This window comes from Pseudomonas sp. Ma2-10 (genome assembly GCF_054330215.1).
This window is the reverse complement of the sequence record NZ_JBTEYL010000004.1, coordinates 54,009-169,351: the sequence shown is the minus strand read 5'-3', so window position 1 is coordinate 169,351 and position 115,343 is coordinate 54,009. Positions and strand designations below refer to the sequence as shown.

92 protein-coding genes, 1 other RNA gene and 1 pseudogene (2 of these 94 cut by a window edge) are annotated in these 115,343 nt (G+C 57.6%); 43 read left to right on the top strand and 51 right to left on the bottom strand.

Annotated elements, in window-relative coordinates; translation table 11 throughout:
• From hisC to hutH, 8 genes are all read right to left on the bottom strand, one after another.
• Positions 1-162, bottom strand: partial view of a histidinol-phosphate transaminase gene (gene hisC, locus ACXPVS_RS07965; protein ID WP_458509442.1) — the start only. Its footprint begins 975 nt before the window's first position; the window shows 162 of its 1,137 coding nt (coding positions 1-162); the start codon lies at positions 160-162; its stop codon lies beyond the left edge, outside the window.
• Positions 159-959, bottom strand: coding sequence for an amino acid ABC transporter ATP-binding protein (locus ACXPVS_RS07960; protein WP_458509540.1), 801 nt, complete (start codon positions 957-959; stop codon positions 159-161). Before ACXPVS_RS07960 ends, hisC begins: the two co-directional genes overlap by 4 nt.
• 104 nt (positions 960-1,063) lie before the next feature.
• On the bottom strand, positions 1,064-1,735 hold the full coding sequence (locus ACXPVS_RS07955; RefSeq protein ID WP_458509441.1) for an amino acid ABC transporter permease: 672 nt from the start codon (positions 1,733-1,735) through the stop codon (positions 1,064-1,066).
• Positions 1,732-2,391 carry an amino acid ABC transporter permease gene (locus ACXPVS_RS07950; protein ID WP_090185343.1) on the bottom strand — a complete coding sequence of 220 codons (660 nt, stop codon included), beginning with the start codon at positions 2,389-2,391 and terminating at the stop codon, positions 1,732-1,734. The genes ACXPVS_RS07955 and ACXPVS_RS07950 overlap by 4 nt, the downstream gene beginning before the upstream one ends.
• A gap of 75 nt (positions 2,392-2,466) precedes the next feature.
• Positions 2,467-3,303 carry a transporter substrate-binding domain-containing protein gene (locus ACXPVS_RS07945; protein ID WP_458509440.1) on the bottom strand — a complete coding sequence of 279 codons (837 nt, stop codon included), beginning with the start codon at positions 3,301-3,303 and terminating at the stop codon, positions 2,467-2,469.
• Positions 3,304-3,431: 128 nt separating this feature from the next.
• Entirely contained in the window at positions 3,432-4,808 is a 1,377-nt protein-coding gene (locus tag ACXPVS_RS07940; RefSeq protein WP_458509439.1) for an FAD-binding oxidoreductase, read from the bottom strand.
• Positions 4,809-4,812: 4 nt separating this feature from the next.
• A complete protein-coding gene (locus ACXPVS_RS07935; protein WP_458509438.1) occupies positions 4,813-6,009 on the bottom strand; it encodes an alpha-hydroxy acid oxidase in 1,197 nt (398 codons plus the stop codon).
• Positions 6,010-6,086: 77 nt separating this feature from the next.
• Positions 6,087-7,616: a histidine ammonia-lyase gene (hutH, locus tag ACXPVS_RS07930; protein ID WP_458509437.1), complete on the bottom strand. Its 1,530-nt coding sequence runs from the start codon at positions 7,614-7,616 to the stop codon at positions 6,087-6,089.
• 416 nt (positions 7,617-8,032) lie between these two features.
• Here hutH and ACXPVS_RS07925 point away from each other — a divergent pair, with 416 nt between their 5' ends.
• The 4 genes from ACXPVS_RS07925 (at position 8,033) to ACXPVS_RS07910 (ending at position 15,726) form a co-directional block, all read left to right on the top strand.
• Positions 8,033-8,995 carry an isopenicillin N synthase family dioxygenase gene (locus tag ACXPVS_RS07925; protein ID WP_458509436.1) on the top strand — a complete coding sequence of 321 codons (963 nt, stop codon included), beginning with the start codon at positions 8,033-8,035 and terminating at the stop codon, positions 8,993-8,995.
• 258 nt (positions 8,996-9,253) lie between these two features.
• Positions 9,254-10,630, top strand: coding sequence for an L-serine ammonia-lyase (locus ACXPVS_RS07920; protein WP_458509435.1), 1,377 nt, complete (start codon positions 9,254-9,256; stop codon positions 10,628-10,630).
• 25 nt (positions 10,631-10,655) lie between these two features.
• The gene (locus ACXPVS_RS07915) at positions 10,656-11,618 is read left to right on the top strand and encodes a GlxA family transcriptional regulator (protein ID WP_458509434.1); all 963 of its coding nucleotides are present in this window, start codon (positions 10,656-10,658) and stop codon (positions 11,616-11,618) included.
• A 1,207-nt stretch (positions 11,619-12,825) separates the two neighbouring features.
• Positions 12,826-15,726, top strand: coding sequence for an AAA family ATPase (locus ACXPVS_RS07910; RefSeq protein ID WP_458509433.1), 2,901 nt, complete (start codon positions 12,826-12,828; stop codon positions 15,724-15,726).
• 1,178 nt (positions 15,727-16,904) lie between these two features.
• Here ACXPVS_RS07910 and ACXPVS_RS07905 read toward each other — a convergent pair.
• The gene (locus ACXPVS_RS07905; protein WP_458509432.1) at positions 16,905-17,165 is read right to left on the bottom strand and encodes a helix-turn-helix domain-containing protein; all 261 of its coding nucleotides are present in this window, start codon (positions 17,163-17,165) and stop codon (positions 16,905-16,907) included.
• 110 nt (positions 17,166-17,275) lie between these two features.
• Here ACXPVS_RS07905 and ACXPVS_RS07900 point away from each other — a divergent pair, with 110 nt between their 5' ends.
• Positions 17,276-17,857 carry a hypothetical protein gene (locus ACXPVS_RS07900; RefSeq protein ID WP_458509431.1) on the top strand — a complete coding sequence of 194 codons (582 nt, stop codon included), beginning with the start codon at positions 17,276-17,278 and terminating at the stop codon, positions 17,855-17,857.
• A complete protein-coding gene (locus ACXPVS_RS07895) occupies positions 17,854-19,239 on the top strand; it encodes a DEAD/DEAH box helicase (protein WP_458509430.1) in 1,386 nt (461 codons plus the stop codon). The genes ACXPVS_RS07900 and ACXPVS_RS07895 overlap by 4 nt, the downstream gene beginning before the upstream one ends.
• A gap of 256 nt (positions 19,240-19,495) precedes the next feature.
• On the opposite strand, the gene ACXPVS_RS07890 is transcribed toward ACXPVS_RS07895, so the two are convergent.
• From ACXPVS_RS07890 to ACXPVS_RS07875, 4 genes are all read right to left on the bottom strand, one after another.
• Positions 19,496-20,929, bottom strand: coding sequence for a tyrosine-type recombinase/integrase (locus tag ACXPVS_RS07890; protein WP_458509429.1), 1,434 nt, complete (start codon positions 20,927-20,929; stop codon positions 19,496-19,498).
• Entirely contained in the window at positions 20,904-21,428 is a 525-nt protein-coding gene (locus ACXPVS_RS07885) for a hypothetical protein (protein WP_458509428.1), read from the bottom strand. The genes ACXPVS_RS07890 and ACXPVS_RS07885 overlap by 26 nt, the downstream gene beginning before the upstream one ends.
• 82 nt (positions 21,429-21,510) lie before the next feature.
• Complete coding sequence (locus tag ACXPVS_RS07880; protein WP_458509427.1) at positions 21,511-23,625, bottom strand: hypothetical protein; 2,115 nt, start codon at positions 23,623-23,625, stop codon at positions 21,511-21,513.
• On the bottom strand, positions 23,618-25,936 hold the full coding sequence (locus tag ACXPVS_RS07875; protein ID WP_458509426.1) for a hypothetical protein: 2,319 nt from the start codon (positions 25,934-25,936) through the stop codon (positions 23,618-23,620). The genes ACXPVS_RS07880 and ACXPVS_RS07875 overlap by 8 nt, the downstream gene beginning before the upstream one ends.
• A gap of 68 nt (positions 25,937-26,004) precedes the next feature.
• On the opposite strand from ACXPVS_RS07875, the gene ACXPVS_RS07870 reads away from it, so the two are divergent.
• Positions 26,005-26,313 carry a 50S ribosome-binding protein YggL gene (locus ACXPVS_RS07870; protein ID WP_458509425.1) on the top strand — a complete coding sequence of 103 codons (309 nt, stop codon included), beginning with the start codon at positions 26,005-26,007 and terminating at the stop codon, positions 26,311-26,313.
• Between the two features lie 41 nt (positions 26,314-26,354).
• Here ACXPVS_RS07870 and ACXPVS_RS07865 read toward each other — a convergent pair whose 3' ends face one another.
• Positions 26,355-27,545 carry a benzoate/H(+) symporter BenE family transporter gene (locus ACXPVS_RS07865; RefSeq protein WP_458509424.1) on the bottom strand — a complete coding sequence of 397 codons (1,191 nt, stop codon included), beginning with the start codon at positions 27,543-27,545 and terminating at the stop codon, positions 26,355-26,357.
• 250 nt (positions 27,546-27,795) lie between these two features.
• Here ACXPVS_RS07865 and ACXPVS_RS07860 point away from each other — a divergent pair, with 250 nt between their 5' ends.
• Positions 27,796-28,560, top strand: a complete 765-nt coding sequence (locus tag ACXPVS_RS07860; protein ID WP_458509423.1) for a GntR family transcriptional regulator — start codon at positions 27,796-27,798, stop codon at positions 28,558-28,560.
• A 93-nt stretch (positions 28,561-28,653) separates the two neighbouring features.
• Here ACXPVS_RS07860 and guaD read toward each other — a convergent pair whose 3' ends face one another.
• From guaD to xdhA, 4 genes are all read right to left on the bottom strand, one after another.
• Positions 28,654-29,958, bottom strand: coding sequence for a guanine deaminase (gene guaD, locus ACXPVS_RS07855; RefSeq protein WP_458509422.1), 1,305 nt, complete (start codon positions 29,956-29,958; stop codon positions 28,654-28,656).
• An 8-nt stretch (positions 29,959-29,966) separates the two neighbouring features.
• Complete coding sequence (gene xdhC / locus ACXPVS_RS07850; protein ID WP_458509421.1) at positions 29,967-30,812, bottom strand: xanthine dehydrogenase accessory protein XdhC; 846 nt, start codon at positions 30,810-30,812, stop codon at positions 29,967-29,969.
• 76 nt (positions 30,813-30,888) lie between these two features.
• Positions 30,889-33,288: a xanthine dehydrogenase molybdopterin binding subunit gene (gene xdhB / locus ACXPVS_RS07845; RefSeq protein WP_458509420.1), complete on the bottom strand. Its 2,400-nt coding sequence runs from the start codon at positions 33,286-33,288 to the stop codon at positions 30,889-30,891.
• Complete coding sequence (gene xdhA / locus ACXPVS_RS07840) at positions 33,281-34,750, bottom strand: xanthine dehydrogenase small subunit (RefSeq protein WP_458509419.1); 1,470 nt, start codon at positions 34,748-34,750, stop codon at positions 33,281-33,283. The genes xdhB and xdhA overlap by 8 nt, the downstream gene beginning before the upstream one ends.
• A 266-nt stretch (positions 34,751-35,016) precedes the next feature.
• Between xdhA and ACXPVS_RS07835 the strand changes: the two genes are divergently transcribed.
• The 6 genes from ACXPVS_RS07835 (at position 35,017) to ffs (ending at position 44,225) form a co-directional block, all read left to right on the top strand.
• A complete protein-coding gene (locus tag ACXPVS_RS07835) occupies positions 35,017-35,676 on the top strand; it encodes a GntR family transcriptional regulator (protein WP_458509418.1) in 660 nt (219 codons plus the stop codon).
• Between the two features lie 2 nt (positions 35,677-35,678).
• Entirely contained in the window at positions 35,679-39,167 is a 3,489-nt protein-coding gene (gene smc, locus ACXPVS_RS07830) for a chromosome segregation protein SMC (protein WP_458509417.1), read from the top strand.
• A gap of 258 nt (positions 39,168-39,425) precedes the next feature.
• Positions 39,426-40,280, top strand: a complete 855-nt coding sequence (gene zipA / locus ACXPVS_RS07825; RefSeq protein ID WP_458509416.1) for a cell division protein ZipA — start codon at positions 39,426-39,428, stop codon at positions 40,278-40,280.
• Between the two features lie 91 nt (positions 40,281-40,371).
• Positions 40,372-42,729, top strand: a complete 2,358-nt coding sequence (gene ligA / locus ACXPVS_RS07820) for an NAD-dependent DNA ligase LigA (RefSeq protein ID WP_458509415.1) — start codon at positions 40,372-40,374, stop codon at positions 42,727-42,729.
• 64 nt (positions 42,730-42,793) lie between these two features.
• Positions 42,794-43,960, top strand: a complete 1,167-nt coding sequence (locus tag ACXPVS_RS07815; RefSeq protein WP_458509414.1) for a zinc-binding metallopeptidase family protein — start codon at positions 42,794-42,796, stop codon at positions 43,958-43,960.
• A 168-nt stretch (positions 43,961-44,128) separates the two neighbouring features.
• Positions 44,129-44,225, top strand: an RNA gene (gene ffs / locus ACXPVS_RS07810) — signal recognition particle sRNA small type.
• A 179-nt stretch (positions 44,226-44,404) separates the two neighbouring features.
• On the opposite strand, the gene ACXPVS_RS07805 is transcribed toward ffs, so the two are convergent.
• Positions 44,405-44,719 (bottom strand): helix-turn-helix domain-containing protein, encoded by a 315-nt coding sequence (locus tag ACXPVS_RS07805; RefSeq protein ID WP_458509413.1) that lies wholly within the window; start codon positions 44,717-44,719, stop codon positions 44,405-44,407.
• Positions 44,720-45,002: 283 nt separating this feature from the next.
• Between ACXPVS_RS07805 and ACXPVS_RS07800 the strand changes: the two genes are divergently transcribed.
• Positions 45,003-46,703 (top strand): putative bifunctional diguanylate cyclase/phosphodiesterase, encoded by a 1,701-nt coding sequence (locus ACXPVS_RS07800; protein WP_458509412.1) that lies wholly within the window; start codon positions 45,003-45,005, stop codon positions 46,701-46,703.
• On the opposite strand, the pseudogene ACXPVS_RS07795 reads toward ACXPVS_RS07800, so the two are convergent.
• Positions 46,609-46,917, bottom strand: a pseudogene (locus ACXPVS_RS07795) (hypothetical protein); the annotation flags it as partial. The gene ACXPVS_RS07800 and the pseudogene ACXPVS_RS07795 overlap by 95 nt on opposite strands.
• A 226-nt stretch (positions 46,918-47,143) precedes the next feature.
• Here ACXPVS_RS07795 and dnaX point away from each other — a divergent pair.
• The 4 genes from dnaX (at position 47,144) to recR (ending at position 51,504) form a co-directional block, all read left to right on the top strand.
• Entirely contained in the window at positions 47,144-49,231 is a 2,088-nt protein-coding gene (dnaX, locus tag ACXPVS_RS07790) for a DNA polymerase III subunit gamma/tau (RefSeq protein ID WP_458509411.1), read from the top strand.
• Between the two features lie 66 nt (positions 49,232-49,297).
• Positions 49,298-49,636, top strand: a complete 339-nt coding sequence (locus tag ACXPVS_RS07785) for a YbaB/EbfC family nucleoid-associated protein (protein ID WP_458509410.1) — start codon at positions 49,298-49,300, stop codon at positions 49,634-49,636.
• Positions 49,637-49,801: 165 nt separating this feature from the next.
• Entirely contained in the window at positions 49,802-50,836 is a 1,035-nt protein-coding gene (locus ACXPVS_RS07780) for an NADP-dependent oxidoreductase (RefSeq protein ID WP_458509409.1), read from the top strand.
• A gap of 65 nt (positions 50,837-50,901) precedes the next feature.
• Positions 50,902-51,504 (top strand): recombination mediator RecR, encoded by a 603-nt coding sequence (recR, locus tag ACXPVS_RS07775; RefSeq protein WP_064676559.1) that lies wholly within the window; start codon positions 50,902-50,904, stop codon positions 51,502-51,504.
• 61 nt (positions 51,505-51,565) lie between these two features.
• On the opposite strand, the gene ACXPVS_RS07770 is transcribed toward recR, so the two are convergent.
• The 8 genes from ACXPVS_RS07770 to ccoG form a co-directional block, all read right to left on the bottom strand.
• Complete coding sequence (locus ACXPVS_RS07770) at positions 51,566-52,114, bottom strand: adenine phosphoribosyltransferase (RefSeq protein ID WP_458509408.1); 549 nt, start codon at positions 52,112-52,114, stop codon at positions 51,566-51,568.
• 79 nt (positions 52,115-52,193) lie between these two features.
• Positions 52,194-52,928, bottom strand: coding sequence for a fumarate/nitrate reduction transcriptional regulator Fnr (fnr, locus tag ACXPVS_RS07765; RefSeq protein ID WP_046047868.1), 735 nt, complete (start codon positions 52,926-52,928; stop codon positions 52,194-52,196).
• Positions 52,929-53,057: 129 nt separating this feature from the next.
• A complete protein-coding gene (gene hemN, locus ACXPVS_RS07760) occupies positions 53,058-54,440 on the bottom strand; it encodes an oxygen-independent coproporphyrinogen III oxidase (RefSeq protein ID WP_458509539.1) in 1,383 nt (460 codons plus the stop codon).
• Between the two features lie 88 nt (positions 54,441-54,528).
• Positions 54,529-55,212 (bottom strand): sulfite exporter TauE/SafE family protein, encoded by a 684-nt coding sequence (locus ACXPVS_RS07755; RefSeq protein WP_458509407.1) that lies wholly within the window; start codon positions 55,210-55,212, stop codon positions 54,529-54,531.
• A complete protein-coding gene (gene ccoS, locus ACXPVS_RS07750; protein WP_123360015.1) occupies positions 55,205-55,423 on the bottom strand; it encodes a cbb3-type cytochrome oxidase assembly protein CcoS in 219 nt (72 codons plus the stop codon). The genes ACXPVS_RS07755 and ccoS overlap by 8 nt, the downstream gene beginning before the upstream one ends.
• Before the next feature lie 22 nt (positions 55,424-55,445).
• The gene (locus ACXPVS_RS07745; RefSeq protein ID WP_458509406.1) at positions 55,446-57,896 is read right to left on the bottom strand and encodes a heavy metal translocating P-type ATPase; all 2,451 of its coding nucleotides are present in this window, start codon (positions 57,894-57,896) and stop codon (positions 55,446-55,448) included.
• A 71-nt stretch (positions 57,897-57,967) separates the two neighbouring features.
• A complete protein-coding gene (locus tag ACXPVS_RS07740) occupies positions 57,968-58,507 on the bottom strand; it encodes a FixH family protein (RefSeq protein WP_458509405.1) in 540 nt (179 codons plus the stop codon).
• A gap of 11 nt (positions 58,508-58,518) precedes the next feature.
• Entirely contained in the window at positions 58,519-59,931 is a 1,413-nt protein-coding gene (gene ccoG, locus ACXPVS_RS07735) for a cytochrome c oxidase accessory protein CcoG (protein ID WP_458509404.1), read from the bottom strand.
• Between the two features lie 463 nt (positions 59,932-60,394).
• Here ccoG and ACXPVS_RS07730 point away from each other — a divergent pair, with 463 nt between their 5' ends.
• The gene (locus ACXPVS_RS07730; RefSeq protein WP_458509403.1) at positions 60,395-61,414 is read left to right on the top strand and encodes a metallophosphoesterase family protein; all 1,020 of its coding nucleotides are present in this window, start codon (positions 60,395-60,397) and stop codon (positions 61,412-61,414) included.
• An 80-nt stretch (positions 61,415-61,494) separates the two neighbouring features.
• On the opposite strand, the gene ccoP (ACXPVS_RS07725) is transcribed toward ACXPVS_RS07730, so the two are convergent.
• From ccoP (ACXPVS_RS07725) to ccoN (ACXPVS_RS07690), 8 genes are all read right to left on the bottom strand, one after another.
• A complete protein-coding gene (ccoP, locus tag ACXPVS_RS07725) occupies positions 61,495-62,472 on the bottom strand; it encodes a cytochrome-c oxidase, cbb3-type subunit III (RefSeq protein ID WP_458509402.1) in 978 nt (325 codons plus the stop codon).
• Complete coding sequence (locus tag ACXPVS_RS07720) at positions 62,469-62,654, bottom strand: CcoQ/FixQ family Cbb3-type cytochrome c oxidase assembly chaperone (protein WP_003175465.1); 186 nt, start codon at positions 62,652-62,654, stop codon at positions 62,469-62,471. The genes ccoP (ACXPVS_RS07725) and ACXPVS_RS07720 overlap by 4 nt, the downstream gene beginning before the upstream one ends.
• A 5-nt stretch (positions 62,655-62,659) precedes the next feature.
• A complete protein-coding gene (gene ccoO / locus ACXPVS_RS07715; protein ID WP_018925301.1) occupies positions 62,660-63,268 on the bottom strand; it encodes a cytochrome-c oxidase, cbb3-type subunit II in 609 nt (202 codons plus the stop codon).
• On the bottom strand, positions 63,268-64,710 hold the full coding sequence (gene ccoN, locus ACXPVS_RS07710; RefSeq protein WP_458509401.1) for a cytochrome-c oxidase, cbb3-type subunit I: 1,443 nt from the start codon (positions 64,708-64,710) through the stop codon (positions 63,268-63,270). The genes ccoO (ACXPVS_RS07715) and ccoN (ACXPVS_RS07710) overlap by 1 nt, the downstream gene beginning before the upstream one ends.
• 482 nt (positions 64,711-65,192) lie before the next feature.
• A complete protein-coding gene (gene ccoP / locus ACXPVS_RS07705) occupies positions 65,193-66,146 on the bottom strand; it encodes a cytochrome-c oxidase, cbb3-type subunit III (protein WP_458509400.1) in 954 nt (317 codons plus the stop codon).
• Positions 66,143-66,343, bottom strand: a complete 201-nt coding sequence (locus tag ACXPVS_RS07700; protein ID WP_458509399.1) for a cbb3-type cytochrome oxidase subunit 3 — start codon at positions 66,341-66,343, stop codon at positions 66,143-66,145. Before ACXPVS_RS07700 ends, ccoP (ACXPVS_RS07705) begins: the two co-directional genes overlap by 4 nt.
• A 3-nt stretch (positions 66,344-66,346) precedes the next feature.
• Positions 66,347-66,955 (bottom strand): cytochrome-c oxidase, cbb3-type subunit II, encoded by a 609-nt coding sequence (gene ccoO, locus ACXPVS_RS07695; RefSeq protein ID WP_458509398.1) that lies wholly within the window; start codon positions 66,953-66,955, stop codon positions 66,347-66,349.
• A 10-nt stretch (positions 66,956-66,965) separates the two neighbouring features.
• A complete protein-coding gene (ccoN, locus tag ACXPVS_RS07690) occupies positions 66,966-68,390 on the bottom strand; it encodes a cytochrome-c oxidase, cbb3-type subunit I (protein ID WP_458509397.1) in 1,425 nt (474 codons plus the stop codon).
• A gap of 109 nt (positions 68,391-68,499) precedes the next feature.
• Here ccoN (ACXPVS_RS07690) and ACXPVS_RS07685 point away from each other — a divergent pair, with 109 nt between their 5' ends.
• Positions 68,500-69,186: an alpha/beta family hydrolase gene (locus tag ACXPVS_RS07685; RefSeq protein WP_458509396.1), complete on the top strand. Its 687-nt coding sequence runs from the start codon at positions 68,500-68,502 to the stop codon at positions 69,184-69,186.
• A gap of 113 nt (positions 69,187-69,299) precedes the next feature.
• Here the strand turns inward: ACXPVS_RS07685 and ACXPVS_RS07680 are convergent, their stop codons facing one another.
• The 4 genes from ACXPVS_RS07680 to acnA all read right to left on the bottom strand — a co-directional run bounded on the left by ACXPVS_RS07680 (position 69,300) and on the right by acnA (position 75,335).
• Positions 69,300-69,767, bottom strand: a complete 468-nt coding sequence (locus tag ACXPVS_RS07680) for a hypothetical protein (RefSeq protein ID WP_458509395.1) — start codon at positions 69,765-69,767, stop codon at positions 69,300-69,302.
• A gap of 236 nt (positions 69,768-70,003) precedes the next feature.
• Positions 70,004-71,569 (bottom strand): methyl-accepting chemotaxis protein, encoded by a 1,566-nt coding sequence (locus ACXPVS_RS07675; RefSeq protein WP_458509394.1) that lies wholly within the window; start codon positions 71,567-71,569, stop codon positions 70,004-70,006.
• Between the two features lie 103 nt (positions 71,570-71,672).
• Positions 71,673-72,464: a CPBP family intramembrane glutamic endopeptidase gene (locus ACXPVS_RS07670; RefSeq protein ID WP_458509393.1), complete on the bottom strand. Its 792-nt coding sequence runs from the start codon at positions 72,462-72,464 to the stop codon at positions 71,673-71,675.
• Positions 72,465-72,593: 129 nt separating this feature from the next.
• On the bottom strand, positions 72,594-75,335 hold the full coding sequence (gene acnA, locus ACXPVS_RS07665; RefSeq protein ID WP_458509392.1) for an aconitate hydratase AcnA: 2,742 nt from the start codon (positions 75,333-75,335) through the stop codon (positions 72,594-72,596).
• 222 nt (positions 75,336-75,557) lie between these two features.
• Between acnA and rlmM the strand changes: the two genes are divergently transcribed.
• Positions 75,558-76,631: a 23S rRNA (cytidine(2498)-2'-O)-methyltransferase RlmM gene (gene rlmM / locus ACXPVS_RS07660; RefSeq protein WP_458509391.1), complete on the top strand. Its 1,074-nt coding sequence runs from the start codon at positions 75,558-75,560 to the stop codon at positions 76,629-76,631.
• Between the two features lie 75 nt (positions 76,632-76,706).
• The gene (gene tusA, locus ACXPVS_RS07655) at positions 76,707-76,958 is read left to right on the top strand and encodes a sulfurtransferase TusA (RefSeq protein ID WP_007907805.1); all 252 of its coding nucleotides are present in this window, start codon (positions 76,707-76,709) and stop codon (positions 76,956-76,958) included.
• Here the strand turns inward: tusA and ACXPVS_RS07650 are convergent.
• Complete coding sequence (locus ACXPVS_RS07650; protein WP_458509390.1) at positions 76,955-78,364, bottom strand: MATE family efflux transporter; 1,410 nt, start codon at positions 78,362-78,364, stop codon at positions 76,955-76,957. The genes tusA and ACXPVS_RS07650 overlap by 4 nt on opposite strands.
• A gap of 175 nt (positions 78,365-78,539) precedes the next feature.
• Here ACXPVS_RS07650 and pdxB point away from each other — a divergent pair, with 175 nt between their 5' ends.
• Complete coding sequence (gene pdxB, locus ACXPVS_RS07645; RefSeq protein WP_458509389.1) at positions 78,540-79,682, top strand: 4-phosphoerythronate dehydrogenase PdxB; 1,143 nt, start codon at positions 78,540-78,542, stop codon at positions 79,680-79,682.
• 94 nt (positions 79,683-79,776) lie between these two features.
• Here the strand turns inward: pdxB and ACXPVS_RS07640 are convergent, their stop codons facing one another.
• The gene (locus ACXPVS_RS07640) at positions 79,777-79,956 is read right to left on the bottom strand and encodes a PA1571 family protein (RefSeq protein ID WP_458509388.1); all 180 of its coding nucleotides are present in this window, start codon (positions 79,954-79,956) and stop codon (positions 79,777-79,779) included.
• Between the two features lie 260 nt (positions 79,957-80,216).
• On the opposite strand from ACXPVS_RS07640, the gene ACXPVS_RS07635 reads away from it, so the two are divergent.
• On the top strand, positions 80,217-81,998 hold the full coding sequence (locus ACXPVS_RS07635) for an ABC transporter transmembrane domain-containing protein (RefSeq protein ID WP_458509387.1): 1,782 nt from the start codon (positions 80,217-80,219) through the stop codon (positions 81,996-81,998).
• 79 nt (positions 81,999-82,077) lie between these two features.
• Here ACXPVS_RS07635 and ACXPVS_RS07630 read toward each other — a convergent pair whose 3' ends face one another.
• Positions 82,078-84,006 (bottom strand): transglycosylase SLT domain-containing protein, encoded by a 1,929-nt coding sequence (locus ACXPVS_RS07630; RefSeq protein WP_458509386.1) that lies wholly within the window; start codon positions 84,004-84,006, stop codon positions 82,078-82,080.
• A 213-nt stretch (positions 84,007-84,219) separates the two neighbouring features.
• Between ACXPVS_RS07630 and ACXPVS_RS07625 the strand changes: the two genes are divergently transcribed.
• Positions 84,220-86,139: an ATP-binding cassette domain-containing protein gene (locus ACXPVS_RS07625; protein WP_458509385.1), complete on the top strand. Its 1,920-nt coding sequence runs from the start codon at positions 84,220-84,222 to the stop codon at positions 86,137-86,139.
• A gap of 66 nt (positions 86,140-86,205) precedes the next feature.
• Here the strand turns inward: ACXPVS_RS07625 and ACXPVS_RS07620 are convergent, their stop codons facing one another.
• On the bottom strand, positions 86,206-86,643 hold the full coding sequence (locus tag ACXPVS_RS07620; RefSeq protein ID WP_008151425.1) for a universal stress protein: 438 nt from the start codon (positions 86,641-86,643) through the stop codon (positions 86,206-86,208).
• Positions 86,644-86,747: 104 nt separating this feature from the next.
• On the opposite strand from ACXPVS_RS07620, the gene ACXPVS_RS07615 reads away from it, so the two are divergent.
• From ACXPVS_RS07615 to ACXPVS_RS07580, 8 genes are all read left to right on the top strand, one after another.
• Complete coding sequence (locus ACXPVS_RS07615; protein ID WP_458509384.1) at positions 86,748-87,185, top strand: hypothetical protein; 438 nt, start codon at positions 86,748-86,750, stop codon at positions 87,183-87,185.
• A 537-nt stretch (positions 87,186-87,722) separates the two neighbouring features.
• A complete protein-coding gene (gene fadB, locus ACXPVS_RS07610) occupies positions 87,723-89,870 on the top strand; it encodes a fatty acid oxidation complex subunit alpha FadB (RefSeq protein WP_458509383.1) in 2,148 nt (715 codons plus the stop codon).
• Between the two features lie 29 nt (positions 89,871-89,899).
• Positions 89,900-91,075: an acetyl-CoA C-acyltransferase FadA gene (gene fadA / locus ACXPVS_RS07605; protein WP_458509382.1), complete on the top strand. Its 1,176-nt coding sequence runs from the start codon at positions 89,900-89,902 to the stop codon at positions 91,073-91,075.
• A 100-nt stretch (positions 91,076-91,175) separates the two neighbouring features.
• Positions 91,176-91,412 (top strand): DUF1653 domain-containing protein, encoded by a 237-nt coding sequence (locus tag ACXPVS_RS07600; protein WP_458509381.1) that lies wholly within the window; start codon positions 91,176-91,178, stop codon positions 91,410-91,412.
• A 114-nt stretch (positions 91,413-91,526) separates the two neighbouring features.
• Positions 91,527-94,160: a type I DNA topoisomerase gene (gene topA, locus ACXPVS_RS07595; RefSeq protein ID WP_458509380.1), complete on the top strand. Its 2,634-nt coding sequence runs from the start codon at positions 91,527-91,529 to the stop codon at positions 94,158-94,160.
• Positions 94,161-94,301: 141 nt separating this feature from the next.
• The gene (locus ACXPVS_RS07590) at positions 94,302-94,826 is read left to right on the top strand and encodes a DUF6586 family protein (protein WP_458509379.1); all 525 of its coding nucleotides are present in this window, start codon (positions 94,302-94,304) and stop codon (positions 94,824-94,826) included.
• A gap of 138 nt (positions 94,827-94,964) precedes the next feature.
• A complete protein-coding gene (locus ACXPVS_RS07585; protein WP_458509378.1) occupies positions 94,965-95,237 on the top strand; it encodes a hypothetical protein in 273 nt (90 codons plus the stop codon).
• Between the two features lie 386 nt (positions 95,238-95,623).
• The gene (locus ACXPVS_RS07580; RefSeq protein WP_458509538.1) at positions 95,624-95,857 is read left to right on the top strand and encodes a hypothetical protein; all 234 of its coding nucleotides are present in this window, start codon (positions 95,624-95,626) and stop codon (positions 95,855-95,857) included.
• 94 nt (positions 95,858-95,951) lie between these two features.
• Here ACXPVS_RS07580 and sulA read toward each other — a convergent pair whose 3' ends face one another.
• Together sulA and lexA are read right to left on the bottom strand one after the other, a co-directional pair.
• Positions 95,952-96,425 carry an SOS-induced cell division inhibitor SulA gene (gene sulA, locus ACXPVS_RS07575; protein WP_458509377.1) on the bottom strand — a complete coding sequence of 158 codons (474 nt, stop codon included), beginning with the start codon at positions 96,423-96,425 and terminating at the stop codon, positions 95,952-95,954.
• Between the two features lie 10 nt (positions 96,426-96,435).
• On the bottom strand, positions 96,436-97,044 hold the full coding sequence (gene lexA / locus ACXPVS_RS07570) for a transcriptional repressor LexA (protein ID WP_282482082.1): 609 nt from the start codon (positions 97,042-97,044) through the stop codon (positions 96,436-96,438).
• Between the two features lie 229 nt (positions 97,045-97,273).
• On the opposite strand from lexA, the gene ACXPVS_RS07565 reads away from it, so the two are divergent.
• The 3 genes from ACXPVS_RS07565 to ACXPVS_RS07555 all read left to right on the top strand — a co-directional run bounded on the left by ACXPVS_RS07565 (position 97,274) and on the right by ACXPVS_RS07555 (position 99,900).
• Entirely contained in the window at positions 97,274-97,981 is a 708-nt protein-coding gene (locus ACXPVS_RS07565) for a TetR/AcrR family transcriptional regulator (RefSeq protein WP_283190374.1), read from the top strand.
• Between the two features lie 170 nt (positions 97,982-98,151).
• On the top strand, positions 98,152-99,150 hold the full coding sequence (nagZ, locus tag ACXPVS_RS07560; protein ID WP_458509537.1) for a beta-N-acetylhexosaminidase: 999 nt from the start codon (positions 98,152-98,154) through the stop codon (positions 99,148-99,150).
• A 12-nt stretch (positions 99,151-99,162) separates the two neighbouring features.
• Positions 99,163-99,900, top strand: coding sequence for an S-methyl-5'-thioinosine phosphorylase (locus ACXPVS_RS07555; protein ID WP_458509376.1), 738 nt, complete (start codon positions 99,163-99,165; stop codon positions 99,898-99,900).
• Positions 99,901-99,968: 68 nt separating this feature from the next.
• On the opposite strand, the gene ACXPVS_RS07550 is transcribed toward ACXPVS_RS07555, so the two are convergent.
• Genes ACXPVS_RS07550 through mfd form a run of 3 tightly spaced genes read right to left on the bottom strand, consistent with a single transcriptional unit; the run spans position 99,969 to position 106,711 of the window.
• Positions 99,969-102,662 carry a DEAD/DEAH box helicase gene (locus ACXPVS_RS07550; protein ID WP_458509375.1) on the bottom strand — a complete coding sequence of 898 codons (2,694 nt, stop codon included), beginning with the start codon at positions 102,660-102,662 and terminating at the stop codon, positions 99,969-99,971.
• Positions 102,663-102,672: 10 nt separating this feature from the next.
• A complete protein-coding gene (locus tag ACXPVS_RS07545; RefSeq protein WP_458509374.1) occupies positions 102,673-103,251 on the bottom strand; it encodes a CsiV family protein in 579 nt (192 codons plus the stop codon).
• Positions 103,252-103,261: 10 nt separating this feature from the next.
• Entirely contained in the window at positions 103,262-106,711 is a 3,450-nt protein-coding gene (mfd, locus tag ACXPVS_RS07540; protein WP_458509373.1) for a transcription-repair coupling factor, read from the bottom strand.
• Between the two features lie 363 nt (positions 106,712-107,074).
• On the opposite strand from mfd, the gene ACXPVS_RS07535 reads away from it, so the two are divergent.
• From ACXPVS_RS07535 to sthA, 3 genes are all read left to right on the top strand, one after another.
• On the top strand, positions 107,075-108,538 hold the full coding sequence (locus ACXPVS_RS07535) for a glyceraldehyde-3-phosphate dehydrogenase (protein WP_458509372.1): 1,464 nt from the start codon (positions 107,075-107,077) through the stop codon (positions 108,536-108,538).
• A gap of 213 nt (positions 108,539-108,751) precedes the next feature.
• Positions 108,752-109,732 (top strand): FAD:protein FMN transferase, encoded by a 981-nt coding sequence (locus tag ACXPVS_RS07530; protein ID WP_458509536.1) that lies wholly within the window; start codon positions 108,752-108,754, stop codon positions 109,730-109,732.
• A 208-nt stretch (positions 109,733-109,940) separates the two neighbouring features.
• The gene (sthA, locus tag ACXPVS_RS07525) at positions 109,941-111,335 is read left to right on the top strand and encodes a Si-specific NAD(P)(+) transhydrogenase (RefSeq protein WP_458509371.1); all 1,395 of its coding nucleotides are present in this window, start codon (positions 109,941-109,943) and stop codon (positions 111,333-111,335) included.
• 42 nt (positions 111,336-111,377) lie between these two features.
• On the opposite strand, the gene ACXPVS_RS07520 is transcribed toward sthA, so the two are convergent.
• Both ACXPVS_RS07520 and ACXPVS_RS07515 read right to left on the bottom strand, forming a co-directional pair.
• Positions 111,378-112,100 carry a glycerophosphodiester phosphodiesterase gene (locus ACXPVS_RS07520; RefSeq protein WP_458509370.1) on the bottom strand — a complete coding sequence of 241 codons (723 nt, stop codon included), beginning with the start codon at positions 112,098-112,100 and terminating at the stop codon, positions 111,378-111,380.
• A gap of 14 nt (positions 112,101-112,114) precedes the next feature.
• A complete protein-coding gene (locus tag ACXPVS_RS07515; RefSeq protein WP_458509369.1) occupies positions 112,115-112,696 on the bottom strand; it encodes a PilZ domain-containing protein in 582 nt (193 codons plus the stop codon).
• 94 nt (positions 112,697-112,790) lie between these two features.
• Here ACXPVS_RS07515 and ACXPVS_RS07510 point away from each other — a divergent pair, with 94 nt between their 5' ends.
• The 3 genes from ACXPVS_RS07510 to ACXPVS_RS07500 all read left to right on the top strand — a co-directional run.
• Positions 112,791-114,041: a lipoprotein-releasing ABC transporter permease subunit gene (locus ACXPVS_RS07510; RefSeq protein WP_458509368.1), complete on the top strand. Its 1,251-nt coding sequence runs from the start codon at positions 112,791-112,793 to the stop codon at positions 114,039-114,041.
• A gap of 7 nt (positions 114,042-114,048) precedes the next feature.
• Positions 114,049-114,732: a lipoprotein-releasing ABC transporter ATP-binding protein LolD gene (gene lolD, locus ACXPVS_RS07505; protein WP_458509367.1), complete on the top strand. Its 684-nt coding sequence runs from the start codon at positions 114,049-114,051 to the stop codon at positions 114,730-114,732.
• Positions 114,733-114,796: 64 nt separating this feature from the next.
• Positions 114,797-115,343 carry the 5' portion of a lipoprotein-releasing ABC transporter permease subunit gene (locus tag ACXPVS_RS07500; RefSeq protein WP_458509366.1) on the top strand. 698 nt of this gene lie beyond the right edge of the window, so the window shows 547 of its 1,245 coding nt (coding positions 1-547); it begins with the start codon at positions 114,797-114,799; its stop codon lies beyond the right edge, outside the window.

Sequence of the window (115,343 nt, the reverse complement as noted above, 5' to 3'; positions counted from 1 at the left end):
AACGGCAGGCGCCGGGCCCATCGGATTTTCATTGCTGCCCAGTTTAGCGACCCGGGTCAGTCCGAAGCGCTTTCGCACCGCATCCGAGCCGAGGCCGGCGTTGTAGCTGGCCAGGTCACGCACTTCGGCGCGGGCCAACAGATTCAGGTCGTTGGAATTCATACCGGGCTAACCTCTTTGGTGTCCTGCCAGAAGGCGTTGCGATCCAGGTAGTTCTGCAGGAATTGCTGCAGACGTGGCTGTTCGGCGTTGTGAAAGATTTCGTGAGGGGTGCCCTGAGCGACCACTTGGCCTTGATCGAGAAACACCACCGAGTCGGCGACCTGGGCGGCGAAACCCATCTCATGCGTGACCACCACCATGGTCATGCCTTCTTTGGCGAGGGTTTTCATGACCTGCAGTACTTCGCCAACCAGCTCCGGATCGAGGGCCGAGGTGGGCTCATCGAACAGCATGATGTGCGGCTCCATGGCCAATGCCCGGGCAATCGCCACACGCTGTTGCTGGCCACCGGACAGCTGCGCCGGATAAGCCGCGGCCTTATGGGCCAGCCCGACTTTATCCAGCATCGCCATGGCTCGTTGCCGGGCGTCATCGGCGGATAACTTGCGCACACGCAGCAAGGCTTCACTGACATTGCCAAGGGCGGTCATGTGCGGCCACAGGTTGAATTGCTGGAAGACCATGCCAACGTTGCGCCGCACCAGATTGATTTGCGACTGGGCCGCGCGCTTGCGGCCCCTGCCGTTCTCCGGCACCCAGCCAAGCAACTGACCTTCGATGTAAATTTCGCCCTCGTCGTACTCCTCAAGGAACGCCATGCTGCGCAGCAGGGTACTTTTGCCCGAGCCGGAAGGGCCGATCAGGCACACCACTTCAGAATGCCGGACCTGCAAGTCGATACCCTTGAGTACCCGCAGGTTGCCGAAGCTCTTGCCGACGTTCTTCAGTTTCAGCATCGGCGCGCTGTTGTCGGAGAGTGTTTTGGAAGTCTTCATCGCTTCACCTGATTCGTTCAATACGGATGAGTGTGGCGCAGCTGTCGGCGTCGAATGGAAGTTGCTCATCGCGGCTGCTTCTGCATGAATCGCCCGACGCGCACTTCCAGCAGCATGCCCAGGCGTGAACAGGCTTCCACCAAGAGCAGGTAGCCGATGCACAGCACCAGCAGGGTCTCGACAAAGGCGAAGGTTTCCGAGCCAATGCCGGTGAGGACCATGGTCAATTCGGGGATGGTGATGATCGACAACACCGCCGTTTCCTTGCACAGGATTGTGATCAGATTGACCAGTGCTGGCAGGATGATCACCAGCATTTGTGGAATCTGGATGCGCGTAATGCATTGCAGGCGGGTGATGCCCAGGCAGTCGGCCGCTTCCAGCTGCCCGCGGGCAACGGATTGAAAGCCGGAGCGGAAGATTTCAGCGAAATAGACACTGCCATAAATGCCCAAACCGAGAATGCCGGCCGGAATGGGGTCCAGGTTCAAGCCGAAAGACGGGCCGCCGTAATACACCAGGAACAGCTGGACCAGAAACGGTGTACTTCGAATCATCTCGATGAACGCCCGCAACGGCGCGCGCACCAGGCTGTTGCCGAACAGTTGGGCAACAGCGATCAACATGCCCAGTATCAGGCCCAGCGCGACACCGGCAGACCAGGTGCCGAGGGTGATCATGAAGCCTTGTGCGATTTCGCCGAGATGGTCGGTGATGATCGTGGGGTCAAAGATCATGCGTAGCGCTCCTTCAGATGACGTTCCAGCAGGCCGCCGAAGAACGCCAGCGGAATGTTGATCAGGCAATAGAAGCCGGCCAGCATCAGGTAGTCCTGAACGAACATGTAGTCACTGGCAGCAATGTTCTGGGCGGTGCGCGTCAGGTCGGCCAAACCCACCACCGACACCAGTGACGAAGCCTTGATCAGCAGGATCATTTCGTTGACCAGTGCCGGCAAAGTCAGGCGTACGGCTTGAGGGACGCGGATGCGCACCAGCATTTGCCCTGAGCTCAGGCCCAGCAGGCCGGCGGCTTCCAGCTGACCTCCAGGAATGGCGAGAAAACCACCGCGCATGATTTCAGCGATATACGCACCCGCCGCCAGAGACAGCCCGATCACCGCTGCCACCATGGGCGAAACGTTGGGCAGGCCGATACGCGGCAGGAAGTAATAAATGAACAGCAGTTGCACCAGCAGCGGAATGCCACGGAACACGAATATATAAGCGCCGCCCAAACGCCTGAGCAGCGGCAGGGGTGAAAGACGCAGACTGCCCACGATCACGCCGATGACAAAGCCGATGGCCAGTGCCGCGACGGAAATTTCGAGGGTCACCAGCAGGCTGTCCAGCAGAAGGGGCAGGTTTTGCAGCAGTAAAGGCCAATCGAACATCGTCGTGCCTCCAGCATGGATAAATCACCGGCTCGGCTGAGCCGGCGATCCGTTCATAAACCCCGTGGTCTTTCTTTACCAGGTAGGCTCGAAGTCGGCTTTCGGCACGTCCATTTCGGTACCCAGCCATTTCTTTTGCAGGGCGGCAAGGCGACCGTCTTCGTGCATTTTCAGCATGGCGCCATCGAGGGCGGCGATCAGGCTGTTGGCATCGTCATCCTTGCGTCCCAGGTAGGCGAAGTAGGATTTCTTGCCAAATGGAGGCATCACCACTTTGTACTTGTCCGGGTGTTGGGCGGCGACATAGGAGATGTTTGGCAGTGAATTGGCGACGGCAACGATGCGCTTGGTCCCCAGCTCTGCGTAGGCCTGGTTGTTGTCGATGTATTCACGGACATCGACTTTTTTCGGCAGGGTGGCGGCGAAGGTTTTCAGCTCTTCGAGTTGCGCCGAGCCTTTACCTGCGCCCACGGCTTTGCCGGCAATGTCTTCAGGTTTACTGATGGGGCTGTCCTTGGCGCTGACCAGCAACGCTACGGTTGCCTCGGCTATCGGCATGACGAAGTGGTAACGCTCCTTGCGTGCCTTGGTAACGATGATAGGCCCCGCGACGACGTCGAATTTCTTGGCTTCCAGCCCCGGCAACACACTTGGCCATGGCAGGTCCATGAATCTGACCTTGACGCCCAATTCTTTGCCCAGCTGCTCGAACAGCTCGGCGTTCATGCCCTTCTGTTTGCCGTTCTCGGTGAAGTCGAAAGGCGCAAATTGTAGCTCGGTGCCCACCACCAGTTCTCCGGTCTTTTTGACATCGGCGAGCTGATCGGCCTGGGCCGCCATACAGGCGCCAGCCAGGGTCAAGGCGATGCACAGACCGTTGAATTTTTTACTGAACAGAGAATCGAGTTGCATGGTGTAACTCCTTCATCAGATGCAGCGAGGCTTATGGCGTGTGTTGGTTCTGGTTATGCGTTGCGGGTGAATCATTACGGCTACAGCAGTTAACGTGCCATAGCGGTATATACAGCTTGAATCGGCACTCAACCGAGAATTTTTCCCGGGTTGAGAATGCCCTTGGGATCGAAGCAATCCTTGAGTTGCTGCATCGCCTGGCGAGCCTCGAGGCTGACCGAGTGATGGAGAAAGTCGCGCTTGAGCAAGCCGATGCCATGTTCGGCTGAGACCGAACCGCCCAGTTCGCCGACAGCGCTGTAGACCAGCTCCTCGACCTCAAGGATGGGGGCAGGCTCGGGCAAGGAGGCGCAGTCCACAGTCAGGTGCAGATTGCTGTCACCTATATGGCCGAAATACACACTGTGGTTACCCGGCCAGCGCTGCTCCAGACGCTGGCGACAGCGCTCGGCAAAGTCGCCGATCTGGCCGATGGGCAGGCTGATGTCGAAGTTCAAAGGCTTCATGCGCAGGGGAAATTCGCCCGTCGCTTCACGGATCTTCCAGAGCGCCCGAGCCTGGGTCTGGGAGCTGGCCAATACCGCATCGACCACTTCACCGGCGGCAAAGGCTTCTTCCAGTGTCTGCTCAAGCAACTCCCGAGGGCTGGCGCATTCGAGCAGCACATACAACGGATGGTCGAGCGACATGGGTGCGGTCGGGTTTTCCAGCCAGGAAACCCCCAGACGGAAAAAATCCTGCCACATCAGCTCATACGCTTGCGGCGAACCGACGCTGCGCTGCACCCGACGCAGCAGGCTGACCGCACTGGCGTAGTCGGGCAGGGCGCAGAGCAGGGTGGTGGTTTCGCCAGGTTGAGGTGCCAGCTTCAATACCGCGCGGGTAATCACCCCAAGAGTGCCTTCGCTGCCGATGAAGCACTGTTTCAGGTCATAACCGCAGTTATTCTTGATCATCTTGTTGAGCAGATTCAGCACCCGGCCATCGGCCAGGACCACCTCCAGACCGAGCACCAGATCTCGGGTCATGCCGTAGCGGATTACGGCGTTGCCGCCGGCATTGGTGGCGATGTTGCCACCGATCTGGCACGAACCACGGGCGCCGAGATCCAGGGGGAAGATGAATCCGGCATCGAGCGCTGCTTGCTGAATCTCTTGCAACGTAGTGCCGGCCCAGACGCTGATGGTCGCCGCCGCAGGATCGATTTCTTCGATGCCGCGCAGGCGTTCCAGGGACAGGGCAATGTCCGTTTCACGAGGCACTGCGCCACCGGCCAACCCGGTCATTCCGCCTTGGGGGACCACCGGCTGCTGCGCGTTACTGCAGATGCGTAAAGCGCTCGCAACCTGCTCTGTGGAGCGTGGCAGCAACAGTGCGGCAGGGCAGGCCGGTGCATGGCCCGTCCAGTCGCTGTAGTGTCGTTGACTGATATCAGCGCCCGTCACTACCGCGGCATCACCCAGCGCCAGGCGCAATTGTTCGAGGGTCTGTTGCAAATCGTTCATCGGTTCAACTCACGGTGAAGGATGTGGAGGGCGTCGCACACAACTGGCGACGGTGGAGCTGGTTCAGGTCTGGTGTTCCGAGCAGCGACAGGGCCAGACGCAACTCTTGTGCAAGCAGGTCGAGCGCATGTCCGGCACCTGCCTGACCGCCGACTGCCACTCCATATAAGGTAGCGCGCCCGAGCAAAACCGCGTCGGCACCGAGGGCGCAGGCTTTGAGAATGTCAGTACCACGGCGGATGCCGCTGTCGAGCAGCAGCGTTAGCTTGCCTTTGGCGACGGCGGCAATCGCCGGGAGGCAATCGATGCTCGCCGGGACGCCGTCCAGTTGCCGGCCGCCGTGGTTGCTGACCACCACGCCATCAAGACCCAGCGCGATGGCTTTCTCGGCATCCATCGGGTGCAACACACCTTTGAGCAACAACCGTTGTGGCCAGCGGTCACGCAAGCGGGCGAGGGCATCCCAATCGAGGCCGGTGTCCATTTGTGAGCCTATGAAATGGGCGGCACCTTCGATAGTGCGTTGCGCGGAGGGCAAATAGCGTTCGATGTTGCCCAGGTTTGGCAGGCCATGAGGCCACAGTGTCTGGGCCATCCACCGAGGATGATTGAGCACGTCGAGCTTGTTGCGCAGGCTCAGTTGCCGGGGCCGGACAAAGTTGCGTTTGTCCCACTCCCGGTTGCCCAGCAGCACCGCGTCGCTGGTCAGCAACAAGGTCTTGCAGCCCACGGAGGCTGCGCGCAGGAGCAGGTCTTCCTGGACCTTCGGGTCACGCAGGCAGTAGAGCTGGAACCAGATATTCACCTCTGGCACCGCCGCGACCACTTGCTCCAGAGAGCTGGTGGAAACGGTACTCAGGGTAAAGGGCAGGCCGCGCTCCGTTGCAGCGCGGGCCAAGTGAATATCGGCATCGCGATAAAGCATGGCGTTATAGCCGGTGGGGCCGATCGCCATGGGCAACGGCAGCTCTCGACCGAACAGCAAGCGCTGGGATTGCGTTACGGAGCAGGGCACCAGAGTCTGCGGCAGCAGGGCAATATCCGCGAAGCCTTGACGGTTGCGGCGCAAGGTCAACTCTTCTTCGGCACCGCCCTCCAGGTATTCCCAAGCGAAATGCGGCAAACGTCGGCGGGCCATCACTGCCAGCTCGGCAATGCTGTGTGCTCGACGATAGTCCGGGCCTGAATAATAGCGGCGCATGGCATATCCCATCGGCTACGCAAGAGTAGGTGTTCGCCGCAGTGAGGCGGCGAACGGGTTCGGCTCAGGTGTACGAATCAGGCATACAGGCGTTCGGCTGGCAACCAGCGAGTGAACGCCGCGTTCTCGACCCAGGCGCGCGCAGCGGCGATATCCGGGGCGAAATAGCGATCTTCATCGTAGTGAGCCACTTCACGGCGAATCATCGTCAGCACTTCGCTGAGCTTTTGCGAAGTTCGCAGTGGGGCATGCAAGTCCACGCCTTGAGCCGCGCCCAGTAACTCGATCGCGACCACCGCACTGCTGTTGCCGGCCATGTCCAGCAAACGACGTGCCGCAAAGGTCGCCATCGAGACATGGTCTTCCTGGTTGGCTGAGGTCGGCAGGCTATCGACTGATGCCGGATGCGCCAGGGTCTTGTTCTCCGAAGCGAGGGCGGCAGCGGTGACCTGAGCGATCATGAAACCAGAGTTCAGGCCGCCTTCGCGCACCAGAAAGGCCGGCAGGCCCGACAGTGCCGGATCAACCAGTTGTGCGATGCGCCGCTCGGAAAGGGCGCCAATCTCGGAGATGGCCAGGGCCAGCACATCGGCGGCCATGGCGACCGGTTCGGCGTGGAAGTTTCCTCCGGAGAGCACGTCGCCGTCGGCGCAGAACACCAGCGGGTTATCCGAGACGGCATTGGCCTCACGCAGAAAGACTCCGGCGGCGAAGCGCATGTGGTCCAGGCACGCGCCCATGACCTGAGGCTGGCAACGCAGCGAGTAAGGGTCCTGCACTCGGTCGCAGTGGCGATGGGATTCGCGAATTTCACTGGTAGCCAGCAACTCGCGGTAGAGCTGCGCCACGTCGATCTGCCCCGGTTGTCCGCGAACGGCCTGGATGCGTGGGTCAAACGGCACGTCCGAGCCTTTCAACGCTTCAACGCTCAGGCTACCGGCGACGACCGCAGCGCTGAACAGTTTTTCGCAGGCGAACAGCCCACGTAAGGCCAGCGCCGTCGAGACTTGAGTGCCATTGATCAGCGCCAGGCCTTCCTTCGGGCCCAGCACCATCGGTTCGAGGCCTGCAATCGCCAGACCCTCGACAGCATCCATTTCACGGCCCTCATGGCGCACCCGGCCGACGCCGATCAACACCGCGGACATATGCGCCAGCGGTGCCAGGTCGCCCGAAGCGCCGACGGACCCTTGTGACGGTATGCACGGGTAAACCCTGGCTGCATAGAGCTTGCTCAGGGCCTGAATCACCTCCCAGCGAATCCCGGAAAAACCACGGGCAAGGGAACCCACCTTGAGCGCCATGATGAGAGCGACACTGGCGTCATCCAGCAGCGGGCCGGTGCCGGTGCAATGTGAAAGCAGCAGGTTGCGCTGCAGTTTGGCCAGCGATTCGGTAGGGATTGAGGTCCGTGCCAGCAGGCCGAACCCGGTATTTATGCCGTACACCGTCCGCTGGTTGGCGATGATTTCGTCTACTGTACGAGTACTTGCATCGACGACGTCCCGTGCGGCCGGGTCCAGTTCGAAGGGGCTTTGCAACTGATAAATGGCGCGCAATTGATCGAGGGTGAGATGACCGGGTTTGAGCTGCAACGGTGCGTACATTGAGAATGTCCTGAGGTCAGGGTGGAGGGGAAAGGGTAGCTATATATTCCTGTATATACAGGAAAGGCAAAATGTAGGCCATAACTCCAATTTCTCTCGCCGAGCAGCGTTCTAGCCCCTGTTGATCCAAAACAAAAAGAGAATCACTGGTGTCTCTTTGTTCAGGCCTGTAACCAAAGGTTGCACCAAATGGGAACTCTCCGATCCCTAATGGGGCGAAGGGAAACCGGCGGGTAACAGGTTGATTACGGTTTTGTGCAGTTATTAAAAAGTGCTATTCGCTTTAGTCCGAGGCTTTCTGGCGACTGCCTGGTTGGACGGCACAGTAAATGCTTTATCCTGTATATACCGGTTGGTCATTCGCTGATGAGGCCGGGTATCCCACCACTGCATTCACGATGCACCCAGGAGCTAACATGACCTCTAGCGCCAACCTGCCCTTGATTGATATGTCTGGTGTTCGCGAAGGTGATCAGGCGAGTATTCGTCGAGCTGGTGACGCCATTCGAGAAGCCTGTAGCGAAACCGGTTTCTTCTACATCATCAATCACGGCGTGCCGCAAACGGTGATTGACTCAGCCATGTCGGCAGCCAGGCAGTTCTTTGCCTATCCAACCGAGGTCAAGCGTCAGGTGGCAGTGAACAAGCGCCATCGAGGCTGGCATGCGCTGGGTGGTGCGACCATGTACGAGGCCACTAAACCCGATCACAAGGAATTCTTCAGTATTGGCTTGGAGTTAACGGAGGATGATCCTTGCGTACTCGCCGGTGAGGCTCTGCGTGGACCGAATCAGTGGCCAGCCTTTATGCCGCAGCTGCGCGAAGCACTGACTGAGTACTATTCGGAAATCGCAAAGGCCGGAGCGGATTTGCTGAAGGCGGTGGCTGCTGGGTTGGGTATCGAAGAAGATTTTTTCACGGATAAGTACACCAAGCCTCTGCAGCGCACGCAGATGGTCTATTACCCGCCGCAACCGCCGAAAGCCGAGGCTGATCAGTTTGGGGTAGCGCCTCATACGGATTACGGCTGCATAACATTGCTTTATCAAGACAACAGCGGTGGTTTGCAGGTGCGCGAGTTGGGCTCCGATCGCTGGATCGATGCCACGCCGATTCCGGGCAGTCTGGTGGTGAACGTCGGAGACTTGTTGGCGCATTGGTCCAACGATCGTTTTCGTTCGACTCTTCACCGAGTGATCAACTCTTCAGGCCATGAGCGCTACTCCATTGCGACGTTTTACGACCCGACTTACAGCGCCGAAGTCGATCCCTGTGATTTGGGCATCGACAGGGCGCAGAGTCTGTATAAGCCAGTAGCTGCGGGAGACTACATACTCAAACGCATAGATGACTCAATGGCATACCGTAAAAAACACTAGTCCCAGGTCGACGATGAATCATTTGGCAAGATATTCATGCCAGTTCAATAGGTAGGTGTTGGGAGGGGCGAGCTAGGCGTATTTCCGTGCTATTGGATATCCCAAAGCTGTTTCGCCTTCCGTGTGGGGGTAAACCCTTTCAGTTGGAAAGTGGTATTAGCGAACACTTAGGAGTCGATATCTGACACCTGTTGACGATCCTCAACGCCGACAATCGGGGGAGTTCCTGACAACCTTGAAGTGGCGTGGAGATCAACGATGGCTATCAGTGTTTTTGACTTGTTCAAAATAGGAGTCGGTCCGTCCAGTTCCCATACCGTCGGTCCAATGCGTGCCGGGGCTCTGTTTGTAGAGGCCTTGCGCGAGCAGGAAATGCTGGCGCAGGTACGACGCATAGAGGTGCTGCTTTACGGTTCGCTGTCGGCTACGGGGGTCGGACATGGGACGGATAAAGCAGTGATCATGGGGCTAATGGGTGAGTGGCCTGATAAGGTCGATCCTTTATTGATCGAGCCTCGCTTGTTGGAGCTCCGCGAGACGCAATGCTTGCTCTTGGCCGGTAAATACCATGTGCCATTTATTTGGCAACGGGACATGCGTCTGCTCGAAGAAAACCTGCCTTACCATCCCAACGCCATGACTGTAAGCGCGTTTACCGATGACGGCCTGCTGCTGTGCGAAACCTACTACTCAATCGGTGGTGGCTTCGTCGTCGATCAAAAGCAGGCTGCAAGCGGGCAGCTTGATCAGGATCTGACCAAACTGCCTTACGAATTTGAGAATGCCGCCCAACTGCTGAGTCAGTGTAAAGCGCATGGACTAAGTATTTCTCAACTCATGCTGGCAAATGAACTGGCATGGCGCAGTGAAGAAGAAATACGCCAGGGGCTGGCGCAAATATGGCAGGCCATGCGGAGCTGTGTGGATAGCGGCCTTAAGAAAGAAGGCGTATTGCCTGGCGGACTGAATGTACAGCGCCGCGCGGCACGCCTGCACCGCAGTCTGTTGGAGATTGGAAAGCCTAATGTCATCGGTTCGACATTGAGCGCCATGGAATGGGTGAACCTATTCGCTTTGGCAGTCAACGAAGAAAATGCCGCTGGCGGGCGAATGGTCACAGCACCCACCAACGGCGCGGCAGGGATTATTCCAGCCGTTTTGCAGTACTACATGAAATTTTGCCCGGAGGCCAAGGATAGCGATGTGGTGGACTATTTCCTTGCCGCCGCCGCCGTCGGCATTCTTTGCAAACGTAATGCCTCTATCTCCGGTGCGGAAGTCGGCTGTCAGGGCGAGGTCGGTTCTGCTTGCGCAATGGCCGCTGCCGGCCTTGCGGAAATTCTCGGCGCCAGTCCCGAGCAAGTAGAGAATGCTGCAGAAATTGGCTTGGAACACAATCTTGGTTTGACCTGTGATCCCGTTGGCGGACTGGTACAGGTGCCGTGCATTGAGCGCAATGCCATCGCAGCGGTGAAGGCGATCAATGCTGCACAAATGGCATTGCGCGGTGACGGGACGCACTTTATCTCACTAGATCGGGTAATCCGCACAATGCGCGATACCGGTGCAGACATGCATGACAAATACAAAGAGACCTCACGTGGCGGGCTGGCCGTTAGCTCCATCGAGTGTTGAGCCACTTGGTCCATAGGAGAGAAGCATGCGACTCACCAATTCTCGCCATCCACAACCACAGACTCTACGCATTGGCTTTTGGTTGGTGGAAGGATTTGATTTTTTTACATTGGCCAATGCACTGGAGCCGTTGCGCCTAGCAAACCAAGTTGCTGGTCCAGGCGTTTGTCATTGGCAAATTCTTAGCTCAGAGGGCCAGCCTCTTTATGCCAGCAACGGCATTGTTACTGCCACTTCGCGACTGGACCAGGCCCAGTCACTGGATGTGTTAATCCTTTGTGGGGGCGAGAACCTACACAATCGAATGGACGTTCCTGGCCTACGAAGCCAGTTGCGCTACTGGGCCATGCAGCCTATCAGGCTCGGTTCACTGGGCAAGGCCGGTTGGGTCTTGGCGCAAATAGGTGCGCTGGACGGTTATCGGTGCAGTTTGCCTGAACCCGATCCATCGCTGACGTTAGGTGCATTCAAAGATCTGATTCCAGTCGCAGCGCCGTTCTGTGTCGACCGCCAGCGTTTGACTTGCGTTGGACCCCAAGCAGTACAAGGTTTGATGCATGAGCTGCTTGCCCATACTCACGGTCGTGGTTTGATTCTGCATATGGACAAGCACGCTGCCCGTCAAGCGAAACCCTTGCAATCGACGCATAATGCTCCGGCCAAATTGCAGGCAACGCTGGCGTTAATGGGCGAACACCTGAATCGCATGTTAAGCATCGACGAGCTTGCGGAAACCATGGGTGTTTCCCGCCGACATCTGGAGCGGCTGTTCAAGCAATATTTAGGATGTTCTCCCTCGCGGCGCTACCTGGATTTGCGCCTGCAACACGCGCGTGACCTATTGCAGGCCGGTAGAGGGGTTATGCCTAATGTCGCTAGCGAATGCGGGTTTGTATCGGTACAACATTTTATTCGCTGTTATCGCCAGTACTTCGGCGTACACCCGCGCGACCATGTGGGGGTAAGCATGCTTGCGATAGCAGGCTGACGCTAGCATGCATTTCGCTCTCACCGCAGTAGGTCCACGTTTAGGCATGAAGTTAAAGCGAGGTTTGGGCTTAAGACTCGAAACGCCGATGCAGAACTGACTCAAGTGCCAACGCAAGATTTACCCACCTTGAAGACGGTACAGATCCAGCACAGGCAACGGTTCGTGAGGAGCTAGGCCAGGTCAGTGACAGCTCAGCAACCGGGTCAATTCGGCATCGGCATCGGCGTCGACAGGACGGTTTTTTTTGAGATGAAATTTTGTTCAGTACTATGCCGAATCAGGCAATAGCTCCTGGAGTCAAAACCTGATGAAAATGGTTACGGCAGAGGTTAAACCTAGGTACCTAATATGACGCAAGACGAGTTGGCCGGACGCTTACCAAAATAGGGCGCATGCAGCATCGCTCGTTGCGAGAGCCCATCCGCAATAGTCACCAGTTTGTGACAGTCCCCATTTTTAAAATCTAAAGACTCCCTTTTATTTTCTAATGCTCGCCGAAGGGAAGGTAGGCAGTAAATACAATAGGCCGTCTAAACCAAAAGTTTATAGTGGCGCCTATGGAAACCTTCAGGAGTATCGAATGCGTTGTGCGCAGCGCCGGAATCGGCAGCCTCGCCGAGGTCGCTCGATGTTTTAGCGATACTAGCTCGGGAGCCAAGAGTATTGCCAAGCAGGAGGTGTGCTTCGGAGTGCGGCTGTTCAGCGCCGCACCGCGGAAATTCTTCTAGCAACGGCCCGATTTCATGACATAAAACCTTTCACAAACGGCGCCCATGTTGGCGTTTAAGGTTTTCGCGACACGGTTGGCCATGGTTGGCTGGTTCCATTCTTAATGAAAAGAATTCCAATCGTAGTGAAAACGCATGGCCGGTTTACGTCGCCGGTCGGATACATGCTGGACGCTCGCCAAAGGACGCTGCGCATTTTAATCAATAATCAGTCAATTTTGATCAGGGAATGCCAGCAGCGAGAGTCCTAGCTATCACCAACGTTGCGGGTCGTGTTGCAGCTCCCTAGCTGCCAATTCCAGCCCCTGATTCCCTCGTTTCAACCTTCACGTTTTATATTCTGGTGATTCCGTTTCACTGTCTGCTGAACGCCTAGGCGTTGTCACACAGCGGACACTCTACAGGTACCTTGTGATGAGATGGCGTTACGAAGTCAGACCAAGTAGGCTCGATGTTGTCATCAAGGAGGAACATGGATGAGCCAGTACCTGTTGAGCTTCGCCAGGGAACATATTGACGATAAACCGGATGCCTATCTGGCTTTGCTGTGGTGCATCTATAAAGTCAATGGCTCCAGGGGCCGGTTTTCAGACCATATCAAATCGCACCTGAGTGCAGCGTCCGAGCGCTTGCTTGCTACCGACTATCAGAAACTCGCCCGTCGGATAAAGACCATTCTTGATGCAAAGCCCGAATTGGATTGGGTTGCGCCTTCGGGCCTTACGCCATTAGCAAGCTTGCAGGTCAAAAATTTCAGGGGGTTTGGCGACCTTGGGCACGATGACAAAGGGACGCTGCTGCGATTTAGTAAGAGCAAAAATATCTTCTACGCCCCGAATGGCGGTGGTAAGTCGTCCCTGTGCGAAGCGCTGGAGTACGGCACAACGGGCCATATCAAAGAGGCGGATCGTCGCAAGACGAAGATACGTATATACATTGCGCGAGGCGCATCCAAAGCCACCCTGATTCTGACAGGCACGAACAAGGCGAGTGTCGTAAAAAGCATCACCTGGTCGAGCTGCTTCATTGATCGCAATCGCCTACAGGAATTTTCCTTACTGGGCTCCAAGGATACCGGCAGCGCAGAAGGTGATGTCCTTGCCACCCTGTTCGGACTGGAAGAGTTTCAGGAGGTCATCTCTCGATTCGTCAGACCTGAAAGCTTCAATTTAAATACATACCTGCAACCCGACGATACGGTGGCTATGGCCGCATTGAAGCAGCGACGGGGCGAACTTATCGAGAAGCGCCGGGCGCTCTTCGAGACAATCGACGCGCTCAACTCTAGAGTGTGCCAAGCACTTGGCTTGGCACTCGAACACCATCACGTCGTTAAGGCTAGATTTGCGCGCTTTGAAATACTTAGGGAACTGAAGGTCAAAGCAGCCGAGAGGCTCAAGAATTCGGAGTCACCCGTCCAGTTTTCTTTGAAGCAGTTGGCCCGCATGGCATCCGTTTCAACACGCTTGCTTAAACGCAAAGCCAAAATCGAATCGGCACTACTTCGGAACGCCTCAGCACTGAACTACAGGGCGGTGTTCGAGGCCATACAGGCAATAGAAAGCGCTGATGCTAGAGATACCTGCCCCGCCTGCGCGACGCCATTGCGTAGCGTTACCGAGAATCCATTCGAAAAGGCTCGACGAGAGCTCCAGGCCCTCAACGATCTAACGAGGCTGCAAGAGGCTGATCGACAGAATCAGGATCGTATCGTCCAACAGGCCAACAGGATTTCGGCTGGCGTGCTCGGAGTGGATTTCAATACCAGTCAAGGGGTGCCGTGCACGCTCTCTCTTGAAGTGCTACGAGCTGCCACTGCTACTTTTCAAAATTCAACCGCGAGGACGGATGCTGCGTTGCTGGTTTTGGAGTCGTTCAATCAACTCGTGGCAGGCAGCGACGAGAAGCTAGGACGGTATGTCAGTGCGTGCGACCGTAAGTTCATCGAAGTCTCCCAAGCTGATGCTGTGGTGGCTAAGCTCGATGCCGATGTCAAAGCGATCAAGCAAACCGAGGAGTCACTTCGAGTGCTTTTCGATGAAAAGAAAGTAGCGCAACGAGACTTAGCTCCGACAGGAGCTCAAATGGCAGATATCGCCCGCCAACGAGCTGAGCTTATTGCCAGTAATGCGGACAATGTGCGTTTCAACTCATTCATTCAGGCACTTCAGGTTGAGTATGGAAACCTACATCACGATCTGATCAGCTACAAGCTGTCCCTTGAGAGAGCCCGTCTCTCAGGCATCGAGGCGAAAGCTGCTGAGTACTACAAAGCGATCAACAATCACGATGACGAGCATGAACGCATAGATGCTCTTTGCTTTGAAAAGGCCAGCGAAAGCTACCGGATAAAGATATCCAACAGTGACGGGACTTCAATTGACGCCTTCTCGGTTCTGAGCGAAGGCCATTTGCGAGCGCTCGGCCTTTCGCTTCTTTTGGCTGTGGCCGAGAAGAACAAATTTCCGCTGATTGTTTTCGACGATGTGGTAAATGCCATCGATAGCGACCACAGGTCAAACATCATCGACCTGATCTTTTCAGACCCCTACCTACGCCGTACTCAGATGGTCGTGACGACGCATGATCGTCTTTTCTGGGAGCGTTTCTGCATCGTCGCTGAACGACACCGGCAGGCAGATCAACACTCCAGTAGCGTAATGAGTTACACAAATAAGGGCATAGTCCTGGTAGATCATGCTGGTGGCTTTCAGGAAAAAGTCTACCGGGCACTAGCTGTGTTCGATATCAGGCAAGCCTTGGTGTACTGCCGCATTTGGTTTGAATCGATGGTGCTGGAGTATTGCGTGGAAAGCGGTTTGTCTGTAACTGCGAGATTTGGAAAGTCACAGCTCAAGCAGAATATGTATCTGCAGCTCAGCCTCGAAGAGACCTTCAGACTTGTCGAGCAGCGTATCTCCTACGACCTTACTCACTTCGGCTTGGTCAAAAGCGATTTGGTGAATTGGCGCGGGCAGAATCAGGAGCATCATGCGTTTGACGAGGGCAGCCTGAACTTCGTCCATTCAAAAACCAGCAAAGAGGTCGTCAAGATCTACGACGCGCTCCGATTGCTCCAGTGCCAGCTTTTCCCTGATGCGAAGAAGGCCACTGGTGAGAAGCTTCTCATCGAACTGAATCAACGCATAGAGCGTGGAACTCGAAAAATTACGAGGCTCGGTGGTGCCCCGACTGAAGTACAACAGCAACATGTCCGACTACTGCAGGAGCTAAAAGACCTTGCGGCGGAGGTCACTCAGGAGTTGCTGTACATCGAGCAATGCATTGTAGCCAATCAGCCGCAGGATACTGCTTTAGATGCCGCGAATGTGGAGTTTGAAGTGCCTACCGCCGCCGGGCAGGGCGAGCTCGGGTAGCTCCCTATACATTGGTCTATCCGAGAACCGGTGGACACGTAGTTAAGAGCTACTGCTCCTACGGAAGTGAAAGCAAAGGAAAAAGCATGGCAAATTTTTATCCGCCAGGGTATTGCCCTGACAAATGCAGTGGCGGTCAGTCTGATCGCCAGGTGATTGTAGCGGAAAGACTTCAAAGTGAATTTCCAGAGGCGGTTCGCGGTGAAATCACGGCTCACGGAGGGGCTAAGCGTTGCAACTACTGTGGTTTGGTTTACCTGCACCCGATTCGCGCAATTGATGGGCGCCTCGGCTTTTGGAATTCCGGGATTCGAGGGAGAGTTTGGAATAAGTAGGTAGCGCCTCTCACCGCACCCCAAGCCGAAACGCTGGACCCGCACCTGGATGAAATACATGCGCGTGGTGGCGCGCTGATTGCGGCATGCGGGGCGGAACTAGGCGGCGTGCTCTCCTCAGCCAATCTTTCGGCGTTTCCCGGTTTCCGCAGCGACGGGTTAGAGAAGGCGCTGGTCGGCGAACTGACGGAGGCGGACGAATGGCTCGTTGCCACAGGCAGCGCGACGCATTTTCTCCTAGCGGAGCCCCCGTCCAAGGATGCCGATTCCATAGCTGGGCCGAATGCGGGGCTGACGCTGCAATGCAATCCGCCATCAGCGTTCGCACGGTCGACCCTCCGGCGTTTTTCGTGGACACTCAGCGCCATCATTGCGCGCACCAAATCGTTCAGGACCGTCGCAAACGTCAGTGTCTCATCCAAGCCATCGACAGCAGGACCTGCTGTCAGGCCTGTGTATTTCTGCAGCATTGCTGGACAGAAGGGGAGCGAGCGGCGTTGCCCTGTGGTCATTAAAGACGCCTCCCCCCTCTCTGACTCCATTTCTGTCTTGAACCCGAACGTGCAGTGTGGTGCACAGCGATTTCAATTGGCGTACGCATGTTTGCGTGTCGGGCCAACGCTGATCATCAATGGGCGAATGCACTGCTGCGTATCATCCATTTCGACCAGGCCATGCGCTCGCGAATAGCTACTTATGTAATGAGCGATCTGCGTGAGGGGCTGCGTGCGGGGATTTTTGCTTATGAAAAGTTCGAGAATGCCTTGGGGAGCCCCGGGAATCCTCATGAGGTTATTACGGTAGCGCCTTACTGAACGGACACCACCACCGGAATTACTGGCTTCACGTGTATTTAATGTCTGCATCATCGGATGTCAACTCGTGAAGTTGACGCGTTTCTGGTAGGAGGCTCTGGGGCTCGCATTCCAGTGCGCTTGCTATACGGTACAGCTTCTCCACGGTGATGTTCACCTCGCCACGCTCAATGCGCCCCATATAGCTTCGATCGACTTTGCAGGAAAGTGCCAGGGCATCTTGAGCTAGTCCTTTTGACTTTCTTTGTAGTCGTATTTTTTCGCCCAATGCCTTTGCAAGCAGATCCATAATCGCCTCGGTTCCCACTGAGGCGGCACTATCCTGTGTTTACGGATACATCAACCACGGATTATAATCCGTATTTTTGGTTGTCCGCGAATTTCCCACTAGGTGCCTGCATGAAATCGGATTTATTCATCGTCGACAGCCGGCTCTACGATCTGTTTCAGCAGGGTGAACAGCACCAGTTTACGATCCGGGCAGTACGTGATGCCTACGCTAAGCGCTTGGTGGGGATGACCTTCAGTAGTAGCGATTTGCGAAGATACGTGTATGAGCAGGTGCAGCGCATGCTGCGTGTTGGATGGGTCATTCAGGACAAGAAGCGTCTCAAGCGCGACCAGGTCTACCACCTGCAACCCATTCCTGAGAATTTGCAGTTGAAAGCTATCGATAATGGGTTTGAAAGAAGAGTAAAACCTATGAGCACGCAGGTGCAAGTACCCACTCAGAGCCTTGATATAGAGCCGCCAGGGGTAGATGTGACTGAGCATTTGAAGTCAATACTGAAAGAAATTCGACTCGATTTTCTCTCGTCGATGGGAGAAGCGGAGCGTTACAAACAGCTCCTTGAGGAAATGCCGCATCTCAAAGATCAAATGGAAAGTGAATATTTAGAAGCAAGGGATCGAAGCTCTCGCCTTCTTGGTCATCTCCGAGCAGTCGAGAAGACACTCAAAACAGTTACGTCTACCCGATGAGAGCGAAACCGAGAAAATGGCAGAGTCAGTGCATAGAGACTGCACTGAAGCACTACAACACTACGCGGCACTTCTTCTGTCAGGCGACACCGGGTGCTGGAAAGACACGTATGGCTGCAGAGTTGGCCAAGTCTCTGCTCGAGCAGGACAAGATTGATCTGGTGCTCTGTTTTGCGCCGTCATGCCAGGTTGTAGATGGTTTCCGTTCAACATTCTCAGCAGTGATTGGAAAGCGTTTGGATGGCCTTATTGGTGCCATAGGTTCCGCAAGCACCTATCAGGCGATGGAATTTCAAAACGAAGAGTTTTGGAGGCTTTTCGATGACTATCGTGTTTTTGCAGTGTTTGACGAGATCCATCACTGCTCTGGCTACGATCCGCTTTTGAGCAATGCCTGGGGCCAACAGATTCTTCAGAGAATGCAAGATCGTGCAGCGTTTACCCTGGCTTTATCAGGCACGCCATGGCGTTCTGATGACAAGACCATTGCCTTAGCCCGGTACTCTAATCCGGAAGGGCGTTTGATCTGTGATTATCGGTACGGGCTGAAAGACGCTATTGCTGATGGTGTGTGCCGATCTCCTCGCATCATTCTGCTTGATAACCAGATGTTGAGGCTCACGGAAGAGGTTGCCAGTAGCAGCATCATTAGACTGTTTCCAAACATCGAAAAGCTTCTCCGTGAATCCCCCGTTTCATACGAGGATCTACTTTGTCATGAGTCAGCAATCAATCAGTTGCTCGACTTGGGGAGAAAAAAGCTGGATGAAGTGCAAAATCTGAAGCCAGATGCAGCTGGTCTCGTAGTGGCTACGAGTATTCAGCATGCTCACCAAGTTGCTTTGGTACTAGAGAGTAAGGGCGAAACCTTTCAGATTGTCACCACTAAAACACCTGATGCGCAGCAAGTGATCAACGACTTCAAAAATAGTGACTGTCGATGGATTGTAGCTGTCGGAATGATCAGCGAGGGAACCGATATTCCTCGGTTGCAGGTCTGCTGTTATCTCAGTCGAATTCGTACCGAATTGCACTACCGCCAAGTCTTAGGCAGAATTCTTCGACGAGTGGGTGAGATTGATGACCGAGCTTGGTTATTTGTATTGGCGGAGCCAACGTTAACGCAATTCTCTCATCGGATTGGCGAAGATTTGCCTGATGATCTGGCCATCCTTTCCGCTGTGGGGAGGGGGGAGCCAATTGTATGGGCTGCTACGGAAGATGCGGTTGCGTCTATGCAGGATGAGTCGGAAGGAAAATTCAATGTAATGTCTGCCACTTCTGCGAGAGGTTTTTTATCCACGAGCGACTCCGCTGCTGTAACGTCGTATCAAATTAGCTTTTCGAAAGACTACCGTCAGCAGCTATTGGCCGTTTTCTGATGTCTGTAAGGGGCAACATAATTGCGGTTTAGCAAATTTCTGAGAGTTCTTTTTTACTAGCATCCAGCGTCTGGATGCGGATGTGTGGTACATGCTGAGTCGAGCAGCTGGCGTAGCACTTGATAAGCATAGTCCAACGTCCTAGCCCGATTAATCAGCCTTGCGTCGCTCCTAAGATGAGCAGTAGCGAATCGATCAGCGTCTCGTTACGGACCATAAAGTGCGCTGGCTGTGCAATTGCTAGAATTATAATTCTTTATTCATCATTCGTTCGCTCAATGCAGCGGTAGTCTTCATTGCGGAGGCGAGTTAGTTCCTCAATTTCTGAGACAAACTTTCTTGGGGCTAAGCCTTTAAGTAAGTCCTGGCAGAGTAAAGTTAGACCGGTGTCGAATTGGTCTTGTGCGCTGAGTAAGCGTGCCACGCTAATGGTTTTGTTGATTTTGTTAATTCTGCTGTAAGCCCTGTGAATGTAAGGTAGTAGACCTTCGAGAGTTTTGTGCCCGGTCCACTGTCGAACATCTGAGAAAAAAAAGTGATCTGTGAGTAGTCGGATTTCAAATTCTTTGCTGCTACTAAAACTATGTTGCTGGAAAAGGGTTATAAATAGATTTGTGCAGAATGCATGTCGGAACATGTGAGCGCAAGCCTGCTCTTCGATACTTGCTGCCTTTCTAAGAATATGGATTTCATTGGTTATTGCTGTGTCTGCCAACGGCTTTCCAGTGCTGAATGAAACGAAAAGCTGGTCATGATCGAGCTTTCCCGATTTGGTATATTTTTTGATAACTTCCGCTCGCTGGGTTTTAATAAATTTTCTAGCTTGGCTCAGCAGCATATGAGTGACTGGAACTTGTCGAACTTTTAAGGTGCCCTGCTTTAAGGTTATAAAATCTAGCATTGGTTTCGACATTTTTGACGCTTTATCTATTGCGCTCACAGTAAGAGCTGAAAGTTCACCGCGGCGTGGTCCGGCATGCTCAAGAAAAGATAGGTGGAGGTGCCGCCTTTGATTTATAAACCGAGAGTTAGGTAAGTCGTCAATGGCCTGGCGTAGCTTGCTAATATTGGCTTTGCTTATTGGGTTGCGAGGATCCCCACTTACTCCTTCCGAAAAAGTGTGATGGTGCATTGTTGTTAGCTTAATTGTTTCTCTATGCCCATGTCGAATAAAGTATTCTCGGTTTGAGATTTTTATTGTGCCGGTTGTTGATACAAAGTCCTGGCGGCCTGCTAAATTTCCAATAAACTGGAGAAACTTTAGGCAGGTCTGACCGGTTTTGATAAGCGTGCTTTCATTTTTTTGTCGTTGAATTTGATTGCATTCGAAGCGTTGTTTTCTGAGTTCAGAAATAAAATTTGAAAAGTCGATGTCGGTTAGATCTAAGAAGTCGAGGTGTTCTCTATAGCAGAATCTTATGAGTTGGCTGATTTTTCCAGCGTAGTCTCCAATAGTTCCACCTTTAGCTCCTCGCCGTGACAGTGGTGCTCCGGATCGACCGGGATTGTCGCGAAGAATTAACATATATAGATTGGCCGCTATGCAGGGGGTCCCATCAGGCCAAACCAAAAAAGGTAAGTTTGTGCCGTCTTTTAGTTGTATTTTGTCGTCTAAATGGTGGCTGTATAATTTGAGGTTTGGTAGGTTGGTATAAAGTTGTATTTCACCTGCTAGCTTTATTTTCGTCATTGACTGATTTTCCCGATGTGAGGAACGAATTTTGGTTCAAGCTATCAAAAGGGTATGTATTCAACGTTAGAATTTTTTGCATGGTTTCTTTGGCGTCCTTTGTTCTTTTTGTTCGTAAAGAATTGGTTTCTGCTTGGCCTACGCTGTCGATCGCATTCATAGCAAATAATAAGGCTTGTAGCATGTGAAAATTGCTTTCTCTTAAGGTGTTCAAATCAGTTTCGAGTTGTTTGATTTTTTCCGTAATAAATTGCTTCGAGCGTCTATTCTTCTGGCTGCCGAATGCTTCACTACGTTGTAATTTTGATAGTGCTTCTAGCCGCATTTTGTCTAGTAAGTCAAAGCTAATGTCGCCGGTTATACTATATACCTTGCTTTTTAGGGTCGTTAGGCTTACAGGTGTTATGGCGATACTTTCTGACTCGAAGTTGGCGGTATATGTTAGGGATGATAAGGCACCTTGGCTTTTCAGCGCTAAACGCACTTGTTTGTCTTCCACGAACTGTTCAGGGTGAGTTAGAATGCACCTAAGAAGTTTGATCATGGACTGGATCGAGGTGGCAATCTGGTGTGTTTTGTTTTTATATGGGCGCATAGTCTTCACGTTTTAATTGTGGGTTAATTACTTTCACAATAATCATCATTTTTTGCCCAGTTTCGTCACTAAAGAAAGTAGGCTCGATAGTGATGTCCCCGTCCTCTAATAGTCTTTGGATGTATCGGTCGGCCTCGACCTCATCAATCAAAGTTATATCTTCCGTTCCGTATCGTTCTTTAAGGATTCCCACAAGAGACTGGTAATTTTCAAAGTGACCGTGATTCAGTTGTTCGAGTACATACTGCGATTTCGCACCGCGTAATGAGGCTCCATCGATCGTGTCGGTAATATAATGCCAAGCGTGCTCAATATCGGAGTGCGCCAACATCCAGCGTAAAGAGTTGATGCCACCTAGACCAAATGTATGAAAGAAAAAAAGTGCAAAAAAACGACGCAGTTGATGCTGGCGAAGATAGTAACGGCGGTTTTGGGAGTCCAATGGAGCCTGGAAATAATCAGCGACACTATCCATTGCCTTGTTGAAGGTGTGATGGGATGCATTCACGAGGCCTAAAGAGCGCCTGGGATGAGGGAGTGAGAACAAAGATGTATATTCATTAATAAAACCATACCTCTTAAGGATACGCTGCATTCTCTGCAACTCTCTAATCATGCTCACTGCTAATTTATCAATAGGCCTTGCCTGTGTATCTCGGATGCCAAAAAGCGACTTTGAGGTCTTCCCAACTTTGAATATGAGCCATTCGCGAGTTACATCAATACAACTCAGCACTTGCAGGTTAACCAACTCATCGGCGCGTCGAGCAGTCAGCGCTCCGGTTACGAATTGCACGCAGCCAATATAGACCTCGAGTAAATTGAGAAGGCCTTCGTTGTTTCTGAGATCAGAGTAAAATTTTTTATTTCGCCTTCCGCCGGATAGTCCGTGCCCGCTATCTGTTTTGCTGGAGTTTGGACAAGTTATACCAAGTTTTTTTACGCCGATCTTTACTAGTTCAGGACCTATTATCTGTTGCACTTTGAGGTTGCTAAGCTCCAAAAGTGTGATATTCATCCTGGTGCAGTACGCTACTAACCGACAAAATCCATTGATAATTTTTCTTCCATAGTCAAAGTGAAATTCAACACAGTCTCTAAATTGTGCGAATATTACATCCGATGGCACGCTACGAAATCTATTGCATTCCTTCAGGTCAATTGTAAACTTTGCTACATCATCAAGAACCTGAAGCGAAGGGGCGTCTTCCTTTGCGAAATGTAGAAAACGCATGGAGTTTAGGGTTGCGCGGAAGTAGTTATAACTGCTTTCTGTCAGGCCTGGGGTTGCGTCAGAACGTGTTGGAACACCGATGAATTCACGGCGGCATGCAGGTTCCATTGGGTAGAAGGAAAGGATATTAATCCGAGGTTTCGAACTCTCACCTCGCAAAGTGTTTTTGTATAAAATAGATGCGATTTTTGCACTGTTTAAGTGGAAGCCGTTTAGTTCGTCTTTATGGTAAAGTCCACTGTGTAGAAATGCCGCCCTAAGTAGTGGGATTTTACAAACTGGGATATCAAGTTCGTTAAGGTCGATGTCGTTGCTGCTTATTTCACTGATGCTGGGGTTGTCATTGAGCAATTTTTTTATGGTGTTTGGTGGTATGTTTGAAATTAGATTTACTCCTAATTCAACTAATCGTTGGTTATAAGAATACACGGACTGGCTTATGTTTTGGCTGTTTCCTAACTGATGAAGCATTCCTTTTAGCTCGGATTCACTAAGTCCGGATAGACCGCATGTCGCAAGCTCCAATTTTTTTGAGTTTATAAAGAAGTAGTCAACTATATGAAGGGCGCTTCTGAGGTTGCGATTTTGAGTTGCGACTGATGATGTAGGGTTTCGACTTCCCCCAGCAGAGGCAACTATTATAAATGTTTTTAAAGCTGTCTCCAGTCGACGGTTTTTAGGTGTGGTCAGGATGCTTTCATCATCAAGGCTTATTCGCCAGTTAATTTCTTGAGGGTTTTCGTGTTTGAGGGAAATGGTCCAAACTGGGGAGTCAAATGGTGACAAAAGCCACCATGCTTTTCGAAAGTAGTGTGCCGGATTGTCGTCGAGTCTTGAGAGAAACTCCGGAGTGTTAGAGTTATTCATAGATCAAACTCTCCATTCGATTTGGATTTGCCGCTATCCTTGCCGTCGCGAGATGTTGTTTCAACAGTGGGTCATGGCTTAGCTCAATTTCGGAGACCACCAGTTCCGATATTCGAGACCAATACAGAGCGTGTTCGGAGATTGGGCGTTCCGTAGGCGCCTGTTGTACGGCAAGGTTAAGAGAGATCAGCGTTGTAAGTGCTTTTTCTCCAATTCTAACTAGTAATTCACTAGTTAAAGATTCTGCATCGGCCGCGCTATAATTATATGGGTCGGTAAGGTATGAGTCTGTATTGGTGTGGCCGTGATTGATGAAGAAGTTTTTAAGCGAGGTTGTGTCTTCCAAGTTGGATGCTTCTAAAAGATATGGACTGTCTTTGAGTGCGTGACATATGATTATTTTTTGCAGGGTCCTGATGCCTCGACTTTCGATATAAGCGAGGATGGGTTCTGGAAGGTAGTGCGTAAGCAGCATACTGTCTTCAGTTTCATGTCCAAGTGCTGTCGACATGGCCGAAGTTTTCCCGCTATCGATGTATACTTCTAGTCCACGTGATGCGCGAATGGTTGATGGCGAAATTCGATATATGTGATTATCAAGGATCGAATCTCTTTTTTTAGTATGTGGCTCAAACTCCGTGCGAAGTGTGTGTATTTTTTCACGTGTGAGTTTCGACTGGTTCCACTTTACAACTGGTGCTTTAGTTGGCAGTGATGCGGCGACTTTGCTTCCTATAAATAAATTTTTCCAGTTTTCGTCGTCGCGTGATTTTAAATATATTCGAGGGGCCTCAGTTAGCGAAATTAAGTTTTTTATTGTTAGGGCCGCCTTCGGAGATAGCTCGAATTTTTGGCGTGATTTTCTTGGCCCTTTTCGTCTCTTGTTGCCGGACAAGTGGCGGATTTCATCTTCAGTCATCAAGAGGTATGCATTATCTTCTACAAAGAAGCCTGTCATGCTCCCAAATTTATCGTATAGCTTGTAGTCTGTAAGGAAGCTATTTGTTATGATCGGATGTTCGAGAATTAAAAGGCACTGAAAGGGAAAAAAAGTCGATGTTGAAGGAATTGCTAGAAGTTCCGCCATTTTGGTTGCGGAGTAATCTGTCCCAAAGTTTAGATTGTATTTTCTAGTTAAAACTGGGAGATCAATGTCATAGCTGATTTCATCAAAGGTGGCACATATATTTTCTAATGTTACGGACTTGGCTTGTACTTGTTTTTCGTTGTGAAGGCTTGTGCCGTTCTTGGCTAACGCTTTTCTATTTTCTAAAGCAGTCATTACGTTGGCTATCTTAGCTTCCGCCCATCCTCGTAGTGTTTGAATATCTTGTTTGATTTCGAAAAATAGCAACTCGATTGCTTGGCTGTGACTTATTTCTATAGGGATGTCGGTCATCAGCTTTTCTCTAACTAGGATGCCGTTTTCAGTCTCTCGAACGTGGGTTGAATTTCCATGGATTTTTTTTGCGTCGGTGCGAGGGAGCTCTATAACTGGCTGTGCCCAAACTCCAGTTGCTATGAAGTATGTTTCTATTCTTGAAATAAATTTATTCCAAGATTTCATTCTTATTGGGAGATTGCTGTCTGTGGTGGCAGCACCATCGAACTCATTTTTTATCAGCTCTACAAAGAAAAGATATATATTTTCGGGTGAGTGGAATGTCGAGGGTGGCCACGAATTGTGGTTGTTAGTGAGAAAATCTGTCATTTTGTTAAATAAAGAAAATGGTACTGTGCATTCTTTTTCGAAGTTCGTTCGCATTGTTTCAAAATATTGGTTGGTGAAATTTCTTCCGTGAGTGTTCCAGAGATTTGCCAGTGGTAAAAAAGCGTTGCACCCATGGCGCGCTTCAATTCTCCATCCTGTCCAGTACTCTATTTTTTCCGGCGATAGAAATTTTTTTCTTTCGTCCCACATAGTGGCGTAGTGGAACCCGGAATGAGGTTCCCAATTTATAGGGATGATGGTTGGGTCTGCCGTAGAGGCGTCATTGACAATCTTGGCAACGTTTCGGCAAACCATTTCTCGTCGGCGCTGCGAGCCGGGAAGTAGGTCTTCGGCGGCTAGGGCGCCGCAGAAGCCTTCAAATATTTTTTTTAGCTTCGGTGTGCTCAGCGTGTCTGAATTAATACTTTGTTCAGTGAGATCGCAGTAACAGTCCATGGCTAGCAAAGAATTGATCATTGCTCCGCGCTCATGCTGTGATTCTTTTGGATACACCTCTCGTAGCAATGTGTGCTGGGCTGCGGGGCTAAAGGTCCGAAACGGATAGTGCCGTAGGTATCCTAATTTTTTGATGATTGCCATTTTGGTAGACACCTTCTGTTACTAAGCTGAGCTGCGTGCGTCATGGGCTAGTACCAGAATGGTAGAACATGCATATTAGTCAAATTCAAGAGCTGGGTTTCGAACTGAACCTGGATTTCAAGGAAGATTTGGCTGATGAAGCCATTGATGCTTTCCTCGACGCGTTCCTGAAAGAAGCCATGGAAGCCAACGGTCTGGGCTATGTTGGCGGCGACGACTTCGGTCTGGTTTGCCTGCAGAAGCGTGGCTCGGTGTCCGAAGAGCAGCGTGCCGCTGTTGAAGCCTGGCTCAAAGGCCGCAGCGAATTGACCGAAGCGACTGTCAGCCCGCTGATCGACGTCTGGTACCCGGAAAAGCCGATCAATCCGGTAGCTTGATGTTCTAAAAAACGGCGACCCCAGGGTCGCCGTTTTTTGTTTCAGGCTTTACGCCAATTCAGAATCACTAACGTCAACACCCCCGCCACAATCCCCCAGAACGCCGACCCGATGGAAAACAGCGTCAGTCCCGACGCCGTGACCATAAAGGTAATCAGTGCTGCCTCACGTTCCTTCACTTCGCTCATGGCGATACTCAAGCCATTGATGATCGAACCGAACAACGCCAGTGCCGCAATCGACAGCACCAACTCCTTCGGTAGCGCGGCAAACAGCGCCGCCAGTGTTGCGCCGAACACCCCCGCAATCCCGTAGAAAATCCCGCACCAAACAGCCGCTGTGTAGCGCTTGTTGCGATCCTCATGGGCATGCGGTCCGGTGCAAATTGCCGCGCTGATGGCTGCCAGGTTGATCCCGTGGGAACCGAACGGCGCCAGCAGCAACGAAGCGATGCCGGTGGTGGTGATCAGCGGCGAAGCCGGCACGGTGTATCCGTCGGCGCGCAACACGGCGATGCCTGGCATGTTCTGCGAGGTCATTGCCACGACAAACAGCGGAATGCCGATGCTGATGGTCGCGGCCAGGGAGAAGTGTGGCGTGGTCCAGACCGGCGTCGCCACTTCCAGATGAAAACCGCTGAAGTCCAACAAGCCCATGAACCCGGAAAGCGCCGTGCCGATTAACAGTGCGGCCAGCACGGCAAAACGCGGCGACAGGCGTTTGACCACCAGATATGTGACGAACATGCCCACTACCAGCGCCGTTCGATGCTGTGCGGCGACGAAGATTTCGCTACCGATTTTGAACAGAATCCCCGCCAACAGCGCCGCGGCCAGTGACGCCGGAATCTTTTTCACCAGCCGCTCGAAGCTTCCGGTCAAACCACAAATCGTCACCAGTGCCGCGCAGGTAATGTAGGCGCCAATGGCTTCGCCGTAGGTCACGCCGCCCAGACTGGTGATCAGCAACGCCGCCCCGGGGGTCGACCAGGCAATAGTGATCGGCGTGCGATAACGCAGTGACAGGCCAATCGAGCACACCGCCATGCCAATCGAAATCGCCCAGATCCACGACGAAATCTGCCCGCTGGTCAGACCCGCCGCTTGCCCGGCCTGGAACATCAGGACCAGTGAGCTGGTGTAACCGGTCATCATTGCGATGAAACCGGCGACGATCGCAGAAGGCGACGTATCGGCAAAAGGGCGGAGTTGCGGGTGCGTGACGTCGTTCATGACAGCGGTGTTCCTTTTTACGTAGGAAGAGGTTGCGAAGTGAAGTCTTCCAATGGGTTCTGCGTTCAAGCCTAAACTCAAAAGTAACCCGTCGTTGTAATACAGCGGAGGTGACAAACAGCCGTACAGTCGTGTTGCCACCTTTCATTGTGTACAATCGCAGTGTTTTTTACGCGATACTTGCCAGCGACCCACTGTGCCGTATTACAGTCACGGTCAATTCGCCGCAGTTCTTCCGACTCGAGTGCCCATGAACGAACAGTTGCAACCCCTAAAGAAACAACCGCGAGCAGGCAAAGCCGGCCGCATCGGTACCCAGGACGATATTGTCTACGCGCATATCTTCGAGGCCATCCTCGAACAGCGTCTGGCGCCCGGTACCAAGTTGAGCGAAGAAGCGCTGGGGGAAATTTTCGGGGTCAGTCGCACCATCATTCGCCGCGCGCTGTCGCGCCTGGCCCATGAAGGCGTCGTGCTGCTGCGTCCGAACCGTGGCGCTGTCGTGGCCAGCCCGAGTGTCGAAGAGGCTCGCCAGGTGTTCATGGCGCGGCGTCTGGTGGAGCGTGCGATCACTGAATTGGCGGTGCAGCACGCCACTGCCGAGCAGATTGCCGAGTTGCGCCAGATGGTCAACGACGAGCGCGACAGCTTCTCCCGTGGCGATCGCGGTGCCGGCATCCGTCTGTCGGGCGAGTTTCACTTGAAGTTGGCCGAAGCGGCGAAAAATGCGCCGCTGATCAGCTTTCAGCGCAGCCTGGTGTCCCAGACGTCGTTGATCATTGCCCAGTACGAAACCGGCAATCGCTCCCACTGTTCCTACGATGAGCACACCCAACTGATCGACGCCATCGAAGCGCGTAACGCTGAACTGGCGGTGGACCTGATGATGCACCACATGGATCACATCGACAGCAAACTCAACCTGGACGAAGAAAGCGCGTCGGATGATTTGCATGCGGTGTTCTCGCATTTGTTGCAGACCAAGAAGCCAGGGCGGCCGGTCGCCAAACTCTGATAGACCCAGGCTTGCCCGCGAAGGCGGCCTCAACGACACGAAAAATCCCCCAGGCTGCAAAGCAATGGGGGATTTTTTATGGCCCGAAGAAAACTAGCGCTGATGCACCTGATTCCCCGCCGCATACGTCTGCAATACCGTCCGGTCATCCCCCAGCGTCAACAACACAAACAACGTCTCGGCAATGTTATTGGCCTGCTTCAAGCGATAACTCAGCAGCGGTGTGGCGTTGTAGTCCAGCACCAGGAAGTCTGCATCAGTGCCCGGTTGCAGGGTGCCGATCTTGTCTTCCAGGCGCAGCGCACGCGCACCACCGAGGGTCGCCAGGTACAGCGATTTGAACGGGCTCAATCGCGCACCTTGTAGCTGCATGACTTTGTACGCTTCATTCAACGTTTGCAGCAGCGAGAAACTGGTGCCGCCACCGACGTCCGTACCGAGGCCGACATTCAACTTGTGTTTCTCGGCCATCGGCAGGTTGAACAGGCCGCTGCCGAGGAAGAAGTTTGAAGTCGGGCAGAAGGCGATCGCCGAGCCGGTTTCCGCCAGTCGCGCGCACTCGTCATCGCACAGGTGTACGCCGTGGGCGAATACGGAACGTTCGCCGAGTAGTTTGTAGTGGTCGTAGACGTCCAGGTAGCCTTTGCGCTCCGGGAACAGCGCCTTGACCCACTCGACTTCCTTGAGGTTTTCGCTGATGTGAGTCTGCATGTACAGGTCTGGGAATTCGCTGAGCAACTGGCCGGCGAGGGTCAGCTGTTCCGGGGTGCTGGTCGGGGCAAACCGCGGGGTGACCGCGTAGTGCAGGCGACCCTTGCCGTGCCAGCGTTCGATCAGCGCCTTGCTTTCGACGTAGCTGGATTCGGCGGTGTCGGTCAGGTAGTCCGGCGCGTTGCGGTCCATCATCACCTTGCCGGCAATCATCCGCAGGTCCAGCTGTTCGGCGGCTTCAAAGAACGAGTTCACTGATTGTGGATGCACGCTGCCGAACACCAGCGCCGTAGTGGTGCCGTTGCGCAGCAGTTCCTTGATGAAAATGCCCGCGACTTCGTCAGCGTGGGCCTTGTCGGCAAACTGGCTTTCGCACGGAAAGGTGTAGGTGTTGAGCCAGTCCAGCAACTGCTCGCCGTAGGCGCCGACCATGCCGGTTTGCGGCAAGTGAATGTGGGTATCGATGAAGCCTGGGGTGATCAGCGCGTCCTGATAATGGGTGATGTCGATATCGGCCGCCAGGGTTGGCAGCAAGTCGCTGGCGTGACCAAGGGCACTGATCTGGCCGTTATCGACCACCAGCAAGCCGTCTTCGAAATACTCATAAGAGGCTTCGATGCCCACTTCGGCGGGGTCGCCAATGCTGTGCAGAATGGCGGCGCGGTAGGCTTTGCGAGTCAGAGGCATAAAAGTTCTCAATTCGTGGCTTGGCTGCGGCGTGAGGCAGGCAGCAGTTTGGCGATCGATGATCCGGCGCTGGCGGTGTGCTGGCCGAAATTGGCGTTATAGGTGGCGATGATTTCGCCGGCGATGGAGATGGCGATTTCCACAGGCAACTTGCCTTTGACTTCGCCGATGCCCATCGGGCAGCGCATGCGTTGCAGCACGGCGCTGTCGAAACCACGGTCACGCAAGCGGTGTTCGAACTTCACCCGTTTGGTCTTCGAACCGATCAGGCCGAAGTAGGCGAAGTCGTTGCGCTTGAGGATCGCAGCGGTGAGTTCGAGGTCGAGCTGGTGATTGTGGGTCATGACGATGCAGTAGCTGCCGGTGGGCAGGTCATCGATTTCGTCCACCGGTTCTTCAGCGACGATTTTGCGTACGCCGTGGGGGATCTGTTCCGGGAATTGGGCTTCCCGCGAATCGATCCAGCGCACCCGACAGGGCAGGCTGGCGAGCAGCGGCACCAGCGCCCGGCCGACGTGGCCGGCACCGAATACGGCGATCTGTGCCTGGACCTGGCCCATCGGTTCGAACAGCAACACCGTCACGCCGCCGCAGCACTGACCCAGGCTGGCGCCGAGGCTGAAGCGCTCAAGGTGCGTGTCCTGCTTTCCGCTGGCAAGCATCTCGCGGCCAATCTGCAGGGCCTTGTATTCCAGATGCCCACCACCAATGGTGTCGAAGCTTTGGCTGGCGCTGATGACCATCTTCGAGCCGGCGTTACGCGGCGTCGAGCCGAGCTCTTCGATGATGGTGACCAACACGCAGGGTTCGCCCTGGGATTGCAGGTCGGCGAGGGCGTCGATCCAGTTGAACATGTTTCACCTCAACATCGTTGTTGTCTGTCAGTCCGCCATCGCGAGCAAGCTCGCTCGCGATAGCCGCGCCTCGGTCTTACAGCGAAGCCAGCTCGACTTCGGCTTCCTCGGCCTTCACCGCCTTCAACTGGCGCATCTGCTCACAGCCCCACAACACCCGCTCCGGGGTCGCCGGTGCGTCGATTTTCGGTTGATATTTGTAGTCGCCCAGACTGGCCACGGCGTCCTTGATTGCACACCACGCAGCGATGCCGAGCATGAACGGCGGCTCGCCCACGGCCTTGGAGTGGAACACCGTGTCTTCCGGATTTTTACGGTTTTCCACCAGCTTCACCCGCAGGTCCAGCGGCATGTCCGCCACCGCCGGGATCTTGTAGCTGGCCGGGCCGTTGGTCATCAGTTTGCCTTTGTTGTTCCACACCAGTTCTTCCATGGTCAGCCACCCCATGCCCTGGATGAAACCGCCCTCGACCTGACCGATGTCGATCGCCGGGTTCAGTGAGTCACCGACGTCGTGGAGGATGTCGGTGCGCAGCATTTTGTACTCGCCGGTGAGGGTGTCGATGATCACCTCGCAGCACGCTGCGCCGAAGGCGTAGTAATAGAACGGTCGGCCCCGCGCCTGGCTACGGTCGTAGAAGATTTTCGGGGTCTTGTAGAACCCGGTGCTCGACAGCGAAACCTGAGCGAAATACGCCTGCTGGATCAGCGATTCGAAGGTCAGGATGTGATCACGAACCCGCACGTGGCCGTTGTGGAATTCCACGTCTTCTTCGCTGACCTTGTACTGCCGCGCGGCAAATTCAACCAAGCGGTTTTTGATGATTTGCGCCGCGTTCTGCGCGGCTTTACCGTTAAGGTCGGCGCCACTGGACGCGGCGGTCGGCGAGGTGTTTGGCACCTTGTCGGTGTTGGTCGCGGTGATCTGCACGCGGTCCATTTCCACCTGGAACACTTCAGCCACGACCTGCGCGACTTTGGTGTTGAGGCCCTGACCCATTTCGGTGCCGCCATGGTTCAGGTGAATGCTGCCATCGGTGTAGATATGGATCAGCGCACCGGCCTGGTTGAGGAAGCTGGCGGTGAAGGAAATACCGAACTTCACCGGGGTCAACGCCAGGCCTTTTTTCAGGATCGGACTGTTGGCGTTGTAGCGACGAATCGCCTCGCGGCGCTCGGCGTACTGACTGCTTTCTTCGAGTTCGGCGGTCATTTCCTCGAGCATGTTGTGCTCGACGGTCTGGTAGTAATGGGTGACGTTGCGCTCGGTCTTGCCGTAGTAGTTGGCCTTGCGCACCGCCAGGGGATCGAGGGCCAGATGGCGGGCGATGGCGTCCATCACCTCTTCGATAGCGACCATGCCTTGCGGGCCACCGAAACCACGGTAAGCGGTGTTTGACGCGGTGTTGGTTTTGCAGCGATGACCATTGATGGTTGCATCACCCAGGTAGTACGAGTTGTCGGCGTGGAACATCGCACGGTCGACAATCGACGCCGAGAGGTCCGGTGAGCAACCGCAGTTACCCGCCAGTTCCAGGGCGATGCCGTGCAAGCGACCGGTGCTGTCGAAACCGACGTCGTATTCGACGTAGAACGGGTGACGCTTGCCGGTCATCAGCATGTCTTCGACGCGTGGCAGGCGCATTTTGGTCGGCTGGCCAGTGAGGTGCGCGATCACTGCGCACAGGCACGCCGGGCTCGCGGCCTGGGTTTCCTTGCCACCGAAACCCCCGCCCATGCGGCGCATGTCGACGACGATTTTGTTCATCGACACATCGAGCACTTCGGCGACGAGCTTCTGCACTTCGGTGGGGTTCTGCGTCGAGCAGTAGACGATCATGCCGCCGTCTTCGGTCGGCATCACCGAAGAGATCTGGGTTTCCAGATAGAAGTGTTCCTGGCCACCGATGTGCAACGTGCCTTGAATGCGATGTTCGGCGCTCGCCAGTGCGCCGGCCGAATCGCCGCGCTGGTGTGTGTGGCTGTCGAGCACAAAGTGGCGTTTGCGCAGCGCTTCGACTACGTCAAGCACCGGCTCCAGATCTTCGTATTCGATGATCGCGGCCATGGCGGCTTTGCGTGCGGTTTCCAGGTCTTTCGCCGCGACGGCGAGCACCGGTTGACCGACGAATTGCACATCATCAATAGCCAGCAATGGATCGCCCGGCAGCAACGGGCCGATGTCTTTAAGGCCCGGCACGTCTTTGTGGGTAATGGCGATGCGCACGCCTTCGAAGGCGTAGCAAGGCTTGGTGTCGATGCTGATGATTTTCGCGTGGGCGCGGTCCGACAGGCGAGCATAAACGTGCAACTGATTCGGGAATTCCAGCCGGTCGTCGATGTACTGCGCTTCACCGGACACGTGCTTGGCGGCGCTGTCGTGCTTGACGCTGCGGCCGACACCCGTGGTCAGGTCTTTGGCGAATAGTTCAGCCAATTCGGCCTGGGTCTTCTCTACGGCGTGATGATTAGACATAAGCGGTCACCCGAGTCTCGATGTGCGGTGTTTGCAGTTCGATGAAGTATTTACGCAGCAGGTTTTGCGCGCTCAGCAGGCGGTATTCCTTGCTGGCGCGAAAGTCCGAGAGCGGCGTGAAATCTTCGGCCAGCGCGGCGCAGGCGCGTTCGACGGTGTCGTGCACTTGAGATGGAGAGCCCCAGGTAGCGCCGAGCAATACAGTTTCGCAGGCCTTGGCGCGTTTTGGCGTTGCCGCCATGCCGCCGAAGGCGACGCGGGCGTCGGCGATCACGCCGTTGTCGATGCGCAGGTTGAACGCGGCACAGACAGCGGAAATGTCATCGTCCAGACGCTTGGAAACTTTGTAGGCGCGGAACAGTTGTTCGGCGCTGGCACGCGGCACGATGATCTTTTCGATGAACTCGCTTTCCTGACGCGCGGTGACCCGGTAATCGATGAAGTAGTCTTCCAGCGCCATCGTGCGGCGGGTTTCGCCTTTGCACAAAACGATCTGCGCACCCAACGCAATCAGCAGGGGCGGGGAGTCACCGATCGGCGAGGCGTTGCCGATGTTGCCGCCGAGGGTGCCCTGGTTGCGGATCTGCAGCGACGCAAAGCGTTGCAGCAATTCGCCGAAGTCCGGGTACTCGGCTTTCAAGGCCTCGTAGCAATCGGAGAGGGTGGTGGCGGCGCCGATTTCCAGGCGATCATCAAAGCGTTCGATGCGCTTCATTTCGGCAACGTTGCCGACGTAGATCATCACCGGCAGGATGCGGTGGAACTGCGTGACTTCCAGCGCCAGGTCCGTACCGCCGGCCAGCAGGCGGGCTTGTGGATAAGCATCATAGAGGTCAGCCAGATCGGCGACGGTCAGCGGCACCAGGCAGCGCTTGTCGCCACTGTTGAGTTCGCCGATGTCGGTAGGGGTGATGGCTTTAAGGCGAGCGATGGTGTCGGCTTCACGGGCGTCGAACTGGTCCGTTTGCTTGGCGCAGCAGGATTGTTCGGCAGCCGCCAGAATCGGCCGATAGCCTGTGCAGCGGCAGAGGTTGCCGGCCAGTGCTTCGTGGGCTTTATGAGCATCCGGTTGATCGCTGTTTTTTTGCAGCGCGAACAGCGACATGACGAAGCCAGGTGTGCAAAAACCGCATTGCGACCCGTGGCACTCGACCATGGCTTTCTGCACGCTGTGCAGTTCGCCTTGGTGCTTGAGGTCTTCGACGCTGATCAGTTGTTTGCCGTGCAGTGACGAAACGAATGTCAGGCACGAGTTGAGGCTGCGATAGCGAATATGTTCGCGGCCATTGTCATCCGTTTGTAGCTCGCCGACTACCACGGTGCATGCGCCGCAGTCACCGCTGGCGCAGCCTTCTTTGGTGCCGGGTTTGCCTACATGGTCGCGCAAGTAATTGAGCACGGTCAGGTTTGGGTCCAGGGCGTGCTCGCTACGGAGTTCCTGGTTAAGTAAAAACTGGATCACGGAAGGCCTCGCAGACTCATTATTGTTGTTAACCGACTTGAACCGAATTTATCAGGTCTGACTTCGCGGTCAATGATTTTCTGACTTAAAGGTCAGGAAATAGCGTTTTGTCGATCAACGACGCGTACCTTCATTATTGACCCTTACGCGATAGCCTGCTTTTTGCTTGAATCGTGCCAAAAACCGCCGAGTGGGCACTCCGCCATGACCCTTCATGTGCGCTACACTGCGCCGCTTGTGCAAATCGAAGAGTTTGAAGGACAACCATGACGTTCAAGGCGCCGGACAGCCTCGCCGAGCAAATAGCTCACCACCTCGCCGAACGCATCATTCGTGGCGAAATGAAGCCCGGGGAGCGCATCCAGGAACAGAAGGTCACGCTGGCCCTCAATGTCAGCCGCGGTTCGGTCCGTGAAGCCTTGCTGATCCTCGAGCGCCGCCACCTGATCGCGATCCTGCCGCGACGCGGCGCCCACGTGACCGAGCTCACCGTCCACAAGGTCCAGAGCCTGTGCACGCTAATGAGCGAGCTTTACATTCTGCTGGGCAATGCAGTGGCCGGCGGCTGGCAAGTCCAGGCCGACATGGCGCCGTTCGTGCAAATTCAGCAGCGCCTGACCGCCAGTTACGAGCGCCAGGACATTCGCACCTTTGTCGACGACAGCTTCAGTGTGATGCGCGCCGCGTATCCGTTCGCCAACAACCCGTACTTGCAGGAAACCGTCGAAAATTTGCAGCCGGCCATGAGCCGCGCGTATTTCCTCGCCCTGGAACAGCGCAAGGCCTCGATGAGCGAGTTCCTAGAACTGTTCGAACGCTTGCTCGCCGCCGTGCTGGCCCGTGATTTTCCGCAGATCCGCATTGTGCTGACGGCGTATGCCCAGCGCAGCAGTGATCTGGTGGTTTCTGCCCTGACGGACGCTTAAGCGTGCGGCTAAAGTGCATCAAACTGGCGGGGTTCAAATCCTTCGTCGACCCGACCACGGTGAACTTCCCCAGTAACATGGCGGCGGTGGTCGGGCCCAATGGTTGCGGCAAGTCGAACATCATCGATGCCGTTCGCTGGGTGATGGGCGAGAGTTCGGCCAAGAACCTGCGCGGCGAGTCGATGACCGACGTCATCTTCAACGGCTCCACCAGCCGTAAACCGGTGAGCCAGGCCAGCATCGAGCTGGTGTTCGATAACTCTGACGGCACCCTGCTCGGCGAATACGCGGCCTACGCGGAAATCTCCATTCGCCGCAAAGTGACCCGCGACAGCCAGACCACTTATTACCTCAACGGCACCAAATGCCGCCGTCGCGATATCACCGACATCTTTTTGGGTACAGGCCTGGGCCCGCGCAGCTACTCGATTATCGAACAGGGGATGATCTCCAAGCTGATCGAGTCAAAGCCCGAAGACCTGCGCAACTTCATTGAAGAAGCGGCGGGCATCTCCAAGTACAAGGAGCGCCGGCGCGAGACAGAAAACCGCATTCGCCGCACCCACGAAAACCTGGCTCGCCTGACCGACCTGCGCGAAGAGCTCGAGCGTCAGCTTGAACGCTTGTACCGCCAGGCCGAGGCCGCCAAGAAATATCAGGAATACAAGGGCGAGGAACGTCAGCTCAAGGCCCAACTGTCGGCTCTGCGCTGGCAGGCTTTGAATGAACAGGTCGGTCAGCGCGAAGCGATCATCGGCAATCAGGAAGTCACCTTCGAAGCGCTGGTGGCCGAGCAGCGAAACGCCGATGCGGCTATCGAACGCTTGCGCGACGGGCACCACGACCTGTCCGAACGCTTCAATCTGGTGCAGGGGCGCTTCTATTCGGTCGGCGGCGACATCGCCCGGGTCGAGCAGAGTATCCAGCATGGTCAGCAGCGTTTGCGCCAATTGCAGGACGACCTGAAAGAAGCCGAGCGTACGCGTCTGGAAACTGAATCTCACCTGGGCCACGACCGCACTTTGCTGCTGACGCTGGGCGAAGAGCTCGACATGCTCACCCCCGAACAGGAAGTCACCAGCGCCGCCGCCGAAGAAGCTGCCGCCGCGCTGGAAGAATCCGAAACCACCATGCACGCCTGGCAAGAGCAATGGGACACCTTCAACCTGACGGCCGCCGAGCCGCGTCGCCAGTCCGAAGTTCAGCAGTCGCGCATCCAGCAGTTGGAAACCAGCATGGAGCGCCTGGCCGATCGCCAGAAGCGTCTTGGCGAAGAGCGAGCGTTGCTCTCGGCAGACCCGGAAGACGCAGCGATCATGGAACTCAGCGAGCAACTCGCCGCCAGCGAAGCAACGCTGGAAGACTTGCAGGCCAGCGAAGAGGCCCAGGTCGAACGCCTTGAGCAACTTCGTCAGGAACTGCAATTAGCGCTGCAAAATCAGCAGCAGGCTCAGGGCGATTTGCAGCGTCTGAACGGTCGTCTCGCCTCCCTTGAAGCCTTGCAGCAAGCGGCACTCGATCCCGGCACCGGCACCGCTCAATGGCTCCGCGAGCAGCATTTGGCGGACCGTCCGCGTCTGGCCGAAGGCCTGAAAGTCGAAGCCGGTTGGGAGCTGGCGGTGGAAACCGTGCTCGGCGCCGACCTGCAAGCGGTGCTGGTGGATGATTTCGGCGATTTCGATCTGGCCGGTTTTGCCCAAGGCGATTTGCGTTTGCTCAGCCCGGCCACAGATGGCGTGCGGGTGCCCGGTAGCTTGCTCGATAAAGTTGAAGCGCAGATCGATCTTGCACCATGGTTGGGGCAGGTTAAACCGGTCGATAGCCTTGAAGAGGCGTTGGCCCTGCGCAATCAATTGGCCGCCGGCCAGAGCCTGATCAGCCGCGACGGTTACTGGGTCGGTCAACACTTTTTGCGCGTACGCCGGGCCAGCGAAGCGGAAAGCGGTGTGCTCGCCCGGGCTCAGGAAATCCAGCGTCTGGGTCTTGAACGTGAAGAGCGCGAAGCCACGGTTGAAACCCTGGAAACTCAACTTCAGAATCTCAGGGCGCAGCAGCGTCAGCAAGAAAACGGTCGCGAACACCTGCGCCGTCTGCTGCAAGACGAAGCGCGTCAACAAGGTGAGTTAAAAGCCCAGTTGTCCGCCGGTAAAGCCAAGGCCGAACAATTGACCTTGCGCCGTACACGACTGGACGAAGAACTCACCGAGTTGGCTGAGCAGCGGACGCTGGAACACGAAAATATCGGCGAAGCGCGCCTGCAATTGCAGGAAGCCCTGGACAGCATGGCGCTGGACACCGAGCAGCGCGAGTTGCTGCTGGCCCAGCGCGACAGCTTGCGCGAGCGACTTGACCGGGTGCGTCAGGAAGCCCGGCAGCACAAGGATCACGCCCATCAACTGGCGGTGCGTCTGGGTTCGCTCAAGGCACAACACGACTCAACGCGTCAGGCGCTGGAACGCCTGGAAATGCAGTTCGAACGCCTGACCGAGAAGCGCGAACAGCTCAGTCTCAACCTGGAGGAGGGCGAGGCACCACTTGAAGAGTTGCGCCTCAAACTTGAAGAGTTGCTCGACAAGCGCATGACCGTCGACGAAGAACTCAAGACTGCGCAGATCGCTCTGGAAGACGCCGACCGTGAACTGCGCGACGCGGAAAAACGTCGCAGTCAGGCGGAGCAGCAATCGCAAATGATTCGCGGCCAGATGGAAACCCAGCGCATGGAATGGCAAGCCCTGACCGTGCGCCGCAAGGCACTCGAAGATCAGTTGCTGGAAGACGGCTACGATCTCCATGGCGTACTCGCCACGCTGGTGGCCGAGGCCAACGAGAAAGACGCCGAAGAAGAACTCGAACGCATTGCCGCGCGTATCCAGCGCCTCGGTGCGATCAACCTGGCGGCCATCGACGAATACCAGCAACAATCCGAGCGTAAACGTTATCTGGATGCGCAGAACGACGATTTGGTCGAGGCGCTGGATACCCTTGAAAACGTGATTCGCAAGATCGACAAGGAAACCCGAAACCGTTTCAAAGATACCTTTGATCAGATCAATGGCGGTTTACAGGCCCTTTTCCCAAAAGTTTTCGGTGGTGGGCGCGCGTATTTGGAACTGACGGGCGAAGATCTACTCGATACAGGGGTAACGATCATGGCGCAGCCGCCAGGAAAGAAGAACAGCACCATCCATTTGCTCTCCGGTGGCGAAAAAGCCCTGACGGCATTGGCTCTGGTTTTTGCCATCTTCAAGTTGAATCCGGCGCCGTTCTGCATGCTCGATGAAGTTGACGCGCCTTTGGATGACGCTAACGTTGGACGCTACGCTCGACTGGTCAAAGAGATGTCGCAGACGGTGCAGTTCATCTATATCACCCACAACAAGATCGCCATGGAAATGGCCGAGCAACTGATGGGGGTGACGATGCACGAACCGGGTTGCTCGCGTCTGGTGGCAGTGGATGTCGAGGAGGCGATGGCGATGGTGGATGCCTGAGTCGGCGCTTGTAAGAGAGGTATTTTTGAGTTGTAGGACTTATTTACCTGTCTTGACTTGCTGGCCAATCGACATATTCGCGCAAGCCGTTGTGACAGACGGTGTAAAGTTGCCTTTGGTCGTGCTAGTTTAATGTCAATTTTTCGTATACGTGGGCAAAACGCCTGTCAGAACATAGAGTTGGCGCCACGTTTTAAAGCGGTTTGCGAGTTGTAAGCCCCTTATTTTTCAGCATTTTTTATAGAGGCACGGGATTACATGGAAATCGGTCTGCGCGAGTGGCTGATCGTCATCGGCATTATTGTCATTGCCGGTATTCTTTTCGATGGCTGGCGTCGCATGCGCGGCGGCAAGGGGAAACTGAAATTCCGTCTCGACCGAAATTTGTCCAACTTGCCGGACGAGGACACCAGCGCCGAGCTGTTGGGCCCGCCCCGCGTGCTGGACACACATAAAGAACCGCAACTGGACGAGCACGATCTACCGTCGGTGAGCATGGTTGCCCGTGAACCGCGTGAGTCAGGTTCCAAGCGCGGCAAGCGTGGCCATGGCGAACCTTCGCAAGGCGACATGAACCTCAGCTTGGATCTGGACGGCGGCCCGAGCTTCAGCAGCCGTGACGACGATTTCCCGGATGGCGCCAAGGCGTCGAGTTCGACCAGCGACAAGGAACAACCGCAAGCCGAAGAAGTGCTGGTGATCAGCGTGATCTGCCGCGACGCCGTCGGCTTCAAGGGCCCGGCGTTGTTGCAGAACATTCTGGAAAGCGGTCTGCGTTTTGGTGAGATGGACATCTTCCACCGCCACGAAAGCATGGCCGGTAACGGCGAAGTCCTGTTCTCGATGGCCAATGCGGTCAAGCCGGGCGTCTTCGATCTGGACGATATCGATCACTTCAGCACGCCGGCAGTGAGCTTCTTCCTCGGCCTGCCAGGCCCGCGTCATCCCAAGCAAGCCTTCGACGTGATGGTGGCCGCAGCGCGCAAACTGTCCCAAGAGCTGAACGGCGAACTGAAAGACGACCAGCGCAGTGTGTTGACTGCCCAGACGATTGAGCATTATCGCCAGCGCATCGTTGAATTCGAACGTCGCGCCCTGACCCAGAAGCGTTGATTCAAAAGGTTGTTCCCGCGCTGTGCGCGGGACGATCAGCAAAATAGATAGAGCAGCCTCGGCTGCTCTTTTGCTTTATGAGAGAACACCCATGACCGCCGCCAAAAACCGCATTCTAGAGCTGCGTGCTGAGTTGGATCAGCATAACTATCGCTACCACGTGCTGGACGAGCCGAGCATTCCGGACGCCGAATATGATCGGTTGTTCCACGAGCTCAAAGCCCTCGAAGCGGCCCATCCCGAACTGATCACCCGCGACTCGCCAACCCAGCGCGTCGGCAGTGCAGCGCTGTCGGCGTTCACTCAGGTGCGTCACGAAGTACCGATGCTCAGCCTCGGCAACGCCTTCGAAGAAACCGACATGCGCGAGTTCGATCGCCGGGTAACCGAAGGTCTCGACCTGCCGGCCGGCGACTTGTTCGGTGGCGGCGCGGTGGTGGAATACAGCTGCGAACCCAAGCTCGATGGCCTGGCGGTCAGCTTGCTGTATCAGGATGGCGTGCTGGTGCGCGGTGCGACTCGCGGCGACGGCACCACAGGCGAAGACATCAGTGTCAACGTGCGTACCGTGCGCAACATTCCGCTCAAGCTGCAAGGTGCCGGCTGGCCGGCGACCCTGGAAGTACGCGGCGAAGTGTTCATGTCCAAGGCCGGTTTTGAGCGGCTCAACGCCACGCAGCTGGAAGTTGGCGGCAAGACCTTCGCCAATCCGCGCAACGCGGCGGCGGGCAGTTTGCGCCAGCTGGATTCGAAGATCACGGCCAACCGTCCGTTGGAGTTTTGCTGCTATGGCATCGGTCAGATTTCGGCCGATATTGCTGATACGCACATTGGCAATCTCAAGCAGCTCAAGGCTTGGGGCATGCCGATCAGTCATGAGTTGAAACGGGCTCACGGCATGGTCGAATGCCTGGATTACTACCGCGACATCGGTGAGCGCCGAAATTCGCTGCCCTACGAAATCGACGGCGTGGTGTTCAAGGTCAACAGCATTGCTTCGCAGCGTGAGCTGGGCTTTCGTGCGCGTGAACCGCGCTGGGCGATCGCGCACAAATTCCCGGCGATGGAAGAACTCACTGAATTGCTTGATGTGGAGTTTCAGGTTGGTCGTACCGGTGCGGTGACGCCGGTGGCGCGCTTGAAACCGGTCAAGGTGGCCGGTGTGACCGTGGCCAACGCGACGTTGCACAACATGGATGAAGTGGCGCGTCTGGGCCTGATGATCGGCGACACGGTGATCATCCGCCGCGCCGGCGATGTGATTCCGCAGGTGGTGCAAGTGGTCATCGAGCGCCGTCCGGACGACGCGCGGCCAGTACGGATTCCCGAGAAATGCCCGGTCTGCGGTTCTCATGTCGAGCGCACGCAACTGGTCAAGCGCAGCAAAGGTCGCGAGACCGTCAGTGAAGGCGCGGTGTACCGCTGCGTCGGTCGTCTGGCCTGCGGTGCGCAACTCAAGCAGGCCATCATTCACTTCGTCTCCCGTCGCGCCATGGACATCGAGGGCCTGGGGGAGAAGAGTGTCGAGCAACTGGTGGACGAAGGGCTGGTGAGTTCGCCGGCTGATTTGTACGCGCTGACATTCGAACACATTGTCGATCTGGAAGGTTTTGCCGAGTTGTCGAGCAAGAACTTGCTCAGCGCCATCGAAGACAGCAAGCAGCCAAGCCTGGCCCGCTTCATCTATGCCCTCGGGATTCCCGATGTCGGTGAAGAGACAGCCAAGGTGCTGGCGCGTTCTCTGGGTGCGCTGGAGCGGGTTCAGCAGGCGTTGCCGCAAGTGCTCACGTATTTGCCGGACGTTGGCCTGGAAGTGGCTCACGAGATTCACAGCTTCTTCGAAGATGCGCATAACCCGCAGGTGATCAAGGATCTGCTCAAGCACGGCCTGCAGATTCAGGATCAGGGCGAGTTGGGCGCCGAGTTTGCTGCCAGCACCACGTTGGGTGGTTTCCTCGACAAGCTGCACATACCTTCGGTCGGGCCGGGTGGGGCGCAGAAGTTGGCGGACAAGTTTGGTTCGCTTGAAGGGGTTTTCAACGCCGATTGGCTGGATATGCGCCAGGCGCTGCCGGAAAAACAAGCCACTTCGGTTCGGGAGTTCTTTGCGATTGCGCAAAATCGTCAAATTGCCGAAGCCGCCGAGAAACAGCTGCGCGATTTCGGCATGCACTGGCAGAGCGAGAAGAAAATCGTTGAAGGCTTGCCGCTGGCCGGGCAGGCCTGGGTGCTGACCGGTTCGCTGGAGTTGATGAGCCGCGACATCGCCAAGGACAAGCTTGAAAGCCTCGGGGCCAAGGTCGCGGGCTCGGTGTCGGCCAAGACTCATTGTGTGGTCGCTGGGCCCGGTGCAGGTTCCAAGTTGGCGAAGGCCAATGAGCTGGGGTTGAAGGTTCTGGATGAAGAGGCTTTTGTCGAGTTTCTTGGCAAACACGGCATTTCGGTTTAGGGGTGCGGTTCCCGCACAAAACGCGGGAATGATCTAGTCTTGGCAAGCCTCAGGGGAGATGGCCATGTACCGCTTCTTCGAACAGCTCAGCTCGCGCATCGCTGCACCCTTCATCGGCGAAAGCTCGCGCAACAGCAAGGTCTGGCCGTGTCGCTGCGGGCAGTCACTGTTTTTTCGCAACAGCCAGTGTCTGGCGTGTTCGGCGGCGTTGGGTTATCAGCCGGAGCAGAGTCGCCTATCGTCGCTGCAGCCCGGCTTGCAGGCTGATACCTGGTTGCTTGACGCCGATCCCGAGGCTGGTGTCTTTCGCCGCTGTGCCAACCTCGATTCCCCGGCCGCGTGCAACTGGCTGTTGCGCGCCAATGATCGCGATGCTTTATGCATCGCCTGTAGCCTGAACCACACCATCCCCGATCTGTCGATTGCCGAAAACCACGAACGCTGGCGCAAGGTCGAAACGGCCAAGCGGCGGCTGGTCGCACAGTTGGTTAGCCTGGGTTTACAGGTGATTCCCAAAACCGTGGATGAAGAGACGGGCCTGGCGTTCGATTTTATCGGTGTCGATCTCGAAGGCAAGCCGCCAACCACGGGTCACGCCAATGGTCTGATCACCCTCGATATCAAAGAAGCCGACGATGCTCATCGCGAGCAGATTCGGGTGCAGATGCACGAACCTTATCGCACGCTGCTCGGGCATTTTCGGCATGAAGTCGGGCATTACTACTGGGATCGGTTGATCGCCAACCGCCATTGGCTGGAACCGTTCCGTGGCCTGTTTGGCGACGAACGCGCCCGCTACACCGACGCGCTCGAACGGCACTACCAGCAAGGCGCGCCGCTCGACTGGCAGCAACATTACGTCAGCGCCTACGCGACCATGCATCCGTGGGAGGATTGGGCTGAAACCTGGGCCCACTACCTGCACATGATGGATGCGGTAGATACGGCGTTGGGGTTCGGGATGAGTGCCCGGGAGATAGACCTCGACTATCAGCCGTTTCCCCCAAGCACCCTCTATGATCCACAGCATTCCGGCGGCGCGGCGTTTCTGTCGTTCGTCAATGCCTGGATCGAACTGGCCGGCATGCTTAATGAGCTGTCTCGCAGCATGGGACAGCCGGATTTCTATCCGTTCGTCCTGCCGCCGGCAGTGATCGCCAAGCTGCACTTCATCCACCTGGTGATCCAGCAGGAGGGTGGTCGGGCGGATGAGGTGTTGCAGGACTTGTAGAGTCTGCTGAGTGCAGCCTCGCCAGCGGCTATGGGCGTTGGTGTTTCGCGTCCTGCGCATGTCCTTGACCTGATTCATATTTTTAATCTGGATCGAACGGTTGTAACTTCGTCTCAGATAGGTACAATGGCGCGGCTCGCCGTCAGGTGAGCGTCGTTATGGTGACCCCATCGGTCCCCCCGCAACGATTACCCGTGAACCTGGTCAGATCCGGAAGGAAGCAGCCACAGCGGGAACATTGTGTGCCGGGGTGTGGCTGGTGGGGTTGCCTCCATAACGCACCGCGAGTCCCTCTCGCGTTATCTGTCTAAAAATACTTACTTGTTGCGCTGCCACGGATCTTGTCCAGGGCGGTTTTTTTCGTTTCCAGTTTTCAGAGCGAACACATAAAAGGAGGCCGGGCTGTCGAATGCGACAGCCCGGCCTCCTTTTTCATTTCGGGCACTAAGGCTTGGACAAGGCCTGGTCAACCGCTGCAATCAGCTTTCCCAGATCCTTCGGGGTGGCTTTATGGATGACACCGAACAGATATGCCCGCTGTTCATCTTCATCGCCTAAATCTGCGAAAAAGGCTTTTAGCCTCACACCCAACACATCGGCAAACAGGAACAAGGCTTCCACGCTGGGGGTGTAGGTGCCGGTTTCGAAGCGGCTGATGGTTTTGGGGTCAAAACCGGTTTTTTCGCCGAGTTCAGCCTGAGTAAGCCCTGCGACCTTGCGGTAGCGTCGAATGGCCGCGCCCAAGCTTAAAATTTGCATCGCTTAATTCCCATTTAGAATCAAGAACTTAACGATAGATCTTCGCATTAGGCAACTGCATGATCCATCACCTTGCTTTGCAAAATGTGATGCATTTCGTAGAATCGCCGCTAAAAATGGGTGTTTGGCGCCTTTAAGGTTAGTTGAACTCTGCTGTCAGGAGGCCATCAATCACTGTTTATGGAGTGATATCGTGTTGCTGCGCATTACCTATAAAAACATCTCTTCCGGGCATCCTGCACTGGTTGAGCGGTATCACCGCTAGCCACAGCGAGCCTGACTCATGGATGAGAAATACCGCAGGGCCGTCGATGCCGCCGCGATTTTTTCCGAGACCGATCTGAGCGGCCGGATCACCCATGTCAACGATCAGTTCTGTGCCGTTTCCGGCTATAGCCGCGAAGAACTGCTTGGACAGAACCATCGTCTCCTCAACTCCGGTCTGCACTCCGCCGATTTCTTCGCGGCCATGTGGCGTGCCATCGCCTTGGGCAAGGTCTGGAAAGGCGAGATTTGTAATCGCGCCAAGGACGGCAGCCTGTATTGGGTCGACAGCACCATGGTGCCGGTGCTTGATGATGCTACCGGGCGGGTTGACCGTTATCTTTCGATTCGTTTCGACATCAGCGAAAAACACCAATTGCTGCATTCACTGCAATGGCGGGTGGGGCATGACGTGCTGACCGGGCTGCCGAATCGCGCGTTCCTCTCGGATTTGCTGGATCAGGCGCTAGAGTTCTCCCGGCACGAAAACATCCCGCTGGCGGTGTGCATGCTTGACCTCGACGGCTTCAAAGCGGTCAACGATGGCTATGGGCATGCCAGTGGCGATCTGCTGTTGGTCGAGGTGGCCAAGCGTTTGCGCACCATCGTGCGGGGCGAAGATGTCGTGGCGCGCTTGGCGGGTGACGAGTTTGTACTGGTGTTGCGATACGTGCGCGATCTGCCGGAACTGCGTGCGGCGTTGAACCGGGTGCTCGGCGCCATTTCGGCGCCGTACTCGCTGCATGGCAAGGACATCAATGTGTTTGCCAGTATCGGTGTCACCTTGTTCCCTCACGACAATGAAGACGCCGAAACCCTGTTGCGTCATGCCGATCAGGCCATGTACGTGGCGAAACAACGCGGTCGCAATCGCTTTCATTTGTTCGACGTGTCCCGGGATCAGGAGGTCAAGGCCACTCATCAGACGGTCGTGCGAGTGCGCCAGGCGCTGGCTGGCGGTGAGTTGCGTGTGCATTTCCAGCCCAAGGTGAACATGCGTCGTGGCGAGGTTGTCGGCTTCGAGGCGTTGCTGTGTTGGGAGCATCCGCAACAGGGCATGATGCCGGCCCGAGAGTTTTTGCCGCTGGTGGAAGAAACGGACCTGATCATCGACATTGGTGAGTGGGTAATGGATCAGGTCCTGTCGCAGTTGCACCATTGGCAGCAAGCGGGACAGGGCTGGCCAGTCAGCATTAATATTGCGGCACGACATTTCCAGCGCGCGGATTTTGTCGACCGACTCAAGCACGTGCTCGCCCGGCATGCCCAGGTGGCTCCGCAGATGCTCGATCTGGAAATCGTCGAATCGGTGGCGATTGAGAATATTCAGCATGTCAGCGCCTGTTTACAGGCCTGTCAGGCGCTGGGGGTGCAGTTTTCACTGGGAGACTTCGGCACCGGTTATTCGTCCCTGAGCTACCTCAAGCGTTTGCAAACCCAAACCATTAAGATCGACAAGTCGTTTGTGCGCGACATCGTTAATGATCGTGATGATCTGGCCCTGACCATGGCGGTCATTGGCCTGGCGCGGGCCTTTGGCCGGCAGGTGATCGCCGAAGGGCTGGAAAGTATCGAGCACGGTGAATTGCTGCTGCGCCTGGGCTGCGAAGTTGCTCAAGGCTATTTCATTGCCCGGCCGATGCCGCCCGCAGAAGTGCCGGGCTGGGTCGAGGGTTTTGTAGCGCCGCCGCAATGGCAGATGCTGGAGCAGGCCGGTTAAGACTGTCGTTGGGTGCCTCGAGTGGCTCGCCACCCATGTAGAGTCGGATAATGTCGTCGATTTCCCCGGACATTTTCATTCGCACCAAGGTGCGCAAAATGCGCTGGTTGAACCAGTCCAGTGTCCATTGATGGCTTACGGCGTAGTGATAGCGTCCGGCCAGGAGTTTTTCCAGCACCTGTTCCTGGTTGCGCGCGTCTTGGCGATGCAGTCGGGCCCCACGAAGCGCAATGGCGGCTCGGCGCCAGCGACATTCAGGCTGATCAACAGCAGTGCCCCAAAGGCCAGCCGCCTAAACGCTCCGGTATTGATAAACCCTGAGCCGATAAAAGCTCCCCCAAAGAGCATCTTGGCCAGATTTAGACGAGCGCACCGGATGCAATTTTGGCCTTGCTCCGCTAGCATTGGTCGCTTCTGTTCCTTAGTTGCGACGGTTTTCGATGAGTTATCAGGTTCTTGCACGTAAATGGCGTCCGCGCTCGTTCCGCGAAATGGTCGGCCAGACCCATGTGCTCAAGGCTCTGATCAATGCCTTGGACAGCCAGCGGCTGCACCACGCGTATCTGTTTACCGGTACCCGCGGGGTCGGCAAGACCACCATCGCACGGATCATCGCCAAATGCCTGAACTGTGAAACAGGTATCACCTCAACGCCTTGCGGCGAGTGCTCGGTGTGCCGCGAGATCGACGAAGGTCGCTTTGTCGACCTGATCGAGATCGACGCCGCGAGCCGGACCAAGGTCGAGGACACCCGCGAACTGCTCGACAATGTGCAATACGCGCCGAGCCGCGGGCGCTTCAAGGTCTACCTGATCGACGAAGTGCACATGCTCTCCAGTCATTCCTTTAATGCGCTGTTGAAAACCCTTGAAGAGCCGCCGCCCTACGTCAAGTTCATCCTGGCGACGACCGATCCGCAGAAACTTCCTGCAACCATTCTTTCGCGATGCCTGCAGTTCTCTCTGAAGAACATGACGCCGGAGCGTGTGGTCGAGCATCTGACCCACGTGCTGGGTGTCGAAAACGTGCCGTTCGAAGACGACGCGCTGTGGCTGCTGGGCCGTGCTGCCGACGGTTCGATGCGCGATGCCATGAGCCTGACCGACCAGGCCATCGCCTTCGGTGAAGGCAAAGTCATGGCTGCCGACGTACGGGCGATGCTCGGCACACTCGATCACGGTCAGGTCTACGACGTTTTGCATGCGTTGATCGAAGGCGACGCCAAGGCCTTGCTCGAAGCCGTCCGTCATCTGGCCGAACAAGGCCCGGACTGGAACGGCGTGCTCTCGGAAATTCTCAACGTGCTGCACCGTGTCGCCATCGCCCAGGCCCTGCCTGAAGGCGTGGACAACGGTCATGGCGATCGTGATCGGGTGCTGGCACTGGCCCAGGCCTTGCCGGCCGAAGACGTGCAGTTCTATTACCAGATGGGCCTGATCGGTCGCCGCGACTTGCCGCTGGCGCCGGACCCTCGCGGTGGATTCGAAATGGTCCTGCTGCGAATGCTCGCGTTCCGACCGGCAGACACTGCGGATGCCCCGAGGCAACCGCTAAAGCCAGTGGGGATCAGCCAGGCCACAGTTGATTCCGCAAACTCAGTGGCTGCCGCGCCCGTTGTGGCGCCGGTAGTCGCTACGGCAGTTGCACCGGCAGTGGCAGCAGTAGCGCCTGCAGCGGTGGTTGTTCCCGTGCAACCGCCCGAGCCCGAGCCGATTGCGCCCCTCGTCGTGTCCGAGCCTGTTGTTGAGGCGGTAGCGGTCGAAGCCGTCGTCGACCTGCCCTGGAACGACCCGATAGAACCCGACGTCGTTCAGGACCCCGCCGTCGAGCCGGTGCTGGAAATTGCCAGCGAACAACCCGAATTGGCGCCGATGCCGTTGCCGACCCCCGACAGCGTGGTGCCGGATGCGCCAGAGTGGGCCGCTGCGCCGATTCCAGAGCCGTCGGTCGCTGACGTCGATGCTGCGACGCCAGGCATGGAGTTGGACGATGAGCCGCCGCTGGACGAGGACTACATCGAGCCCGACATCGAGTCGGCCTACAGTTACCTTGATGAACTGGCCAGCGAACACACCGCTGAGCCAGCGCCGGAAGCCGAGCCTGAACCGGCCGCCATGCCGGCCACCGGTCTGGCGGCGCAATGGCTGGAGTTGTTCCCGAAACTGCCGATCTCCGGCATGACCGGCAGCATCGCCGCCAACTGCACGCTGATTGCCGTCGACGGTGACAACTGGCTGATGCACCTGGACCCGGCCCACAGCGCGTTGTTCAACGCGACTCAACAGCGTCGCTTGAACGATGCGTTGAACCAGTTTCACGGGCGTACGCTGACCCTGAGCATGGAGCTGATCAAGCCCGAGCAGGAAACCCCGGCCCAGGCTGCGTCCCGCCGCCGTGCGAGCCGTCAGCGCGAGGCCGAAGAGTCGATTCACGGTGATCCGTTCATCCAGCAAATGATGCAGCAGTTCGGTGCGGTGGTCCGTAACGATACTATTGAACCTGTCGAGACCCTGGTCACTCAGGGCTAATAACTGAAGGTGTTCGGCCGAAGGGCCGGGCGCTGTATTTATCCAAGTACTTTTGAGGTGATTCCCATGATGAAAGGTGGCATGGCCGGCCTGATGAAGCAGGCACAGCAGATGCAGGAAAAAATGGCCAAGATGCAGGAAGAACTGGCCAACGCCGAAGTCACCGGTAAAGCCGGTGGCGATATGGTCACCGTGGTGATGACCGGTCGTCACGACGTCAAGCGTGTGACCATCGATCCAAGCCTGGTCGAAGGCTTGAGCGAAGACGACAAAGAGATGCTGGAGGCTGTGTTCGCCTCCGCCGTCAACGATGCCGTGCGCAAGATTGAAGCCAACAGCCAGGACAAAATGTCCGGAATGACCGCTGGCATGCAACTGCCACCGGGTATGAAACTGCCATTCTGATTCGCTAAAGCGCTTCGGATGGCCTACAAAAAAATGCCAGGCATCGCGTCTGGCATTTTTGTTTCCGGCACCCCGATCGGGCAAGGTAGAAACATCGAACGCGACACCCGCATAAAGGTCTGCTCCTTATACCGCCGAATTCATCGATCAAAAGGAGAAGCTCACATGCCACAAGCATTGATCCTCAATCAACGTATCGTCCTGGCGTCCCGCCCGGCAGGCGCACCGACGCCGGAAAATTTCCGCCTGGAGCGTGTTGCGCTACCGGACCTGGCCGACGGTGAGGTGCTGCTCAAGACCCTTTACCTGTCACTCGATCCCTACATGCGCGGACGCATGAGCGACGCGCCGTCCTACGCAGCACCGGTTGAAATCGGCGAGGTGATGACCGGTGGCGCTGTCAGCCGGGTCGAGCGTTCGCTGAATCCGAAATTCCACGAAGGTGATCTGGTGGTCGGCTCTACCGGTTGGCAGAGCCACAGCATCAGCGACGGTCGCAACATCATTCCGGTGCCGTCCGGGCTGCCGAGCCCGTCAATGGCGTTGGGCGTGTTGGGCATGCCCGGCATGACTGCCTATATGGGCCTGATGGACATCGGCCAGCCCAAGGCCGGCGAAACCCTGGTGGTTGCGGCTGCATCCGGCGCCGTGGGTTCGGTGGTCGGTCAGGTAGCGAAGATCAAGGGCTTGCGCGTAGTCGGCGTGGCCGGTGGCGCGGACAAGTGTCGTTACGTGGTCGAGGAGTTGGGTTTTGATGCCTGCATCGATCACAAGGGCCCGAACTTCGCCGATGAATTGGCCAAGGCGTGCTCCGAGGGCATCGACATCTATTACGAAAACGTCGGCGGTAAGGTGTTCGATGCCGTGCTGCCGTTGCTCAAGCCCAAGGCGCGAATTCCACTCTGCGGTCTGATCGCGTCCTACAACGCTCACGAAGCACCGACCGGTCCGGATCGACTGCCGCAATTGCAGCGCACGCTGCTGACCAAGCGTGTGCGAATCCAGGGCTTCATCGTGTTCGACGACTACGGTGATCGTCAGCCGGAATTCGTCAGCGCCATGGCGCCGTGGGTGCGCGACGGCAAGGTGAAGTTCCGCGAAGACGTGGTCGATGGCCTGGAGCAGGCACCCGAAGCGTTCATCGGTCTGCTGGAAGGACGCAACTTCGGCAAACTGGTTGTGCGGGTCGCCCAGGACTGAGTAATTGACGCTAAACAGAGGCGCGGGTATAAACCGCGTCTCGTTGTTTTGTCGGACTTTTCCCCATGAGCTTCAGCCCTTTGATTCGCCAATTGATCGACGCCCTGCGAATTTTGCCAGGTGTGGGTCAGAAAACTGCCCAGCGCATGGCATTACAACTGCTCGAGCGTGATCGCAGCGGCGGCTCGCGATTGGCCTTGGCACTGAGCCAGGCCATGGAAGGGGTGGGTCACTGCCGGTTGTGCCGCACGCTGACCGAAGACGACCTCTGCCCGCAATGCGCCGATACCCGTCGCGACGACACCTTGCTCTGCGTGGTGGAAGGGCCGATGGACGTCTACGCAGTGGAGCAGACCGGTTTCCGTGGTCGTTACTTCGTGCTCAAGGGCCATCTGTCGCCACTCGACGGGCTAGGGCCGGAAGCCATCGGTATTCCGCAACTGCTGGCGCGGATCGAAGAGGCGGGCACGTTCACTGAAGTCATTCTGGCGACCAACCCGACCGTGGAAGGTGAGGCGACAGCGCATTACATTGCCCAGTTGCTCAGCAACAAAGGCCTGATTGCCTCGCGCATCGCCCATGGCGTGCCATTGGGTGGCGAGCTGGAATTGGTGGATGGCGGGACGCTGGCGCATTCGTTTGCCGGGCGTAAGCCGATTACCTTGTAGTGTTTGGACTGACGTCATCGCCAGCGCGCCTGCTCGCGATGACGTCGGTGCAGGTGCCGCCTTACTTATCGCTCAACGCAAATTGTGTCAGGCAAAAGGTTGGAATCCCCATCTCTTCCAGACGCTGCGACCCGCCCAACGCTGGCAAATCAATGATCGCCGCCGCTTCGTGAACCCGCGCACCCATGCGTCGAATCAGGTTCGCCGCGGCAATCAGCGTTCCGCCCGTGGCGATCAGGTCATCGAACATCACCACCGAATCACCCTCGCACAAACTGTCGGCGTGGACTTCGAGGAAAGCTTCGCCGTATTCGGTCGCATAACCCTCGGCCAGCACGTCGGCCGGCAGCTTGCCTTGCTTGCGGAACAGCACCAGCGGTTTGTTCAGCTGATAGGCCAAGACCGAACCGATCAGAAAACCACGCGCGTCCATCGCACCGATGTGGGTGAAGTCAGCCTCGACATAACGGTGGGCGAAGCTGTCCATCACCAGGCGCAAGGCCGTGGGCGACTGAAACAACGGGGTAATGTCGCGAAAAATCACGCCCGGCTTGGGAAAGTCGATCACGGGGCGGATGAGGGATTTGATGTCGAAGGAGTCGAAAACCATCGTCGAGGTATCCTGGCAAGCTGCAAACGACGCAGTATAACGGCGGCTGAACCGTTTCGCTCAGCCGCCATCGCCGAAATCAGCCGTCTAGCGAGCCGCCGGCCAGGGCGCAGAGCTGGATCGGGTCGAGGATATGGATTTCCTTGCCTTCAGCCGCAATCAGTTCATTTTGCTGGAAACGCGTGAACACCCGGGACACGGTTTCCACCGCCAGGCCCAGGTAGTTGCCGATTTCGTTGCGCGACATGCTCAGGCGAAACTGGTTGGCCGAAAAGCCCCGGGCGCGGAAACGGGCCGACAGGTTGACCAGGAACGTGGCGATGCGCTCGTCGGCGGTTTTTTTCGACAGCAGCAACATCATTTGCTGATCGTCGCGAATCTCGCGACTCATCACTCGCATCAACTGGCGGCGCAGTTGCGGCAGTTGCAGCGCCAGTTCGTCGAGGCGTTCGAAAGGGATTTCACACACCGATGTGGTTTCCATGGCTTGCGCCGAGACCGGGTGTTTTTCGGTGTCCATGCCTGACAGGCCGACCAGTTCGCTCGGCAGGTGAAAACCGGTGAGTTGTTCTTCGCCGCCATCGCTCAGGCTGAAGGTCTTCAGGGCGCCAGAGCGTACTGCATAAACGGAATCGAAGGTGTCGCCCTGGCGGAACAGGAATTCGCCCTTTTTCAGCGGGCGGCCACGTTTAACGATTTCGTCCAGCGCATCCATGTCTTCCAGGTTCAAAGAAAGTGGCAAGCAGAGAGGGGCCAGGCTGCAATCCTTGCAGTGGGCTTGGCTATGAGCGCGCAGCTTTACTGGCTCGGACATTTCTTCAATCCTTGTGGGAAAACACACATAAGCCGTAAGGGTAACCCACTGGAGGACATTCAGGCACGCGGCGATTTTGTCGCAGGGTCGTAAAGTCAGCGTTCCGCAGACCGGCCAGTGAGGCGATGGCTAGATCACCCGCGAAAACCGCTGGCGATTGTGCTGTTCCAGGTACGCATCGAACACGCTGCACACCGAACGCACCAGCAATCGTCCGGCGGGCAATACAGTGATCCGCTCGTTATTCAGTTCGATCAGACCGTCGTCGGCCATTCCCTGCAACTGTGGCCAGAGTTCACTGAAGTAACCCTGAAAGTCGATGTTGAAGGCGTGTTCGATCTGGGCGAACTCCAGGCTGAAAGTGCAGATCAGTTGCTGGATGACCGCTCGTCGCAGGCGGTCATCGGCGTTGCACAGCAGACCGCGGCTGGTGGCCAGCTGCGCGCTGGCCAGCGTGTTCTGGTACTGATTGAGGTCGCTGCTGTTCTGACAATACAGGTCGCCGATCTGGCTGATGGCTGACACGCCCAAGCCAATCAGGTCGCAATGACCGTGGGTGGTGTAGCCCTGGAAGTTACGTTGCAGGGTCGACTCTTCCTGAGCAATCGCCAGTTCATCGTCGGGCAGCGCGAAGTGGTCCATGCCGATATAGCGGTAACCGGCCTGGGTCAGCTGCTCGATGGTGCACTGGAGCATTTCCAGTTTCTGCGCCGGCGTCGGTAGCTCGTTGCTGTTGATTCGCCGCTGTGGCATGAAGTGTTCCGGCAGGTGTGCGTAGTTGAACACCGACAGCTGATCCGGCTGAAGCGCAATGACGTCGTCAATGGTGCGGGCGAAGTTATCGGGGGTCTGTCTCGGTAAGCCATAGATCAGGTCAATGTTGATCGAGCGAAACTGCAGCGTGCGGGCAGCGTCGATCACCGCGCGGGTTTCTTCCAGGCTTTGCAGGCGATTGACCGCTCGTTGCACCGCCGGATCGAGGTCTTGCAGGCCGATACTGACCCGATTGAAACCCAGTTCACGGAGCAGGCCCATGGTCGACCAGTCGGCTTCGCGAGGGTCGATTTCGATGCTGTAGTCGCCGGAATCATCGTCCAGCAAGTTGAAGCTTTTGCGCAACTGGGCCATCAATTGGCGCAGTTCAACGTGACTGAGAAAGGTCGGGGTGCCGCCGCCGAAGTGCAGTTGTTCGACCTTTTGCGCAGGGTCGAGGTGGCAGGCGATCAGTTGGATCTCCTGCTCAAGGCGTTGCAAATAGGGCTGGGCCCGGCTGCGGTCCTTGGTGATGACTTTATTGCAGGTGCAGTAGTAGCAAATGTTCGCGCAGAACGGCACGTGCACATACAGCGATAACGGGCGCAGGGCTTTACGGCTGTCACGCAGGGCGTGGAACAGGTCGAACGTGCCGACCTGACCGTCGAATTGCCCGGCGGTCGGGTAGGAGGTGTAACGCGGTCCGGTCAGGTCGTAACGGCAGATCAGATCGGTATCCCAACGAATGGCGTCGAGCATCATGCGGGCGGTCCCCCGGATAGGCTGGCAGTGCCGGCGAGTCTAGGGGGCGGCGCGTTGGGGTATCTTGATTTGCATCAACGGTCGATTAATGGCCCATGAGCCAATGCTGATGCGGCCCCGGCAAGGTCCAGATACCGAACAGGATCACCCATAATCCACCCGTCATCCGCACGCTACGTTTGCGCAACAACGCCGTGACCCGTTCAGCTGCCAACCCCGTGGCAAGTAGCACCGGCCAGGTGCCGAGCCCGAACGCGAGCATCAAAAGCGCACTGTCCAGGGCATTACCCTGACTCGCCGACCACAGCAACGTGCTGTAAACCAACCCGCACGGCAGCCAGCCCCAGAGCGCGCCCAGCAGTAGCGCGCGGGGGACGCTCGACACCGGCAGCAGTTTGTTGGCGACGGGCTGGATGTGCCGCCACAGGCCGCGACCGAGGCTTTCGATGCGGGTCAGGCCGCTCCACCAACCGGCGAGGTACAGGCCCATGGCGACCAACAGCAATCCAGCGATGACGCGCATGAACATCGCCGCCGGGCTGTTGGCCACCGCCCAACCGGCCAGGCCGACCAGTAGGCCGGCCGTTGCATAACTGAGAATTCGACCCAGGTTATAGGCCAGAAGCAGTCGAAAACGCCGGCTGCGTTGCTCCTTGGGAATGGCCAGGGTTAGCGCGCCCATCAAGCCGCCGCACATGCCCAGGCAATGCCCGCCACCGAGCAGACCGAGAATCAGCGCTGACACCAGCAGTGGCGCCAACTCAAACATGAGGTGGCGCCTTGTCGTCCGGTTTGGCTGGATGACCGCTGGCTTCGTCCACTGCGGCCTTGTGGTTCGGATCCTGGTCGTCAAACAGGATGCTGTGGGCCGGGCCGTCGAGGTCGTCGTACTGACCGCTGTCGACTGCCCAGAAGAAGATGTAAATGGCGATGGCGACGATCAGCAGCGCAGCCGGGATCATCACGTAGAGAGCTGGCATCTGGACTCCATGCCCGCGCGGCTCAGGCCGGCAGCGGACGGGTTTCTGGCGTGGCGCTGACCGCAGGCGTGTTTGGCATGCGAGTCAGGCGCAGGGCGTTCAGCACCACGGTCAATGAACTGATGGACATGCCGACCGCGGCCCATACCGGAGTGATCCAGCCGAGGGCGGCGAACGGCAACATGAGGCCATTGTACAGCCCGGCCCACAGCAGGTTCTCGATGATTACCCGGCGGGTGCGTCGAGCCAGGCTAAAGGCTTGGACCAATGCATCGAGGCGGTTCGACAGCAGTACGGCGTCGGCACTGGTTTTCGCCAGATCGGTGGCCGAACCCATGGCTACGCTGATGTCGGCGGCGGCCAGCACTGGCACGTCGTTGACCCCGTCACCGAGCATCAACACCTTGCGGCCTTCCTTGTGCAGCTGTTGCAAGACCTGCAATTTATCGTCCGGACGCAAGCCGCCACGGGCTTCATCGATGCCCAGTTCCGCAGCGACACTGGCGACCATCGGCGAGCTGTCGCCGGACAGCAGCAGCGTGCGCCAGCCGCGAGCCTTGCAGGCCGCGAGCAGGGCAGGTGCATCGGCACGCAGACGGTCGTCGAGAACAAACCATGCCAGCGGTCCCTGGCTGTTACCGAGCAGCAGCCATTGGCCGGCTTCATCCGGCATTGATGGCACGGTAGCGCCACTGAGTTCACAGACAAAACCCGGTTGGCCGATGCGCAGGCGTTGCTCACCGACCAACCCTTCGAGGCCAAGTCCCGGCGTGCTGTGGACTTCTTCAGCCGCGAGCGGCGCGCGGCCAAACGCGCGGGCGATTGGATGTTCAGAGCGGTTTTCCAGGGCGGCGGCCAGGCTCAGGCATTGATCGCTGTTGAGTTCGCCGAGCGGGCGAATCGATCGCAGGGCCAGGCGACCTTCCGTCAACGTGCCGGTCTTGTCGAAAATCACCGTGTCGATCTGGTTCAGACCTTCCAGCACATGGCCGCGAGTCAGTAGCAAGCCGAGTTTGTGCAGTGTGCCAGTGGCGGCGGTGAGGGCGGTCGGCGTGGCCAGGGACAGGGCGCAGGGGCACGTCGCAACGAGCATCGCCAACACAATCCAGAAGGCGCGCGACGAATCCAGTTCCCACCAGATCAGGCCGATGACGACAGCGGCAATCAGCGACAGCAACAGGAACCATTGCGCGGCGCGGTCGGCAATTACCGCCAGTCGCGGCTTTTCGGTCTGAGCGCGGTCCAGCAGGCGGACGATGGCGGACAATCGGGTGTCCTGACCCAGCGCCAGGACTTCCACGGTCAATGCGCCTTCGACGTTCAGGGTGCCGGCGGTGACGGCATCGCCCGGCGTGCGCGGCTGTGGCAGGTATTCGCCGGTGAGTAGGGATTCGTCGATGCTCGACTGGCCGTCGAGGATCTTGCCGTCAGCCGGGAGGATCGCGCCAGGGTGCACCAGCACCTGATCGCCGACGCGCAGTTCGCTGAGCAGGATCCGCTCGCTCTGGCCGTCAGCACTCAAGCGCAGACACGAAGCCGGTAACAGATTGACCAGTTGTGCGGTGGCGGCGGCGGTGCGTTCGCGGGCGCGACGTTCCAGATAACGCCCGGCCAGCAGGAACAGCGCGAACATGCCGACCGCATCGAAATACAGTTCGCCGACACCGGTGATCGACGTCCAGATCCCGGCGATGTAGGCGCTGCCAATGGCCAGCGACACCGAAACGTCCATGGTCAGGTGGCGGGTGCGCAAGTCGCGCATGGCGCCTTTGAAGAATGGCGCGCAGCTGTAGAACACGATCGGGGTGGTGAGGAACAGCGCAACCCAACGCAGGATAGTGTGCAGTTCGGGGCTGAGGTCGATGTTGAATTCCGGCCAGGTGGCCATGGTCGCCATCATTGCCTGGAACCACAACAGCCCGGCCACGCCGAGTTGGCGCAGGGCCAGACGGTTTTCGCTGGCCAGCTGCTCACTGGCGCGGTCGGCCTGATAGGGGTGCGCCGCGTAACCGATGTGGCGCAGTTCGCTGAGTACCTGGCTCAGCGGCAGTTGCGCATCGGCCCAGCGCACATGCAGGCGATGATTGGACAGGTTCAGGCGCGCTTCGGCCACTGCCGGCAAGCCACGCAGGTGTTTCTCGATCAACCAGCCGCAGGCGGCGCAACTGATGCCTTCCATTAACAGAGTGGTTTCGGCGAGTTCGCCTTCGTGGCGGACGAAGGGGGCTTGCACGTCGGCGCGGTCGTACAGCGCCAGTTCGTCCACCAACTGCACCGGCAAGGCATCGGGGTTGGCCGATGACTCGCTGCGGTGCTGGTAATAGGTTTCCAGTCCGCCGGCCACGATGGCTTCGGCCACGGCTTGGCAACCCGGGCAGCAGAATTCGCGGGTTTCCCCGAGGACGGCAGTGGTGAAGCGGCTGCCGGCCGGGACGGGAAGGGCGCAGTGGTAGCAGGGGAGTGGAGTGGTCATGAGGTGGAGTCTATTGTGTCCGGCAAGGCCTGATCGCGAGCAAGCTCGCGATGCGCGAAGCGCAGGCTTTTTTACTTCTTCAGGTCTTCCGCGCCTTGCAGCGGTTCATCACCCAGCAGCAGATCCTTGTCATGGCTGACTTGTTCTTCTTCGAACATGCGCCAGGTCCTGTCGTCCTGTACCCCCAGCAGTTCTACAAAGCGTCGACCGTCGACCTTGTCACTCAACTGCCCAATGTAGCGGCCCTGTTCGGTTTCGCTGCGGGCCAGGGTGATGTTGCGATCTTTCTCTGGCTGGGTCGGCGAGATCAGGTTCAGCTCCAGGGTTTTCGGTTGGCTGTTGCCGCTCAGGCGCAGGTCGACTTCACCGGTCACGTCGTCCAGATGAACGCTGGCCCGAAGCAACAGGGTCTGCGCCAGCCGCTCACGGTCGAGGGAGCGGTTGATGCCTTTGCCGGCCTCGTAATAGTTGTCGTTGACCAGGTTGTCGGGGTTGTTCACCGCGATCGTCACCATGGACAAAGTCAGGGTCACGGAACACGCCAGAATGGCGATGATGATCCACGGCCAAAGGTGCTTGTACCAGGGACTTGCGGCAGTTGCTGTGGGCATGATCACTTCTCTCAACGAACTTGTGGGCCGATGAACCGGCTCTTGGCTTCAATGTGGACGCTGTCGTCATCGGCATCCTTGAGGATGAATTTCACCTCGTTGGTGCTCGATGGCAGCTTCTCCGGTGCACTGGACAGTTCGACCGGCTGGCTGAAAATCTCCCCGGCGGCGACCTTGATCTCGCGCTTGCCTTGCAGCTTGAGGTCCGGCAGGCCTGCGGCGTCGAGCAGGTAGGTGTGGTCGCGCTGATCCTTGTTCATAATCTTCAGGCTGTAGACGTTCTCGATCCGGCCTTCGGCGTTCTCGCGGTACAGCACGCGGTCCTTGCTGACGTCGAAGCCGACCAGCGAACGCATGAAGAATGCGGTCATCAGCAAAGCGATCATCGCCAGCAACACCGTGGCATAGCCGATCAGGCGCGGGCGCAGTTTATTGGTTTTTTGCCCGGACAGGTTGTGCTCGGTGGTGTAGCTGATCAGACCGCGTGGATAATCCATCTTGTCCATGATGCTGTCGCAGGCATCGATGCAGGCCGCGCAGCCGATGCATTCGACTTGCAGGCCGTCGCGGATGTCGATACCGGTCGGGCAGACCTGGACGCACATGGTGCAGTCGATGCAGTCGCCCAGGCCCATGGCCTTGTAGTCTGCGCCTTTCTTGCGCGGGCCGCGGCCTTCACCACGACGCGGGTCGTAGGAAACGATCAGGGTGTCTTTATCGAACATCACGCTCTGGAAGCGCGCGTACGGGCACATGTAAATGCATACCTGCTCGCGCAACCAGCCGGCGTTGCCGTAGGTGGCGAGGGTGAAGAAGCCGACCCAGAAATACGACCAGCCGTCGGCTTCGCCGGTGAAGAAGTTGATGGTCAGCTCGCGGATCGGCGAGAAGTAACCCACGAAGGTCATGCCGGTCACGAAGCCGATCAACAGCCACATCGAGTGTTTGCTGAGTTTGCGCAGGAATTTGTTGGCGCTCATGGGCGCTTTGTCTAGCTTGATGCGCTGGTTGCGGTCGCCTTCGGTGACCTTCTCACACCACATGAAAATCCAGGTCCAGACACTCTGTGGGCAGGTATAACCGCACCAGACCCGCCCGGCGTACACGGTAATGAAGAACAGGCCGAAGGCGCTGACGATCAGGATCCCCGAGAGCAGGATGAAGTCCTGAGGCCAGAAGGTTGCGCCAAAGATGAAGAATTTGCGTTCCGGCAGGTTCCACCAGACGGCCTGATGGCCACCCCAGCTCAGCCAGACCGTACCGAAATACAGCAGAAACAGCCCGGCACCGCCCATCATCCGCAGGTTGCGGAACAGACCGGTGAAGGCGCGGGTGTAGATTTTTTCTCGAGAGGCGTAGAGGTCGACGCTGTTGTTCGCGTTCTTGGCAGGGGTGACGTCGTGTACCGGAATCTGGTTGCTCATCATTGCATCCCACGGCAGTGGAAAAATGCCGCGGTCAGTACATGCCGACCGCGGTCAAAAAGAGGTGTTGCAGTGGCGCAATGATACGCCTGTCGCTCTAGTTCGAGGGTGCGACCTTTGGTCGCGTTGGGGAAAAATCGTGGATGGTGTAGCAAATGTAACAAATCGTGATGCAGATCAATTGACTTGTTCAGTCTGGACGGTTTTCCGCGTCCTGCCTTTCACACACGCTATTCAATGAATGTTATGAGTTTGTTGTTTTTGTCGTCGTATGGTTATTGCTGGGCTGCTTATATAAAGGCGCTTGTGGGTGGCTCTGTGGGTGCGTTAATTATTGTTTGGAAATATAGTTAATTAATTGTCGAGTGTTGGATGTTTGTGTGTGTTCGAGGTCTGTTATATGTTCCTGCTCAGGCAAGTTTCCTGTTGCTCTATTATTAATGTTGGATGGAAATGGAATTCTATGAGCTTATCAAATTCTGGCAGTTTACTGGCGTGTCTGGCCTTTGCTGTCATGACGCCTTTTGCGCACTCGGCACCCACAACTGTATCTCCGATGCATATGGTGTTTACCTCCGATCCGCAATATCCGTGGACTGAGAAAACCGATGCAGGTGAAGCCCAGAGCGACTCGTATCGGGATTCGCGTTCTAAGTGGCTGATCGAAACCCAATATAATGATATTGCCAATTTCAGGCAGAACTTCGGCGGCGCCGAGTGGGTGCCGGTGATGATTAACGGCGATATCACTGCCTTTGGTCATGGCTGGCAGCGCTCGGTGGTCAAGCCGATTTTGGACAGTAAACTGCTCGGTCTGTATGACTATGGTCTGGGTAATCACGACTATGAAAATAATGTCGATGATTGTCTTTTTAATAATTGTGCCGCCGGGAGTATTGAGGACTTTCTGGCACGCTATACCGGTAAAAATGGCCGGGCGGAGAGCATTGATGTTCAACAGGTGGAGGAAGGCACAATAAAGAAACGTGTGTCTGGCAGTCTGGCGTATTCCAAGAACTTTGGAGATGTTCATATGGTGCAGCTAAATAATGAACCTACTTATTCGGTCAGCTTCACTGCTTATAACTGGCTTGTGCCGAAGGGCTATTACCTGACGGACGCACTTGACTGGTTGGAAAAGGATTTGAAGGTTGCTCGTGAAAAAGGCCAGATCATTATTCTGAATATGCATAAGCCCAAGTGGGATGGCAGTGCCCAGCAATTGAGTCGCTTCAGTAAGATGATCAAAGATTACAAAGTGACTGCGGTGTTTGCCGGGCACTACCACCGGTTTAATGGCCAATACAAAAGCGCTTTCAGCGAGTTTGGTGACGTGCCATTGTTCCTGAGCGGGGCGGCTTCGCAACAGACGTATCTGATTACGAGCTTCTCCAGGGAAAGGGACAAGTTGATGGTCTACCGCGTGACGGGCAATAACTGGCCGAGTCGCAAGCTTGAGTCGACCATTGCGGTTCAGCGCTAAGTCGCACAGATCCTGAAACCAAAACAGCCCCGCCAATTCTCACTGGCGGGGCCGTTTGTTGTTGCGGTCAGGCGTTTGCCTTACTCGGCGTCGGCAGCTTTCTCACCGTGAGAGAGGCTGTAGACGTAAGCGGCCAGCAGGTGAACCTTGTCGTTGCCTTGCAGCTGTTCTTGCGCAGGCATCTGGCCCTGACGGCCGTAACGAATGGTCTGCTGCAGTTGAGCGAAGCTCGAACCGTAGATAAACGCTGCCGGATGGGTCAGGTTAGGCGCGCCCATCGCTGGCGTGCCTTTGCCTTCCGGACCGTGGCACACCGCGCAGTTGGCAGCGAACAGCTTCTGCCCGGCGACCGGGTCAGCCTTGGTGCCTTCCGGCAGCTTGCGGCCATCGAGGTTGGTCAGCACGAACGATGCAACATCAGCAACGCCTTGCTCGCCGATCACTTCGGCCCACGCCGGCATGACCGCGTGACGGCCACCCATGATGCTGGTCTTGATGGTTTCTGCCTCGCCGCCCCAGCGCCAGTCGGCGTCGGTCAGGTTAGGGAAGCCATAAGCGCCTTTGGCGTCAGAACCGTGGCAGACCGAGCAGTTGGAGGCGAACAGGCGGCCACCCATCTTCAGGGCTTGCGGGTCCTTGGCGACTTCTTCGATTGGCATGGACGCGAACTTGGCGAAGATCGGGCCGAACTTGGCGTCCGACTTGGCCATTTCCTTTTCCCACTCGTGTACGCCGGTCCAGCCGCTCTGGCCGTTGGCGAACGCGGTCTGCTTCTCGTTATCGAGGTAGTTGTAACCCGGCAGCAGGCCTTTCCAGTTACCCAGGCCCGGGTACAGCACCAGGTAGCCCAGGGCGAAGATGATGGTGCCCACGAACAGCATGAACCACCATTTTGGCAGTGGGTTGTCGTACTCCTCGATCCCGTCGAAGGAGTGGCCAACCGTTTCTTCGGTGGCTTCGCTGCGCTGGCCCTTGCGGGTGGACAGCAGCAGCCAGGTCAGGGCGAAGATCGTGCCGAGACTGAGGACTGTGACGTACAGACTCCAGAACGTAGTCATTCTTTGTTACTCCTAGAAGCTTGCTCGACGTGCTTGATGGCTTCGGGATCATCCGCGAAAGGCAGCAAGGTCGCGTCTTCAAACTCCGACTTGCGCTTGGGACTGAATACCCACAACGCCAGACCGATGAAGGCCACCATCACAACAACGGTGCCCAGGCCACGAATCATCCCGATATCCATCTAAATCACCGTTTGCTTTTGATGATGGTGCCCAGGCCTTGCAGATAGGCCACCAGCGCGTCCATTTCGGTTTTGCCCTTCACAGCATCCTTGGCGCCGGCGATGTCTTCGTCGGTGTAAGGGACGCCGAGCGTGCGCAAGACTTCCATTTTCTTGGCAGTGTCTTTGCCGTCGAGCTTGTTTTCCACGAGGAACGGGTAAGCCGGCATTTTCGACTCAGGCACAACGTTGCGCGGGTTGTACAAATGCGCACGCTGCCAGTCATCGGAGTAGCGACCGCCAACACGGGCCAGGTCCGGGCCGGTACGCTTGGAACCCCACAGGAACGGGTGGTCCCAGACGCTTTCACCGGCTACCGAGTAGTGGCCATAACGTTCGGTTTCAGCGCGGAACGGACGGATCATCTGCGAGTGGCAGCCGACACAACCGTTGGCGATGTAGATGTCGCGGCCTTCCAGTTCAAGGGCGGTGCGAGGCTTCATGCCTTCGACCGGCTTGTTGGTGACGTCCTGGAAAAACAGCGGAACGATCTGGGTCAGGCCGCCGATACTGACGGCGATAACCATGAAGAAGGCCAGCAGGCCAATGTTTTTCTCGACTGCTTCGTGCTTCATCAGTGAGCTCCAACTACAGCAATCTGTTCAGCAGCTTTGGCTTCAACCGGGTTCGAGGCACGTACGGTACGCCATACGTTGTAGGCCATGAACAGCATGCCGCTGGCGAAGAAGGCACCGCCCAGGGCGCGAACGATGAAACCAGGATGGCTGGCTTGCAACGCTTCGACGAACGAGTAGGTGAGGGTGCCGTCGTCGTTGATTGCACGCCACATCAGACCCTGGGTAATGCCGTTGACCCACATCGAAGCGATGTACAGCACGGTACCGATGGTCGCGAGCCAGAAGTGCGTGTTGATCAGGCTGACGCTGTGCATCTGCGCGCGACCGAACAGTTTCGGGATCATGTGGTAGATGGCGCCGATCGAGATCATCGCTACCCAGCCCAAGGCACCGGCGTGTACGTGGCCGATGGTCCAGTCTGTGTAGTGCGACAGCGAGTTGACGGTCTTGATGGCCATCATCGGGCCTTCGAAGGTCGACATGCCGTAGAAGGCCAGCGACACAACGAGGAAGCGCAGGATCGGGTCGGTGCGCAGCTTATGCCAGGCGCCCGACAGGGTCATCATGCCGTTGATCATGCCGCCCCAGCTTGGCGCCAGCAGGATGATCGACATGGCCATGCCCAGCGACTGAGCCCAGTCCGGCAGCGCTGTGTAGTGCAGGTGGTGCGGACCGGCCCAGATGTACAGGGTGATCAGCGCCCAGAAGTGCACGATCGACAGGCGATAGGAGTAGATCGGACGCTCGGCCTGCTTCGGAACGAAGTAGTACATCATCCCCAGGAAGCCGGTGGTCAGGAAGAAACCGACCGCGTTGTGGCCATACCACCACTGGATCATCGCATCAGTCGCACCGGCGTAAGCCGAGTAGGACTTGAAGAAGCTGACCGGCAGGGATGCGTGGTTGACGATGTGCAGCATCGCCGTCACAACGATGAAGGCACCGTAAAACCAGTTGCCCACATAGATGTGCTTGGTTTTGCGCTTGGTGATGGTGCCGAAGAACACCAGACCGTAAGTAACCCAGACGATGGCCAGCAGAATAGCCAGGGGCCATTCCAGTTCCGCGTATTCCTTGGTGGTGGTGTAACCCAGCGGCAAGGTAATGATCGCGCCGACGATCACCGCTTGCCAACCCCAAAAGGTGAAGGCGGCGAGGCTGTCGGAAATCAGTCGCGTTTGGCAGGTTCGCTGCACGACGTAATAAGAAGTGGCAAACAGTGCACAACCACCGAAGGCGAAAATCACCAGGTTGGTGTGCAATGGGCGTAAGCGTCCAAAAGTCGTCCACGGCAGACCGAAGTTCAATTCCGGCCATACAAGCTGTGAGGCGATGAAGACACCAAGCCCCATGCCAAGGATCCCCCAGACCACCGTCATGATGGCGAACTGGCGGACTACCTTATAGTTATAAGCAGTCGGACTGATTGCTGTGCTCATTCTAAGGTTCCACGGTTTGGGTGTTTTATTAGGAGTAAAAATCGGTCGCAAGTATGGAGAAAGCGGGGGGTCATTGCAACGCGCCATGACCTGGGTCAATGCTTTCAAAAGCTGATTCTGCGGCCTTTCCATGCGCCGCGTAAGGACAAAATTGCCCAAGGCCAAAATGTCGCAGCAGACGAAAATGGTGAAGGGGTCAGGTCGGATGTAACGGGGTGTGTTCAAACACAACGATCGGGTGACAGATGGCAATTGGCACGACAGCCGGTATCTACCAGCCTTTGCGGCCTGTCATCGAGCAGATTCGTCGAACACATCGGGTTGGGTAGACCTGGAACCGGCTTATGCCAGTCCGCATCGGGGAAGCTTAGACCCGAATCTGGGGAACCGAAAGGAGGACTAACGGAGGGGTGCGACACTTGGTCGCAAAGGGACAGGGAACTGCCGCATCCGGAAGAATGCGGCAGCAGAGCGGTCGAGATTTATTCGTGTTTGTCTTCAGCCTGCAAACGCTCGGTGGTCAGTCCATGAGACAAGCTATAAACGTAAGCGGCCAGCAATTGCACCTTGTCGTTGCCGAGCAGTTCGTTCTGTGCTGGCATATGGCCCTGGCGGCCATGACGAATCGTTTGTTCAAGCTGCGTCAGGCCTGTTCCGTAGATAAAACCGGCCGGTTGCGTCAGATTCGGCGCACCCATGGCTTCAGTGCCCTGGCCGTTTGCCCCATGACAGGCTACGCACATCGTGCTGAACGCTTGCTGTCCGGCATGCCGGTCGGCACCGCTGCCGGCAGGTAACGGCAGGCCGGCCAGGTCGTGGCGCACGTAAGCCGCAACGTTCTTCACGCCGGCATCACCCAGGATTTCACCCCAGGCCGGCATCGCGGCCATGCGACCACCCATGATCGTGGTTTTGATGGTGTCGGCGTTGCCGCCCCAACGCCAACGGGTGTCCGCCAGGTTCGGGAAACCAAAGGCGCCCTTGGCATCCGAACCGTGGCAGACCGCGCAATTGGAGGCAAACAGGCGACCGCCCATTTTCAACGCTAGCGGGTCCGTGGCCACTTCTTCCACAGGCATCGCCGCGAATTTGGCGAAGATCGGTCCGAATTTCGCCTCGGCCTTGTCCATCTCCTTTTCCCACTCGTGGACGCCGGTCCAACCGTCCTCGTAACCCGGCAGAATGCCTTTCCAGTTGCCCAGTCCGGGGTACAGCACCAGATAGCCCACGGCGAACACCAGCGTGCCGGCGAACAGCATGAACCACCACTGCGGCAGCGGATTGTCGTACTCCTCAATGCCGTCGAAGCTGTGGCCCATGGTCTGGTCGACGCTGCCCTTGGTTTCGCCCTTGCGGGTGCCGATCAGCAGCCAGGTCAGGCCGATCAGGCTGCCGATGGTCAGTACGCAGATCCACGTACTCCAGAAGGTGGTCATGGCCGGGTACTCCTTGTTTCAGGTTCTTGGGTGGCGTCGTCGGATAGGGGGTCATCGGCGAACGGCAGTAAACGCGCTTCGGCGAATTCCGGATTGCGCTTGTTGTTGAACACCCACAGCGTCAGGCCGACGAAGGCTACGAACACCACCACCGTGCCCAGGCCGCGGATCATTCCACTGCTCATGTCAAAGATCATGGCTCACCTCTTGCTCTTGATGGCAGTGCCGAGCACTTGCAGGTAAGCGACCAGCGCGTCCATTTCGGTCTTGCCCTTGAGCGAGGCGACTGAGCCGGCGATGTCGTCGTCGGTGTACGGCACGCCGAGGGTGCGCATCGCCTTGATTTTGGTTTCGGTGTGGCTGCTGTCGAGTTGATTGGCGACCAGCCACGGATAGCCGGGCATTTTCGATTCCGGCACCACGTTGCGCGGGTTGTACAGGTGCGCGCGGTGCCAGTCTTCGGAGTAGCGACCGCCGACCCGGGCCAGGTCCGGGCCGGTGCGTTTCGATCCCCACAGGAACGGGTGATCCCAGACACTTTCACCGGCCACCGAGTAGTGGCCGTAGCGTTCGGTCTCGGCGCGGAATGGCCGGATCATCTGCGAATGGCAACCGACGCAGCCTTCGCGGATGTAGATGTCGCGACCTTCCAGTTGCAGCGCGGTGTAGGGCTTCATGCCTTCCACCGGTTTATTGGTCACGTCCTGGAAGAACAGCGGGACGATCTGAGTCAGACCGCCAATGCTCACGGCCAGCACCATCAGCAACATCAGCAGGCCGACGTTTTTCTCGATTGTTTCGTGTTTCATGGCGGCCTCCTCAGGCGATCTGCGCGGCAGCAGCGACTTCGGCAGGCTGCGAGGCCCGCACGGTGCGCCAGGTGTTGTAGGCCATCAGCAACATGCCGCTGAAGAAGATCGCACCGCCTACCAGGCGCACGACGAAGCCTGGGTGGCTGGCCACCAGGGTTTCGACGAAGGAGTAGGTCAGCGTGCCGTCTTCGTTGACAGCGCGCCACATGAGGCCCTGGGCGATGCCGTTGACCCACATCGAAGCGATGTACAGCACGGTGCCGATGGTGGCGAGCCAGAAGTGCGCGTTGATCAGGCCGATGCTGTGCATGTGTGTGCGGCCAAAGATTTTCGGGATCATGTGGTACAGCGCGCCGATGGAGATCATCGCGACCCAACCGAGGGCGCCGGCGTGAACGTGGCCGATGGTCCAGTCGGTGTAGTGGGAGAGGGCGTTGACCGTTTTGATGGCCATCATCGGCCCTTCGAAAGTCGACATGCCGTAGAACGCCAGTGACACGACGAGGAAGCGCAGGATCGGGTCGCTGCGCAACTTATGCCAGGCGCCCGAGAGCGTCATCATGCCGTTGATCATTCCGCCCCAGCTCGGTGCCAACAGGATCAGCGACATCACCATGCCCAGCGACTGTGCCCAGTCTGGCAGCGCGGTGTAGTGCAAGTGGTGCGGACCGGCCCAGATGTACAGGGTGATCAGCGCCCAGAAGTGCACGATGGACAAGCGATAGGAATACACCGGGCGCTCGGCCTGTTTCGGCACAAAGTAATACATCATCCCGAGGAAACCGGCGGTGAGGAAAAAGCCCACAGCGTTGTGCCCGTACCACCACTGGACCATGGCATCGGTCGCACCGGCGTATACCGAGTAGGACTTGGTGACGCTCACCGGCAATTCAAGGTTGTTGACGATGTGCAGAATCGCCACGGTGATGATGAACGCACCGAAGAACCAGTTGCCGACGTAGATGTGCTTGGTCTTGCGCTTGGCCAGTGTGCCGAAGAACACGATGGCGTAGGCGACCCAGACGATGGTGATCAGAATGTCGATCGGCCATTCCAGTTCGGCGTACTCCTTGGAACTGGTGTAACCCAGCGGCAGACTGATCGCCGCCAACAGGATTACCACTTGCCAGCCCCAGAAGCAGAACGCGGCGATTTTCGGCGCGAACAATTGAGTCTGGCAGGTGCGTTGCACCGAATAGAACGAACTGGCGAACAGGGCGCAACCGCCGAAAGCGAAGATCACCGCGTTGGTGTGCAGCGGGCGCAAACGCCCGAAGCTGGTCCACGGCAGATTGAAGTTGAGTTCCGGCCAGACCAATTGAGCCGCGAGAAAAACCCCGAGCCCCATGCCGACGATGCCCCACACCACCGTCATAATGGCGAATTGGCGGACCACCTTGTAGTTGTAGGCGGTACTGATAGAAGTGTTCATGGTTCCCCATCCACGGTTCAGCCGAAGTGAAGGCCTGTCTTTGCGAGTAAGCCGCACGGCAGACGCTCCCTTCGCCTGGAGTTATAGGCAGACTAAAAGCGAGGCAAGCATGGACAAAGAGCACAAGGCCAGTATTGACGGGGATCAATGGGCGCGGTGTGTGCGGGATCATGGATGGTGGTGGAATGAGGCGGCGTCAAAGGCCTCGCCGGAACCTGTGACGCTGATTCTCGCCCATGGCGCGGGCGCACCCATGGACAGCGGCTGGATGAGCGACATGGCCGCGCGCCTGGCGGCTCAAGGCGTCAATGTGCTGCGCTTCGAGTTTCCTTACATGGCGCAACGGCGCATCGATGGTGGCAAGCGTCCGCCGAACCCGGCCCCGAAACTGCTCGAGTGCTGGCGTGAGGTCTATGCGGTGGTGCGACGCCATGTCGCTGGGCGTCTGGCCATTGGCGGCAAGTCCATGGGCGGGCGGATGGCCAGCCTTTTGGCGGATGAACTGGAGGCCGATGCGTTGGTGTGCCTCGGGTATCCGTTTTATGCGGTGGGGAAACCGCAGAAACCTCGGGTTGAGCATTTGGCCTCGCTCAAGACACCGACGTTGATCGTGCAGGGCGAGCGGGATGCGTTGGGCAATCGTGAGGCCGTCGAGGCTTACACGTTGTCACCGAGCATCGAGGTGTTCTGGCTGGTGGCGGGGGATCATGACTTGAAGCCGTTGAAGGCTTCAGGGTTTACCCATGAGCAACATTTGGCGGCTGCGGCGCAGAAGGTGTCCGAGTTTCTTCAGTGAAGTTTGCGGTGTCGGTCAGGGCCTCATCGCGAGCAAGCTCGCTCCCACCTTTGGAATGCATTCTCCTGTGGGAGCGAGCTTGCTCGCGATAGCGGTTTAGCAGACGACATCCTTCATTGATCGTCTCTTGTCAGTTTGAATGTGCCGTTTGGATTCAAGCGGTAGCCTTCGCTTTTGAAAATGGCGTTGAAGTCGCCTTGTACCGTTCCCTTGATCGGGTCAAGTCTGATAGTCAGTTCGGCACTGTCCGCGTAGACAACCCGGAAACCGGTGAAGCCAGGCGGTGCGGGTATCGAGTGAGTGTGCGAAAAATGCAGTTCATCGCTTAGCTCATAAGTCCGCTCCAACAGCGTGTCATCAATGTAGGGCACGGACATGCCGAAACTGAAGTAATTCTCTTCGTCGCCTGTTCCTGTGGATCCGGAAAAAGACCAGCTAAGTTCGCCGGTAGGCGGGAACTCATGTAGGAAAAATAGGGTTTTCTCAGCCTTTGTCACATCGCTGCCGAAGTTCCAGTGAAAATCGTTTCCTGGTGCCTGGATGCTGTTCTCTTTCGGGATGAAAATATCTTTTGTGCTCATTGCGAAATCCTTCTCTGTCCACATGGGTATGAAGCAAATGCCGACGGGTATGTCGGCACTCCATTGGTATCCCACCCATGCGGGTGCGTCTACTGTCAAACCTGACAGCTATACACCGGATTTTAGATGTGTATGACGCTTGCCAACGTCCAATCGTGCGCCTCGGTATTGCTTTGCGTAGGGCAATACAAAACCCGGAAGTATCACCTTCCGGGTTTTTGCCCTGCTTGCAGAGATCAGCGATTAAACCGCTCCACCAACGAATACTGAGTATTCGCGGTCTTCGTCAGTTCTTCACTCAATAACGCTGAGTGTTGCGCCTGTTCCGAAGTCTGGTCAGCCAACTGCGAGATGTTGCTGATGTTGCGGCTGATTTCTTCGGCGACAGCGCTTTGCTCTTCGGTCGCCGCCGCGATCTGGGTGGTCATGTCGGTGATGTTGGCCACCGCTTCGCTGATCCCCACCAGTGCCTGGTCCGCTTCCAGAACCCGCGTCACCCCTTCTTCGGCCTGGCGATGGCCAGCCTCCATGGTTTGCACCGCAGTGCTGGCGGTTTGCTGGAGCTTGGCGATCAGGGCGTGGATCTGTCCGGTGGATTCGCTGGTGCGTTGCGCCAGTTGACGGACTTCGTCAGCCACCACCGCAAAGCCACGACCCATCTCGCCGGCACGAGCGGCTTCGATCGCCGCGTTCAACGCCAGCAGGTTGGTCTGGTCGGCGATGCCTTTGATCACATCGACCACGCCGCCGATTTCGTCGCTGTCCTTGGCCAGTTGGATCACGGTCAGGCCGGTTTCACCGACCACCACCGACAGGCGCTGGATGGCTTCGCGGGTTTCCCCGGCGATATCGCGGCCGCGACCGGTCAGGCGATTGGCTTCCTGAGTCGCATCGGCCGTACGTTGCACGTGGCTGGCGACTTCCTGAGTGGTGGCGGCCATCTGATTGACGGCGGTGGCCACTTGCTCGGTTTCGACACGTTGGCGTTCCAGACCGTTGGAGCTGTTATGCGCCAGGGTGTCGGACTGTTTCGCTTGGTCGCTCAAATGCTCTGCGGTGTCCTGCAGACGGGTCAGGCAGGTTTTCAGACGGGCTTCCTGGCTGAGGATCGACATCTCCAGACGCGCCTGGGCACCGCGACTGTCGGTGTACATCTGCGCGATCAGCGGGTCGGAGGTCGTCTGCCCGGCCAGTTGCAGCAGACGCTTGAGGCCGCGCTGTTGCCAGCTCAAACCCATCAAACCCAACGGCACCGACAGGCCGGCGGCCAACGCAAAACCCCATTGAGAATTGAGCGACGTACCGATCAAGAAGCTCAGTTGGCTGACGAGGATGAACGGCAGCCAGTTCTGAAGCACCGGCAGCCATTTGTCCGTTGAAGGAATCGGCGACTTGCCCTGGTTGATGCGTTGGTAGAGCGCTTCGGCACGGCGGATCTGCTCGGCGGTGGGTTTGACCCGCACCGATTCGTAACCGACCACCTGATTGCCTTCGAAAACCGGCGTGACATAGGCGTTAACCCAGTAGTGATCACCGTTCTTGCAGCGATTCTTGACAATGCCCATCCATGGCAAGCCTTGTTTCAGTGTGCCCCACATGTGCGCGAATACCGCGGCCGGGACGTCAGGGTGACGGACCAGGTTATGCGGCGCACGGATCAGCTCTTCAAGAGAGTACCCACTGATTTCGACGAAAGCGTCGTTGCAGTAGGTGATCACGCCCTTGGCATCGGTGGTGGAAATCAACCGTTGCTGAGCCGGGAAGGTCCGTTCGCGTTGTGTAATAGGCTGGTTGTTACGCATGGCTTTTTTCAATCCGCAAGGCTTTGACGGGTTGTCGGCATCGTTAGCTATTTATTGAGATTATTTTCAGAAATCAGTGGCGCGTCGCAAAACGCCTCTTGCGTCAGCCGGCGAGCATCGGATAGGTGAACAGGCCGAAGTGCAGCAGGTTCAGGCCGAAATGGGTGGCGATGGCCGCACCCAAGCCACCCAAACGGTAGGCCAGACCATAGCCGACACCTGCCAGACTCGCCAGCAACACCCATTGCCAGCCGGCACCCACATGCGCCAGGCCGAACAGCAGCGAAGCGATGAGCACGGCGAGGTTTTCACCGTAGGGCAGGTTTTTGAAGCGCCTGGTCAGACCGCCCTGGAGGTAACCGCGAAACAGTGCTTCCTCGACCAGGGTCACCAGCAGCAGGTTGTTCAGCGTCCATAACCAAGCTTGATCGGGCCACTTCGATGCCCAACTGATCACGCCCAACAACAGCGCGCCACCCAAGGCCAACACGACACTCAGGGGCAACGCCATAGCAGTGGCATCAATGGAAAGGCGTAGTGAACGCCGGCCGACAATCCAAGGGCAGACCAGTAATAGCCAAAAGCCTATTAAGGGTTTGTCCAGATTCAGGTACAGGGAAAACGGCACCGCATCGTCGGTGAATCGCTGAGGGTCGATGGCGCGACCATTGTAGAAACCGGGAAGCCAGTGCATCGCCAGTGCGAGGGCCAGCACGATGAATAAGGTGTGACCGAGGCCGCGCACGATGGAGAGCTTTTGTTGGCGGACCGCGAAGCCGGCGAACAGCAGCAGCGCGACGGAGATTCCGGCCAGCCAGCCGAGGTGCCCGTAGGTCAGTGCCAGACCATAGCCAATAGAAAGAAGGGCCAGGTAAATCCATGGCAGGGCCAGCATTTTAAGTCCTTGTGTCGAGAAAAGTTTGCGAGGCGCCTCGCTCTAAGGGATTTGTGGCGAGCAATTATAGAGACGTGCATCCCACACACAAAAACACCGCCCGAAGGCGGTGTCTGTGTCAGCAGGCTGTTACGAGGCTATCAACTGTCGCAACACGTAATGCAAAATCCCCCCCGATTTGAAGTATTCCACTTCATTGAGGGTATCGATCCGGCACAACACCTCGACTTTCTCGCGGCTGCCGTTCGCACGGGTGATCACCAACGTCAGGTTCATTCGCGGCGTCAGCTCGACGCCGGTCAACCCTAGAATATCCAGCGTCTCCTGGCCGGTCAGGTTCAGGCTCTTGCGGTTCTGATCCAGCTTGAACTGCAATGGCAACACGCCCATGCCCACCAGGTTGGAGCGGTGAATCCGTTCAAAACTTTCCGCAATGACCGCTTTGACCCCCAGCAGATTGGTGCCCTTGGCCGCCCAGTCACGACTCGAGCCGGTGCCGTATTCTTGCCCGGCAATCACCACCAGTGGTGTGCCCGAGGCTTGATAACGCATCGCCGCATCGTAGATCGGCATCCTCTCCCCGGTGGGAATGTAAATCGTATTGCCGCCTTCTTCGCCGCCGAGCATTTCGTTGCGAATGCGGATGTTGGCGAAGGTGCCGCGCATCATCACTTCGTGGTTGCCGCGACGCGAGCCATAGGAGTTGAAATCCCGTGGTTCCACACCTTTCTCGCGCAGGTAGTGGCCTGCGGGGCTGTCAGCCTTGATGTTGCCGGCCGGGGAGATGTGGTCGGTGGTCACCGAGTCGCCGAGCAACGCGAGGACCTTGGCACCGGCGACGTCCTTGACCGCCGGCGGTGGGCCACCGATGTCATCGAAGAAGGGTGGATGCTGGATGTACGTCGAATCGTCCTGCCAGACATAGGTCGCCGCTTGCGGCACTTCAATCGCCTGCCATTGCTCGTCGCCGGCAAACACTTCAGCGTATTCCTTGTGGAACATCGCGGTGTTGACCTGGCCGACTGCGTCGGCGATTTCTTTGGTGCTTGGCCAGATGTCCCGCAGATAAACCAGATTGCCCTCTTTGTCGGTACCCAGAGGCTCGCTGCTGATGTCGATGCGCACCGTACCGGCCAACGCATAAGCGACGACCAGCGGTGGGGAGGCCAGCCAATTGGTTTTTACCAGAGGATGCACGCGACCTTCGAAGTTGCGGTTGCCCGACAACACCGAGGCAACGGTCAGGTCGGCGGTTTGAATGGCTTTTTCGATCGGCTCCGCCAATGGCCCGGAGTTGCCTATGCAGGTGGTGCAGCCGTAACCGACCAGCGCAAAACCCAGTTCATCAAGGTACTGGGTCAGGCCGGCAGCCTTGTAGTAGTCGGTGACCACTTTCGAGCCTGGGGCCAGTGAGCTCTTGACCCACGGTTTGCGCTTTAGGCCTTTCTCCACGGCTTTCTTCGCCACCAGGCCGGCGGCCATCATCACGCTCGGGTTGGAGGTGTTGGTGCAGGAGGTGATCGCGGCAATCACCACTGCGCCGTTTTTCAATCGATAAATCTGCCCGTCGTATTCGTAATCTGCTTCACCGACCAGGTCGGCATTGCCCACCGCAACGCCACCGCCGCCTTCACTTTCGAGACGACCGACCTCCTTGCTGATGGGTTTGAATTGCAGGTCGATGAAGTCGTTGAACGCTTGCGCAACATTTGGTAGCGATACCCGGTCCTGCGGGCGTTTCGGCCCGGCAAGGCTGGCTTCGACACTCCCCATGTCCAGCGCCAGGCTGTCGGTGAACGCCGGTTCCTGGCCCGGCAAGCGCCACAGGCCCTGGGCTTTGCTGTACGCCTCGACCAGTTTCACTGTCTCGCTGGGGCGGCCGGATAAACGCAGGTACTCCAGGGTGATCTCGTCCACCGGGAAGAAGCCGCAGGTGGCGCCGTATTCCGGGGCCATGTTGGCGATGGTCGCGCGGTCGGCCAGTGGCAGGTCGGCGAGGCCATCACCGTAGAACTCGACGAATTTGCCGACCACGCCTTTTTTGCGCAGCATCTGAGTGACCGTCAGCACCAGGTCGGTGGCGGTGATGCCTTCCTTGAGCTTGCCGGTGAGTTTGAAGCCGATCACTTCCGGGATCAGCATTGATACCGGTTGCCCAAGCATCGCCGCTTCCGCTTCGATCCCGCCGACGCCCCAGCCGAGCACGCCGAGGCCGTTGATCATGGTGGTGTGGGAGTCGGTGCCGACCAGGGTGTCCGGGAAGGCATACGTGCGCCCGTCCTCGTCCTTGGTCCAGACCGTGCGCCCCAGGTACTCCAGATTCACCTGGTGGCAGATCCCGGTGCCCGGCGGCACCACGCTGAAGTTATCAAAGGCGCTTTGGCCCCAGCGCAGGAACGCATAGCGTTCACCGTTGCGCTGCATCTCAATGTCGACGTTCTGTTCGAAGGCGCTGCTGCTGGCGAACTTGTCGACCATCACCGAGTGGTCGATCACCAGATCCACGGGGGAGAGCGGATTGATTCGTTGCGGGTCGCCGCCGGCCTTCGCCATCGCGGCACGCATGGCGGCCAGGTCGACCACGGCGGGAACACCGGTAAAGTCCTGCATTAATACCCTGGCGGGGCGGTACTGGATTTCACGGTCGGAGCGACGTTCCTTGAGCCAGGCGGCAATCGCCCTCAGGTCGGCGCCGGTGACGGTTTTTTCATCTTCCCAGCGCAGCAGGTTTTCCAGCAGCACTTTCAAGGACATTGGCAGTTTGTCCAGGTCGCCCAAGCTCTTGGCGGCATCCGGCAAGCTGAAATAGTGATAGGTCTTGTCGTCAATTTGTAAGGTTTTAAGGGTTTTCAGGCTATCGAGGGACGGCATTGAAATGACTCCTTTGGGTCCGCACGAATACGGACTGACGGGACAGACAGAGCCTTTAACCTAGCCCTGTTCATTCGTTAAAGCTAATAACTGGACTCTATGGCCGGGTCCAAGGTTCCGAACTCGGCTATCATGCGCCCGTTTTCGTGACAGGCTTTGCTTCAACGCAAGTCTGGGCATCGCGCAGTGGCTGAATTCTTCGCCAACTGCCCAGGAGTAAGAATGAACACCCTCTTTATGCATTGCCGGCCGGGCTTCGAAAGTGAAGTCTGTTCCGAGATTTCCGAACACGCCGCGCGGCTGAACGTGGCCGGTTATGCCAAGGCCAAGACCGCCAGCGCCTGCGCCGAATTCATCTGCACCGAAGAAGACGGCGCCGGGCGCCTGATGCGTGGCCAGCGTTTCGCCGAGCTGATCTTCCCGCGCCAATGGGCTCGCGGGATCTTCATCGATCTGCCGGAAACCGATCGCATTAGCGTGATCCTCGCGCACATGGCGGACTTCCCTCTGTGCGGCAGCCTGTGGCTGGAAATGGTCGACACCAACGACGGCAAAGCGCTGTCGAACTTCTGCAAGAAGTTCGAAGTGCACCTGCGCAAGGCGCTGATGGCGGCCGGCAAACTGGTGGAAGATGAGCACAAGCCGCGCCTGTTGCTGACCTTCAAAAGCGGTCGCGAAGTGTTCATGGGCCTGGCCGAGTCGAACAACTCGGCGATGTGGCCGATGGGCATTCCGCGCCTGAAGTTCCCGCGTGACGCGCCAAGCCGTTCGACGCTAAAGCTGGAAGAGGCGTGGCACCATTTCATCCCGCGAGATCAGTGGGACGAGCGCCTGCACAGCGACATGACCGGGGTTGACCTCGGCGCGGCACCCGGCGGCTGGACCTGGCAACTGGTCAATCGCGGCATGCTGGTGACGGCCATCGACAACGGCCCGATGGCCGAAAGCCTGATGGACACAGGTCTGGTGCAGCACCTGATGGCCGACGGTTTTACCTTCAAGCCTCGCCAGCCTGTGGACTGGATGGTCTGCGACATCGTCGAGAAACCAGCGCGCAACGCCGCCATGCTGGAAGAGTGGATTGGCGAGGGACATTGCCGCGAGGCGGTGGTCAACCTGAAGTTGCCGATGAAACAGCGTTACGCCGAAGTGAAGCGCTTGCTGGAACGCATCGCCGACGGGTTCAAGGAACGCGGTATTCGGGTCGAGATCGGCTGCAAGCAGCTGTACCACGACCGTGAAGAAGTGACCTGCCATTTGCGCCGGATTGATGTGAAGAAACCGAAATCCCGCTGACTTTGCACCGATCAGCTGCCAGTGACTAGACCCCCGGCAATGCGCGACAATGCCGGCAAGTTTCAGGAGTGAATCATGAGTGAAATGATTGATACGCCGGTTGACGGCACCCTCGACGCCACCGGCCTCAACTGCCCGGAACCGGTGATGATGCTGCACCAGCACATCCGTGACCTGGTGCCGGGCGGCCTGCTCAAGGTGATCGCCACCGACCCGTCGACCCGTCGCGACATTCCCAAGTTCTGCGTGTTTCTCGACCACGAACTGGTGGCGCAGCACGAAGAGGCAGGCACCTACCTCTACTGGATCCGCAAGAAACTCGCTTAACCCGCCGACTGACTGATGCGGATCCGCTTGCGTGCACTGCGCGTCAGGCGGATCGACAGCATCAGCGCCGCGCAGCTCAAGCCCACGATCAAACCCTGCCACAGCCCGCTCGGGCCGCTCGGCGCGCCGAACCAATCGGTCAGGCCCAGTGCGTAACCCACCGGCAAACCAATCCCCCAGTAAGCGAACAGCGTCAGGATCATCGTCACCCGAGTGTCCTGATAGCCGCGCAATGCGCCGGCAGCCGTCACCTGGATCGCATCGGAAAACTGGAACAGCGCCGAATACACAATCAGCATCGTCGCGACCTGGATCACCGTCGGGTCGGCCGTGTAGATCGTTGCAATGTGTTCACGCAGCAACAGCATCATGCTCGCGGAGATACACGCATAGGCCAGCGCCGTGCCCATGCCGACACCGGCAGCGAAGCGGGCCTCGCGCGGCTCCTGACGGCCGAGCGCCTGGCCGACCCGCACGGTCACGGCCATGCCAAGGGAGTAAGGAATCATGAACACCAGCGAGCTGAAGTTCAGCGCGATCTGATGCCCGGCCACGACCGTCGCGCCGAGGCTGCCGATCAGCAGCGCAATCACCGCGAAGATGCTCGACTCGGCGAACACCGCGATGCCGATCGGCAGGCCGATGCCCAGCAGGCGTTTGATCACTGACCACTGCGGCCAGTCGAAACGGCTGAACAACTCACTCGACTGATACGCCGGCGCCCAGCGCTCCCACCCGGCCATGCCCAAGGCCATCACCCACATCACAATCGCGGTGGCCCAGCCGCAACCGGCACCGCCCATGGCCGGCACACCGAAGTGGCCATAGATGAAGATGTAGTTCAGCGGAATGTTCAGCGCCAGCCCGCACAGACCCAACACCATGGCCGGACGCGTCCGGCCCAGGCCGTCACTGAAGCAGCGCAGCACATGGTAGAACGCAACGGCGGGCAAACCGCTGGCGATGCCATGCAGGTATTGCATGCACGGGCCGATCAGTTCGGGATCGACCTTCATGATGTGCAAAATCGGTTCGGCGCTGAACAACATGCCGGTCGCCATCAAGCCCACCACGAAGGCCAGCCACAGCGCCTGGCGCACGATCGGGCCGATCTCGCTGTGGGTGCCGGCGCCGAAACGCTGCGCGACTTTCGGCGTGGTGGCCAACAGCGTGCCGGTCATCAACAGAAACACCGGCACCCAGATCGAGTTGCCCAGCGCCACCGCTGCCAGATCCTGTGCTCCGACCCGGCCCGCCATCACCGCATCGACGAAGCCCATGGCAGTGGTCGCCAGTTGCGCGATCATGATCGGCAGGGCCAGGCCGAGCAGGTTTTTCAGCTCCAGGCGAACCCGGGCCGGACGGGTGAGGGAAATAGCGGCGGGGCGGTCAGTCACGGAATTCAAGGGCGAAACGTCCAAAGATGTTGATGCGCAAGGCGGCGCATTCTACGCCCTGACGCAGTGGTCAGGAAAAGTCCTGTGTTAGGGATTTGTAATCGGATTTTGAATGTTTCTGCATCCCCAGTGGCCCAATACCTCCCTCTCCGCCTACACTGCCGATCCGCCAAAGGAGCCTGCCATGCTGATTGTTGCCGACGAAAATATCCCGCTGCTCGATGCCTTCTTCGAAGGTTTCGGTGAAATCCGCCGGGTGCCGGGACGTTCCATTGACCGCGCCACCGTCGAACAGGCTGATGTGCTGCTGGTGCGCTCGGTAACCAACGTTAACCGCGCGTTGCTCGAAGGCAGCAAGGTACGCTTTGTCGGCACCTGCACCATCGGCACCGATCACCTGGACCTGGATTACTTTCAGCGGGCCGGCATCACCTGGTCCAGCGCGCCCGGCTGCAACGCCCGGGGCGTAGTCGACTATGTGCTCGGCAGTCTGCTGACCCTGGCCGAAATCGAAGGCGCCGACCTGACTCAGCGCACCTACGGCATCGTCGGTGCCGGTGAAGTGGGCGGTCGCTTGGTCAAGGTTCTGCAAGGTCTGGGCTGGAACGTGCTGGTCTGCGATCCGCCAAGACACGCCGCAGAAGGTGGCGATTACGTCAGCCTCGAACAGATCATTGAGCAGTGCGATGTCATCAGTCTGCACACGCCGTTGAAGAAACATGGCGCCCAGTCGACCTGGCATCTGTTCGATAAAAACCGCTTGAACCAGCTCAAATCCGGCACCTGGCTGATCAACGCCAGTCGTGGCCCGGTGGTCGACAACGCCGCGCTGCGCCAGGTGCTGCTGCAACGCGAAGACCTGCAAGCGGTACTGGATGTCTGGGAAGGTGAGCCTGAGGTCGATGTGGCACTGGCCGAACTCTGTGTGCTGGCGACGCCGCATATTGCCGGTTACAGCCTCGACGGCAGACAGCGTGGGACAGCGCAGATCTATCAGGCGTATTGCGATTTTCTCGGGCAGGCGGCCCAGATCAGCTTGAGTGATTTGCTGCCCGCATCCTGGTTGTCGCAAGTGACCTTGAATGCGCAAAGCGATCCCGCCTGGGCGCTGGCCATGTTGTGCCGTGGCGTCTACGACCCGCGCCGTGATGATGCGGATTTCCGTCGCAGCCTTGTCGGCAATGTGAATGAGCAGCGTGCAGCGTTCGATTCACTGCGTAAGCATTATCCGCTGCGGCGTGAGATTGATGGGTTGGCGGTACGGATCGATGGGGATTCGCCGGCATTGCAGAAGATCGTGGTGGCGTTGGGTGCGTCGGCGGTCTGAATTCCGAGTTGACCCAATCGTGAGCAGGCACCCTCAAAAGGCACTCATAAAAACCCCGGCCATCGGAGGCCGGGTCAAGAAGACGGTGGCTATATCACTGTTGTTCGGCAGGCTTGACCAACCGTTTTTCCAGTTCGCGGCAAGCGTCCTGGATCATGCCTTCAGTGATCGGTACTTCGCGCCCATCCTTGTCGATAATTGAGCAGCCCAGAGACTGGTCTGGCTGTGTGCGGATCACTTCAATCTTGTCTTCGCTGCTGTTTTGCAAGGACATGGCCTGTCTCCTCATCAGGTGGTGTGCTTACTGTAGAACCGCCAGGTGACCGGGCTGTGACAACTCCCTGCGATCTTTCCACAGCGGCAACATCAGTCCACCAGAAATACCGCGGCGTTGCCACCCGGACTTTAGACCAATACTGTCTAGGACCTAGTATTTGCGGACATATTTAACCTGACTCATTAAGATTTACAGCGTTCAAGCCCATCGACCGGTGTAGGCTTGATCGCGTCAAACCCTATTGGTTGCGCCATCGAATGATCTCCATCCTCTCTTCCCGTCAACGGCGCGCCATGCGCCTGGCCCTGCGTTTTATCGCGCCTTATCGCTGGCCGGCCTTTGGAGCCTTGCTCGCATTAATCGCCACGGCGGGCATTACCTTGTCCATGGGGCAGGGGATTCGCCTGCTGGTGGATCAGGGTTTCATGACCCAGTCGCCGCATTTGCTCAACCAGTCCATCGGCTTGTTTATGTTGCTGGTGGTCGGGCTGGCGATTGGCACCTTCGCGCGTTTTTACCTAGTCTCATGGATAGGCGAACGCGTTGTCGCGGATATCCGCCGTCAGGTGTTCAACCATCTGATTTATCTGCACCCAGGATTCTACGAAGACAACCGCAGCTCCGAGATCCAGTCGCGGCTGACCGCGGACACCACGCTGCTGCAATCGGTGATCGGCTCTTCGCTGTCGCTGTTTTTGCGCAATCTGTTGATGGTGATCGGCGGGATCGCTTTGCTGTTCATCACCAACCCCAAACTCACCAGCATCGTGGTGGTCGCATTGCCGTTGGTGATCGCGCCGATCCTGATCTTCGGCCGTCGGGTGCGTAGCCTGTCACGCCTGAGTCAGGACCGGATTGCCGATATCGGCAGCTACGTTGCCGAAACCCTGGGCCAGATCAAAACCGTGCAGGCTTACAACCACCAGGTGCAGGACGAGCAGCGCTTTGCCGCAACGGTGGAGGAGGCCTTCAACACCGCTCGCACGCGGATCTTCCAGCGGGCCTGGCTGATTACGCTGGTGATCGTACTGGTGCTTGGCGCGGTCGGAGTGATGCTCTGGGTCGGCGGAATGGATGTCATCGCCGGGAGGATTTCCGCGGGCGAACTGGCGGCGTTTGTGTTTTACAGCCTGATTGTCGGTAGCGCATTCGGCACGTTGAGCGAAGTGATCGGCGAACTGCAACGTGCCGCCGGCGCCGCCGAGCGGATTGCCGAGTTGCTGCGCTCAGAAAACATTATCCAGTCACCGACTACTGGCCTGGTGACTTTGCCTGAGCGGGTGAAAGGTGACCTGGTGCTGCAAGACGTACGCTTTTGCTACCCGTCGCGCCCCGAAAGCTATGCGGTCGATGGTTTGAATCTGACGATCAATGCCGGTGAAACCCTCGCGTTGGTCGGGCCGTCCGGTGCCGGCAAGTCGACGGTGTATGACATGCTGCTGCGCTTTTACGACCCCGCAGAAGGGCGCATTCTGCTCGATGGCGTGCCGTTGACTCAACTCGATCCGTTGGACTTGCGCCGCTGCTTTGCTCTGGTCTCGCAATCCCCGGCGCTGTTCTTTGGCAGCATCGAAGAGAACATCCGCTACGGCAACCCGACGGCAACCTTGGTCCAGGTTCAGGACGCGGCGAAAATCGCATACGCCCACGACTTCATTGAACAAATGCCCAACGGCTACCAGACCCACCTTGGCGACGGTGGCCTCGGTTTGTCCGGCGGCCAACGCCAACGCTTGGCCATCGCCCGAGCGTTGCTGGTGGACGCACCGATTCTGCTGCTGGACGAAGCCACCAGCGCCCTCGACGCCCAGAGCGAACACCTGATCCAGCAAGCCCTGCCGAGCCTGATGAAAAACCGCACCACACTGGTCATCGCCCACCGGCTGGCCACGGTGAAAAACGCTGACCGGATCGCGGTGATGGACCAAGGGAAACTGGTAGCGGTGGGGACGCATCAGGAACTGATTGCGAGCAACGCGCTGTATGCGCGGTTGGCGGCGCTGCAGTTCAGTGATGGGCACCCTGTCACAACTGACTAGGTAACCGATCAAGTAGAGCGCCATAAAAAATGCCCGCATCAATCGATGCGGGCATTTTTGTCAGTGCTTCAACGCTGGTTCATTGATCGTCAAAGTAGCGCTCATGCCAATCCACCAGCGGTTGCGGTGAGTTGAGCTTCTGTCCGTAGATCACCGAGTACGACAGCACGTTTTGCACGTACTGGCGGGTTTCGTCGAACGGGATGCTTTCCACCCAGACGTCGAAGCTCAGGTGGTCCGCCCCGCGCAGCCACCGACGCACGCGACTCGGGCCGGCATTATAAGCGGCAGAGGCGAGGACGCGGTTGCCGTTGAACTGGCTGTGGACCTGGCTCAGGTAAGCGGCGCCGAGCTGGATGTTCTTGTCCGGGTCGAGCACTTGCCGTGGGGAGGCCAGTGGAATGCTGAACTTGCGCGCAGTTTCCTTGGCGGTGGCGGGCATCAGTTGCATCAGGCCGCTGGCGCCGACGCCGGAACGGGCGTCGTCCATGAAAGCACTTTCCTGGCGGGTGATAGCGAACACCCAGCTCGAATGCAGGCCACGAACCTTGGCTTCACGTACCAGGGTTTCGCGGTGGGCCATCGGAAAACGGATGTCCAGGTCGTCCCAGTACTTCGCCTGACTGATGGTGCGGATCGCCGGGAAATACCATTTCAGGTCGTAGGCCAGTTTTGCCTGGGCGACCATTTCGTCGCGGCTGAAGTGGCGGCTGACGTAGTACCACTCGCGGCGACCATCGACGATCTGTCCGCGAGCGTGAAACTCAAGCGCCCGACGCACGCCCGGGGTATTGCGGACCTTCTTGATCAGCGCCTGGCTGAGCACCAGCGGTTTGTTGTTCAGCGAATAGGGCAACTGTGAGCGATCCGCCGCGAGGAAACCGTAAAAATCACGCTCGCGGGCGAGGCCCTTATAAAGCGTCTGAACTTCCGGGTTCTGCGGCTGCGCCAGTTCCAGACTGCGGGCCTGCCAATAGCGCCAGCGGTTGGTGATCGCCAGATCCTGCGGCAAACGACGAGTCAATTGATAGGCATCGTCCCAGCGGGCCAGGCGCAGCAGCAGACGCAAACGCCATTCGGAAACCGTGTTGTCACGCAGTTCCGGGTCGTACTGGGTCATCACGTTCAGCGCGCGGCTGTCGAAACGTCGTGCGAGGGTCAGTCCGATTTCTCTGGCGATGGCCACTTTTTCGTCGCGCGAGAAGTGCATGCTCTTGGCATAACTGTCGAGCAGGTCCATGGACTTGTCCGGGTCCTGGCGCGCCAGGCGACGCAGGCCAAGGCTGACCACGTCAGACATTGGCTCATCGGCCGGGGTGAAGCGCGACGGCTGGTTGAGCAGCTCGGGTTTCTGCACCACATCAATCAGCAAGCGACCACGAGGGGCGAGGGTGGTCAGGCCTTTGACCAGGCTGTTGGCCAACGGATAGTTGCGTGCCTGGGCGGCAAGTTTGGTGCGCTCCCAGCGTTTCTGCTCGGTCAACTGACCTTCGGCAGCCCATTGTCCAAATAGAGCATCGCACGCGGCAGGTTGGGATTTGCCGGTCAGCCAGAGTTTATTGGCGTTGGCGTAACCTTCGGCTTTCTGGTTATGCCCGATCTGATACTGCGCGTTCAGGCAGTCCAGTTCGGTGAAATTGAGCTTGGGGTCGTAGTACTTGACGAAGGTCGCCCAGTCGCCGCGTTCGGCCAGCCAACGCAACCAGCGCAACTTCATCCAGTTGGCCTGGGGAAGGTCTCCGTGCTCGGCGAGGAATTTCTCGATTTCGGTATTGCTCGCGTTTTTGAGGCGGGCGGTCAGTTCGTCATATGCCAGGTACGGCGTCAGCGGGTAATCGCTGAGGGCCTGGCTGTAACGCAAATAAGGACTGGTATCCCCCTTGGCGAGGGCACGCTTGGCTTCATCGTAATACTTACGTTGGGTGGACAGGTCCACCGCCTGGGCGGTTTGAACCGCAGTGGCAGAAAGAAGAAAACAGGATAAAAGACTGAAAAGGCGGCTGCGCATTAGACGTCCGGGCAGAGAAATCAGGGCAAGTGCGGGCATTGCCTGCACTGAATTGTCCCTAGCTTAGCCTTTTGCCAACGGCGGGCGAAAGCTTTGCCGGTCTGTCAGCATCAGTTCGCAACATTTGTTATGCAGAGTGTCGCGAAGGTGAAATTGCCGGCCTTCTGAAGCCTCAAGTCAGGTAGAATACGCGCCCGGTTTTTGGAGAAGCTCATGACCCTGCTCAAATTCAGCGATGTGTCCCTTGCTTTCGGCGCTATGCCGTTGTTGGACAAGGTGTCCTGGCAGATCGCCCGTGGTGAGCGGGTGTGCATCATCGGCCGCAATGGCACTGGCAAGTCCAGCATGATGAAGCTCGTCAAGGGCGACCAGAAGCCCGATGACGGCTCCGTTTGGCGCGCACCTGGCCTCAAGATTGGCGAATTGCCGCAAGAATTGCCGGTGGCCGACGAGCGGACCGTGTTCGACGTGGTGGCCGAAGGTCTGGACGGTGTCGGCGAGCTGCTCGCGCAGTATCACCACCTCAGCCAGAACATCGTCACCGACGCCGACCTGGACAAACTGATGCACGTCCAGCACGACCTCGAAGCCCGTGACGGCTGGCGTTTGCAGCAACTGGTCGACAGCACCTTGAGCCGTCTGCAGTTACCGGCCGACAAGACCCTCGCCGAATTGTCCGGCGGCTGGCGTCGACGCGTTCTGCTGGCTCAGGCTCTGGTTTCCGAACCCGATCTGCTGCTGCTCGACGAACCGACCAACCACCTGGACATCGGTGCAATTGCCTGGCTCGAAGAGGCGCTGAAGGATTTTCAGGGCGCCGTGTTGTTCATCACGCACGACCGTTCATTCCTGCAGAACCTCGCCACCCGCATTCTCGAACTTGATCGCGGTGGCCTGATCGACTGGAACGGTGACTACGCCAGCTTCCTCGTGCACAAAGAGGCGTCCCTGGCCGCTGAAGACACCGCCAACGCGCTGTTCGACAAAAAACTGGCTCAGGAAGAAGTCTGGATCCGCCAGGGCATCAAGGCTCGTCGCACCCGTAACGAAGGCCGCGTCCGCGCCCTCAAAGCCCTGCGCAACGAGCGTAGTGAGCGTCGTGAACGCACCGGCAAGGCCAGTATCCAGCTGGATACCGCTGACAAGTCCGGCAAGCAGGTTATGGTTCTGGAAAACGTGAGCTTTGCTCACCCGGGCGGCCCGTTCCTGATCAAGGACTTCTCAATGGTCCTGCAGCGCGGCGACCGAATCGGCCTGCTGGGCGCCAACGGTACCGGCAAAACCACACTGCTGAAGCTGATGCTCAGCGGTCTGCAGCCAACCAGCGGCACCGTGGAAGAAGGGACGCGCATCGACGTGGCCTACTTCGACCAGTTACGCCATCAACTGGATCTGGAAAAGACCGTAATCGACAACGTCGCAGAAGGTCGCGACTTCATCGATATCGATGGTCAGAGTCGCCACGTGCTGAGCTACCTCGGCGATTTCCTGTTCAGCCCACAGCGTGCCCGCACGCCGGTGAAGGCGCTGTCCGGTGGTGAGCGTGCCCGTCTGCTGCTGGCGAAACTGTTCAGCAAACCGGCGAACCTGCTGGTCCTCGATGAACCGACCAATGACCTCGACGTCGAAACGCTCGAGTTGCTGGAAGAGGTCTTGCTGACCTTCAACGGCACCGTGCTGATGGTCAGCCACGACCGGGCATTCCTCGACAACGTGGTCACCAGCACCCTGGTCTTCGAAGGTGAAGGCAAGGTTCGCGAATACGTCGGTGGTTATCAGGACTGGCTGCGTCAGGGCGGCTCGCCGCGCCTGTTGGGCGTGACCGAGAGCAAGTCCGGCAAAGCCGACCTGGCCTCCGCGGTCGTCACGGCCGAAGCTGCGCCAGTCGCGGCTGTAGTCGAAGCACCGGTGGCGAAGAAAAAGCTCAGCTACAAGTTGCAGCGTGAGCTGGAAATGTTGCCGGGCCAGATCGAAGCCATGGAGCAGCAGATCGCTCTCGTTGAGGCGCAAATGGCCGATGCCGGTTTCTATCAGCGTCCTGCTGCCGAGACCGCTGCCGTGATCGCTCAGTTGGAGCAGTTGCAGGGTGAGCTCGATGTAATGGTCGAACGCTGGGCCGAGCTGGATGCCTGATTGATCCTGCTATAAAAAAGCCCGGCGTTCAGTGATGAGCGCCGGGCTTTTCGTAGGCACTGTGGCTTAGCTTTTAATCAGGCGCACAGCGAGCACATCACAGGGCGCACCGTGCAACACGTCATTGGCGGTCGAGCCCAGCAGCAATGCCAGGCCGTGTCGGCCATGGCTGCCCACCACGATCAGGTCGCAGGTTTGTTCCTTGGCCAGGTGGTGGATCTCCTGGCGTGGCTGGCCGTAGGTCAGGTGGCTGTATTCCTTGGAGAGTTCCGGGTACTTCACGATCAGCCGGTCCAGGCGTTCCTTGGCCTGATCGAACTGCTGTTGTTGCAGTTGTGACAGGTCCATGGGCACGTCGCCGCCAAAGGCCATTGCCATTGGCTCGACAATGTGGACCAGGGACAATTTCGCTCCGTTGCTCACCGACAGTTCGCGAGCGCGGTGGATTACAGGATCGCACTCTTCGGTTAGATCTACAGCGACCAGAATGTGGTTGTAGGGCATGAGTTGCTCCTCCTGAGGATTGCAATATTGGTAAGTATGGCTGGTTTCAGGCGCATTGTTTTCAAAGTGACCCAATGCGCTCATCAAGAATCGGGAGTACAGATATGACGGTCTGGATAGTGGTGTCAATCCTGTTGGTGGTACTGAGTCCGCTGGCATGGCTGCGGCCGTCGCGCCACCAGAGCGGCCGTATGGCCCTGCGCATGGAGGCGCGACGCATCGGATTAGCGATGCAGCTGGCGCCTCAGGACTGGCCGCACTGGCTGAGCAAGGAGCCGCCAAGCCCTTGCGCCCAGTACCATCGACCGCGGCGTGGCAATCGGCCAGCGTGCTGGAGTTACTGGCAAAAAGCGCCGGGTGTGTGGGTCAATCAGTGGCAGGAGGTCTGCGAGGAATCGGCGTTGCTGATTCATTTCGAAAAGTTGCCAGACAACGTTTACAAGGTCGAAGCAGACAAGCAGATGATCACGCTGTATTGGGGCGAGAAGGGCGAAGCGACGGTTTTGCAAGATATTGATGCGGTGCTGAAGGCGCTGGCATAAATGCGGAAATTTCGCGCCGCAAGGGCGCGAAACGTCCGGCAGACAGGCAATAAAAAGCCCGACATCATCGGGCTGGAGTTGGCCAGGCAGGCCGGTAATTCTGTGTGGCGCTGATCTTACGCTGGGCGTTCGCCAAAAGTGTTCAGGTTTTTTCCCCTAAGGTCCCGCCAGCGTAGCTTGTTAAACAAAGGCTGCAGCGAATTAGGGCGACTTTTCTAACTATTGATCCTATGAATGACCTCACATGCAGCCGCGTGTTGCAGGGCTTCGCGGTACGGAAATGACCGGAAAGTCGCGTTTCAACCCGTATTTTGGGCGATTGACAATTGTCGGAAATTCCGTGAAGGTGACGTACCCAAATCAAACGGGCGTATGAATTGAGCGTTTGTATTGCAGACCTCTCTTACAGAATCCCGACTATCGCGTTGGCGGGTGTGTCGGGTGGATGGGCGTAGCATTGACGTTAAACGTCCCTGCCGAGCCATTCGCCTGCGTCCGACGTGTACTGTTCAGCTTCCATATCGTGGAGATCAGTTGATGATTTACGAAGGTAAAGCCATCACGGTTAAGGCTCTTGAAAGTGGCATCGTCGAATTGAAATTCGACCTCAAGGGTGAGTCCGTCAACAAGTTCAACCGTCTAACCCTGAACGAACTGCGTCAGGCCGTAGACACCATCAAGGCAGATGCTTCGATCAAAGGTGTGATCGTCAGCAGTGGCAAGGACGTGTTCATCGTCGGCGCCGACATCACCGAATTTGTCGAGAACTTCAAGCTGCCTGATGCAGAGCTTGTTGCTGGCAACCTGGAAGCCAACAAGATTTTCAGCGATTTCGAAGACCTCAACGTCCCGACGGTCGCCGCGATCAACGGCATCGCCTTGGGTGGCGGTCTGGAAATGTGCCTGGCGGCGGACTACCGCGTCATGTCCACCAAGGCCAAGATCGGTCTGCCGGAAGTCAAGCTGGGCATCTACCCGGGCTTCGGCGGTACCGTGCGCCTGCCGCGCATCATCGGTGCCGACAACGCCATCGAATGGATTGCTGCCGGCAAGGAAAACCGTCCTGAAGACGCGCTGAAAGTCGGCGCAGTCGACGCAGTGGTTGCCCCCGAGAAACTGCAGGAAGCGGCCCTGGAACTGATCAAGCGCGCCATCTCCGGCGAGTTCGACTACAAGGCCAAGCGTCAGCCGAAGCTCGAAAAGCTCAAGCTCAACGCCATCGAACAAATGATGTCGTTCGAAACCGCCAAGGGTTTCGTGGCCGGTCAAGCGGGCCCGAACTACCCGGCACCGGTTGAAGCGATCAAAACTATCCAGAAAGCCGCGAACTTCGGTCGCGACAAGGCGCTGGAAGTCGAAGCCAACGGTTTCGTCAAACTGGCCAAGACCTCTGCCGCGCAGAGCTTGATCGGTCTGTTCCTGAACGATCAGGAACTGAAGAAAAAGGCCAAGGCCTACGACGAAATCGCCAAGGACGTGAAGCAGGCAGCCGTATTGGGCGCTGGCATCATGGGTGGCGGTATCGCTTATCAGTCGGCCTCCAAAGGTACGCCGATCCTGATGAAAGACATCAACGAGCACGGCATCGAGCAGGGTCTGGCTGAAGCCGCCAAGCTGCTGGTCGGTCGCGTTGATAAAGGTCGCATGACCCCGGCGAAAATGGCTGAGGTGCTCAACGGTATTCGTCCGACCCTGTCCTACGGTGATTTCGGTCACGTTGACCTGGTCGTCGAAGCCGTCGTCGAGAACCCTAAGGTCAAGCAGGCCGTCCTGGCCGAAGTCGAAGACAAGGTCAAAGAGGACACCATCCTCGCGTCCAACACCTCGACCATTTCCATCACCTTGCTGGCCAAGGGCCTCAAGCGTCCGGAAAACTTCGTCGGCATGCACTTCTTCAACCCGGTGCACATGATGCCGTTGGTAGAAGTGATCCGTGGCGAGAAGTCCAGCGAACTGGCCGTTGCCACCACCGTTGCCTACGCCAAGAAAATGGGCAAGAACCCGATCGTCGTCAACGACTGCCCGGGCTTCCTGGTCAACCGCGTACTGTTCCCGTACTTTGGCGGTTTCGCCAAGCTGGTCAGCGCCGGTGTGGACTTCGTGCGCATCGACAAAGTCATGGAAAAATTCGGCTGGCCAATGGGCCCGGCGTACCTGATGGACGTGGTCGGCATCGACACCGGACACCACGGTCGCGACGTGATGGCTGAAGGTTTCCCGGACCGCATGAAAGACGACCGTCGTTCGGCCATCGACGTGCTGTACGAAGCCAAGCGCCTGGGTCAGAAGAACGGCAAGGGCTTCTACGCCTACGAGACGGACAAGCGCGGCAAGCAGAAAAAGGTCGCCGATCCGTCGGTACTGGAAGTGCTCAAGCCGATCGTTTACGAGCAGCGCGAAGTCACTGACGAAGACATCATCAACTGGCTGATGATCCCGCTGTGCCTGGAAACCGTGCGCTGCCTGGAAGACGGCATTGTCGAAACCGCTGCCGAAGCTGACATGGGTCTGGTCTACGGTATTGGTTTCCCTCCATTCCGTGGCGGTGCGCTGCGCTACATCGATTCGATCGGTGTTGCAGAGTTCGTTGCCCTGGCTGACCAGTACGCTGATTTGGGCGCGCTGTACCACCCGACCGCAAAACTGCGCGAAATGGCCAAAACCGGCCAGCGGTTCTTCGGTTAAGCGCCCCCAACTAGAGTGAGAGTGAATATATGAGCTTGAATCCTAGAGACGTCGTGATTGTCGACTTCGGTCGTACTCCGATGGGCCGCTCCAAAGGCGGCATGCACCGCAATACCCGTGCTGAAGACATGTCGGCGCACCTGATCAGCAAGTTGCTGGAACGCAACGTGAAGGTTGATCCGAGCGAAGTCGAAGACGTGATCTGGGGCTGTGTGAACCAGACCCTGGAGCAGGGCTGGAACATCGCCCGCATGGCGTCCCTGATGACTCAGATCCCGCACACCGCTGCCGGCCAGACCGTCAGCCGTCTGTGTGGTTCGTCGATGAGCGCTCTGCACACTGCTGCGCAAGCGATCATGACCGGCAACGGTGACGTGTTCGTGGTGGGCGGCGTCGAGCATATGGGTCACGTCAGCATGATGCACGGTGTTGATCCGAACCCGCACATGTCCCTGTACGCGGCGAAAGCCTCGGGCATGATGGGTTTGACCGCTGAAATGCTGGGTAAAATGCACGGCATTACTCGCGAACAACAGGACGCTTTCGGCGTGCGCTCCCACCAGCTCGCCCATAAAGCGACGCTGGAAGGCAAGTTCAAAGACGAAATCATCCCGATGCAGGGCTACGACGAGAACGGTTTCCTGAAATTGTTCGACTATGACGAAACCATTCGTCCGGAAACCACCCTGGAAAGCCTGGCGGCTCTGAAGCCAGCGTTTAACCCTAAGGGCGGTACCGTGACAGCCGGTACGTCGTCGCAAATCACCGATGGTGCTTCGTGCATGATCGTGATGTCGGCGCAGCGTGCACAGGACCTGGGCATTCAGCCTATGGCGGTGATTCGTTCGATGGCGGTGGCAGGTGTAGACCCGGCAATCATGGGCTATGGTCCAGTACCGGCGACACAAAAAGCTTTGAAGCGCGCGGGCCTTGGCATTAACGATATCGACTTCTTCGAGCTCAACGAAGCTTTCGCCGCACAGGCCCTGCCAGTGCTGAAAGATTTGAAAGTACTCGACAAGATGAACGAGAAGGTTAACCTGCATGGCGGTGCGATTGCCCTGGGTCACCCATTTGGTTGCTCCGGTGCACGTATCTCCGGCACTCTGTTGAACGTGATGAAGCAAAATGGCGGCACCTTCGGGGTAGCTACCATGTGCATTGGTCTCGGCCAAGGCATCTCCACCGTCTTCGAACGCATTTAAGCGTTCCGTTGACGGAAGCCGGGGCCAAGTGCCCCGGTTTTTGTTTTTCTGAATTTATTTTTTGTTTTTATTTTTAAAAGATTTGAGCGAGGGCCAAACCATGCCGATACAACTTGGGCTCTACCAACATTACAAAGGTCCGCAGTACCGTGTATTCAGTATTGCGCGGCATTCGGAAACCGAAGAAGAAGTGGTCTTCTACCAAGCCCTGTATGGCGATTACGGCTTTTGGGTGCGTCCCTTGAGCATGTTCCTGGAGTCGGTCGAGGTTGACGGCGAACAGGTGCCACGCTTTGCTTTGGTGCAAGCCGAACCGAGCCTTTTTTCCAAGCCATAAGCTGAGTGCGGGCAAGAGCCTGCGCTTGACCTCACCTTGTAGCCACTATATATAGCGGTGCCGCGTCAGGCGCCAACCGCCTTTCACTTCTAGAATTCAGGAATTTTCTGATCCATGGGCAAATCGCTGGTCATTGTGGAATCCCCGGCTAAGGCCAAGACCATCAACAAGTATCTGGGTAACCAATACGTGGTGAAGTCGAGTATCGGCCATATCCGAGACCTGCCCACCAGCGGTTCGGCTAGCGCCAGCAAAGAGCCAGCCGCCAAGCGCGGCAAGGCCGCCGCGGGTGAAGGTCCGGTGCTCACGCCGAAAGAGAAAGCGCGCAAGCAGTTGGTCTCGCGCATGGGTGTCGATCCCGATCATGGCTGGAAAGCCAAGTACGAGATCCTCCCAGGCAAAGAAAAGGTCATCGAAGAGCTGCGCCGGCTCGCCAAGGATGCTGACACCATCTATCTCGCAACCGACTTGGATCGCGAGGGGGAAGCCATTGCCTGGCACCTGCGCGAAGCCATCGGTGGTGATGACAGCCGCTACAAGCGCGTGGTGTTCAACGAAATCACCAAGAAGGCGATTCAGGAAGCCTTCTCCAAACCGGGCGAGCTGGACATTGATCGTGTAAACGCACAACAAGCGCGTCGTTTCCTCGACCGCGTGGTGGGTTACATGGTTTCCCCCCTGCTGTGGGCCAAGGTCGCTCGTGGCCTGTCCGCTGGTCGCGTGCAATCGGTTGCCGTGAAGCTGGTCGTTGAGCGTGAGCGTGAAATCCGCGCGTTCAACCCGGAAGAGTACTGGGAAGTTCACGCCGACCTGGGCACCGCCAAGGGCGCAACCGTGCGCTTTGACGTGGCTCGCGAGAAAGGCGAAGCCTTCAAGCCGCTCAATGAAGCTCAGGCCATGGCCGCGTTGGAGAAGCTCAAGGCTTCCAGCTACAGCATCGTCAAGCGCGAAGACAAGCCGACCAGCAGCAAGCCGTCGGCACCTTTCATCACGTCCACCCTGCAACAGGCTGCGAGTAATCGCCTGGGCTTCGGCGTGAAGAAAACCATGATGATGGCTCAGCGTCTGTACGAAGCCGGCTACATCACTTACATGCGTACCGATTCCACCAACCTCTCGGTCGATGCCGTGACGATGGCGCGTACTTATATTGAAGGCGAGTTCGGCAAGCAGTACCTGCCGGAAGCCCCGAATGTCTACAGCAGCAAGGAAGGCGCACAAGAGGCTCACGAAGCGATTCGTCCCTCCGATGCCAATACCGAGCCAAGTAAATTGTCGGGCATGGAGCGTGACGCAGAGCGGCTTTACGAGCTGATCTGGCGCCAGTTCCTCGCCTGCCAGATGCTGCCGGCCCAATACCTGTCGACCACTGTCACCGTCGGTGCCAGCGACTTCGAGTTGCGCGCCAAAGGGCGCATCCTGAAGTTCGACGGTTACACCCGCGTCATGCCGCAAATTGCCAAGCCTGGTGATGACGACGTGTTGCCGGACATGGCTCAGGGCGACGCGATGAAGCTGATCAAGCTTGATCCGACCCAGCACTTCACCAAGCCGCCAGCGCGTTACTCGGAAGCGAGCCTGGTTAAAGAAATGGAAAAACGCGGCATCGGTCGTCCTTCGACCTACGCGGCGATCATTTCGACCATCCAGGATCGTGGCTACGTAGCGCTGCACAACCGTCGTTTCTACTCGGAAAAGATGGGCGACATCGTTACCGAGCGCTTGGCCGAGAGTTTCTCCAATCTCATGGACTACGGCTTCACCGCCGGCATGGAAGAGAACCTCGATGACGTGGCCCAAGGTGAGCGTGACTGGAAGAACGTGCTCGACGAGTTCTACGGCGACTTCAAGAAGAAGCTCGAAGTAGCCGAAAGCGCCGAAGGCGGCATGCGTGCCAACCAACCAGTGATGACTGACATTCCGTGCGTATTGTGCGGGCGTCCGATGCAGATTCGTACTGCATCGACTGGCGTGTTCCTTGGTTGCTCGGGCTACAGCCTGCCGCCGAAAGAGCGCTGCAAGGCCACTGTCAACCTGGTGCCGGGCGACGAAATCGCGGCGGACGACGAGGGTGAGTCGGAGTCGCTGGTTCTGCGTGGCAAGCACCGCTGCCCGATCTGCAGCACAGCGATGGACGCTTACCTGCTGGATGAGAAGCGCAAGCTGCACATCTGCGGTAACAACCCGGATTGCTCTGGCTACGAAATCGAAGAGGGCACTTATCGCATCAAAGGCTACGAAGGTCCAAGCCTGGAATGCGACAAGTGCGGCAGCGAGATGCAACTCAAGACTGGCCGTTTTGGCAAGTTCTTCGGTTGCACCAACGCGACGTGCAAGAACACCCGCAAATTGCTGAAAAGCGGTGATGCCGCACCGCCGAAGATGGATCCGGTGAAGATGCCTGAGCTGAAATGCGAAAAGGTCAATGACACTTACATCCTGCGCGACGGTGCTTCCGGCCTGTTCCTGGCGGCCAGTCAATTCCCGAAAAACCGCGAGACGCGTGCTCCGCTGGTGATGGAAATTGTGCCGCACAAGGATGAGATCGATCCGAAGTACCACTTCCTGTGCGAAGCACCGAAGAAAGATCCGGACGGCCTGCCTGCTGTGATCCGTTACAGCCGTAAAACCAAAGAGCAGTACGTACAGACTGAAGTCGACGGTAAGCCAACTGGCTGGAAGGCGTACTACGACGGCGGCAAGTGGACGGTTGAAGACAAGCGCCCGGCGAAGACCGCTAAGGCTTAACCGGAGCTGTACTGAAAAGGCCGCATGACAACCCTCGGGTTTTCATGCGGCCTTTTTGTTTTGTGCTTGCGGGAAGCGGAGCTGATCCACGACACTGTCTGATCTGTGTGAAGCCATTATTTCGTTGTGGAGGCTGCCGTCATGGCCCACGAACTCTATACCCGTACCAACCAGAAAATATACTTCGCTGGCCTGTCGCTGGAAGCGCTCGCCAGAGCCGAAGAGGGGCGGGCGATGAACGCCCTGGCGCTGATCCAGGCCGGACGTGAGTCGGCCCTGTTTCACTTGTACGGTGCGTTGCTGGGACTGTGCCATGAAATTGCCGGTTTCTATCGCTTGCCTCAGGCCAATGCGCCTCGGGCCGAGTTGCTGCTGACTCGCGAAGTACTTGAAGCCATCGCGATTCCGGAAATGGCCGAGATGGTCGAGTTGGCCAATAATCCGGAAACCTGGCTGGCCAAACTGCTGGCAGCCCATGCAGCGCTGTTTCAGCCGCCACGAGCGCCTCACAAACCTAAGGGTGACGTGACGCAGCCGCTGATCATGGCCGTTAACCTGGATGAAGAAGAGGCTCCTCAAGAGCTGAACCGGGAGGAACTGGAGAGCTGGCGTCAGAACCTCAAGGGACTGGCGATTCGATTTCGCGAAGGCCTGAACGAGTGCTGAGCACATAATCACATCGGACACTGCGTTACGTTGATCTCTTCAGGGATGGAGCATGTCTTCCATTCTGCATAACAAAAAACTGCGACAGTTGTTTAACTGCTCGAGGTGATAAAGCAACTCAGGGCGTTGGGTGGGCCGTTGGAGTTCGATAACGCCACGCCCAGGTTATTTCGTAATATCGGTTTGGGATTGATTGCCGCCACCGTTGTTTTCGTACCTTTTGTCGTGCTGGGCATCGCTTTTCTATTGGGTGGCTGGCTTGTGATGGATCACAGGTCCGGTGTGACCGACGCACTCTCCAGGAAAATCCCCCATAAATCTTCATTGCTCACCCATGGGTTAAAGGAGTCGTTCAACCCGGATGTGCAAGTGCTGGAGAGTTTGGGCGAGGAGTTCAAGGACTTCCATTGAGGATCCTACAGCCGACAGATTTTGAAATCGGTTCAAGGTGCCTACCTTGGCGCGGTTCATGAATTGCCCTTCACTTACCAGCACTTGCAGTATGTCGATCGCGAAAGTTACAAGGCCACCGTGTCAGATGGGGCGGGCGGTAACTCCCTTGTTAATGACAGCCTCAACAAAAAGTCGGTAATTATTCCATTTCCGACGCCCAGGCTTCCGTAGCTTTTGAGTACAAGCCGAACTTTTGACAGGTGGAGCGCCACAGGCTCGGTCGGTCTGGAATGCCCGCAAAATGGCTTTTTCGTAACGGCGGGCTGATTACCGCTCCTCAAGATCCCGAGCGAAGCCTGGCCGATGCCTATATAATCCCCGCCTTTCGTGGAGAACAAACCTTTATGCCAACGTCCTTTCTAGAAATTGTCGAGTTACCAGACGGCCGTATCGAGCTGCGCAGGGCTGAGGACGAGGGTTCTCTGGTTACTTTGGATTTCTCCGAGGATGCCAAAGCGTTCCTGCAGGGCCAGCACGTAGAAGTCGCCAAGGCGATGTTGAGCGTCGGCGTTCAGATGGCCGGACGCTTGGTTGAAGGCGAATTCAGTACGGATGAGGGGCCTCGGGTTCTTCATTGATCCCGCCCGTCGGTTTTTTGCTGATATCGCTGCAGGTTGGCTTCTCTATCCTTGGAGAAGCCCCGCGCTGTTCAGCGCGTGCATTATTTGTCAGTTAACCCAGTCGAATATTCAGGCTTTGTGCGTCCCCGATCCGGGCGGCGCTGATCAACTGTTGCCGTGAAGTTGTGCCCAATGGGTTGAGCCAACTGACCACTGTGTGGCTGCGGCCCAGGCGCAAGGCCTCGCAGGTCAACTGCTGAGCGCTCTGAGTGCCGCGCGGTTGCAGCAGCAGGATGCGTTCGCGGTTAAGGCCGGCGTCCCGCAACCAGGCCTGGGTCAGGCTGGCGGGCGGAGCAATTAGCGTCAGCCAGCGCGCGTCCTGGTCCTGGCTCAGTTCCCTGAGAATCGGCGCAAGAAGATTCAGGCAGTTCCCGGTTGCACCACGCAGCGACAGCTCGCTGAAGACTTCGGGCTCGGTGCTCCAGGGTGACTCGACCACGTCTTTCAGGATCGGCGCCAATGGCTGCACCATGAAAGCCTCGAACAACGGCAGTTGGGCTTGCTGTGATGTGTGTTGGAACTGCATAAAGCCTCCTTTAGCGGCGAATGACGCCGACACTCAAGCCTTCGATCACCAGGTCCTGATCTTTCAGGTTCACTTCGATAGGGGCAAATTCAGGGTTTTCGGCAATCAACCAGACTTTGCTGCCATCGCGCTTGAAGCGTTTGACGGTCACTTCGTCGCCGATTCGTGCTACTACGATCTGGCCGTTGCGGGCTTCGCGGGTGGTGTGCACTGCCAGCAGGTCACCGTCGAAAATGCCCACATCCTTCATGCTCATGCCATGCACCCGAAGTAGATAGTCGGCGCGAGGATGGAAGAACGACGGATTGATGTTGCAGGACTCTTCGATGTGTTGCTGGGCGAGGATCGGGGCACCGGCAGCCACTCGGCCAATGATCGGCAGGGTGGACTCGTCGGCCTTGGCTTCGAAGCCGGGGATGCGAATACCACGGGAAGCACCGGGAGTCATCTCGATCGCACCCTTGCGGGCCAGCGCCTTGAGGTGTTCTTCCGCCGCATTGGGCGACTTGAAACCCAGTTCCTGAGCGATTTCCGCGCGGGTGGGCGGGTAGCCGTTGTCTTCGAGGCAACGTTTGATGAAGGCCAGAATCTCTGCTTGGCGTGGCGTCAGCTTTAGCATATTGATCGCTCTGTCTTTTTATACAGTGACTGGGATTATATACAGTGGAACGGTCTTGGCAATGCCCCTTTTTTTGCTGACCGCCAGACGGCCCATGAGCCCGCTGATTCAAGCTTGAGAGTTGTATGGTTAAATAGGTGACCGACCATTCCCAAAACGAACCGTCAGGCTTGACAAGGCCTGGGCTGAAACGTATGTTTCAAACAAGTGTTTGTCAGGCGGAGTAGTCATGGCCCAGTCGGAAACCGTTGAACGCATTCTTGATGCTGCCGAGCAATTGTTCGCGGAAAAAGGTTTTGCTGAAACCTCATTGCGTCTGATCACCAGCAAGGCCGGTGTCAATCTGGCGGCGGTGAACTATCACTTCGGTTCGAAGAAGGCGCTTATTCAGGCAGTTTTTTCGCGCTTTCTCGGGCCGTTCTGCTTAAGCCTTGATAAAGAGCTGGAGCGGCGTCAAGCCAAGCCGGAGAACAAGCCGACGCTTGAAGAGCTGCTGGAAATCCTCGTCGAGCAAGCCCTGGTGGTGCAACCACGCAGCGGTAACGATCTGTCGATTTTCATGCGTTTGCTGGGTCTGGCTTTCAGTCAGAGCCAAGGGCACTTGCGGCGTTATCTGGAGGATATGTACGGCAAGGTGTTTCGCCGTTACATGATGTTGGTCAACGAAGCCGCGCCGCGCATTCCACCGATTGAGCTGTTCTGGCGTGTGCACTTCATGCTCGGCGCCGCCGCGTTCAGCATGTCCGGTATCAAAGCCCTGCGCGCAATTGCCGAGACCGACTTCGGTGTCAACACCTCCATTGAGCAAGTAATGCGTCTGATGGTGCCGTTCCTGGCGGCGGGCATGCGCGCCGAAACCGGTGTGACCGACGTGGCCATGGCCACCGCTCAGTTGCGTCCGCGCAGCAAATCAACCCCGGTTGCCGCCAAGGTTTAACCGCGCACGGGTGGGCGCGGCAGCTGACATCCGCTAAGCTAGCCGCCCATGCCGACTCTCGCTCTGAAACCGCTCCCCATTCGTATCGCCGACCTGTCGGGCATTGCCCTAGGCCGCGATTGCGTGCGAGCCGGGTTTATCGTTATCAAGGAATCTCTATGACTGCTGGCCTGCAAGGCTCGTTGATGGTGGACGTCGCCGGTACCTGGCTGACGGCTGAAGATCGCCAATTGTTGCGCCAACCCGAAGTGGGCGGCCTGATCATTTTCGCGCGCAATATCGAACACCCGCGGCAAGTGCGCGAGTTGAGCGCCTCAATCCGCGCCATTCGCCCCGATCTGCTGCTGGCAGTCGACCAGGAGGGCGGCCGGGTTCAGCGTTTGCGTCAGGGTTTCGTGCGACTGCCAGCCATGCGCGCCATCGCTGACAATCCGAATGCCGAGTACCTCGCCGAGCAGTGCGGCTGGATCATGGCGACTGAAGTGCTGGCTGTCGGCCTCGATCTGAGTTTCGCTCCGGTGCTGGACCTCGATTTTCAGCGCAGTGCCGTAGTGGGCAGTCGTTCATTCGAAGGTGATCCAGAGCGTGCAGCATGGCTGGCGGGAGCCTTCATTCGCGGCATGAACAGCGCCGGCATGGCCGCCACCGGCAAGCACTTTCCCGGTCACGGCTGGGCCGAGGCCGATTCCCATGTTGCGATCCCTGTTGATGAGCGCAGCCTCGACGAAGTTCGCGCCAGTGACCTGGTGCCGTTCGCCCGGCTGAGCAAGCAATTGGCTGCGGTCATGCCTGCTCACGTTATCTATCCGCAAGTCGACTCCCGGCCCGCCGGCTTCTCTCGCCGCTGGTTGCAGGACATCCTGCGTGGCGAACTGCAATTTGACGGCGTGATCTTCAGCGACGACCTGTCCATGGCCGGCGCCCACGTGGTCGGCGATGCTGCCAGCCGTATTGAAGCGGCGCTGACGGCCGGTTGTGACATGGGCCTGGTGTGCAACGATCGCGCGGCCGCGGAATTGGCCCTGTGCGCCGCCCAGCGTCTGAAGGTCAAGCCGTCCGAGCGCATTGCGCGGATGCGCGGCCAGTCGTACGCCAACACTGAATACCGTCAAGACCCGCGCTGGCTGATAGCCGTCGGCGCGCTCAAAGAAGCTCAACTGATTGATTAGGGCCTTTTTGTTATGACTGTTTACGCGATTATTGGCGGCACCGGCCTGACTCAACTCGAAGGCCTGAGCATTCGTCAGTCACTGGCGGTGGACACGCCGTATGGCGTGCCTTCGGCTGAAGTGCAGATCGGCGAGTACGCCGGCAGGGAAGTGCTGTTTCTCGCACGCCACGGTCATCCTCACCGCTTTCCACCGCACCAGGTGAACTACCGCGCCAACCTCTGGGCGCTGAAACAGGCTGGCGCCGAAGCGATTCTGGCGGTCAACGCCGTGGGTGGGATTCATTGCGCGATGGGTACCGGACATTTCTGCGTGCCGCATCAGCTCATCGACTATACCAGCGGTCGCGAACACACCTATTTCGCCGATGATCTGCAGCAGGTCACACACATCGACTTCAGCTATCCCTACAGCGAGTCACTGCGTCAGCAATTGATTGCGGCGCTGGCGGCCGAAGGGGTTGGCTACAGCAGTCAAGGCGTGTACGCCTGCACTCAAGGACCACGTCTGGAAACCGTCGCTGAAATCGCCAGACTGGAGCGTGACGGATGCGACATCGTCGGCATGACTGGAATGCCGGAAGCGGCATTGGCTCGTGAACTGGAACTGGATTACGCCTGTCTGGCGCTGATAGTAAACCCGGCAGCGGGCAAGTCGACGGCCGTGATTACCATGGCCGAGATCGAGCAAGCGCTGCATGACGGGATGGGCAAGGTGAAATCGACGTTGGCTCGGGTGCTTAGAGGTTGAGCAGTCGTCACAGCGGTTTGGCCCCATCGCGAGCAGGCTTGCTCGCGATGACGATTTAATAGTCGCCGCTATTTTTCCAGCTTATCCGGCAACGGTGCAAACAACGCTTCAATGTCATCACTCTGTAACTTCCAGTCGCCGGTCTTGCGCCCATCCAGCACGCCAGCCACCAAGTCGGACTTTTCCTTCTGTAGATGCTGAATCTTCTCTTCCACCGTGCCCCTGGCAATCATCTTGTAGACGAACACCGGTTTCTCCTGGCCGATGCGATAAGCCCGGTCAGTGGCCTGATTTTCCGTCGCTGGATTCCACCACGGATCATAGTGAATCACCGTGTCGGCTTCGGTCAGGTTCAGGCCGACGCCACCCGCCTTCAGGCTGATGAGAAAGATCTGACGCTTGCCGCTCTGGAAGTCTTTGACTGGTGCGCGACGGTCGCGGGTCTGCCCGGTCAGCAGCGCATAATCGACTCCGCGTTTTTTCAGCTCGTCTTCAATCAACGACAGCATTGAAGTGAACTGCGAGAACAGCAGAATCCGCCGACCTTCATCGAACAATTCCTCAAGCATTTCCATCAGGCTGTCGAGCTTGCCCGACGTGCTGCCGCGAGTGGGGGGCAGGGCGGCATCGTTGACCAGGCGCAAATCGCAGCACACCTGACGCAGTTTCAGCAGCGCTTCAAGAATGATGATTTGGCTGCGCGCCACGCCCTTGCGGGTGATCTCGTCGCGGACTTTCTTGTCCATCGCCAGGCGCATGGTTTCGTACACGTCGCGCTGGGCTTCGTTGAGCTCGACCCAATGGATGATTTCGGTTTTCGGCGGCAACTCGGTCGCCACTTGTTCCTTGGTTCGACGCAGCAGGAACGGTTTTATCCGGCCGTTGAGGTGCTGAAGTCGCACTTCGCTGGCGCGCTTTTCGATCGGCACGCGGTAATCGCGGTTGAAGCTTTTCACGTCGCCGAGCCAGCCAGGCAAGAGGAAGTGAAACAGCGACCACAGTTCACCCAGGTGGTTTTCCAGCGGCGTGCCGCTCAGGCACAGGCGCTGGCGGGCATTCAATTCGCGGGCAGCGTGGGCGGCCTTGCTGTTGGGGTTCTTGATGTATTGCGCCTCGTCCAGAACCAACACGTGAAAAGGCTGCGCGGCGAGGCGTTCGACGTCCTTGGGCAGTAGCGCATAGGTGGTCAGGATCAGGTCGTAATCGGCCAGCGTGTCGAAATGCTTTTTGCGACTGGCACCGTACAGCGCCAGCACTTTGAGTTGCGGCGTGAAGTGCGCCGCTTCATCCAGCCAGTTGGGGATCAGGCTGGTGGGCATCACCACCATGCACGGCCGATCGAGGCGTCCGGCATTTTTCTCACTGAGAATGTGCGCCAGGGTCTGTAGGGTTTTGCCCAGACCCATGTCGTCCGCGAGAATCCCGCCGACTTCCAGTTGCCGCAACGACTGCATCCAGCTCAAGCCTTCCAGTTGATAGGGGCGCAAGGTCGCGTTCAAGCCTTCCGGGGCGGTCGCGGTGAGGTCCTTGATATCCCGCAGCCGCTGGGCGAAGGTGCGAATTTGCTCGCCACCCTCCCAGAGCAACGGCAGGTCTTCCAGCGGATTCAGTCGCGTGGCATCGGCTTTGCTCAGGCGCAGCGTCGTTTCGCCGGGCCCTTGCAGGTAGAACTCGCCGAGGGTCGCCAGTACCGGTTTCAATCGGCCGAAGGGCAGGGCGACTTGCAGCGGGCCGTACTCGGAGTTCGGGCGATTGGGAATGTTCACCAGGATCAACTCGTCGTCGCGACGTCGTGCAAGGCGTTCCGGGTTGAGGATCTCGGTGTGAGAGCGCATCAGGTTCAGCAGGATCGGCAGCAGACTCAGCCGCTCGCCGTTGACGATGATTCCCAGTTCCAGATCGAACCAGTCGCGCTCCGGTGCCTGTTCTACGGTGGCGTACCAATCGTCCACGGCAGTCAGGTCGAAACCGAAGTCTTCGTCGATCTGCAACTCCCAACCCAGGGCGCGCAGCTTCGGCAGTTCATTGAGGGTGAAGGTTAGCCAGGCACTGTCGTTGACCATCTCGAAAAGTTCGCCGGCACTTTCCGGCAAGGCCTTGCTTTGCCGGGTGGCAATTTTGAAGCCGAGGATTCGCAACTGCTCCCTGTAGGTCTGTTCAACTTCCGGGTGGCGTTTTATCCGTAACGTTTGCGTCTCCTGACGAATCAGAATGTCGGTGTTCTTCTGCCCGGAAACGTATTCATCCAGATAGCTGAAAGACAACGCCGCGCGATGCTGAATATAACGTTGCATCTTGCCGTTGCGCGGTTCGAAGGCGCTGAACTCAATGCTCGCCAGCCAAAGGCGCGGCATCGGTTGCACGTTATCCACCAGCACTTGCGGCGGCGCCTTCGGGCTGCGGTTTTCCAATACGGCTTGAAGTTTCTCGAGTAGCTCGGCGTCTTGCGCCGCAGCGGGATAGGCGAGGGTTTCCTGCACTTTCAGTAGCACCGCCGCACAGTGTTTGCAGTTACTGTGGACCGGGCAAGTGCAGGTGGCATCGATCATCAACAGCGTGGCTTTGGCTGACTCGCGCAGGCGAATAGTCTGACGATAAACGTTACCGCCAGAGCCCTCGCAGGCGGCAATGATCGTGGCGTCGCCGGCCTCGACGATCCTGACGCGGTTCTCCAACGCGTAGCGACGACCACGCTCCAGGCTCTGTTCCTTGAATCGGCTGACCCAGGAAGGTGCCAGGGGTTTGCTCAGGATCGCAGGCATAAGGACTCAATCAGTCCGGAATTTCATCGGGGACTGGCCGAGGCGCAGGTACGGTGAGCGAGGTGATCTTGATCAACATGCCCAAGTGGCCGTTGTCGAGGAAGTTCAGCTGGCCGTTCTTGGTGTGGCTTTCCTGCTTCATGTGTTCGCTGGCGGTGATCATGCCGTTGGCGTCGATCTGGTTAACCCAGAGATCCGCGTCCACATCAGTGAAACGTCCCAGTTTCAGGCTCAACGTGCCCTCGATCGGGAACTGGCCGAACTGTTCTTTGCCTTCGCTGATCGCGACGTTGCTGGCTTCTTCGCCGAGCGTCTGTTGCCAGGCCTTATGCAGCAATACCGTGTATTCATTGCTGGCGGTGAGTTTTTCTACTTCGCCATTGAGACTCGGTGTCCGCAGGCTGTCGGGGCTTATGGGCTGAGCTCCGGCAGCCCAGTCTTCCGGCGCGGCGCGGCTGACGATAGCGGGCACGGCGTTTTGGCGGACCAGAATCATTTCAATCTGATACAAGTCATCGGCAAATGCCGTAGGGGCGACCAGCGCTGTTATGAGCATTGTCAACAAGGTCGGTAAGCGAAACAGGCGCATGCGGCGTCCTTCAAGCAGTTTTCGGAATGAGGTGCTCAAACAGCGCCTCTACAGTATTAAAGCGCTCTTCGGGGCGCTCCATCGGCACCTGGAATTTAAACATCGTGGCGCCTTCAAATTTGTAGCGTTTGGGCTGGCTCTGGATCAGCTTGATCAGCGTCAGCGGGTCGACCGGGGTTTGCGCCGCGAACTCGATTCGGCCACCTTGCGGGCCGCCGTCGACTTTCTTGATACCCAGTAGCTCGGCCTGCAATTTCAGCGCAGTAATGCGCATCAGGTTCTTGGTCGGTTCCGGTAGCAGACCGAAACGATCGATCATCTCCACCTGCAAGTCCTTGAGGCCTTCCTCGTCGGTGGCGGAGGCAATGCGTTTATAGAGAATCAGTCGGGCATGTACGTCCGGCAGGTAGTCCTCGGGAATCAACGCCGGTACGCGCAGATTGACTTCCGGGCCACCGCCGAGCGGCTGATCGAGGTTCGGTTGTTCGCCCTTGCGGATCGACTTCACCGCGCGCTCGAGCATTTCCATGTACAGCGTGAAACCGACGGCCTGGATCTGTCCGCTCTGCCCGTCGCCGAGCAGTTCGCCGGCGCCGCGGATTTCCAGGTCGTTGGTGGCGAGCACGAAGCCTGCGCCGAGGTCCTGTGTATTGGCGATCGCTTCCAGACGTTTTTCGGCGTCAGGCGTGATTTGCTGACGCGGCGGCGTCAGCAAATAAGCATAAGCCTGGTGGTGACTGCGACCGACCCGGCCGCGCAACTGGTGCAACTGCGCCAGGCCGAACTTGTCGGCACGCTCGATGATGATGGTGTTGGCACTCGGCACGTCAATGCCGGTCTCGATGATGGTCGAGGCAATCAGCACGTTGAAGCGCTTGTGGTAGAAGTCGCTCATCACTTGTTCGAGATCGCGTTCGCGCATCTGCCCGTGGCCGATGCCAATCCGCGCTTCCGGCACCAGTTCGGCGAGGTCGGCGGCGCATTTCTCGATGGTCTTCACATCGTTGTGCAGGTAATAGACCTGACCGCCACGCAACAGCTCACGGAGCAGAGCCTCTTTGATCGTGCTCTTGTTCTGCTCCATGACGAAAGTCCGTACCGACAGGCGACGCGCCGGCGGCGTAGCAATGATCGACAGATCGCGCATGCCTGACACCGCCATGTTCAGCGTGCGCGGAATCGGCGTGGCGGTCAGGGTGAGGATGTCGACTTCACTGCGCAGGGCCTTGAGCTGTTCCTTCTGGCGGACACCGAAACGGTGCTCTTCGTCAATGATCACCAGCCCCAGGTTTTTGATCTTCACATCGTCGGACAGCAGTTTGTGGGTACCGATAACGATATCGATCTTGCCTTCAGCCAGGTCGGCGATGGCGGCATTCACTTCCTTGGCGGACTTGAACCGGCTCATCACTTCCACGCTCACCGGCCAGTCGGCGAAGCGGTCGCGGAAGCTGTTGTAGTGCTGTTGGGCGAGCAGGGTGGTCGGCACCAGAATTGCCACTTGACGACCGCCGTGTACCGCAATGAACGCGGCCCGCATCGCCACTTCAGTCTTGCCGAAACCGACGTCGCCGCAGACCAGGCGGTCCATCGGTTTCGGCGCGAGCATGTCGGCGCGCACCGCTTCGATGGTGGTTTGCTGGTCCGGGGTTTCTTCGAACGGGAAGCCAGCGCTGAAGGTCGCGTAATCGGCTTTCGGGTCGGCGAACGCATGACCTTCGCGAGCGGCGCGGCGGGCATAGATGTCGAGCAACTCGGCGGCTACATCGCGTACTTGTTCGGCAGCTTTGCGTTTGGCTTTCTGCCAGGTCTCGGAGCCGAGACGGTGCAGCGGGGCCAGGGCATCGTCGCTGCCGGTGTAACGGGCGATCAGATGCAGGTTGGCCACCGGCACGTAAAGCTTGGCGTTTGCGGCGTATTCGAGGGTCAGGAATTCGGCGGCCTGACTATCAATTTCCAGAATCGTCAGCCCGAGATAGCGACCGACGCCGTGATCGATATGCACTACCGGCGCGCCTTCGCGCAACTCGGTGAGGTTTTTGATCACGGCATCGTTGTTGGCGTCGGCGCGTTTCTCACGGCGACGGCGCTGCATCACGCGCTGGCCGAATAACGGGCTTTCGGCGACCAGGGCCAAGGCCGGGTCGTCAAGCACCAGGCCTTCGTCGAGCGGCGCGATGGTGATCGCCAGGCGCTCTTTGCTTGCGACGAAGTCCGGCCAGCTGTCGACGGTTTTCGGTCGCAGCTTCAGGCGTTCCAGCAACTCCAGCAACACTTCGCGGCGGCCCGCGGACTCGGCGGTAAACAGCACTCGACCGGGAAACTCGTCGAGGAAGCCCGCCAGCGCCGCCAACGGCTGGGTGGCCTTGGCTTCGATGGCCAGGTTCGGCAGCTCCCGAGCGGGGAAGCGCTCGCGGCCAACGCCGGTTTCAACGTCTTGTTGGCTGGCGACCACGCGCGGCCAGTTCTTCAGTCGAGCGAAGCAATCTTCCACTGGCAGGAACAGTTCCGCCGGCGGCAATAAAGGACGGGCCGGATCGACGCGACGCTCTTCATAGCGATTGCGCACGTCGTTCCAGAAGTTCTCCGCCGCCTGCTCGATGCCCGGCAAGGAAAACACTTGCGTGTCCTGTGGCAGGTAGTCGAACAGCGTGGAGGTTTCATCGAAGAACAGCGGCAGGTAGTACTCGATACCGGCCGGTGTAATCCCGCTGCTCAAATCCTGAAAGATCGGGCAGCGACGGAAGTCGACATCGAAACGCTCACGGAAGCGCGCCTTGAAGCGGGTGACCGCATCTTTTTGGAGCGGAAACTCTCTCGCAGGCAGGAGGCGAACCGTTTTCACTTTGTCGATGGAGCGCTGGTTTTCCGGATCGAATGTACGAAGGGTCTCGATTTCGTCGTCGAGCAGGTCGATGCGGAAAGGTAATTTGCTGCCCATCGGGAACAGATCAATCAGCGAGCCGCGGACGGTAAATTCGCCGTGCTCGTAGACGGTATCGACGTAGCGATAGCCGCTGGCCTCAAGCCGGGTGCGCATTTGCTCGACATCGAGCTTCTGGCCGATGTCCAGCACCAGGCTGCTGCCGAGCAGGAACTTGGTCGGCGCCAGACGATGCAGGGCGGTGGTGATCGGCACGACCAAAACGCCATGACTCAGCTCCGGCAATCGATACAGCGCGGAGATTCGCTGGGAAATAATGTCCTGGTGCGGCGAAAACAGATCGTAGGGCAGGGTTTCCCAGTCCGGGAAATGCAACACCGGCAAATCCGAGGCGAAGAAACTCAGCTCCTGTTCCAGCCGTTCGGCACTTTGGCTGTCGGCAGTCAGCAGCAGGGTGAAGCGCTTGGCAGCGCTGGCGGCCTCGGCAATGGCCAGGCTCAGGGCGGCACCGGGCAGGTTGCCCCAGTGCTGTTTACCTGCCGCGGCAGGGAGAAGCGGTAGACGCAGAACGGGCACGGAAGGTTGAGCTCCAAGCGTTGCGACAAAGTCGGTAATTGTAACGGTCCCGGGTGCCGCCTGTCAGTTGCAGACTGTGTCTATTACTCAGGTTGGGCGAAATGTAGTGGTAAAGACAAAATCGGCCCGTTTTTTAGTAAAAATGACTGAATATGTAGTGGCAAAACGACCGAGTGTTACGGAGGGTTACAGACAAGGCAGCGTTGTCTTCCAAAAAGTGACTGCGCTGCAGGCCTCGGTTTCATTGGGCTTGAGCGGTGCGTGTTTTTTTTGAAGAAGAATTTGTTACTGGTCGTGCGACAGGCGCGCATTGCTACGGGAGGCTCTCGGCGGCATAATGTAGCCCCTTTTTTCTGCCCCTACATGTGGAAGGTTCCCGTGACTCAGAAGCCCGACCAGTGTCTTGGTGAATGGATCGACCGTGAAGCACTCGCAGAAGCGATGATTCCGCTTATCGGTCAGCTCTACCGCAATAACAACGTGGTGAGCTCGATCTATGGCCGCAGCCTGATCAATCGTTCAGTCATTGCGATTCTCAAAGCCCACCGCTTTGCCCGCCATCGCCAGTCCGACGACAGCGAACTGTCCGTCCACGAAACATTCCCGCTGCTCAAAGCAATGAGCGAGCTCAAGCTCGGCGCCGCTTCGGTAGACCTGGGCAAGCTGGCGGTCAAGTTCAAGACTGAAGGCAACGGCCGCACTGCCGAGCAGTTTGTCCGTGAAGAGTTGGCTGACGTCGTTGGTCAGCAAAACGTTTCCGCCCGCAAAGGCACCGACGTTGTTCTGTACGGCTTCGGTCGTATCGGCCGTCTGCTGGCGCGCATCCTGATCGAGAAAACCGGTGGTGGCGACGGCCTGCGTCTGCGCGCCATCGTTGTCCGCAAGGGCGCCGAAAACGATCTGGTCAAACGTGCCAGCCTGCTGCGTCGTGACTCGGTCCATGGTCCGTTCGATGGCACCATCACCATTGATGAAGCCAACAACACCATCACCGCCAACGGCAACCTGATCCAGGTTATCTACGCGAAAAACCCGACTGAAGTGGACTACACCCAGTACGGCATCAAAGACGCGCTGCTGGTGGACAACACTGGTGTATGGCGTGACGCCGACGGTCTGGGCCAGCATTTGGCTTGCCCTGGCATCGATCGCGTTGTTCTGACCGCGCCTGGCAAAGGCAAGTTGAAGAACATCGTTCACGGCATCAACCACGGTGAAATCACCGCTGATGATAAGATCGTTTCGGCGGCTTCCTGCACCACCAACGCTATCGTGCCGGTGCTCAAAGCCGTCAACGACAAGTTCGGCATCATCAACGGTCACGTTGAAACGGTTCACTCGTACACCAACGACCAGAACCTGATCGACAACTTCCACAAGGGCGATCGCCGTGGTCGTAGCGCCGCGTTGAACATGGTGATCACCGAGACCGGTGCGGCTACCGCTGCTGCCAAGGCGCTGCCTGAACTGGCCGGCAAGCTGACCGGTAATGCGATCCGCGTTCCGACGCCAAACGTGTCGATGGCCATTCTCAACCTGAACCTTGAGAAAGCCGCTACCCGCGAAGAGATGAACGAGTACCTGCGCTACATGGCGCTGCACTCCGATCTGCATAAGCAAATCGACTACGTCAACTCGCAGGAAGTGGTTTCCACCGACTTCGTTGGCTCGCGCCACGCAGGCGTGGTGGACGCTGAAGCAACCATCAGCCAAGACAACCGCGTTGTTCTGTACGTTTGGTACGACAACGAATTCGGTTACAGCTGCCAGGTGGTTCGCGTAATGGAAGACATGGCCGGTGTAAACCCGCCTGCATTCCCGCGCTAAGCGTTAGCTGCACATGAGAGCGCCCCGACTTTGGTCGGGGCGTTTTTGTTTGTGCGGTGATCATTGTCGCGATCTTGCCGGCGCGAATACCCGGGGGAATGGGTCCGTTCCCGTATTTCTATCGCATAATGGCGGACCTTGACGTTGTGTCGGGTGATGGCTCAGGAGAGGCAGGATTTGTCGAGCGAGTGGAAGGTTTTGTTCCTGGTCCTGATGGGCCTGTTGTCCGGCTGTGGCAGCGGGGACAGCATGGAAAGCTTCGGCGGCCCGACCATGGGCAGCACGTATTCGATCAAGTACCTGCGCCTTGCCGGACTTCCTGCCCCGGCCGAGGTCCGTGTTCGTGTCGAAAAGATCTTTGCTGAGGTCGATCAACAAATGTCGACTTACCGCAGCGACTCCGACATTGAACGCTTCAACGATCTACCCGCCAACCGCTGTCAGAAAATGCCCGCGCCGATCCTCAAGCTGGTGCGCATCGGTGAGCGTCTGTCGCAACAAAGCGAAGGTTCCTTCGACCTGACGGTGGAACCGTTGCTTAACCTCTGGGGCTTCGGCCCGCAGGCTCGTAATGAGAAAGTCCCCTCGGCCCGGGCGCTGGCCGAAGTCAGGCAGCGAGTCGGTTACCAGCACCTGCGTATCGACGGCGATCGCCTGTGCAAGGACGCGGCCGTCGAAGTCGACTTCAACAGCATCGCCGCCGGCTATGCAGTCGACACGATTGCCGCAACGCTCGAAGCGATGGGCATCCACAACTACCTCGTCGAAGCCACCGGTGAACTCAAGGCTGCCGGCAAAAAACTCGACGGTTCACCCTGGCGCGTCGCTCTGGAAGAACCCCGCGACGACCAGCAAGTGGCCGAGCGCATCATCGCCGTCGACGGCTACGGCGTTTCCACTTCCGGCGACTACCGCAACTATTTCGAGCAGGACGGTCGGCGTTATTCCCACTCCTTCGATGCCCGCACCGGGGCGCCGGTCTCTCACACCCTGGCGTCAGTCACGGTGATTCATCCTTCAGCGTTAATGGCCGATGGCTTATCGACGCTGTTGCTGATTCTGGGTCCTGAGAGGGGGTGGGACTATGCCGATACGCATGATATCGGTGCATTTTTTGTGATTCGTGCTGATGCCGGTTTCGTCACGCGAACCACTCAGGCTTTTGAGCGTCTGAGTGGCGATAAAACCGAATGACGACGGCGATTCAAGCAGCAACGACTGGCGTTGTAGTGCAGGCAAAACTAGCCTACGACGCGACCAAGGGTTAATGTGCGCGGCGTTGACGCTTGTATAGACTGTTGTCCGGGTTCTGCACTGGCCCCAAATTGTTCCTTCACGCCGCAAATCGGCGTGATTTAGCCGCAGGTGCCGAGGGCGCCGCGGCCTGTTCTGAGGAGTATGCATGGCTGTCTACAACTACGACGTGGTGGTGCTGGGTTCCGGCCCGGCGGGAGAAGGCGCGGCAATGAACGCCGCCAAAGCAGGGCGCAAGGTGGCGATGGTCGATAGCCGTCGCCAGGTTGGCGGCAACTGTACCCACCTGGGCACCATCCCGTCCAAGGCACTGCGTCACTCGGTCCGGCAGATCATGCAGTTCAACACCAACCCGATGTTTCGGGCCATTGGTGAGCCACGCTGGTTCTCGTTCCCGGACGTGTTGAAAAGCGCCGAAAAAGTCATCTCCAAACAAGTCGCATCGCGCACCGGCTACTACGCCCGTAACCGCGTCGACGTGTTCTTCGGCACCGGCAGCTTCGCTGACGAGCAAACCATTGAAGTGGTCTGCGCCAACGGCGTCGTCGAAAAACTGATGGCCAAGCACATCATCATCGCCACCGGATCGCGCCCGTATCGCCCGGCGGATATCGATTTCCATCACCCGCGTATCTACGATAGCGACACCATCCTCAGCCTCGGCCACACCCCGCGCAAGCTGATCGTATACGGCGCCGGTGTGATCGGTTGCGAATACGCCTCGATCTTCAGCGGTCTGGGTGTATTGGTTGAGCTGGTGGATAACCGCGGTCAGTTGCTGAGCTTCCTCGACTCGGAAATTTCTCAGGCCCTGAGTTATCACTTCAGCAACAACAACATCACGGTTCGCCACAACGAAGATTACGACCGCGTCGAAGGCGTGGACAACGGTGTGATCCTGCACCTCAAGTCCGGCAAAAAAATCAAAGCCGACGCCTTGCTCTGGTGTAACGGTCGTACCGGTAATACCGATCAGTTGGGCCTGGAAAACATCGGCGTGAAAGTCAACAGCCGTGGCCAGATCGAAGTGGACGAGGCCTACCGTACCTGCAAGCCGAACATCTACGGCGCCGGTGACGTGATTGGTTGGCCGAGCCTGGCCAGTGCTGCTCACGACCAGGGTCGTTCGGCCGCTGGCAGCATCGTTGACAACCATAGCTGGCGCTTCGTCAACGACGTGCCAACCGGCATCTACACCATTCCGGAGATCAGCTCGATCGGCAAGAACGAGCAGGAGTTGACTCAGGCCAAGGTGCCGTATGAGGTCGGCAAGGCGTTCTTCAAGGGCATGGCGCGTGCACAGATCGCCGGCGAGCCTCAGGGCATGCTGAAGATTCTGTTCCACCGCGAGACCCTGGAAGTGCTGGGCGTTCACTGCTTCGGTTATCAGGCGTCGGAGATCGTTCACATCGGTCAGGCGATCATGAGCCAGCCGGGCGAACTGAATACGCTGAAGTACTTCGTCAACACGACGTTCAACTACCCGACCATGGCCGAAGCCTATCGGGTAGCGGCGTACGATGGCCTCAACCGGCTTTTTTGAGTGGCTCCGGCCGGTGGCCTGAGCCGGCCGGGGAGACCGATTTCAGCAATTCTCGAGCGTGGCGCTGGCCAAACCGGGAAAGTCTGTAATCAGGCTGTCAACGCCGAAGTCGGCGAGTCTGCGCATTAGTGCGGGCTCGTTGACTGTCCATACCGACACATGCAACCCCTGACGCTGCGCCTTCTGCAGGCGTTCCGGCGTACACAGTGTCCAGTTCAACGCCAGAATCTCGCAGCCATAGCTTTGCGCGACCTTCAGCGGATCGAGCCAGGCGTACTCGGCCACCAATCCTCGGGACACATCCGGCACGAAGTCCAGTGCAGCTTTCAATACTTCCCGCGAACTCGAGGTGATCGTGACCTTGTCGAGCAGGCCGAAACGCTGTGCCATTTCGCGAATCGCCAGCACCGTCGTCGCGGCGCGGGTGCGTGAAGCGCTTTTGACTTCCAGTTGCCAGTGCTCGAAATCACATTTTTCGAACAGTTCTTCCAGTGTTGGAATCGGGCACGGTTTGACCCAGCCCGGGCCGCCAGTGCGCGCGTCGTAGGTGATCAGCTCGGCCGCCGTGTGTTCGACGACTTTGCCGCGACGGTCGGTGGTGCGCTTGAGTGTCGGGTCGTGGATGACCATCAACTCGCCGTCCATGGACAAGTGCAGGTCCAGTTCGCAGCGGCGCACGCCGTGCTTGAGGCATTGCTGAAAACTGGTCAGCGTATTTTCCGGTGCTTCGCCCTTGGCGCCGCGATGGCCGTAGATGAGAGTCACGGTTCTTCCTTAAATTAAATGCCTGATTCGTTTTGTTCGCGGGCCAGACGTCGTTCCTGGGCCTGCTTCTGCAATATGTAGCGCGCCAGCAATTGGCGCTGGGCATCGGTCGGGTACTCGAATTCGGTGCCGACGTCGTAGCCGTCGCCTTTGCGATCGCAATGGGTAACCCGAGCTCGCAGCAACAGGCCGAGGGCTTGCGGCATCAGCACCAGTTTGACCGACAGGTGTGTGCCCTCGGTAATGGGCGTCGGATGCTGAAAGTCGATCCCGCCTTCGGAAATGATCACCGGCTGCGGCTCGCCGATCTGCCCGAGTACGGTGATTGCGATCACCTGGCTCAATAAGTCGATGCGTTTATTCTGGGATTTCAGGAATGCGGCGAGGTTCCGGTCGCGCTCACTGATCTGGCGCAACAGATGCTGTGATTCGAATTCGCTCAGGTGCAGCTCGCTGAGCAAGTTGAACAGTGGGGAAGCATCCTGCAACACTTCCTGGCCTGCGGCTTCGGGAGCGGACAGGGGCCGAATTTCCAGTGCGATCGTGTCCTCGATACGGTAGTATTCGCGGCGATCTTCTTCATCTAATGTCGACATGGCGAACCCATGGTAGCGGCGGTGGTCTGAGTGTAAAGCTGGTTATCGACCCCCGCCACAAGGACGTTCCTTTTCCCTCCGAACAAGCCCCGACATGTTCAGACCTCTCTTCGTATTTATTGGCACGCGTTATACCCGTGCAAAGCGTCGCAATCATTTTGTGTCATTCATTTCCCTGACCTCGATGATCGGACTCGCCCTCGGCGTGGTCGTGATGATCGTGGTGCTATCGGTCATGAACGGCTTCGATCATGAGATGCGCACCCGCGTGCTGGGCATGGTGCCCCATGCGACCATCGAGTCCGGTGAGCCGATCAGCGACTGGCAAAGCCTGGCCGCCAAGGTCAAGCAGAACCCGCAGGTGACCGCGGTAGCGCCGTTTACCCAAATGCAGGGTTTGCTGACCAACAACGGCAAGGTTTCCAAGGTCCTGCTCAATGCCATCGATCCTGCGCTGGAACGGCAGGTCTCGATCATTGATAACTTCATGCAGCAGGGCAAACTCGACGACCTGGCGCCGGGCAGTTTCGGCATCGTCATCGGTGACAAGGCCGCGGCCAAGTTGGGTGCGGCGATCGGCGACAAGCTGACTTTTGTGGCGCCGGAAGTCACCGTGACCCCGGCCGGGATGTTCCCGCGCATGAAACGCTTTACTGTGGTCGGCATCTTCCATGTTGGCGCTGGTGAGCTGGACGGCTACCTGGGCATCACCAATCTGCAGGATCTGGCCAAACTGCATCGCTGGAAACCGGATCAGGTCCAGGGCATCCGCCTGAAGTTCGACGACCTGTTCCAGGCGCCACGCGTGGCGTGGAGCATCGCCCAGCAACTCGGCGAAGACCATTTCTATGCCCGCGACTGGACGCGCACCCACGGCAATCTGTATCAGGCGATCCGCATGGAAAAAGCCATGATCGGTTTGCTGTTGTTGCTGATCGTCGCCGTTGCTGCGTTCAACATTATTTCCACGCTGGTGATGGTGGTGAACGACAAGAAAGGCGACATCGCGATTCTGCGCACCCTTGGCGCCACACCGGGTTCGATCATGGCGATCTTCATGGTGCAAGGCACCGTCATTGGTGTGGTCGGTACGCTAATCGGCGCTGTGGTCGGGGTCTTCGCCGCGCTGAATGTCAGCGCCGCGATCTCGGCCCTCGAGGGTCTGATCGGGCACAAGTTCCTCAACGCCGACGTGTACTTCATCGATTACCTGCCGTCGCAAGTGCAGAGCCAGGATGTGTTGATGGTCTGCGCCGCCGCGTTGGTTCTGAGTTTCCTCGCCACCCTGTATCCAGCCTGGCGTGCCGCGCGCACCCAGCCTGCGCAGGCGCTACGTTATGAGTGAGTTGGGCATGAGTGATAAAGCAATCTTGAGCTGCCGCAACCTGGGCAAATCCTACGAGGAAGGGCCGGAGTCGGTAGAGGTTCTGGCCGGTCTGCAGCTCGAACTGCATCCGGGCGAGCGTGTGGCGATTGTCGGTACCTCGGGTTCGGGCAAAAGTACCTTGCTCAACCTGTTGGGCGGCCTCGATACACCGACCAAGGGCAGCGTCTGGCTGGCCGGTGAAGAGCTGTCGGCGCTGAACGAAAAGGCTCGCGGTTTGCTGCGCAATCGGTCGCTGGGTTTCGTTTACCAGTTCCACCACTTGCTGCCTGAGTTCACCGCGCTGGAAAACGTCTGCATGCCGCTGTTGATCGGTAAGACGGCTATCCCGCAAGCGCGTCAGCGTGCGACGGCATTGCTGGAGCGGGTAGGGCTGGGCCATCGTCTGGAGCACAAACCGTCGGAACTGTCCGGTGGTGAACGTCAGCGTGTGGCCATCGCCCGCGCCCTGGTGAACAATCCAGGCCTGGTGATGCTCGACGAGCCGACCGGCAACCTCGATTCCCACACCGCCCAGGGCATTCAGGATTTGATGCTGGAACTCAGCACCTCGATGCGTACGGCGTTCCTGGTGGTGACTCACGACATGAACCTGGCTCGCCAGATGGATCGCGTCCTGCATTTGCAGGACGGTTGCCTGACGCCCATCTGATTGGCCGAAACCCGGCGTACTGAACAGTACGTCGGGTCTTTTATTTTTATACGGTGCCCAGCGAATGTTCAGACCGTTATCGATCTTTATCGGCGCGCGCTATACCCGCGCCAAGCGCCGCAATCGCTTTGTTTCCTTCATCTCGATGACCTCGATGATCGGTCTCGCCCTGGGCGTGCTGGCGATGATCGTGGTGCTGTCGGTGATGAACGGCTTCCAGCGCGAAATGAGCTCGCGCATCCTCGGCATGGTGCCTCACGCGACCATCGTCGGCGTCAATCCGATCGACGATTGGCAGCCCGTCGCTGCGGCGGCCATGAAGAATCCTGAAGTGACGGCCGCCGTGCCGTTCACCGAGATGGAAGGCATGCTGTCCTACAAGGGGACGATGCAGCCGATCCAGGTCAGCGGCGTTGATCCGGCGCTGGAAGGCAAGGTGTCGATCGTCGCCCAGCACATTGTTCAGGGGCGTCTCGATGCCTTGGAACCGGGTGAGTTCGGCGTGGTGATCGGCGAGATCACAGCCCGTCGTTTCCGCTTGAACGTCGGCGACAAGATCACCCTGATCGTGCCGGAAATCAGCTCTGCACCGGGCGGTATCACCCCGCGCA

Bases quoted from the DNA above. Each gene is read 5' to 3' on its own strand.
- ACXPVS_RS07960 (WP_458509540.1), bottom strand. From the start codon at position 959: ATGCTGAAACTGAAGAACGTCGGCAAGAGCTTCGGCAACCTGCGGGTA.
- ACXPVS_RS07955 (WP_458509441.1), bottom strand. From the start codon at position 1,735: ATGATCTTTGACCCCACGATCATCACCGACCATCTCGGCGAAATCGCA.
- ACXPVS_RS07950 (WP_090185343.1), bottom strand. From the start codon at position 2,391: ATGTTCGATTGGCCTTTACTGCTGCAAAACCTGCCCCTTCTGCTGGAC.
- ACXPVS_RS07945 (WP_458509440.1), bottom strand. From the start codon at position 3,303: ATGCAACTCGATTCTCTGTTCAGTAAAAAATTCAACGGTCTGTGCATC.
- ACXPVS_RS07940 (WP_458509439.1), bottom strand. From the start codon at position 4,808: ATGAACGATTTGCAACAGACCCTCGAACAATTGCGCCTGGCGCTGGGT.
- ACXPVS_RS07935 (WP_458509438.1), bottom strand. From the start codon at position 6,009: ATGCGCCGCTATTATTCAGGCCCGGACTATCGTCGAGCACACAGCATT.
- hutH (WP_458509437.1), bottom strand. From the start codon at position 7,616: ATGTACGCACCGTTGCAGCTCAAACCCGGTCATCTCACCCTCGATCAA.
- ACXPVS_RS07925 (WP_458509436.1), top strand. From the start codon at position 8,033: ATGACCTCTAGCGCCAACCTGCCCTTGATTGATATGTCTGGTGTTCGC.
- ACXPVS_RS07920 (WP_458509435.1), top strand. From the start codon at position 9,254: ATGGCTATCAGTGTTTTTGACTTGTTCAAAATAGGAGTCGGTCCGTCC.
- ACXPVS_RS07915 (WP_458509434.1), top strand. From the start codon at position 10,656: ATGCGACTCACCAATTCTCGCCATCCACAACCACAGACTCTACGCATT.
- ACXPVS_RS07910 (WP_458509433.1), top strand. From the start codon at position 12,826: ATGAGCCAGTACCTGTTGAGCTTCGCCAGGGAACATATTGACGATAAA.
- ACXPVS_RS07905 (WP_458509432.1), bottom strand. From the start codon at position 17,165: ATGGATCTGCTTGCAAAGGCATTGGGCGAAAAAATACGACTACAAAGA.
- ACXPVS_RS07900 (WP_458509431.1), top strand. From the start codon at position 17,276: ATGAAATCGGATTTATTCATCGTCGACAGCCGGCTCTACGATCTGTTT.
- ACXPVS_RS07895 (WP_458509430.1), top strand. From the start codon at position 17,854: ATGAGAGCGAAACCGAGAAAATGGCAGAGTCAGTGCATAGAGACTGCA.
- ACXPVS_RS07890 (WP_458509429.1), bottom strand. From the start codon at position 20,929: ATGACGAAAATAAAGCTAGCAGGTGAAATACAACTTTATACCAACCTA.
- ACXPVS_RS07880 (WP_458509427.1), bottom strand. From the start codon at position 23,625: ATGAATAACTCTAACACTCCGGAGTTTCTCTCAAGACTCGACGACAAT.
- ACXPVS_RS07875 (WP_458509426.1), bottom strand. From the start codon at position 25,936: ATGGCAATCATCAAAAAATTAGGATACCTACGGCACTATCCGTTTCGG.
- ACXPVS_RS07870 (WP_458509425.1), top strand. From the start codon at position 26,005: ATGCATATTAGTCAAATTCAAGAGCTGGGTTTCGAACTGAACCTGGAT.
- ACXPVS_RS07865 (WP_458509424.1), bottom strand. From the start codon at position 27,545: ATGAACGACGTCACGCACCCGCAACTCCGCCCTTTTGCCGATACGTCG.
- ACXPVS_RS07860 (WP_458509423.1), top strand. From the start codon at position 27,796: ATGAACGAACAGTTGCAACCCCTAAAGAAACAACCGCGAGCAGGCAAA.
- guaD (WP_458509422.1), bottom strand. From the start codon at position 29,958: ATGCCTCTGACTCGCAAAGCCTACCGCGCCGCCATTCTGCACAGCATT.
- xdhC (WP_458509421.1), bottom strand. From the start codon at position 30,812: ATGTTCAACTGGATCGACGCCCTCGCCGACCTGCAATCCCAGGGCGAA.
- xdhB (WP_458509420.1), bottom strand. From the start codon at position 33,288: ATGTCTAATCATCACGCCGTAGAGAAGACCCAGGCCGAATTGGCTGAA.
- ACXPVS_RS07835 (WP_458509418.1), top strand. From the start codon at position 35,017: ATGACGTTCAAGGCGCCGGACAGCCTCGCCGAGCAAATAGCTCACCAC.
- zipA (WP_458509416.1), top strand. From the start codon at position 39,426: ATGGAAATCGGTCTGCGCGAGTGGCTGATCGTCATCGGCATTATTGTC.
- ligA (WP_458509415.1), top strand. From the start codon at position 40,372: ATGACCGCCGCCAAAAACCGCATTCTAGAGCTGCGTGCTGAGTTGGAT.
- ACXPVS_RS07815 (WP_458509414.1), top strand. From the start codon at position 42,794: ATGTACCGCTTCTTCGAACAGCTCAGCTCGCGCATCGCTGCACCCTTC.
- ACXPVS_RS07805 (WP_458509413.1), bottom strand. From the start codon at position 44,719: ATGCAAATTTTAAGCTTGGGCGCGGCCATTCGACGCTACCGCAAGGTC.
- ACXPVS_RS07800 (WP_458509412.1), top strand. From the start codon at position 45,003: ATGGATGAGAAATACCGCAGGGCCGTCGATGCCGCCGCGATTTTTTCC.
- dnaX (WP_458509411.1), top strand. From the start codon at position 47,144: ATGAGTTATCAGGTTCTTGCACGTAAATGGCGTCCGCGCTCGTTCCGC.
- ACXPVS_RS07785 (WP_458509410.1), top strand. From the start codon at position 49,298: ATGATGAAAGGTGGCATGGCCGGCCTGATGAAGCAGGCACAGCAGATG.
- ACXPVS_RS07780 (WP_458509409.1), top strand. From the start codon at position 49,802: ATGCCACAAGCATTGATCCTCAATCAACGTATCGTCCTGGCGTCCCGC.
- recR (WP_064676559.1), top strand. From the start codon at position 50,902: ATGAGCTTCAGCCCTTTGATTCGCCAATTGATCGACGCCCTGCGAATT.
- ACXPVS_RS07770 (WP_458509408.1), bottom strand. From the start codon at position 52,114: ATGGTTTTCGACTCCTTCGACATCAAATCCCTCATCCGCCCCGTGATC.
- fnr (WP_046047868.1), bottom strand. From the start codon at position 52,928: ATGTCCGAGCCAGTAAAGCTGCGCGCTCATAGCCAAGCCCACTGCAAG.
- hemN (WP_458509539.1), bottom strand. From the start codon at position 54,440: ATGCTCGACGCCATTCGTTGGGATACCGATCTGATCTGCCGTTACGAC.
- ACXPVS_RS07755 (WP_458509407.1), bottom strand. From the start codon at position 55,212: ATGTTTGAGTTGGCGCCACTGCTGGTGTCAGCGCTGATTCTCGGTCTG.
- ccoS (WP_123360015.1), bottom strand. From the start codon at position 55,423: ATGCCAGCTCTCTACGTGATGATCCCGGCTGCGCTGCTGATCGTCGCC.
- ACXPVS_RS07745 (WP_458509406.1), bottom strand. From the start codon at position 57,896: ATGACCACTCCACTCCCCTGCTACCACTGCGCCCTTCCCGTCCCGGCC.
- ACXPVS_RS07740 (WP_458509405.1), bottom strand. From the start codon at position 58,507: ATGCCCACAGCAACTGCCGCAAGTCCCTGGTACAAGCACCTTTGGCCG.
- ccoG (WP_458509404.1), bottom strand. From the start codon at position 59,931: ATGAGCAACCAGATTCCGGTACACGACGTCACCCCTGCCAAGAACGCG.
- ACXPVS_RS07730 (WP_458509403.1), top strand. From the start codon at position 60,395: ATGAGCTTATCAAATTCTGGCAGTTTACTGGCGTGTCTGGCCTTTGCT.
- ccoP (WP_458509402.1), bottom strand. From the start codon at position 62,472: ATGACTACGTTCTGGAGTCTGTACGTCACAGTCCTCAGTCTCGGCACG.
- ACXPVS_RS07720 (WP_003175465.1), bottom strand. From the start codon at position 62,654: ATGGATATCGGGATGATTCGTGGCCTGGGCACCGTTGTTGTGATGGTG.
- ccoO (WP_018925301.1), bottom strand. From the start codon at position 63,268: ATGAAGCACGAAGCAGTCGAGAAAAACATTGGCCTGCTGGCCTTCTTC.
- ccoN (WP_458509401.1), bottom strand. From the start codon at position 64,710: ATGAGCACAGCAATCAGTCCGACTGCTTATAACTATAAGGTAGTCCGC.
- ccoP (WP_458509400.1), bottom strand. From the start codon at position 66,146: ATGACCACCTTCTGGAGTACGTGGATCTGCGTACTGACCATCGGCAGC.
- ACXPVS_RS07700 (WP_458509399.1), bottom strand. From the start codon at position 66,343: ATGATCTTTGACATGAGCAGTGGAATGATCCGCGGCCTGGGCACGGTG.
- ccoO (WP_458509398.1), bottom strand. From the start codon at position 66,955: ATGAAACACGAAACAATCGAGAAAAACGTCGGCCTGCTGATGTTGCTG.
- ccoN (WP_458509397.1), bottom strand. From the start codon at position 68,390: ATGAACACTTCTATCAGTACCGCCTACAACTACAAGGTGGTCCGCCAA.
- ACXPVS_RS07685 (WP_458509396.1), top strand. From the start codon at position 68,500: ATGGACAAAGAGCACAAGGCCAGTATTGACGGGGATCAATGGGCGCGG.
- ACXPVS_RS07680 (WP_458509395.1), bottom strand. From the start codon at position 69,767: ATGAGCACAAAAGATATTTTCATCCCGAAAGAGAACAGCATCCAGGCA.
- ACXPVS_RS07675 (WP_458509394.1), bottom strand. From the start codon at position 71,569: ATGCGTAACAACCAGCCTATTACACAACGCGAACGGACCTTCCCGGCT.
- ACXPVS_RS07670 (WP_458509393.1), bottom strand. From the start codon at position 72,464: ATGCTGGCCCTGCCATGGATTTACCTGGCCCTTCTTTCTATTGGCTAT.
- acnA (WP_458509392.1), bottom strand. From the start codon at position 75,335: ATGCCGTCCCTCGATAGCCTGAAAACCCTTAAAACCTTACAAATTGAC.
- rlmM (WP_458509391.1), top strand. From the start codon at position 75,558: ATGAACACCCTCTTTATGCATTGCCGGCCGGGCTTCGAAAGTGAAGTC.
- tusA (WP_007907805.1), top strand. From the start codon at position 76,707: ATGAGTGAAATGATTGATACGCCGGTTGACGGCACCCTCGACGCCACC.
- pdxB (WP_458509389.1), top strand. From the start codon at position 78,540: ATGCTGATTGTTGCCGACGAAAATATCCCGCTGCTCGATGCCTTCTTC.
- ACXPVS_RS07640 (WP_458509388.1), bottom strand. From the start codon at position 79,956: ATGTCCTTGCAAAACAGCAGCGAAGACAAGATTGAAGTGATCCGCACA.
- ACXPVS_RS07635 (WP_458509387.1), top strand. From the start codon at position 80,217: ATGATCTCCATCCTCTCTTCCCGTCAACGGCGCGCCATGCGCCTGGCC.
- ACXPVS_RS07630 (WP_458509386.1), bottom strand. From the start codon at position 84,006: ATGCGCAGCCGCCTTTTCAGTCTTTTATCCTGTTTTCTTCTTTCTGCC.
- ACXPVS_RS07625 (WP_458509385.1), top strand. From the start codon at position 84,220: ATGACCCTGCTCAAATTCAGCGATGTGTCCCTTGCTTTCGGCGCTATG.
- ACXPVS_RS07620 (WP_008151425.1), bottom strand. From the start codon at position 86,643: ATGCCCTACAACCACATTCTGGTCGCTGTAGATCTAACCGAAGAGTGC.
- ACXPVS_RS07615 (WP_458509384.1), top strand. From the start codon at position 86,748: ATGACGGTCTGGATAGTGGTGTCAATCCTGTTGGTGGTACTGAGTCCG.
- fadB (WP_458509383.1), top strand. From the start codon at position 87,723: ATGATTTACGAAGGTAAAGCCATCACGGTTAAGGCTCTTGAAAGTGGC.
- fadA (WP_458509382.1), top strand. From the start codon at position 89,900: ATGAGCTTGAATCCTAGAGACGTCGTGATTGTCGACTTCGGTCGTACT.
- ACXPVS_RS07600 (WP_458509381.1), top strand. From the start codon at position 91,176: ATGCCGATACAACTTGGGCTCTACCAACATTACAAAGGTCCGCAGTAC.
- topA (WP_458509380.1), top strand. From the start codon at position 91,527: ATGGGCAAATCGCTGGTCATTGTGGAATCCCCGGCTAAGGCCAAGACC.
- ACXPVS_RS07590 (WP_458509379.1), top strand. From the start codon at position 94,302: ATGGCCCACGAACTCTATACCCGTACCAACCAGAAAATATACTTCGCT.
- ACXPVS_RS07580 (WP_458509538.1), top strand. From the start codon at position 95,624: ATGCCAACGTCCTTTCTAGAAATTGTCGAGTTACCAGACGGCCGTATC.
- sulA (WP_458509377.1), bottom strand. From the start codon at position 96,425: ATGCAGTTCCAACACACATCACAGCAAGCCCAACTGCCGTTGTTCGAG.
- lexA (WP_282482082.1), bottom strand. From the start codon at position 97,044: ATGCTAAAGCTGACGCCACGCCAAGCAGAGATTCTGGCCTTCATCAAA.
- ACXPVS_RS07565 (WP_283190374.1), top strand. From the start codon at position 97,274: ATGGCCCAGTCGGAAACCGTTGAACGCATTCTTGATGCTGCCGAGCAA.
- ACXPVS_RS07555 (WP_458509376.1), top strand. From the start codon at position 99,163: ATGACTGTTTACGCGATTATTGGCGGCACCGGCCTGACTCAACTCGAA.
- ACXPVS_RS07550 (WP_458509375.1), bottom strand. From the start codon at position 102,662: ATGCCTGCGATCCTGAGCAAACCCCTGGCACCTTCCTGGGTCAGCCGA.
- ACXPVS_RS07545 (WP_458509374.1), bottom strand. From the start codon at position 103,251: ATGCGCCTGTTTCGCTTACCGACCTTGTTGACAATGCTCATAACAGCG.
- ACXPVS_RS07535 (WP_458509372.1), top strand. From the start codon at position 107,075: ATGTGGAAGGTTCCCGTGACTCAGAAGCCCGACCAGTGTCTTGGTGAA.
- ACXPVS_RS07530 (WP_458509536.1), top strand. From the start codon at position 108,752: ATGGGCCTGTTGTCCGGCTGTGGCAGCGGGGACAGCATGGAAAGCTTC.
- sthA (WP_458509371.1), top strand. From the start codon at position 109,941: ATGGCTGTCTACAACTACGACGTGGTGGTGCTGGGTTCCGGCCCGGCG.
- ACXPVS_RS07515 (WP_458509369.1), bottom strand. From the start codon at position 112,696: ATGTCGACATTAGATGAAGAAGATCGCCGCGAATACTACCGTATCGAG.
- ACXPVS_RS07510 (WP_458509368.1), top strand. From the start codon at position 112,791: ATGTTCAGACCTCTCTTCGTATTTATTGGCACGCGTTATACCCGTGCA.
- lolD (WP_458509367.1), top strand. From the start codon at position 114,049: ATGAGTGATAAAGCAATCTTGAGCTGCCGCAACCTGGGCAAATCCTAC.